Below are 115,343 nucleotides of genomic sequence, written 5' to 3' on the forward strand. Positions count from 1 at the left end.
CAATGGCGGAGCAGGCGCCGACAGCCTGATCGGCGGCACCGGCGACGACACCTACTATGTCGATAATGCCGGTGACAAGGTTTACGAGACCGCAGGCGAAGGCACCGACCGCGTCTACAGTTCGGTCACTTTCGCCGTCAACAGCCAGTCGATCGAATCCGTCACCCTGACCGGTTCGGCTAATATCAATGCGGCGGGTGGGGATGCAGCTGACCAGGTAACGGGCAATGCCGGCGCCAATATCCTGACCGGCGGTGCGGGATCGGACACCCTGATCGGCGGTGCTGGAAGCGACACCTTCGTCTTCGGTCTCGCCAGCGGGACAGACACGATCAGCGATTTCCTCAGTTCGGACAATGACCGTATCGAGCTGCACGCCTATAGCCTGGGCGTGGTCAATGGCGGCGGCATCACCATCACCCAATCGGGTCTCGATACGATCATCGACCTGGGCGGCGGCAATTTCATCACTGTGGTTCACGCTGTCGCAGCCGATGTGAACAGCCATATTATCTGGTAGCCGGGCCGTGACGCGCTCGGACTGTTCCGCTCAGGCCCGTCCTGGTCTGCGCTGGATCGACTAGGAAGGAAAAAAGGCAATGACCACCATACTGACGCACGACGCTGACGTTCCCCAGGGCGATACCCTGCCACCGCCGGGCGCTGTCGTCCTGAGCGACGGCACCTATATCGTCCAGATCACGGTCGTGACGGATGACCCCATTGACAGTTATTATGTACTGCAACGCTATGCCGCCGATGGCACGGCATTGGGCGATCCCCGTCCCATTGCCAACGTCCAAAACGACTCTCTCAGGATTATCGCCCTGGCGGAAGGCTATGCCGTCCTCGACAGATATCGCTTCGAAGGCATGGAGCGTGATGTCTATTTTGCCGACGATTTCCACGTCTTCAGCGCCGACGGCGACACCGTGGCAGCTCGTACCCTTGTCACCCACGCCCTCGCCTCGCTGCCGACCTTTGCACAGCTCGATTCCGGCGATCTTCTGTTTACGTGGCAGTTCGGTACGATCGGCAACACGGCGATCTTCCACGTGGATGGTACCAGCGTCAGCAGCCAGACGGTCCGCTCGCTATATAATACGCCCATTACCGCGGTTGTGGACGGAGGCTTCGTCGAGGTCTGGTTCGGTCTTGATGCCAAGACGCATGGTCAGTTCTACGATGCGACAGGCAATCCCACTGGGCCCGGCTTCCTGATCGCCCCCACCGGCCCCTCCGGCAACCTGATCGACACGGTCGGCGATACCCTGACCCGCTGGCAGGGTGACGGCTTCATCATGACCTGGAACGACTACGACAGGACCACCAACCAGCCCGTGGTGGTCGTGAGAACCTACGACTCGGCCGGCCACCCCGTGTCCGAAGCCACCCAGGCCGGTGCGTTTGTCGATCAGCCCGCCACCGCTGTCACCGTGTTGAACGACGGCGGTTTCGTCGTTACCTGGTTGGCAGGTAATGGATCGGCAGGGCCGAACCCAATCTATGCCAGACGCTTCGACAGTACCGGCCACGCCCTAGGTTTGCCGGTGCTGGTCAATGATCCGATGGCCACCAATGTCCACCTTCTCGGCGTAGTTGCGACGGCCGGCGGCGGCTTCACCGTCAACTGGAGCGGCACGCTCGACTCAAACTTTGATCTCTATCACTCGGCCTTCTCCGCGACGACGGACATGTCGGGCGCCAATCTGCTGTTCGGCACCTCGGGCAATGACTCGCTCGATGGCCGTCAAGGCGCGGATACAATGGCCGGCGGCGTTGGCAATGACACCTACTATGTCGACAATGCCGGCGACCAGGTCCAGGAACTGGCCGGCGCCGGCACCGACTGGGTCTTTTCGCTGATCACCTATACACTGCCGACCGATGTCGAAATCCTGGCCTTGCGCGGCACGGCCGATATCGACGGCCTGGGCAATGCGCTCAACAACCGCATCTCTGGCAATGTTGGAGCTAATCATCTGTTTGGAGGTGCGGGCAATGACGATCTGCGCGCCCTGGCCGGTAATGACACGCTTAGCGGCAACAGCGGCGCCGACACCATGTACGGCGGGGCCGGTAATGACCTCTACTATGCTGACGATGCCGGCGATCGCGTCATTGAAACCGCCGCCGGCGACGGTGTCGACGCGGTCCGCGCCTCGGTCGATTTTGCGCTGGGCGCCAATTTCGAAAACCTGACTCTGGTCGGTACAGCGAACCTGCGCGGTTTCGGCAATACGCTCAACAACACGATCACCGGCAACAGTGGCGGCAACATCCTGCGTGGACTGGACGGCAACGACGTCATCAATGGCGGAGCAGGCGCCGACAGCCTGATCGGCGGCACCGGCGACGACACCTACTATGTCGATAATGCCGGTGACAAGGTTTACGAGACCGCAGGCGAAGGCACCGACCGCGTCTACAGTTCGGTCACTTTCGCCGTCAACAGCCAGTCGATCGAATCCGTCACCCTGACCGGTTCGGCTAATATCAATGCGGCGGGTGGGGATGCAGCTGACCAGGTAACGGGCAATGCCGGGGCCAATATCCTGACCGGCGGTGCGGGCTCGGATACATTGATTGGCGGTGCTGGAAGCGACACCTTCGTCTTCGGTCTCGCCAGCGGGACAGACACGCTCAACGATTTCCTCAGCTCGGACAACGACCATATCGAGCTGCACGCCTACAGTGCGGGCGTGGTCAATGGTGGTGGCATCACCGTCACCCAATCGGGTCTCGATACGATCATCGACCTGGGTGGCGGCAATATCGTCACTGTGGTTCACGCTGTCGCAGCCGATGTGAGCAGCCATATCATCTGGTAGTCTCCGACATTATCAACCAGATTTTTGGCGCGCCGGGTGCAGATCCGGCGCGTTAATTTTTGACAAATTATGATCGTATGTGCAAATTTATGATTGATTTCGGTCTCTGGCCGGTTCACCATGGGCGTAAGGATAAAACCATCAGGGAGACAAGCGATGCGGGCTGTTCTGCTGACGGCGCTGTGGACGTTCGCCGCTCTGACCGCGCCCGCCGCAGCGCAGGTGGCCGCTGATGCCCCGGTCCAATCCCTTTTGCATCCCCTCTTTCAGGATCATGCGGTCCTGCAGCGCGACTGGCCCATACCGGTCTGGGGCTGGGCCGCGCCGAAAAGTCCGGTCACCGTGCGTTTCGTCGGTCACGACTACAGCGCCAGATCTGACAAGGACGGCCTGTGGCGGCTGGATCTGCCGGCCACGCCCGCCGGCGGTCCCTACGACCTGACGGTGACAGCCGGTGCACAGGCCACGACCGTTCACGACATCCTGCTGGGCGACGTCTATCTGTGCTCCGGCCAGTCGAACATGCAGTTCATGGTCCGCCAGTCGCGCAACATGATCGATGAAATCGCCCGCTCGGCCGACGACTCGGTCCGCCTGCTGCAGTTCGATCGCCGCAACTCGCCCGTGCCGCTCAGCCTGCCGCCGTCGCAGATCCACTGGGCGGCGGCTTCGCCGCAGACCGTGCCGGACTTCTCCGCCGTCTGTTATTTCTTCGGCCGCGAGATCGCCAGGACCCACCATATCCCGGTTGGCCTGATCCACAGCAGTTGGGGCGGTTCGATCATCCAGGACTGGCTGCCCGCCAATGGTCTGAAGGCGCTCGGCAATTACGACGCCGGCCTGGACACCCTGGCGCAATACGCCAAGGATCCGGCCGCCGCCGACGCCGCGGTCAAGGCCGGCACAAGCCCCTGGTCGGCCGCCAACGATCCAGGTACCGCCGGCCGCTGGGACGATCCTTCGCTCGATGACCAGGCCTGGGGAGAGGTGATCCTGCCGCGCGTCTGGGAAGAGCTGGGCCGGCCCGAACTGGTCGATTTCGACGGTGTGGTCTGGTTCCGCAAGCACGTCACCCTGACAGCGGAACAGGCCGCCAAACCGTCGACGTTACACCTCGGTACTGTCGACGAACGCGACACCACCTTCGTCAACGGCGCCAAGGTCGGTGAAACCATCGACTACCGCGTCGAGCGCGCCTATCCCGTGCCGGCCGGCTTGCTGCACGCCGGCGACAATATCATCGCCGTGCGCGCCATCGACGAAGGCGGCGGCGGGGGGCTGCGTTCGACGGCCGACAAGCTGTTTCTCGATCTCGGTCCCGACAAACTCAGCCTGGCCGGACCATGGCGCTACAGGATCGCCGGCGACTTCAAGACCCTGCCGCATCCGCCCTTCATTCCGTGGGTCGGCGCCAAGGGCTATACGACCCTGTATAATGGCATGATCGCCCCCATCGGCCCTTACGGCCTGACCGGCGTCCTGTGGTTCCAGGGCGAGCAGAATGTCGGAGACCCCACAGCCTATGCCCGCCTCCTGCCCGAAATGATCGGCGACTGGCGTCGTCAGTTCCGTGGCGACCTGCCGTTCCTCGTCGTGCAACTGACCAATTACGGCAATCCCAACCTGCAACCGGAAGAGTCGGGCTTTGCCGGTATTCGCGATGTTCAGCGCCGCACGGTCGCCGCGACACCCAATACGGGCCTGGCCGTTGCCATCGACCTTGGAAATCCGCGCGATATCCATTCGCCCGAAAAGCAGGAGGTGGCGCGCCGCCTGACCCTGGAAGCCGAAAGGGTGATTTACGGCCATCCCGACACGCCGGGTTCGCCCGTTCCGCTGGCGGCCGTTCGTGACGGCGCCACCATTCGCGTCAGCTTTTCCCGTACAGGCCAGGGACTGGTCACCCAGTCCGGTCTGCGGCCGTTAGGCTTCGAGTTGTGCGGCACAATCTGTACCTGGGCTGACGCCCGGCTCGATGGCGACACCGTCGTGTTGGACGCCGTGCCGGGCGCGACAAAGGTGCGCTACGCCTGGGCCGGGGCACCGGTGGTCAATCTGTATAACCGTGACGGCCTGCCGGTCAGCCCGTTCGAAATTACCATTTCCGGGGCTCAATAAGGAAACATCACCATGAACAAGCGCGATTTTCTACTGGGCACGGCGGCCTTTGGGGTGGCCGCGGCAGCGACCCCGGTCCTTGCCGATGTGTCAAAGGACCTGCCAAAAGACTGGATAGATAAGGATACCGGCCACCGCATTGTCCGCCTGTCGAGCCAGGACCATTCGCAGTCGCTCTACTTCAACTTCCCGGCCTTCTCGCCGGACGGCCGCTGGATGGTATTCAACACGCCCGCCGGCATTAGCCTTACCGACATGACCACCCTGGCGGAAAAGGTGCTGTACACCGGCGCCATGGAGGCCTTCTGCGTCTCGGCCGCCCAGCCCCTGGTCTACGCCCGCAAACGCGGCTTCGTGAAGGACGACATGAAGCCCGATCCGATCGAATATTTCAGCATCCATATGCTGACGGGAGAGGTCAAGTCGATCGCTACAGTCGACCATGGCTATATCGCCTCGGTCAATGCCGACGATACCCTGATGGTCGGCACCTGGGCGACGCGCCAGGTACCTTTGCAGCCGGGCCCCAAGGTGGCCAATACCGACGGCGGCTATAATGCGGTCGGACCTGACGGCAAGCCGCTCAGCTTCGCCGCCGCCAAGGAGGTCCGCATGGCTGACCGCCTCGCCGCCCAGGTGCCGATGGAGGTCTTCACCATCAACATCAAGACTGGCGAACGCAAGGTCCTGGTCGCCTCGACCGACTGGCTCAACCACGTCCAGTTCTCGCCGACCGATCCGAACCAGATCATGTACTGCCACGAAGGGCCGTGGCATATGGTCGATCGGATCTGGACCGTGCGCAGTGATGGCACCGGCAACCGCCTGATACATCCGCGGACCATGAACATGGAAATCGCTGGCCATGAGTTCTTTAACTGGGACGGCGGCAAGATCCTCTATGACCTGCAATTGCCGCGCGGCGAAGACTTCTGGCTGGCCGAGTACGATCTGAAAAGCGGCGCGCGACGCTGGTTCCACATGGAGCGCAATGAATGGTCGGTCCATTTCAACGTCTCGAAGGACGGCACCCTGTTCGCCGGTGATGGCGGCGACTCCGAGATGGTTGCCCACGCCGCGGATGGCAAATGGATCTACCTCTTCCATCCCGAAATCATCGAAGACCTGGGCGTCAGCGCGCCCAATGCCGCCGACCTGATCCGCCCCGGTGTTCTGCGCTCGGAGAAGCTGGTCAATATGGCAACCCACGACTATCGCACAGAACCGAACCTGCACTTCTCGCCGGACGGCAAGTGGATCGTCTTCCGCTCCAACATGCATGGCCCCATCCATGTCTATGCCGTCGAAATCGCCAAGTCAGCGTGAACTTGGCGACCGTTATGATAAATATCGATCAAAATCGATAATCATTTTATCGCATTGCAGCATATGAGCGGCGAATGGCCGGGTCACCAACCCGCATATTCGCCGCTCTTTTTGTCGGTCGGTTGCAGGTGCGTAGACGGGTTTGCTCGAGAATGATCGAAATCTGCGCATTAAGCGCGGATAGACGGCTTTGGGGGTGCGACCGGTGTCAAATTTCGCCTTGCATGCGGTAAATGCTATGCCGCACAGGGTTAAAATTCTGAGTATTCTATAATAAAAACAATATTTTGGGTAAAGTTATCGCCAATTCAACCTCGCTCGCCAGTTCCCGAAAAATGAGAAAAAATGCTAGTATGTGGCATTTTGGCGATGATGAAGGTTACTGAAAATGTGTTATTTGTGCTACTTTTGTGTCGAGAAATGATCGCTGGGTGCCCAATTATGGCATAATTAAGCGGCTCTTGGCTTGACTTGTCAAATTCAATCATGGAGGATGGCCATCAAGATCGAGACCGGTACAGGAGCTCGACAAACGGGAAGCGTAAAACTGGGGAGGTGCCTATGCGTATCCTCTGCGTCTCAGATTACAGCGTCGCCGCATCCGGCAACGCCAGGAGGGAACACATGGTAAAGCATTACGGGTTCAACAATATTCTCCGTCGTGGAACGGCATTGGCCATGATCGCGGCCTTTGCTGGTTTTGGCGCCTCGCAGGCCCAGGCCCAGGATCAGGCCACCGGCGACGCGGCCGCTGCGAAGGCGGACGAACCGACCGAGGTTGTCGTTATCGGCACGCGCGCTTCACAGCGCTCGTCGATCGATCGCAAGAAGCGCGCCAAGACGGCGACGGACTCGATCATTGCTGAAGACGTCGGCAAGTTCCCGGACAAGAATATCGGCGAAGCCATTTCGCGTATTGCCGGTGTGGCGCTGGATCGCGGCGACTTCAATGAAGGCGGCGAAGTGGCCCTGCGCGGCGCGACATCAGGCCAGACCAATGTCGAACTCGACGGCCTGGGCGTCCAAAACACCTCGACCACCAACAACCTGGCTTTCGGCGGTGGTTCGGATGGTCGCGGCAAGACCTTCCAGGAGTTTCCCGCCGACCTGATCAAGAGCGTCGACGTCGTCAAGGGCTCAACCGCGGCCATGACCGAGGGCGGCCTCGGCGGCAGCATCATCATTACCTCGCGCACGCCGCTCGACTTCAAAAAGCCCTTCGTCTCGTTCCGGGCCGATCGTACCTACAATTCGCTCGGCAAGGATTCGACGGGTGAATATAACTTCATTGCGACGCGCAAGTTCCTCAATGACCGCCTCGGCGTGATGATCAACTATTCGGACTCGTCAGTCGTTAACGACAACAACGCGGTCCAGAATTCCACCAGCGGCAACCAGGGCCTGGCGCGCGGCAATAACCCCGCAGGTTCGGGCTTCACGACCGGCACGGCGGCCTTCGACTTCGACAATTCGCCGAACAAGACCTTCACCTTCAATCCGTCGACCCTGTCGTCGACCGATCCGCTGGCAACGACCGTGTTTGCCAACAGCGCGGAAACGCCGCTCAGCCTGCTGACCAAGTCGGCCAGCGCCGCGACCAAGGCCGACTGCTACACCATGTTCCCGATCATCGCGGGGGCTACAGCGACTACGGCGCAGCGCACAGCCGAACTTCAAACCTGCCTGAACCAGTGGAACGACTATTCGCCCTCATTGGTCCGTTACTTCGTCCGCCGCCAGGCCGAACACCGCCAGACCTTGGATTTGCGCGCCGATTACCGGGTCAATGCGGATCTGACGGTCTATGCCAAGTTCAATATGAACAAGCGCCACGTCGACGACAATCAGCTGACCTTTTCCGAAGGCGGCATCAACGTCAATCCTGTAACCGTCAGCACCCCGACCTATAACGGTGTCGCCTTTATCGATACGGCCGGTGTGCGTGCTGCCGCGCCAGGCTCCGGCTATTATCTCTATGATGGTGTCAGTACTTTGGGCACTACCACGGCCAGCGCCGTTCGCGGCGCTGTTGTCAACGTCAACCCAGCGACTCTGGTGGTCGACGCCAATCACCATGTCATCCAGGCCGAAATATCCGACGGCAATATCAATACCGACCAGATCCACAACACAAACGACATTTCGTCGACATATCTGTCGTTCGGAGCGAACTTCCGTCACGATCGTCTCAGTATCGACTTCCTGGCCGGTGACGCCAAGTCGAAATACACCCGTTATGACAAGCGCACCAATCTGAGCTACACCTACGGCAAGGCGCTGATGAGCTTCGACGATACGTCGGGTCTCTGGGGCTATACCCTGCCGGCGGGACTGGATCAGACTAATCCGGCCTTGTACTCGATCATCCGTCCGGCCACAGCCAACCGCAATGCGATCACACCGACGGGTACGGATCCGGGCGTGCCGGGCCAGTTGGGCGCCTACACCATCGCCCAACAGCCCCTGACCGGCGCCGCTGTCGGCCTGCAATGGTCGCCGCGTGAGAACGACACCGAAACCAAGACAATGAAGCTCGACGTCAAGTACGACTTCACCGACAAGCTGCCCTTCATTCAGAACCTTCAAGTCGGCATGCAAATGCGCGACGATCAGCAAAAGGGCTGGAGCGGCGGCGGTATCACCATCGCACCGGAAAACACGCACCTCGGCACCACGCCTTACGGTACGGCCGGCTATGTCGCGCCGGTGATCCTGCCACGGCAAACCCTGCGCGGTTCGCTGCGGGCCTGCGAACCGTCCACGGCTCCCGGCGCCCTGCCATGTAACTACGGTTATCTCGCCAGCACCAATCTGGGCACTGCCGATGAAGGCGTCATGACCCTGCACCAGGCCGACTTCCAGGCCCTGGTCGGTCAGGTTTTTGCGCCAGCGTGGAACCAGTTCTTTGCCGGCTATCCCGACCGCGGCAACCTGTTCGATGGCTGGTCGCAGATTGATGTCGAAAAGCTGTATGGTCTGGTTTCGCAGGCGTCGACCAATCCGGCCTATTCGGCAGGGGGCGATCCTCTGGCCCATTATAACTTCGAATGCCTGAAGGTCTGTACGGCCAGTGACGGCAAGACGTACAATATGCCATTCAGCAGCTCGTCCGAAAAGACGACCGCCGCCTACTGGATGATCGAGTTCGAACAGAACCTTCCGTTCAACATGGTCTTCAACGGCAATGTTGGCACGCGCATGGTCAAGACCGATGTCGATGGTGCGGGTTACATTACCCTGACGAACAAGTCGTGCCGCAACTCGGCGAATTGTAATTCATCGACGACCGACAATGCCGCCAACATCACAACGGTCGCCGCTTCGGCCTTTGTCACCGTGTCCAACCACACTACGGACTGGATGCCCAGCTACAACTACAATCTGTGGGTCATCCCGGACAAGCTGGTGGCGCGCTACTACGCCGCGCGCGTTGTCGCCCGTCCGCCAATCGGGCAGCTGCTGCCCGCCGGCAACTGTACCTTCGACCAGCGTTTCGATGGTGCAACCGCCACCGACGGCAGCCCGGTCGACGCCGGCTGCGGTAACTTCGGCAACCCCGCCCTGAAGCCCTTCCAGTCGAACAACCACAATTGGAGCCTGGAATGGTATCCGAACCGTGACATGCAGTTCTCGGTCGGCCTGTTCAAGAACGACATCAAGACGGGCGCGGGCGTGCTGCGCGGCGTCAGCAACGGCCATCTGCTGGCCGGCACGGGCGCTGTCGATCCGGTCACCGGCCAGTCCGTCGAAAACCGGGAATTCGCCTACTCGACCTATTTCAACGCGCCCGGCTTTGTTCGTCACGGTCAGGAATACGCCTTCAAGGCGGCTTTGACCTTCCTGCCCTGGTACTTCAAGTATCTCGGCGTCGACGGCAACTATTCGACCCTCCACTCGTCGTCATCGGTGCCGATCCGTGACCCGAACACGGGTGACGCCCTGCCGCCCGCCGGTGAGTCGAGCTACTACGGCAACTTGTCGCTGTGGTATGACGACGGCACGACCAATGCCCGCCTGGCCCTGCAATCGCGCGACCTGTTCTTCGACTGTATCGCGTCCTGCGGTGCCAACAGTGCCAACAACTACTACGGCGAAGGCTATACCAATGTTCGCCTGCCCTATAACCCGGGTGCGCCGAACTTCCGCGCCAAGACCGACTATGTCGACTTCAAGGTCAGCCACAAACTGCGTCCGGAACTGGAAGTCTTCTTCCAGGCCAACAACATCACCAAGCAGGCGGTCCAGAAGGACCAGGGTATCTACAACACCTATGCCAGCGGCGCGCCGTCGATCCTCGAAACGGGCTATGCCGGCTACCGCGTGACCTGGGGCTTCACCTACCGTCATTAAGCCACCGCGCAATCCGAAAAGTGCCACGCCAGTTATTGTGCACTTTTCGGTTAAATTGCGCGGCAAACAAAGACTTCAAGCGTAACTTCCTCCCTGAGTTCGCTCTATCGACGCCAGCCCACCCGACCCGGGGCTGGCGTCTTTTTTTTGGGGAGGCAATTTGCGAGGACGCCATGGCCCATTCCGATGTTTCCCGCCGCCAGCTTCTGGTCTCCGCCGCCGCCCTGGCCGTTGCGACCGCCTTGCCAGGCAACGCCAAACCGGCAAAAGTCCCCACGCCCGACACGTCCGTGATCTGGCTCGACGGAGAAGCGCCAGGTTTCAGCGAAGGATCGACCTTCGGCGTGCCGTGGCCGCAAGGCGTGCTGTCCGCCAAGTCCAGCCTTGCCATGACGTCGGAGACTGGTGATCTGGCTGTGCAGTCGTGGCCGATCGCCTTCTGGCCCGACGGATCTTTGAAATGGTCGGGCCACGCTACGGCGGCGACGGCCACGCCCGCCAAATCCTGGCGCCTGGCGCCCGGTACCGCGACAGCCCCGGCCAATGCCGTCACGGCCAGGGCCGCCGGCGATGCTATACTCGTGACATGCGGCGATCACCAATGGACGATACCGACCTCTGGCCCGGCGCTGATCTCGGGTGCCACGGTTGCCGGCAGGTCGGTCATGGGGCCCGTCGCCCTGACCGTCCTGGCCCAGGACAATGCCGGGCTCGATGACGCCGATGCCGTCCACCAGACGCGCTATACCGGCCAGACGATCAAGGCGACCATCGAGCAGTCCGGTCCCGTCCGCGCCGTCATTCGGCTCGATGGACACCATTCGGACGGTACACGGAAATGGCTGCCCTTTACCGTGCGGCTCTACGCCCATGCCGATGCGGAATCCCTGCGAATCGTTCACAGCTTTGTCTGGGACGGCGACGCTGACCACGACTTTATCCGCGGCCTCGGCCTGACCGCTCATGTACCGATGTCGGACGAGCTCTATAACCGCCATGTCCGCTTTACCGGCCAGGTCTTTCCAGGTGAAGAGGGGGGCGTGTGGGGCGAGGCGGTCCGGCCGCTGACCGGCCTGCGCCGCGATCCGGGCAAGCCCTTCAAGGACGCCCAGGTCGCCGGCCGCGCCGTACCGGACATGTCCGGCATGGCCCCGGCCGTCGTCAAGGGCCTGCCCTATATCCCGCCGTGGGGTGACTTCACCCTGTCGCAGTCGAGCGCCGACGGCTACCATATCCGCAAGCGCACCGTACCGGGACAGGCGTGGATCGACGTCATCGGCGACCGCCGCGCTTCGGGTGTTGTCTATGCCGGCGGCGCGACGGGTGGAGGTGTAGCCCTGGGCCTGAAGGACTTCTGGCAACGTGCCGCCACCCGCCTCGATGTCCGCGGCGCTGCGTCCGACGACGCCACGGTGACGGCCTGGTTCTGGTCGCCCGACGCGCCGGCCATGGACCTGCGCTCGTACCGCCCGGTCTGGGGCATGGATACCTACGAGGCCCAGAACAAGGGTCTCGACATCACCTATGAGGATTACGAGCCTGGTTACGACAAGGCCTACGGCATCGCCCGCACGACCGAGTTGATGTTGTGGGCGCTGCCGGCCACGCCCGAGCGTCCGCGCCTGGCCCAAATGGCGATCGCGACCGCCACGGCGCCGCGCCTGACCGTGTCGCCGGAACGCCTGCACCTGGCCGGTGTCTTCGGTGCCTGGAGCCTGCCCGACACCACGACCCCGGTGAAGGCCGCGCTGGAAAATCGCCTGAGCTACCAGCTCGACTACTATCTCAGCCAGATCGAACAGCAGCGCTGGTACGGTTTCTGGAACTATGGCGACGTCATGCACACCTATGACGGCGACCGTCACGCCTGGCGCTACGACATCGGCGGCTTCGCCTGGGACAATTCCGAACTCTCGTCCGACATGATGATGTGGTACGGCTATCTGCGCACCGGTCGCGCCGACGTATTCCGCATGGCCGAGGCCATGACGCGCCAGACGGGGGAGGCCGATGTCTATCATCTGGGACCATGGAAGGGCTTCGGCAGCCGCCACGCCGTCCAGTCGTTCAGCGATTCCTCAAAACAACCGCGTGTCTCCCAGGCCGCCTACCGCCGGTTCTACTATTACCTGACGGCGGACGACCGGGTCGGTGATTTGATGCGCGACCTGACAGACTCCGAAAATACCCTGACGACGGTGTTTATCGAACGCAAGGTCGGCGCCGCCGGCGGCAGCGGTTATGGCATCCGCGAACGCATCCCGGGGACGGTCGATTGCGCCTTCGGCACCAGTTGGGGAGCGTTTCTCGCCGCCTGGTTTACCGAATGGGAGCGGACGGGCGATCCCAAATGGCGCGACCGCATCCTGGCCGGCATGAACTCGATCGCCACCATGAAATACGGCTGGTTCGCCGGGGGTGCACCGATGGACCTGAAAACCGGCAAGTTCTTGGGCAAGGGCGACAAGGCCGAGGTCTCGCACCTCAACGGCGTCTTCGGCGTGTTCGAAATGCACGTCGAACTGTTGGCCCTGCTCGATGTGCCGGCCTACAAAAAGGTCTGGCTCGACTACTGCAAATACTACAACGCCTCCGACGCCGAGTTAGCGGCCTTCCTGGGCGTTCCGGCGCCCAAGGGGCGGTCACTGGTCGAGGCCCATTCGCGCTTTACCGCCTATGCGGCGCATGAGTTGAAAGACGAAGCCCTTGCCCGCCGAGCCTGGCGCGAACTGTTCAAGGGCGAAGGGCGTTCGACCAGTCTGAAGCCGTCAACGACGCATATTGCCGGTTCCGACGTGTTGCATCCGGTCGACGAGGACCCGACGATATCGACCAACGGCGCCTCGCAATGGGCGCTTTCAGCAACCGCCAACCTGGCCCTGATCCCCGAAACCGCCGAGGCGGAGGGGGCGGCCTATCTGACGTGAAAGAATTTTGGAACCGCGAATGAACGCGAATAAGCGCGAATAATTAAGGGTTGGCCTGCATCGGCATCCCGGCCAAATGAACCATGACCTATTCGCGCTTATTCGCGTTCATTCGCGGTTCCAAAACTCTCCGCTGAGCGTTCAAGATCAACCGGCGTATCCAGATCGACCAACCCGCCCGAGCCCGCCAGCTCGACCTGCCATACGCGAAAACTGGCCATGATCGCGCGCGCGCCGGCGGGTCCGTCAAGCTGGCGCAGACTGGCGAAACAGGCACGGCCGAACATTACAGGGTGACCTTGTTGGCCCTCATAAACCGGTACCACGATGTCCGTCTCGTTAGCTTCGAACGCTGTTAACATCGCATGATACGCAGACGGTTCGACAAACGGCATATCGCCCAGTGCGATAAACACAGCCTCGATATCATCTTCGATCGCCTGAACGCCCAGCGCCAGTGAACGACCCATGCCGGCTTCGGGCTGCGGATTGATCACCACGTCGAAGTCGCTCGCCAGGCTGATGACAGGGCTGTTCTCCCGCGTCACAACAATCCGCTGCCCCAAACCGAGCGTCCGTACCGTGTCGAGCACACGCGCCACGACCGGCTTGCCGTGCAACTCGGCCAGCAGCTTGTCGGCGGGGCCGAAACGCGTCGACAATCCTGCTGCCAGGACGATTACAGCTGTTTTCGGTAACATGCCACGATCTCCGCCAGGGCCGACAGGGCGATTTCCGGTGGTGTCGCCGCGCCGATATCGAGCCCGACCGGACCGTGAATGCGTGCCAGATCATCGTCCGAAAAGCCCTGCTGCTTTAAAGTTCTCAAGCGGCTGGTCTGCGCCGTCCGGCTACCCAGTGCGCCTATATAAAGAGCTTCGGACCTGAGTGCCCGCGCAAGAATCTCGGGTTCGCGATCGTGATCGTGGAACAGTGTCAGAACAGCAGAAAATCGGTCGAAAATGGCATCAGTAGGGAAATCCCAACGAAAAAAGTCGACCAACGGCAAGGCAAGGAAGCCATCAGTTTTTAGCCTGTCCAGGGTTTCGTCGTCTGGCGTATGTATAGCGATTTTCATCTCGAGTTCATGCGCCATCCGCGCCGTGCATTGGACAATTGCACCTTGCCCAAATAACTTCAAGTAAAGGGGGGGACGGTAGTTCTGTGTAAAGACCTTATCGCCAAGATCAAGGTCCAGAGATGTCTCCCAGCGCTGGCCAAGATCCATAAGCACAGATTCCACACGCTTAACATCCATAGTCACGTCGAAATGGATATCGATCCCCGATCCGCATGGCAGGCGCAGATCCTTGAACCGCGACCCTTCGCCGTAGCGCTCGACATGGTTTCGCCCGGTCTGCATCGCCGCCATGGCGTCGAGCACCAGCGTCCGCTCGATGCAGCCGCCGCTGATCAGGCCGACACTGCGGCCGTCCTCGCAGACCGCCATCTGGCTGCCGACGGGGCGCGGCGAGGCGCCGTCGGCCTTGACCAAGGTCAGCAGGGCGCACGCTTTGCCTTCGCGCCGCCACGCCAACCAGTCCGACAACACGAAATCGCGATACTCGGTCGGCGGTACAATCAAGCCAACGTCCCGGCCAAAGTCTCTGAACGTATTGGCAGGTCGCGGATACGTTGGCCCGTCGCGGCGAAGATGGCGTTGGTCACCGCCGGAATGACCGGTGGCAGGGCCGGTTCGCCCAGGCCCGTCGGGCTGAATTCGGTCGTGTGGAAAAACACATCGACCTTCGGCGCTTCGGGCATGCGCAGCAGCGGGAAGGTGTCGAAATTGCTCTGTTCGGCCGCCCCGTCGGCAAAGGTGACCTCGCCGAACATCTCGCCGATGCCGTCGATCACTGCGCCCTGGACCGTGTTTTCGGCGTGCAGCGGATTGATGATGGTCGAGCCGATATCGCCGACGACCCAGACCTTCAGTACACGGACATTGCCGTCGCGGACCGCGATCTTGGCCACCTCGGCAAAGTAGCCCTGATGGCTGAAATAGCAGGCGACCCCCATGCCGTATCCCTTGGCCAGCTTGGTCTTGCCCCAGCCGGATCGCTCGGCCACGATCTGCAGCACGCTGCGCATCCGCTGCGGATTATAGCCCCAGCTGTTTTTAGCGCCGGTATAGGGCTGAATCTTTTCATGTCGGTCGATATGGGCCAGACGTGCGGCAATTGGGTCCTGGCCGGCGGCATGGGCGATTTCGTCGATAAAGCTCTCGGTCGCAAAGGCTACGGCATTGCTGATCGGGGCGCGCAGATAGCCCGTCGTCACCGGCGTTTCGATATAGGATTCGCCCGTGCGCACATTGTCAGTCAGCTGTGTCGCGAAGGCGCCATGATCGACCTCGCTGCCCTGGGCGATCTGGCCCCCGCGGGTGAAAGAAATCACATGGTTGCGATAGGCGCTGAGCTTTCCGTCCGCGTCGATGCCTGCCTCCATGCGATAGATCGCACCCGGACGGTAATAGTCGTGGGTGACGTCGTCTTCGCGCGACCAGACCAGCTTGACCGGCATGCCGGCCCGTTGGGCGATCACGGCCGCCTCGACCATATAGTCGTTTTCCAGCCGCCGCCCGAAGCCGCCGCCGCAACGGATCATATGGACGGTAACGTTTTCGGGTGGGATGCCCAACGCCTTGCCTACCAGCTTGGCGCCTTCGTCGGGTAACTGGGTCGGCGCCCAGATCTCGGCCTTGTCACCCGTGACCGATACGGTGCAGTTCTGCGGCTCCAGCGTGGCATGAGCCAGGAAGGGAACGGTGTAATCGGCCTTAAGCTTGGTTTTCGCCGTTGCCATGGCGGTGTCGAAATCGCCGTGCTCATTGGCCGACTTGATGGGCGGCTTGTCGAGCAGCCCGCGTGCCGTGTCGAGATATGCCGCTGTGCTGTGACCCTTGCCCGACGTGTCATCCCACACGATGTTCAACGCCTCGCGCGCCCGGTTGGCGTACCACCAGTTGCTGGCCAGGATGGCGACGCCGTCCTTTAGCCCGTGCATGGCGTCATTGCCCCAGTCTGCGCCCTTCAGGATGAAGGCGTCCTTGACCCCCTTCATCGCCTTGACGGCGTCGAGATCGGCCGAAACGATCTTGGCGCCGAAGACTGGCGCGCGCACATAGGCGGCACAGACCATGCCCGGTACGGTCACGTCGATACCGAAGATCGGCTTGCCCTCAACGATCTTCGGACTGTCAAACCCCTTGCGCGGCTTGCCGATCAATTGAAATTGCGCCGGGTCCTTCAATTTCAGCGTCGCCGGGTCGGGTGGTGTCAGTTTCGCTGCGTCACCGGCCAGGTCGCCATAGCTCAGCTTGCGTCCGCCGTTCAGAACGAAACCGGCCCTGGTCGTACAGCTTGCTGCCGCAACACCCCATTTTTGCGCCGCAGCCGTCACCAGCATGTGACGCGCCGCTGCGCCGACCTGGCGCATGGGCAGCCAGTTCTCGGACGTCGCCATGCTGCCGCCGGCATATTGCTCGCCGTATTTCGCCTTGTTGCCATCGGCCTGTTCGATCTGCACCTGAGCCCAGTCGACGTCGAGCTCCTCGGCGATCAGCATCGGCAGCATGGTCTTGATGCCCTGGCCGATTTCCGGATTCTTGGCGATGAGGGTCACTGTGCCGTCATGGCCGATACGCACGAAGTTGCCCAAGGTGGCGGCAGCCGGCTGTGCCGCCCCCGTACCCACCGAAAAGCCAAGCAAAAGTCCACCGCCCACAGCGGCGCCGGCGGTCAGGAAAAGACGTCGGGAAGGCTGGGGTGAAGCTTTAAAACTGTCGTCCATGATCAGCCCTCCCGCGTATCGGTGACCGGCAGTCCGGCGGCCGTCTTGATGGCGGTGCGGATGCGGGTATAGGTGGCGCAGCGGCAGATATTGCCTTCCATGGCGTCGTCGATCTCGGTGTCGCTCGGCTTGGGATTGGCGTTGAGCAGGGCGGTGGCGCTCATGATCTGGCCGGCCTGGCAATAGCCGCACTGGATGACGTCGACATCCAGCCAGGCCTGCTGGACCTTGGCGCCCAGAGGCGTTGCGCCGATTCCCTCGATCGTGGTGATGGCCGCGCCGTCCAGCGACGACACCGGTGTGATACAGGCCCGTGTCGCCTCGCCATCGACATGCACGGTGCAGGCGCCGCATTGCGCCATGCCGCAGCCGAACTTGGTGCCCATCAGGTGCAGTTCGTCGCGCAGGACCCACAGCAACGGCATGTCGGGATCGACATCAACCTCGCGAATCTGCCCGTTAATCTTCAGACTGTAGGCCATGATCACGTCTCCCGTCGCATTTTCGAAAAGGCGTAGCGCATTGCCTTAAAAACGTCCATCCTTTGTGGTGAAGATTGGCCGTGTGGTCATGAACCGCAAAAACGTGATCCGGAGCGCTTTCCTTGACCCTGACGAAAATCTGTTTTTCCGCGATGACTGGCCTGCTGGCACTTGCAGCCGCACCGGTCCTGGCCGACGATATTGCCGATGGCCAACTCGTCTACAAGCAGATGTGCAGCGCCTGCCACAAGGTCACGCCGGACCAGAAGAACGGCATGGGCCCCAACCTGTTCGGCCTTGTCGGCCGCAAGGTCGGTTCGGCGCCCGGCTTCACCTATTCGGCGACGCTGAAGGCGGACAACGCCGCCGGTGAGGTCTGGAGCAAGGACAAGCTGTCGACCTTCCTGGCCGCGCCGCAACAGGTCAAGCCCGGCACGAAAATGACGGTTGCGGTCAAGGACGACATCAAACGCGCCAGGCTGATCGCCTATCTGGCCAGCCTGAAGCCCTGATCGAGGCACGCTGATCTCAAATATTGAGAAGCTGGGCGCGGCATTTAGGCAACGCTTGCCATCTATTACGCCCGTGTTGCCAGCCGGCCTTTATATGGCCCGATAATTCTCGCAACCCCACAGACGGTTTTGCGGCGCACAAACGTTATTTAATCCGACAATTCCCAGCGCACGCTGCCGTGAGAAACATACGCATGACAAACACCCCGACGCGACCCTCGATCCGCCGCATGGCGACTGGCCTGTATGGCTTGATGCTGCTGGGCCTGGTGGGCACCATGGCGGCCCCCATGTCGGCATCCGCGCAGGACGCCCCGCCGCCGCCGGCCACGACGCAGGCGCCGCCGGCTGACGCCAAGCCCGATGCTAAGCCCGGCGACGCGCCCGCCGATGCCACGACCGTGACCATTCAGGGCAAGAAGGCGCAGAACCGGATCGATCGTCAGGTCTATGATACCAAGAGCGATATCGACGCCCAGACCGGCACGGCCGCCGACGCGCTCAACAAGGTGCCGTCGGTCAATGTCGACCCGGAAGGCAATGTCACTCTGCGCGGACAGTCGAGCGTCCAGGTCTATGTCGACGGTAAGCCCTCGGCCATGATGAAGGGCGATAATCGCGCCGCCACCCTGCAGTCCATGGGCAGCGGCGACATCGACTCGATCGAGGTGATGAACAACCCCGGCGCCCAGTTCAGCGCCGAAGGCACGGGCGGCATCATCAATATCGTCATGAAGAAAAACCGTCGCCCCGGCGCCTCGGGCACGATCATCGTCAATGCCGGCAGCCAGGGCCGCTATAACGCGACCTTTTCCGGATCGCGCAATACCGGCAAGCTGACCTTGAGCGGCGGCGCCAGCTTCCGCCACGATGGCCGCGACAGCCGCAGCACCTCGACCCAGCAGCGTTTCGATAGCAATGGCGTTGTCATTGCCGATAACAATCAATCCGGCCTGTCCGAAAACCATTTCGACAATCTGTCGCTCAATGGCGGGGTCGATTACGTCATCAGCGACATCGACACAGTCAGCACCCAGCTGGGCTACGGCAAGCGGACCTTCGACAACGAAAGCCTGAATACCTACCAGGGTTTCGATATCAACGGCCCGGTCGATTACGTCCGCAATTCGACGGGTGAGGGCGACCGCGAGGATACTTCTGCCACCTTCCACTGGGATCATACCGGCGACCAGCCGGCAGAAACCCTGAAATTCGACCTGCGTGTCAGCACGTCGAACGGCGGCAATACGAGCGCCAGCGTCAATGACTATGCGCTGGCCGGCAAGGATGACTTCAACGACCTGAAGACCTCGACTTCGCGCACTGGCACAGGGGTGTTCAGCATCGACTATGCCCGCAATGTCGGCGACGGCCAGCTGTCGCTCGGCACCCAGACGACGATCGACGACAACCACTTCATCAACACCTCCGTCCTGCCGGACTGCGTCAATCTGGCGGCCAACGATCCGCGCTGCCAGGGCAATGCGTCGCTGAACAATGATTTTGCCTACAAGCAGATCCTCAACGCCGCCTACATCACCTTCCAGCAGCCGATCGGCGAAAAATGGATCGTCCAGGGCGGCCTGCGCTCGGAAACCATCGACCTGACGACGCGTCAGTTGACGACCCACACGACCGGCAACACCAACTACACCAAGCTGGTGCCCAGCGCCTTTGCGACCTATACCCTGTCGGATAACGCCAAGCTGCGCTTCTCCTATTCGCACCGGCTGCGCCGTCCCAATCCGCAGGACCTCAATCCCTATGTCGTCTTTGTCGACGCCCAGAACCTGTCGGCGGGCAATCCCGACCTGAAGCCGTCGGAAAGCGACAGCTTCGAGCTGGGCTACGAATATCAAAAGCAACAGCTGTCGTGGCAACTGCGCGGCTACTACCGCAAATCGACCAACCAGATCACCGATGTCAGCTTCTTCAGCAGCCCGGGCGTCATCACGACGACCAAGCAAAACCTGGGCGAAGGTCAATCCGGCGGCGTCGAATTCAACTTCAACAACAAGATCGGCACGAAACTGAGCCTCAGTTTCAACGGCAATCTGGGCGTCGAAGAACTGAACACGCCCAATGGCGGCAAGCAGTCGGGTACGACCCTGCGCGGACGCGGCAGCATCGACTACCAGATCACGCCGAAGGACAAGGTCCAGCTCGGCATGTTCTCGTCTGGCCGCCAGCTGACAGGCCAGGGCTACCGCTCGCCCTTCTCGATGGGCAACCTGTCCTATCGTCACCAGATCAATCCGAAGACGGCCCTGACGGTGACGGTCAACGATCCGTTCCGCACCGGCAAGAACACGAGCGTCACGGACACGGCTAATATCTACAGCATCTCGACGCGCAGCGTCAGTTCGCCGACCTTCTATGTCGGCCTGTCCTACATCCTGGGCGGTGCCTCGCAGGGCCAGCAGGACCAGAATGGCCCCAATCGAGGTCAAGGCCAATGGCAGGGCGGCCGCGGCAACTGGGGCGGCCCCGGTGGCGGCGGTCCGGGCGGTGGTGGCGGCATGGGGCCGGGCGGCGGTTTCTAGCATTTTTTAGCTCAAGCGCCGCATGGCTCCTCGCATAAGCTCGGGCGGGCGGTCGCCCTTGCCAAGCTGCAATGATTAAGCGTCATTGCAGCTTGGAAAATTCCGTCCCGGCCCTATCGCCACAGTCGTTTAGTATTTGTACTGCACGGCGATCCAGGTCTTTTTCCGTGAGGCCGGGGCGGTGGGGTCGTCGCGCTGATAGTCGGCATATTTCAACATCAGGCTGATCTTCGGGGTCAGGGCGACGGTAGCGACGGCATCCCATTCGTCGCCGAGATCGCGCCGGTTATGGGTCGTGCCGAAGTCATGGTGAACCAGGGTCAGGGCCGGCTTGAGCTTGCCCGGCAGGTTGACGGTCAGGCTGCCCGACAGGTCCGTGAGGCCGTCGACAAACGTCTTGTTGCCGCCGGTGCCCGAAAAAGCGTCGGCAAAGCCCTCGAAGGGATGCGGGCTCGCCAACGGAGCGACAAAGCCGACCGTTCCATTACCACCCAAAGATTCGTAGTTGATCCGGCCGGTCAGGAGCTTGTAACTGCCATTGACCTCGAACATGGTCTCGCTGAGGCGGAAATCCTTGGGATTGCCATGGCCGTCGGTTTCGCTGGCAAACTGCGCCACATAGCCGATATTGCCATTGGCGTGCTTGCGGCTGCCGGCGGCGCGCACGCCGGCAATATCGACGGAGGAGGCGCGGGCATTGGCGGCGTCGGCGGCCGTCGGGGACTTCGCCGCCGTGGTAAAGCGCAGGCTGTAGTCGAAGGCTGTCAGCTTCAGCGCCGGTGCGAAATCGTAGCTGGCATTGAACAACCAGCTATTGGAGTGCCAGTCCTTCTCGTCGCCGATGACGCGGTTGACGCGCGAAAGATAGGCTGCCGTCACCTTGAACTTGCCTTTGCCGGTATCCAGGCGCACGGCGTCGAAGGTCTGCTCGTCCTGGCGCCAGCCGGCTGTGCCGACAAAGCGCGCGTCATCGAGGACTATGCGCTGGCGGCCCAGGGTCACGGCTGTCACCTTATCCGGCGCCCAGGTGATCTGGGCGCGGTTCAGTTCCATCACCGACGGGTCGTTGACATTGGGATACTGGGTCTTGCCGTTGACGCTCGAATTGTAGTTGTCAATCAGTGGTGAGGTGTTTTCCAGCTCGATCAGGGCAGAGACGTGTTTGAAACTGCCCGTCTGGAAGCCGAGGCGCGTGCGCAAGGTCAGGGCCTCGGCCTTGTTCGCGGCGCCCTGGAGATTTACCGTTTCCAGCCGAAGATTGGACTCCACGATAGGCTTTGACGCCGCGATGGCCGCACTCAGGCTGTCTTCGGCATGCGCGGCGCAGGCCCACGCGGTGGCCATCACGAGGCCGGCGGCAGAGATAAGCAGACGGGATTTTACGAACATGTTTCCTCTTGGGGTTTTGCCATAATGCCCGGTCGCGCCAGGCTTGGTCCAAGGAATGGCAGAATATCCCTGTTGTACAAGTGACCAATCTTCTTGATGAGCTTGAATTCAGGCTTTTGTTTTAATTGATTTTTTCGGTGTTGCTGTACCGCCACATTGTAGCAATGTAGGAACATTCATTTAGCCCGGAGGGCACGACGGCGCATGGCGGTTGCGCGTTTTGGCCTGCCTCACCGCTCTCCTTATGGCTTCTTTATAAACCGCACCAAAGACGTTATGGCGCGCTTATCCGCTGCGCCATAATTCTGAGTGTTGGGGGCCGTACGGCCGAATTGCGCCTTATTTTCTCCCATAAAAATTACATAAACGCCGTTCCTTACAGACAGGAAATCCCCATGGCGCCCTTAGATGCCGTCCTTGAACTGGCCGAAGAACCGGCGAAAGAGGGAGGCGAGATGGCTGCCCTCCTCCATGTCCTCACAGCCCTGCGCAAGGGCCAGGCCGATGTCCGCCTGCCCGTCGAATGGACGGGGGTCGCCGGCAAGGTCGCCGACGCCTTCAACGAAGTTGTCGAATTGAACGAACGCCTCGCCGCCGAACTGGGCCGCCTCAGCAAATCGGTCGGCAAGGAAGGCAAGCTGTCGCAACGCCTCGACCTCGGGACCGTTTCGGGTTTTTGGCGCGGCTCTGTCGAGTCCGTCAACGACCTGATCGACGACCTGGTCCATCCGACGACCGAAACCGCCCGGGTGATCGGCGCCGTGGCCGAGGGCGACCTCAGCAAGACCATGGCGCTGAAAATCGATGACCGCCCGTTGCAGGGTGAATTCCTGCGCACGGCCAAGACCATCAATACCATGGTCGATCAGCTGGGCTCGTTCGCTGCCGAAGTGACGCGGGTGGCGCGCGAAGTCGGTACCGAAGGCAAGCTGGGCGGCCAGGCCAAGGTCGAAGGCGTGTCCGGGACCTGGAAGGACCTGACCGACTCGGTGAACTCCATGGCCGGCAACCTGACCTCCCAGGTGCGTAACATCGCCGAAGTGACGACCGCCGTGGCCAATGGCGACCTGTCGAAAAAGATTACCGTCGACGTGAAGGGCGAAATCCTCGAACTGAAAAACACCATCAACACCATGGTGGACCAGCTGCGTTCGTTCGCTTCCGAAGTTACGCGGGTGGCGCGCGAAGTCGGCACTGAAGGCAAGCTGGGCGGCCAGGCCAAGGTCGAAGGCGTGTCCGGTACGTGGAAGGACCTGACCGACTCGGTGAACTCGATGGCCGGCAACCTGACCTCACAGGTGCGTAACATCGCCCAGGTGACGACGGCCGTGGCCAATGGCGACCTGTCGCGCAAGATCACCGTCGACGTTAAGGGCGAAATTCTCGAGCTGAAAGACACGGTCAACGCCATGGTGGACCAGCTCAACTCGTTCGCCGCCGAAGTGACGCGGGTGGCGCGCGAAGTCGGCACCGAAGGCAAGCTGGGTGGCCAGGCCGAGGTGCGCGGCGTGGCCGGCACCTGGAAGGACCTGACCGACTCGGTGAACATGATGGCCGGGAACCTCACCGGCCAGGTGCGTAACATCGCCGACGTGACGACCGCCGTGGCCAACGGCGACCTTTCCAAGAAAATCACCGTCGATGTTAAGGGCGAAATCCTCGAGCTGAAAGACACGGTCAACGCCATGGTGGACCAGCTCAACTCGTTCGCCGCCGAAGTGACGCGGGTGGCGCGCGAAGTCGGCACCGAAGGCAAGCTGGGCGGCCAGGCCGACGTGAAGGGCGTGGCCGGTACGTGGAAGGATCTCACCGACTCGGTGAACTCGATGGCCGGCAACTTGACCGGCCAAGTGCGTAACATCGCCGACGTCACCAAGGCCGTGGCCGCCGGCGACCTGTCGAAAAAGATCACCGTCGACGTGAAGGGCGAAATCCTAGAACTGAAGAACACCGTCAACACCATGGTGGACCAGCTGTCGTCCTTCGCCTCGGAAGTGACGCGGGTGGCGCGCGAAGTCGGCACCGAAGGCAAGCTGGGCGGCCAGGCTGAAGTGCGCGGCGTCGCCGGTACATGGAAGGACCTGACCGACTCGGTGAACATGATGGCCGGTAACCTGACCGGCCAGGTGCGTAACATTGCCGACGTCACCAAGGCCGTGGCCGCCGGCGACCTGTCGAAAAAGATCACCGTCGACGTGAAGGGCGAAATCCTTGAACTGAAGGACACCATCAATGCCATGGTGGACCAGCTCAACTCGTTCGCCGCCGAAGTTACCCGCGTGGCGCGCGAAGTCGGTACCGAAGGCAAACTGGGTGGCCAGGCCGAGGTGCGCGGTGTGGCCGGTACGTGGAAGGACTTGACCGACTCGGTGAACTTCATGGCGTCGAACCTGACCGCCCAGGTGCGTAACATCGCCGACGTGACGACCGCCATCGCCAATGGCGAGCTGAAGCGCAAGATCACCGTCGACGTTAAGGGCGAAATCCTTGAGCTGAAAGACACCATCAACACCATGGTCGATCAGCTGTCCTCCTTCGCTTCCGAAGTGACGCGGGTGGCGCGCGAAGTCGGCACCGAAGGCAAGCTGGGCGGCCAGGCCGACGTGCAGGGCGTGGCCGGTACCTGGAAGGACCTGACCGACTCGGTGAACTCCATGGCCGGCAACCTGACCGGTCAGGTGCGTAACATCGCCGACGTCACCAAGGCTGTGGCCGCCGGCGACCTGTCGAAAAAGATCACCGTCGACGTGAAGGGCGAAATCCTCGAACTGAAAAACACCGTCAACACCATGGTGGACCAGCTGCGTTCGTTTGCCTCCGAAGTGACTCGGGTCGCCAAGGAAGTCGGCACCGAAGGCAAGCTGGGCGGCCAGGCGCGGGTCGAGGGCGTGTCCGGCACCTGGAAGGACCTGACCGACTCGGTGAACATGATGGCCGACAACCTGACCAGCCAGGTGCGCGGCATCGCCAAGGTCGTGACCTCGGTCGCCAACGGCGAGCTGAAACGCAAACTGACCGTGGAAGCGAAGGGTGAAATCGCCGAACTGGCCGACACCATCAACAGCATGATCGACACACTCGCCACCTTCGCCGACCAGGTGACGACCGTGGCCCGCGAAGTGGGCGTCGAAGGCCAGTTGGGCGGCCAGGCCAAGGTGCCGGGCGCCTCCGGCACGTGGAAGGGCCTGACCGAGAACGTCAACCAGCTGGCCGCCAACCTGACCACGCAGGTCCGCGCCATAGCCGAAGTGGCCACCGCAGTGACCAAGGGCGACCTGACGCGGTCCATCACCGTCGACGCGCAAGGCGAGGTCGCGGTGCTGAAGGACAATATCAACGAAATGATCCGCAACCTGCGTGACACGACGCAGAAAAACACCGAACAGGACTGGCTGAAAACCAACCTGGCCAAATTCTCCCGCATGTTGCAGGGCCAGCGCGACCTGACCGCCGTCGGCCGCATGGTCCTGTCGGAACTGTGTCCCGTCGTCAGCGCCCAGCAGGCCGAATTCTACGTCCTCGATAACCGCAACGATAACCAGAAACTGACCTTGCTGGCCAATTTCGCCTCCAAGGGCATGACCGACATCGGCAAGCAGATCGATATAGGCGCCGGCGTCCTGGGCCAATGCGCCGTCGAAAAGCGCAAGATCGTGCTCAACAACCTGCCTGACGACTATATGCTGTCGATCTCGTCGGGCCTCGGTTCGGCGCCGCCGCGTTCGGTGATGGTCCTGCCGCTGATCTTCGAAGGCGAGGCCAAGGGCGTACTGGAACTGGCCTCCTTCGAAGGCTTCAACCCGTCCCACCAGGCCCTGCTCGACCAGCTGACGGAATCGATCGGCATCGTGCTCAACACCATCGAAGCCAATATGCGGACCGAAGACCTGCTGACCCAGTCGCAGTCCCTGGCGCAACAGCTCCAGACCCGCCAGGAAGAACTGCAACAGACCAACGAAGCCCTGCAGGAAAAAGCCCGCCTGCTGGCCCAGCAGAACCACGAGGTCGAACGCAAGAATTCCGAAGTCGAACAGGCCCGTCAGGAACTGGAAGACAAGGCCAAACAGCTGGCCCTGACGTCGAAATATAAGTCGGAATTCCTCGCCAATATGTCGCACGAACTGCGCACGCCGCTGAATTCGCTGCTCATCCTGTCCGACCAGCTGACCAAGAATCCGGAAGGCAACCTGACGCCGAAACAGACGGATTCGGCAAAGACCATCCATTCGTCGGGCACCGACCTGCTGATGCTGATCAACGACATTCTCGACCTGTCGAAGATCGAATCCGGCACTGTGGTGGTCGAAAGCGGCGAATTGCGCCTCGACGACCTCAACGGCTACGTCAAGCGAACCTTCAATCACATGGCGGAATCGAAGAATATCGATTTCCAGGTCGGTTTCGATTCCCGCCTGCCACGTTCGATGTTCACCGACGCCAAGCGCCTGCAGCAGATCATCAAGAACCTGCTGTCCAACGCCTTCAAATTTACCCATCAGGGGCGTGTTACCCTGTCGGTCGAGCCGGCGATCAGTGGCTGGTCTTCGGACAACGAAGACCTCAACCGCGCCCCCGAAGTCCTGGCGTTCTCGGTCACCGACACCGGCATCGGCATCGCCGCCGACAAGCAGATGATCATTTTCGAAGCCTTCCAGCAGGCCGATGGTTCGACCAGCCGCAAGTACGGCGGCACCGGCCTGGGCCTGGCCATCTCGCGCGAACTGGCCCGTCTGCTGGGCGGCGAAATCCGCCTGATGTCGGTGCCCGGCCGCGGTTCGACCTTCACCCTGTACCTGCCGGCGACCTATGCCCAGCGCCGCAACAAGGCCCTGACGGAGGCCATGGCCCGCACCGAACTGCCGGCCGTGACCCGGCTGGCCCTGGCATCCCATACCCTTGAGCTGGCGCCCGAGCCCCAGTCGGATACTTCGCTCCCCGAAACCCTGGCCAACGAAGTCGGCGACGATCGCGCCTTCATCCAGCCCGGCGACGCCGTGGTGCTGATTGTCGAGAACGACCTGGGCTTTGCCCGCTTCCTGCTCGATGTGGCGCGTGAAAAAGGCTTCAAGGGCCTGGTCACCTCGCTGGGCGCCGCCGCCCTGGCCCTGACCCACGACTATAAGCCCGGTTGCATCCTGCTCGATATTCACCTGCCCGACATGCAGGGCTGGCGCGTCATGGAGCGGCTGAAGAACGATATGGCGACGCGCCATATCCCGATCTGCATCATTTCGACCGATGAATCGCGCGATCGCGCCCTGACGTCGGGTGCGCTCAGCTTCGTCACCAAGCCGATCCAGAAGCACGAGGTACTGGACGACCTGCTGGGCTCTCTGGCCGACTACCTTAATCGCCAGACACGTCGCGTGCTGGTCGTTGAAGGCGCCGCCGATCGCCGTGACGCCATCACGGGTCCGCTGGCTATCGACGGTATAGACATCGTAACCGCCAAGACCTCGGCGGAAGCGGTCAAAAAGCTGCGCAAACAGTCCATGGACGCCATCATTATCGGCTCTCCGGCGCCGGAGGTGATCGAAGACCTGATCCAGCAGGGTGATGCGGCGGGGGTCATTGCCGGCCGTATCCCGGTCATCCTGTTTGGCGACGCCGAACTCGACGAGAATGCCGTTCGCCGCCTGGCCCAGGCCTTCCCGGTCAGTGTTGTGCATTCGGCCGACCGGCTGCTCGACGTCCTGACCCTTCATCTGCACCGCCGCGTCGACAGCCTGCCCGAAGGCGCGCAGTCGATCCTCTTCGACCTGCACCAGTCGAACAAGTTGCTGGTCGACAAGAAGGTGCTGATTGTCGACGATGACGCGCGCAACATCTTCGCCCTGACCAGTGTCCTGGAAGAGCACAATATGAATATCGTCTCTGCCGACAACGGGCGCGACGCCATCAATATCCTGATGGACGATCCCGAGATCGATATCGTGCTGATGGATATCATGATGCCTGAAATGGACGGCATGGAAACCATCCAGGAAATCCGCAAGGTGTCACGGCTGAAGAACCTGCCCATCGTCGCCGTTACCGCCAAGGCGATGAAGGGCGACCGCGAAAAATGCATCGAGGCCGGGGCTTGGGATTACCTGTCGAAGCCCGTCGATTCCGAGCAGATGATTACCGTTCTGCGCGCCTGGCTGCACCGCTGATGGTCGTGGAACCCGTTCAACCGAAGACGGAAACAATCCTTCTGGTCGACGATCGTCGCGCCAATCTGATGGTCTATATCTCGATCCTCGAGGAGTTGGGCCAGACCCTGGTCACGGCGTCGTCGGGCGAGGAGGCGCTGAAACTGGTGCTCAAGCACGACTTCGCGGTCATCCTGCTCGACGTCAACATGCCGACCATGAACGGCTTCGAGACCGCCGAACTGATCCGCAAACGGCGCAAATCGGCGTCGACCCCGATCATTTTCCTGACCGCCTTTACGGACGAGATGAGCATCAGCCAGGGCTATGCCTCGGGCGCCGTCGACTATCTGCCGACGCCGATCGTGCCCGAGGTGTTGAAGGCCAAGGTCAAGGTATTTATCGAGCTGTCGCAGATGCGCAGGCAGGCCGCGCTGCAGGCCGAGGAACGGGCGCGCCGCGAAGCGGCAGAGGAGGCCGCGCGCAGCTTCGCCTTCCTGGCCCAGGTCAGCGATGCCTTGGCGCGGTCGCAAAACCGCTGGGACTTCATGCGTACCCTGGTTCAATTGCCGGTGCCCGATATCGCCGATGCTGCTCTGGTCTGGGTGCGCAGCGACGTGTCCGGCCACGAGAGGGCTGGCAACGACGTCGATCGAATCGAATGGGCCGACAGCGAAGGCCGCATGACGCCCAGTCCCGACGTCCTCGACCGGTTGGAACCCGCCGTCACCCGCGTCATGACCGACGGCCGCCCCGCCCTGTTTCAGGACCTGGTGGGCGGCGCCATGGCCTATGCCCAGATATTGCCGCTGATGGTGCAGGGCCACGGCCGCGGGGTCCTGGTCCTGGGCTCGCGTGAGCTCCGTCCGGTGATCAGCCCGCTTGCCGTCGACCTGGCCTACCGCGCCGGCGTTGCGCTGGAAAACGTCATGCTGATGGAGCAGATCCGCGAAGCTGACCGACGCAAGGACGAATTCCTCGGTATGCTGGCCCACGAACTGCGCAATCCGCTGGGACCGATCTACAACTGCCTGCAACTGCAAAAGCTGCTGCCGCCGGGTGATGCGCGTATCACCACAGTGCGCGACACCATGGACCGCCAGGTCAAGCATATGGGCCGGCTGATCGACGATCTGCTCGATGCGACGCGCCTTGCGCACGGCAAGATTCTGCTGCGCACCGAACGCTGCGACCTGAACGAAATCGTCCGCCAGACGGCCGAGGACTATCGCAGCCTGATCGACGCCAACAATGTCAGCCTGAAACTGGTCACGCCCGAGACCCCGGTCTGGGTCGATGGCGATCCGACACGCCTGCTCCAGGTGGTCGGCAACCTGCTGCACAATGCCAACAAGTTCAGCCAGGCCCACGGCCTGATCACCCTGCGCGTCGACGTCTCGCCGCAAAATCTGGCGCGGGTCAGTGTGTCCGATACCGGCATCGGCATCGAGCCCGCCATGCTGTGCCACGTTTTCGATGTCTTCCGCCAGGCGGATCAGGGGCTGGACCGGTCGCGCGGCGGCCTTGGCCTGGGGCTGGCCCTGGTCAAGGGCCTGGTGCAATTGCACAGTGGCATGGTCGAGGCGTCGAGCGAGGGACTCAATCGTGGCGCCGAATTCCGTATCAGCCTGCCTTTGGCCATGTCGGCGGCTGCGGCGCAGAACACGGACCGTCCGGCCGTCAATACCGCGGACAGCTTGCGTATCCTGGTTATCGAAGACAATGTCGATGCCGCCGAAAGCGCGCGCATGCTGCTGATGCACGAAGGCCACGAGGTCGAGATGGCCCACGATGCCATGACAGGGCTCGACATGGCCTACAGCTTCGGACCGTCGGTTATCCTGTGCGATATCGGCCTGCCGGTCATGGATGGATACCAGATCATCCGCAAGATCCGCGACGATCCGAAACTGGCCGGAACCTATGTCATTGCGCTGACCGGTTATGGTCGCGAAGCTGACCAGCGCCGTGCGCTCGACGCCGGCTTCGACCTGCACCTGACCAAGCCGATCGACTTCGCCACCCTTCGCGCCGCCCTGGCTCAGGCGCACGCGCCTTTGGTTGCGGCGAGCTAATATCGCGCTCGATTGCCGGAAAGCGCTGCGTTTGTGGCGCCTTCCGTTTTTTGGAACGCAGATTACGCAGATTAAGAGGGCGATTTTTCAGAGCTCCATGCTGAGGCAAATTGCCGGTAATCGACAATTCAGGGCGCAAAGCGCCTTTCAGGTTTCAGATGTTCTCTCGATGTTTCGGATAAGTCACTGAAAAATATCCTGCTTTCTTAATCTGTGTAATCTGTGTAATCTGTGGATGAATCCTACTGTCGTCTCGGTGCATCAGCGGCCAGACGTAATGTTTAGCGATAGGTTCCAGCGCGGACCGTCACAGTTGACATCCGCCGTATTCGCCCATAATAGCCTTCGCCATGTCCGCTTTGATGACCCCAATGACAAGCCTGAAAACAACCCGCTGCGGCGGGGCGTGTTCGGGTGTGCGCAGGGTTTAGAGCGCGACAATCCGAGATCAGCCCCGCCGAAGCGCGGGGCCGGCTCACCTGATCGGCAGATACCCGCGCCTCCGCACATACAGGAGACGCAACCTATGAATTCCGATTTTCCCTCAGAACCCAATGTCGGTATCGTCGGCGCGACCGGACTGGTCGGCGAGATGATGCGCGCCCTTTTGCTTGAGCGCAATTTTCCGCTCAAGTCTCTGCGCCTGTTCGCCTCGTCGCGCTCGGCCGGCACCTCTATTACCTGGGGCGATAAGGACATCGTCGTCGAAGACGCCGCCATGGCCGACTATGCCGGCCTCGATCTTGTCTTCTTTTCCGCCGGCGGTTCGACCTCACGCGCATTGGCGCCGAAGGTTGCGGCCGCCGGCGCCATCGTCATCGACAACTCGTCCGCCTGGCGCGACGATCCTGAGGTGCCCCTGGTCGTTGCCGAGGTTAATCCCCACGCGCTCGCCTCCATCCCCAAGGGCATTATCGCCAATCCCAATTGCACGACCATGGCCGCCATGCCGGCCCTGAAGCCGCTGCATGACGCCGCCGGCCTGAAGCGCCTGACGGTGAGCACCTATCAGGCGGTATCGGGTGGCGGCCTTGCAGGCATCCGCGAACTGGAAGCCCAGGTCCGCGCCGCCAGCGGAGACATTGCCGGCCTGGCGCGCAGCGGCGACGCCATTGCTTTTCCTGCGCCGGAAAAGTGGGTGGCGCCCATTGCCTTCAACGTCGTGCCGCTGAACTATATACTCGGCGAGGACGGCTATACCGAAGAGGAAAACAAGCTGCGCGACGAAAGCCGCCGGATTTTGGACATCCCCGGGCTGCCGGTGTCGGGCACCTGTGTCCGTGTGCCCGTCTTTACCGGCCATTCCTTGTCGATCAATGCCGAGTTCGAACGCGAAATCTCCGTCGCCACGGCGCTGGACCTGCTGGCGAAGGCGCCCGGTGTCGTCGTCACCCAGGCCCCCAATCCCCTGACGGCCACGGGCCAGGACCCGGTTTTTGTCGGCCGCGTCCGCAGCGATCCGACGGTCGAACACGGCCTGGCCCTGTTCGTGACGGGCGACAACCTGCGCAAGGGCGCGGCACTCAACGCCATCCAGATCGCCGAGGTCCTTATGGGCAATCGCGTCTGATCGGAATGCCGGAGCCGGTGGATTGGCACCGGTTCCGGCGTCGCTTCCGATAAATCCGGTACCCAATCCGGATCGAAACATTACGCGCAAAGGCCTAGCTACGGCTTTCCGAGCAAAGGAGAGCCCATGCCCAAAGATGCCCCGGACACGTCGCCAGCCGTCGACGGCAAGGTACTGATCGTGATCGATGCGCAAAAGGGTTTCGTAACCGAGGCCTCCGAGCACATACTGGAGCCGATCGAAAGCCTGCAATATACCTTCGACAAGGTCGTCTTCACGCGCTTTCACAATCCCGACCCGTCACCGTTTCGCCGTATCCTGAAATATTGCAAACTGGCGCCGGAGAGCGAGGAGACGAAGCTGGCCATTTCAGCGCGCAACGACGCGGTGATGATCGAGCGTCCGCTGTACAGTTGCGTCACACCGGAGCTGCGCCGCCTGCTGGCCCATTGGAAGGCCGACGAGGTCTATGTCACCGGCATCGCCACTGAAGCCTGTGTGTTGAAAACCGTCCTTGATCTGGTCGAGTCCGATGTCCGGCCGTGGGTCATTGCCGACCTGTGCGCCAGCGACAAGGCCTACCGCTACCACGACATGGCGCTGGAACTGATCGCCAGCCTGATTGGTTCGGAACACATTATCAACAGCGACGCCCTGGCGGATCCTGAGACTGTATAACGCGTACAGGGGCTTACGAGGTGTTTATAACCGGCGCGCCTCCACCCATATCGATCTTATCCGGTCCCTGAGATAGTCCCGCATCCGGCGGGACACCTCACCCAATTCCAAAAGGACCAGGCCATGGATATCTACAGCTATATCAGGAAAGACCACGAAAAAGTCGCCGGCCTCATGCAGCAGGTGGTCGACAGCCGCGATCCCGCCGAGCGCCAGACCCTGTTCGAGACCATCCGTACAGAGCTGATCCTCCACCTCGGCAGCGAGGAACAGACCTTCTACAAGGCGATCGAGGACGCGACCCGCGCCCAGGCGGTCGAGGAACAGATGGAACACGCCGAGCACGAACACGATGAGGTCCGCCAGTATCTCGACAAGCTGAGCACCTTATCCGTCGACGACGAACTGTGGATCGAGACCTTCGGCGAGTTCAAGCACGCGGTTTCCCACCATGTCGAGGAAGAGGAGGGCGACGTGTGGAAGAAGGCGAAAAAATACCTGAGCAGTCACGAAGCCACCAAGCTCGCCAAGGAAATGGATGCCGCCAAGCAGGAGATGAAGGACGATGTCGACCTGCCGGCCGGCGCCTTCCATAAGTCCGGCAAGCAGACAAACGTGCCGCACGCCCGCTAATCAGGGCGCTTCACCGCAAAACTTAACTCGGTGCCCTCGGGTGCGCTTGTGACGGTCAGGTCTGACCCCAGCAGGCGCGCCCGTTTCTGCATGTTGTTGAGCCCGCGGCCGCCGTTCCGCGTCGTAGCCGTATCGAACCCGCGACCGTTGTCACGCAAGGCGATGCGGATCATCCCGCCTTCCGGCGCCAGGGTCAGGCTCACGCGCGTCGCTTCGGCATATTTCAGGATATTGGTCATGCCTTCCTGCAGGATGCGGTAGATGTGCAGAATCTCCTGCGGCCGGAAACCCTGGAGATTGCCATCCAGCCGGTTCTGCCAGTCCAGGGTGATGCCGGCCGCCTTCAGTCGAGGCTGCATCCGCTCACGGAAGATAGCGAGCGCCACGTCGAGGGAATCTCCGACGCTGTCCATCGAGTCGATGATCAGGCGCAGGTCGTCGATCGCCGCCTGGACCTGCTGGCGGATGCGATCCTGCGGCACATCGGGCCCTTTCAGCTGCAGCATCAGGCTGACCAACTGGCCGCCGATGCCGTCATGCATGTCGCGGATCAACCGCTGGCGTTCGGTATGGATGGCGTTCAACTGTTCCTGTTCGCGCAGCCTGGCGTAGGAGTCGCGGATCTCGCCTTCCTTCTGAGCCACCTGCAGCGCCAGATTGGTCCGCGCCGCGTCGGCCTCGCGATAGAGCTTGTAGCCGCGCACCACCAGATGCCCGGCCACGGCAGCGATCAGTACCATCGGCAGGTAATAGGCGGCATCGATAAACCGCCGGGCATGGAAGACGACGACGAAGGCATCGTAGAGTTCCGACGCCATGAACAGGGAGGCGACAATGATGGCGCCGCCGGCTTCACGCGGACGCACCCGGGCGAATTGCCACAGGCTCCACACGGTATAGGCGGTCAGGCCGATGACGGAGATGGGGTTGAGCAGGTTCATGACCAGGTCGTAAAGCTCGCCGTGGCTGAACAGGACCGCGGCCAGGGCTGCACAGAAGACGGCAAGGAGCCCCCAAAACCACGCCCGGTGCCAAGCGGGCTGGCCCGTCCAGGCCTGGACGAAAAAGGCTGCCGTCGCCAGGCTGAGATAGTGGATGGCATAAACGAGGGAAAAGAAGCTGGTATATTCGATGCCATTGCCGGCCCACACGAAGGCATAGGCGCGCAGGCTGAGGCAGATCATGAAGGCGGCCAGGCTGGTGAACAACGAGCTGTAGCCCGATATCGGCAGCAGGCACAGGGCGACCAGGGCGACCAGGGCGCCCGCCACCGCCGTCACGATCGGCACATAGTGCCCAAGCAGCAGCATGTGGTGCTCGTAGGCCTTGAACGGTTCCAGCGGGCCGAAATAGGCCGTCTCGACATAGGGTGTGCAGCCGGTGCGCGTCACCACTATGTCGACGCGGTTGACGCCCGGCTGCATCAGGTCGCCGGGAATGCCGATCAGGTAAGGTCTCCGCTCCTCGCGGCTGGGTGCCAGCGAGAACTGGCCGCGTGGCGTGGCGATCAGGCGACCATTGATATAGGCTTCGAAATTGTCCGAAATCCAGGGCACATAGAGGCCCCAGTTGACGTAGGTATTGGCCGTGACGTCGAAACTGATCTGATAGGCCGGACTTTTGTAGCCCTGGTAACAGGGACCAGGCAGGAACGGGAAGGTCTGGCGCGTTTTCGGGTCACGGGCCGCGAAGTCGGGTGTCAGTCCCGGAAGTTGCCGGACATAGATATCCTGCACCTCGTAGGATTTCATGAAGGCGTGTTCGTGCGGCGTTTCGCCGATGACGATCAGGGTTGCCCAGAACAGGCCCTGGATCACGACCATGGTCAGGATCAGCTGCGCTATGCCACTCTTCCACCATGGGCGGTCGCCCGTCATTGGCGGATCAGGCCGCGATGGACCGCCTCGAAAACCGCTTCGCCGCGCGATCGCACGGCCAGCTTGCGGTAGATGGCCTTGATATGATCGCCCACCGTATAGTGCGAAATCTCCAGCGCCAGCGCGACTTCCTTGTTGCTCAGTCCCTTGGCCAGAAGCTGCAGCAGTTCCAGTTCGCGCGTCGTCAGATTGGCGTCTTCCAGGCTTTCGTGGGGCGCTTCCGGTTCGGGGACGGTCTGGTTGCGCAGGTGGCGCAGCAGATAGGCGGCGACTGAGGCGCTGATGGGAGAACCGCCGTTCAAAGTCTGGCGCACATGGTCGATCAGGTCATCGTCGGCACTGTCCTTGAGGAGGTAGCCGTCGGCGCCGCGCGCCAGGGCGCTCATCACGCTGGTCTCGTCGCCGAAGACGGTCAGGACCAGGATGCGCGGTGGCGGCGCGCAGGCCAGGGCCTCGCCGATCAGATCCAGGCCGCTGCCGTCTTCGAGGCCCAGGTCGAGCACCAGCAGATCGAGCGGACGACGGATGAGCTCCCGGCCTTCGGCCAGAGATCCCGCCTCGCCTTCAAGCACGAAATCGGGCGCGGTGGCGAAGATTCGCCCCAGATGCTGGCGGATGACCGGATCGTCCTCGACGATTCCAATACGGCTGGGACGGGCGTCAGGCATGATCGCATTTATCCGGCAAGTCACCGTGCCTGTACACCCCTTAATCGCGGGATGGCGGCACAGGCCGCGGACGCGTTAGGAACGCCGGCATATTGCAATGGAGAGCGCTATGGCCGGCAAGCTGGCAAGTCTGCTTCTGACAACAGGCCTCGTCTGCCTGAGCGCCTGCACGGCGCAAACGCCGGCGCCCGGCCTGACGGCGGCCGGAGGTGATATGTCGGTCATGGCCCGCGCGGCCCAGGCGCTGAAAGCCGGCGATATGGCCGATGCGATCGCCGGGTTCGGCGATGCTGCGGCGCGTAACCCGTCCGATCCCAACCGCCAGACCCTGCTGGCCCTGGCCTATGAGCAGGCGGCCGCCGGCGATCCGGAAAAGCTCGACATGGCGTCTGCCGGCTACGACCTGGCCCTGCGCAGTGGTCAGGACGCCTATTGGGCCAGCGTCCTCGCGGGTCGGGCCGCGTTCAGTCGTGGTCGTTATGCCGAGGCTGAATCCTATTTCGCTCGCGCGGTGTTGGCCCGGCCCCAGGACGGCCGCGCGCTCCTGGCCCTGTCAATGGCGGCCTATCGGGCCGGCGACCCGGCGCTGGCGGCGGTTGCGGCCGACCGTGCCGCGAAACTGCCCCAGGACGCCGAGGGCGCGACGGCGTCGGTGCGCATGGCGGCCCTGTCCTATGCGGCGATCGGCGACGGTGATACGGCGCGCGCCCAGGTCCGCACCCTTGCGCTGATGTCGCCCGATACGGCGGCGGAGACCGCGCCGCGTGTCGAGGATCTGGTTCGTACCAGCTTCAGCGACACGCCGTCACAGGCCACGTTTGCCGCGCCCGAACCGATCAACCAGGTCTCGGTCGATGTCGCCATCGTCCTGTCGCAGACGATGCAGCAGGACACGGTCGGCATGAACCTGCTCGACGGGTTGAAGCTGCAATACGGTTATGAATCGCAGTCGTCCGTCACGCGGTCACAGGGCGCCGATATCTCGCCCTATACCCGGACCATCACCGACGCCATCAGCCTGCCGCAACTGACCTACAGCCTCAACCTGTTCAACCGTTTCGGCCAGTATTACAGCGTCGTGGCGCGGCCCATGCTGACCGCCTATGCCGGCGAAACCTCGGACTTCTTCGTCGGACGCACCGCCCGCGTCGCGGTCGGCGGCGTCAATACCAGTTCGCTGGAAAGCATCGATGTCGGCACGACGGTTCACGTCACGCCGATCGAGATCAATGGCGACAAGACCAAGCTGCGCATCGAGGTGTCGCGCTCCTACCTGTCGGGTGACCAGGTCGGCACATTTGCCGAATCGTTGATTACCTTCCGCCAGTCGGTGACCGCGACTGTCGAGGTCGGATTCGGCAAGACCCTGATCCTCTCGGGCCTGTCGGAAGCCGTGCGCGATTCCTCAAGCTCGCGGACGCCGGGCATCGGTCATGCGCCTGTGGTCGGCTCGCTGTTCAACCGCCGCTCGACCACCAACCGGCGCGACGCCGTGCTGATCCTGGTGACGCCCGCCCCGGCCCAGGCCATGGATGCCCAGCCGTGGTCGCGTCCGGACGCCGTGCAGCGCTTGGTCGGGCTGTGGGACACGGTCGTGGCGCCGGGCAGCGACCTTACCACCATCACCGCCCAGCTGTCGCATTCGCGTCTGTTCAAGCGCGGCCGGGCAGGGGACGCCACGCTCGACTGGCCCAACCTGCCGCGCGACGAAAGCGAAATCCTCGGCGACCTTTTGCTGCCCTGAGTTTTTAGAGCGGGCCCGAACCCGCCGAACCTTACCGACTTTCAACCCGCGGGGATCAACGGAGATTGATCATGAAACCTGTAGTCTGCGCGTTCATCACCCTGGTGCTTGCCGCGTTCGCAGCGCCCGCCCTTGCCGCTGAAACCATGGCGCCACCGCGTGACAGCGATCGCAACTGCGCCCAGCCCCACGAACGAAATCCGTTCGCCTTCTGGCACGCCGGCGACGGTGTGATGCGCTTTTCCGGCAGCGGCAGCCAGTCGTTCGAATTCTATGGCCAGGGCATCGACTTGTCGCCCAAGGCCAGTGTCAGCGGCATAACCGGTGTCGGCGGCGAGGTGGCGCATGCCGCCATCACCGATCGCCGCATCGGCGTGGTCAATTCCGCGCGTGGCTGCGGCAATATCGCTTCGGTCGTCGTCGAAATCACCCTGCCGAAGGTCACCTCGGCCAATTCCGGCGTGCTGCATATCGGCAGCGAAGAGTTCGACATCCGCGCCGTTCCGATCGTCGTCGCTCAGGCCGAATGGGAAGAAGACAATTTCAGCAATGGCGCTTCCCTGACCGCGGCGGAACGTCAGGCCAATGATGCGCAGTTGCTGCAAACCGCCAGCAATACCTGCAGCCAGCGCCTGCTGGCTGGAATATCGACCTGTTTTATCCAGGGCTATTTCCTGGGTGCCACCGCCAATCAGGCCTGCGTGAACTTCCGCGCTATGGGGGCGACCTGCGATACCCAGATGAACCGCCCGGCCTTTGAACATGGTGCTGATTTTCAGGCGACCGTCGGCAATTGCGGCGACGAAAACGGCGTACGGACGCAATTGACCGCCGCCACGCCGCCGACCTTGACCATTACCCTGCCCAATCAGCGCGACGGCGCGGTGTTCAACTGCTGGACCAAGCCTGTCCTGGCCGCCTATGACCGGCTGGGCACCGGCAAGGTCACCGCCAAGTTCCCGGTCACCACGGTGACGACCACGCTGAGCCAGACCAGCAATGGCGGGCCTGTCCTGGGCTTTACCGACACGGCCGATACGTTCAGCGGCCGCCTGGGGACCCTGACCTTGCCGCGTGACACCTGGCGCGACCTTGTGGGAGTCTATAGCTACGATCTGAGCCTTAACCCGACCTCCGACTCGGCCAAACTACGGCTCGTCATCCAGTCGCAACCGGGGTTCGGCGTCCGATCGGTCGCAGCCCCGTTTTTCTTGCCCAATATCGGGCGCACCGTTTCGGATTATAAATTGACGGTGACGCCGATCCAGGCAACGCGCGCCGCCCAGACCTTTGCCTATAGCATTGCCGGCCAGCCCGCGGGTACCAATTGCCTGACCGGTGGAACGGGCGCGGTCACGCCTGCCGCAAATCTTGCGAGCTTTCCAATTGCGCTGACGGTGAATGAGGTCGCCGATTGCTACAACCGGCCTTTGACGATCACGGTTACGGCGCAAGGCGCGACAGCCGGCGATGCGCGGTTCGGCAAGAGCATTACGGTGACCATAGCACCGAAAACGACCTTGCTCGTGCCGGATACCCCCTCAAGGACGCCCGCCGTCTCTCCCACAGCGATCCACCCCTGACTCTGCGGACGGGGTGAACCTTACGGCGGCGCGGGTCCCCTGCGTCGCCGTTTTTTTAGAGCGCAATCCGATAAAGTGGATGCCACCGCACGGGCGGCCCCGTTTTCGGTTAAATTGCGCGGCAAAACAAACAATTGGAGTGAAATGACGATTCTACCTAAAGTCATTTCGCTCTAGAGGTGCTGCTCAGGCCATATCAGTCTGTCTTGGCCGGTTTGTCGCGTTTGAGCAGCAATTCGGTCGCCTTGGTAATCGCCAGGCCCATGATAGCGCCAGCCAGGAAGACGCGCCATATGCGCGGCCACGACGGCGATGAGGACGACAGCGACACAATCGGCGTCGAAGGCTCGTGATCGTGCGGCGGCGGCGCCTTGGGCGTCTTGGCAATCAAAGGTCCCTTCGGCTTCCAGACATAGACATCGACCTTTTCCGCGTCGATGTTCCGTGGCGCCGACGGTGGCGGCATCGTAGTGGTTTGGGGGGCGGAGCGAGGCGTGACGATATCCATAGCGATCTCCCGGGGCATTGCTGACCCGGACTGTGCCGCCGATTGCGGTAAAAAAGCAGTAGTTATTGCAAGGCGAGGATATCGGTCGCCAGTCTACGCGGTGCTTCGCGGTGACTGATCAGGATCAGGCCCTGGCCGGTCCGTGTCAGCCGATGTTCCAGCCGCTGGACCACAAGGGCTTCGGTGGCAGCATCCAGGCCTTCCGTCGGTTCGTCGAGGATCAGAACCGGCGCCTGGCGCAGATAGGCACGTGCCAGGGCCAGGCGCTTGCGCTCACCGCCTGACAAGGTGATGCCGCCGTCCCCGATCCAGGTGTCGAGGCGGCGTGGAAGGGCTCGCATCCGCGCGCCAAGTCCTGCATCGTCGAGCGCCGCCCACAGTGTCTCATCGTTGAGGCCAGTGCCGGCCATGGTCAGGTTGTGACGCACCGAACCGGTCAGTATGCCGGCGTCCTGCGGCGCCAGCGCAAACAGGCCGGCATCAAATACGCCGGACAGTTCGGCAAGATCACGCAGACCGATCAGCCCTTCGATCAGCCGCGTCTTGCCCGCTCCCGAAGTCCCGTCGATACGCAGTCGCAGAGTTCCGTCGAGTTGAAAACGCCGCGAACCATGGCTGAAGAAGGCGTTGCGCAGATCCAGGCCTTTGCGCGGGCTGGCGCCACCCATATCGTAAAGCGCGGCGACACGCGTCTGCGCCTGGGCCTGAATGTGCTTCTGGCCGAGCGCCTTGATGTAAACGCCCAGGCTTTCGAAACCCTGGCTGGCTGCCAGCATGGCCAGGGCCAGGCCGGGCAGGGCAGTATGGCGGCTCACCAAAGCCATGCCGGCCAGGCAGATGCCGGTCATGAACAATAGCCAGGCCTGCGCCACCGTATCGCGGGACACGGTGCGCGATCGCGCCGCCATAAGCTGGTCCTCAAGCTGTACCAACCCCAGGTCGAAGCGGTTTTGCGGATCGGCCGTGCGGATATCCGGCATGATCGTCAGCAATTCCTGGAAACGTCCCTTGAGGGCTGCGACGGTTTCGCTCTCACTGTCGTTAGACCGGACGGGAAGCCGGCGGTGAATCCACAACGCCCCGCCCAGGCTCAAACCTATGCCCATGGTCAGGACAGCCGCAGCGCTCATCGATCCCAATCCCGCCAGAACCAGAGCCATGACAGTTCCGGCTATGGCCGAAGAGGCTGCGCTGCGCATGACCAGGCCGTTTTCGATCGTGCCGACATCCTGGACAAATCGACTCGAAGCGTCGCCGCGGCCCAGCCGCAACACGGTTTCGGGTGAGATGCTTAACATGCGTTCGAACAGGGCCGGTCTCAGTTGCGCCATGACGCGCAGGGCGACGCCATGGCCGACCAGCCTTTCACCATAGCGCAGTCCCGTGCGTGCGATCGCCAGGAAGCGGATGGTCGCAGCCGGCAGGAGATAGTTGAAGGCGTGGGCGACAAGCGGACCGGCTGCGCCTGCGATGGCTGCGCCGGTCAGGAACCAGCCTGACATACCCAATAGCCCAACCGCAGCGACCGACACACCGGCTGCCATCGCCGAAGTCAGTATGAGGCGGCCGGAAAAACCGCGCCGCAGAGAATTGAACATGGCCTTGAAATCACCGGTCACAGGGCAATCACCTGATCTGCCATGCCCTTCAGCCGCGCTGAATGGCTGCAAAGCAGAACCGTGCGCCCTTCGAACAGCGCCGGCAGCAGGGCCATCAATTCGTCTTCGGCCGCGGCGTCGAGATCGGCCGACGGCTCATCCAGAAGCACCACAAGGGCTGGCTTCAGCCAGGCGCGCGCCAGGCCGATGCGCCGTCGCTCGCCACCGGACAGCCCGGTGCCGCGATCGTCCAAAACTGTGTCCAGGCCGCCTTCGCGACGACTTATCAGGTCTCCCAGGCCGAAACGTGTAACGGCTTCCGCCACGCTGGCGTCATCGGCATGGCGATTGGCCAGCCGCAAATTGTCACGCAGGCTTCCGGCGAGGATTGGCGGTGTCTGGGCAACGTAGGCAATTTGCCCAGACACGTCATGATCTGGGCCGATGTGCCGGCCATCGACCCTCACACCCGCCGCCCGACCGGGCTCGAGCAAAAGGCGCAGCAGGGTCGTCTTCCCGGAGCCCGTCGCACCCGACAGGCAGGTGACGGAACCCGGCGCACACGCGAAGCTGACCGGCCCGATACAAAAATCGGCATCGTCGGCAAAGGAGACAACGACCTTGTCGTAAACGATCTCCGGTGGCGTCGTCATTATTGTCGCCGCGATAGGCGCGTCCATTATGGCAATGGCCATCAGCCTTTCGGTGGCCGCCATAGCCGCCTGGCGGTCATGATAGGCGGCGGCCAGACGGCGCATCGGGGCATAGATTTCCGGACTCAGTGCCAGTACGAAGAAGGCCGTCGCGAAGGTCAGGGGCTCCGGCGACGTGAACGGCAATTCACCCAGCAGGTAGAAGCCGCAATAGACGGCGATCAGGGCGACGCTGAGCGCGCTGAAAAACTCAAGAACGGCCGAGGTAACGAAGGCAATCTTGAGCACGCGCAGGGTCCGTTCGGCGACGTCGTGGGCTGCGCGGCCGACCGTCTGGGTCTGACGCCGTCCATCATCAAAGGCGAGAATGAGCGGCAAGGCGCGTATACGGTCGAGCAGCAGGTTGGAGAGCCGCGACAGCGCATCCATCTGCCGTTTCGCCTCTGCAGCATTGCTCATGCCCAGAAGCGCCATCAATGCGACAAACGGCAGCAGGGTTGCCGCCAGAATAACGGCGGCAACCCAACTGTGGCTAGCAATGATACCCAGGATCAGCAATGGCAAGACCCGCGCCTGCAGTTCTGCCGGGCGGAAGCGGGCATAATAGGCTTCGAGCTGCTCACTGTCTTCGAACAGCGTATTGAGCCCGGCCGCGTTGGCGCGCGCATCGATACGTCCGGCGAGGGCGAGAGACATGAAATCGCCCCGGATGCGTCGTACGATTCGTTGTGCTGACCTCACATTAAGCCTATGAGCATAAAGGCCCAACACTGCCCTGGCCGTCATGACGACCACAAGGATGGCTGCCGGAGCAAGGACGGACGAAAGATCTGGATTGCGGCCGGCCAGATTGGTCACGGCGTGACTGAGCCCCCAGGCGAAGCCGACCACCAGCAGATTGTCGGCCAGCGACAACCATGTACCAGCTCGACCGGACCCATCGCTATCGCGTCCCCAGGAGTCCAGGCGGGCGCGAATCTGGGCAGGAGAGGGATCGGGTTTCGGGTGCGACAATTGGGCGGTTGAGAGCGTCAGAATAAGGCCCTAATATTTGTATGGATTTGTTGCGCGACCATAGTTTGGCAAAGACTGGGTTTGGCAAAGATTGGGTCTGGCAAAGACGGGCATGAGAGATTTTGTCACGACAGGCTTTGATTTACATCAAGGCTGCCGCAACAGCGAAGCGTATTTTAGATGTTGTCCCATCCAATGGGACACAAGGATGAAAGAGCCAAGCATGGACTTCACTACCGTCGACCTGTCACGGCTGCAATTCGCCCTGACGGCCATGTACCACTTCCTGTTCGTGCCACTGACCCTGGGGTTGAGCTTCATGCTAGTCATCATGGAAAGCGTCTATGTCCTGACGCGTCAGGAGATATGGCGGACCATCACGCGCTTCTGGGGGATGCTGTTCGGCATCAACTTCGTGCTCGGCGTCGCCACCGGCCTGACCATGGAATTCGAGTTCGGCATGAACTGGTCGTATTATTCGCACTATGTCGGCGATATCTTTGGTGCCCCCCTCGCCATCGAAGGCCTGATGGCCTTTTTCCTCGAAGCGACCTTTGTCGGCCTGATGTTCTTTGGCTGGGAAAAGCTCTCCAAGCCCGCCCACCTGATGGTCACCTTTCTGGTCGCGCTCGGCACCAATCTGTCGGCCCTGTGGATTCTGATCGCCAATGGCTGGATGCAGCACCCGATCGGCGCCGAGTTCAATCCGGCGACCATGCGCATGGAGGTGAGCAACTTCATGGAGGTCTTGTTCAACCCCGTCGCCCAGGCCAAGTTTGTCCATACCGTCAGCGCCGGCTACGTTCTGGCGGCCGTCTTTGTGATGGGCGTTTCGGCCATCTATCTGTTGCAGGGTAAGTGGGTAAGCGTCGCGAAACGCTCGATGGCGGTGGCGGCAGCTTTTGGCCTGGCATCAGCCCTGTCGGTTGTCGTCCTGGGTGACGAGTCGGGCTACACCCTGACCGATAACCAGAGGATGAAACTGGCAGCCCTGGAATCGATGTGGCACACGGAAAAGGCGCCGGCCGGCATCGCCCTGTTCGGTATCCCCAATGTCGCGCAACAGCGCACCGACTACGAGGTCAAGATTCCCTATGTCCTGGGCCTGATCGCCACGCGTAGCCTGGATAAGCCGGTTATCGGCATTCTGGACCTGGTCGAAAAGGCGGAAGGACGCATCCGCTCAGGCATGGTGGCCTATGACGGCGTCGAGCGCCTGAAGGTCAATCCAAATGACATCGCGGCGCGTGCTGAATTCGAAAGCCACAAGGCAGACCTTGGCTACGGCCTCCTGCTGAAGCGTTATGTCGCCGATCCGCGCACCGCTGATGACGCCACCATCCTCAAAGCCGCCAACGATACCATTCCCAATGTGCCGGTCATGTTCTGGACCTTCCGCGCCATGGCCGGCCTGGGATTCTTCTTCATCGGCCTGTTCGCCCTGGCCTTCTATATGGTCACTTTCGACAAGGTGCGGGCAAAGTGGTTTCTTGGTCTTTGCATCCTGGCCATACCCTTGCCGTGGATCGCCATCGAAGCCGGCTGGGTGCTGGCTGAGATCGGACGCCAGCCATGGGCCGTGGACGGTGTCCTGCCGACCTTCATGGGCGCCTCCAGCCTGACCCGGACGCAGATCTGGCTGACCATAGTGGGCTTCACGGTGATGTATGGCGTCATGGCGGTGATCGAGATCGGCCTGATGATCAGGACCATCAAGAAGGGACCCTATGAAGCCAAGCTCGGCCGCATGCATCACGACCCGGAAACCAGCCCGACCGACGATCCGGCCATGCCGGTCATTGGCCCTGCAGAGTAAATTCTAAGCAACTCCAAACCGCGTCTTCGCGGCTTGGCAAGCGCGACCGCGCGCCCGAGCTGATGCGAGGAGCCTCGCGGCAATTGAGCGGAGAAGAAAATGGAACCGATTATCGACTATCCGACCTTGCGGGTCATCTGGTGGGGCCTTCTGGGCGTGCTGTTGATCGGCTTTGCCATCATGGACGGCTTCGACATGGGCGCCATGGTGCTGATGCCGTTTATCGGCCGAAACGATGCTGAGCGCCGCGCCGTCATCAATACGGTCGGCGCGACATGGGAGGGCAATCAGGTGTGGTTTATCGTCGGTGGCGCCGCCATTTTCGCCGCCTGGCCTTTCGTCTATGCCGTCAGCTTTTCCGGCTTCTATCTCGCCATGTTCCTGGTCCTGATGGCGCTGATCCTGCGACCCGTCGGGTTCAAATACCGCTCGAAACGGCTGGGCAGGGTATGGCGGCGCAACTGGGACTGGGCGCTGTTCACCGGCGGCCTGGTTCCTGCCCTGGTATTCGGCGTCGCCGTCGGCAATGTCCTGTCCGGCGCGCCGTTCCGTTTCGACTCGGACCTGCGCGTCACCTATGACGGCGGCACCTTTATGAGCCTGCTGAAGCTGTTCACGCCGTTCACCCTGCTGTGCGGCCTGACCTCGGTCGCCATGCTGGTCACCCAAGGGGCCGCCTGGCTGGGTATGAAGGTCGAAAAAGGGCCCCTGCACGATCGCGCCATGAGCTATGGATCGCTTGCGGCCCTTGCCACCATCGTCCTGTTCGCTGTCGGTTACGTCTTCATCCGTTTTACGGACCTGGGCTTCCACGTCGTCGCGGACGTCCTGCCGGCGGGGCCCTCCAACCCGACCCGCGCCGAAGTCATCCCTTCCGCCGGCGCCTGGCTGGACAATTACGCTAAATATCCGTGGATGTGGGCTGGGCCGCTGCTTGGCTTTGCCGGACCGCTGGCCGCCTTCCTGGCCATGCGCATAAAGTCGGGTCTTTTGGCCTTCCTGAGTTCATCGCTGGGCGTCGTCGGCATCATATCAACCGTTGGCCTGTCGATGTTCCCGATCATCCTGCCCAGTTCAGCCGACGCCCATTCGAGCCTGCTGGTGTGGACGGCGTCGAGTTCGCACATGACCCTGGGCATCATGTTATTCGTCACGGCGATCTTCCTGCCACTGGTCCTCTACTACACCGCCTGGGTCTACAAGGTCCTGTTCGGCCGGGTCGGCGTGGGCCATCTCAAAACCAACCCCGATCTGTATTGAGGAGCAAACACATGTGGTATTTTACCTGGATACTGGGCGTCGGACTGGCCGTCGCGGTGGGCGTACTGAACGGCATCTGGTACGAATATCATACGACCGACGACCCCGACGCTGAAGATCCGTATCGAGAGTAAATTTACGTTCGATAGTTTTAGAAGATTTGGAACCGCGAATGAACGCGAATAAACGCGAATAAGAATTCAAACTCAACTCATGCCCGGCAGCCGGCCAGTGTAAGTTATTTTCATTCGCGTTCATTCGCGTTCATTCGCGGTTCCGATTCCTTCTCTAGTGACGCGTACTGCCCTTTTTCGGGATATGCGCTTCGTGCATGGCAATGGCGACGGCCTGTTTGCGCGACTTGACCTTGGCGCCGCTGCCGCTTTTCAACTCGCCTTCCTTGAATTCATGCATGACCTTGCCGACTTTTTTCTGCTGTCCTGCCGATTCCTTCATCGTCATTCTCCTTCGTGACCCAGCCGCTGCGACGTGATTAAGCCGCCGATCAGGGCAAAAAAGCCATGCGAAAACCGCCGCCGACGGTTCGAATAAAATAATTCGAACACGAAACTTCGAATTGCCCGAAACTTCGAATTGCCAAGCATCCGGACGCCTGCGAACATGGCGGCCATACTGGGTAAGGGCCTTTATCAAGGACATGTCAGCCGATCGCGGCCATTCTCCCGATGACGACCGGGCAGCAGCGTCAGGACTTGCCTTCCTGGCGGCCGGCGGCGAGATGGGCGCGCATATGCGGGCGCACGACTGGTCGAACTCACCGCTCGGGCCGCCGCAGACCTGGCCGCAGTCCCTGCGCATCGCCGTGCGGCTGATGCTCAATACCGGCCATCCCATGTACATCTTCTGGGGACCCGATCTAATCTGCCTCTATAATGATGCCTACAGCCAGTCGATCGGTCCGGAACGCCATCCCGGATCGCTGGGCCAGCCGGGACGTCAGGTGTGGGGCGAGATCTGGGACATTATCGGCCCACAGATCGACCAGGTCATGACGGGTCGCGGCGCCACCTGGCACGAAAATGCCCTGGTGCCCATTACGCGCAATGGCCAGCGCGAAGACGTCTACTGGACCTACAGCTACAGCCCGATCGACGATGACCGGGCCGAAGCCGGTATCGGCGGTGTCCTGGTCGTCTGCACCGAAACCACCCAGGCGATCCAGGCGCACCGCCACAAGGACGACGAGGTGCGGCGCCAGCGCCGCATGTTCGAGCAGGCGCCCAGCTTCGTCTGCATCCTGCATGGGCCCGACCATGTGTTCGAATTCGTCAACAATGCTCACAGGCAACTGTTCAACAGCGCGGGCTGGGTCGGCAAGCCCTTGCGCGAGGCTTTTCCCGATATCGCCGGCCAGGGTTTCTACGAACTTATGGATCAGGTCTATGAGACGGGGGAGCGCTTCGTCGCCCGCGCGGCGCCGGTACGCTTCCGGGCGGGGCCCGACGCCGTCGATGAGGTGCGCTATCTCGACTTCATCTACGAACCGCTGAGCGGCGACGACGGCCAGGTCTTCGGCATCTTCTGCGAAGGTTTCGACATTACCGACACCCACCGCGCCGAAGCGATCGTCGGCCGCAACCAGGCGCGGCAGACCCTGTTGTTCGACCTGCTGAAAGGTCATCGCGAAACCGACGATCCCGACGCCATCATCCTGGCGGCGGTCGAAGGCCTGGGCCGCCATCTCGGTGTCAATCGCGTCGGTTTTTTCGAAGTCCCGGATGTCGACACGCTCGACTACGGCCTGTGCTGGACGGATGGGGTCCTGGCCCCGATCACCGGCCCGTGGCCCGCCGCCAATATCGGCAGCAACTATCGTCAGGCCAAGCGCGAAGGCCTGAACCCGGGCGTCGCCGACGTGACCACGGACCCGCTGACCTCGAATTCCAAATTTATGGAACTGGGCGCCAGGGCCGTGGCCAGCGCCGGCATCCGGCGCGCCGGACGGTCGCTGGGCGGTATCTACGCCCACCATGCAACGCCGCGCGACTGGGACCAGGATGAACTGGATCTGATCCGCGATGTCGCCGAACAGACCTGGGACGCCGTCGAACGCGCCCGGTCGGTGCGTGCTTTGCGCGACAGCGAAGAGGCTCTGCGCGAACTGGCCCGCGCCATGAGCGAGGCGCGCAATGCCGCCGAACAGGCCAATATCGCCAAGACCGATTTCCTGGCCAATATGAGCCATGAAATTCGCACGCCGATGAACGCCGTCATCGGCGCGACCCAGATACTGAGCCGCAGCGCGCCCCTGACCGAGCGCCAGGAAAAGGTGATTGCCGTCCTTAGCGAAAGCGCCACGGCATTGATGGATCTGATCAACCAGATTCTCGACCTCAGCAAGATCGAGGCGCGCAACCTGCAGCTCGAACACGCCGCCTTCGACGCCCGCCATATGGTCGACGACATCGTCCAGATGATGGCCCTGCAGGCGCGGGCCAAGAACCTCGGCCTGTCGGTGCGCAATAGCTGTGACTGCGTAACCGAGCGCCTGTTTATCGGCGACGTTGCCCGCATCAAGCAGATTCTGGTCAATCTGTGCAGCAATGCCATCAAGTTCACCGAAACGGGCAAGATCGTTATCGCCCTTTCCTGCACGCCACCAGACCAGCCAAATGACGATACGGAGACCGAGAACCTGATCTTCACCGTCAGCGATACCGGCATCGGCATCGCGCCGGACAAGCTCGACCTCATCTTCCACAAGTTCAGCCAGGCCGACTCCTCGATCAACCGCAAATACGGTGGTAGCGGCCTTGGCCTGTCGATCGCCAAGTCGCTGACCGAAGCCATGGGGGGAAGCATCACGGCGCACAGCACAGCAGGCAGGGGCTCCAGCTTTACGGTCAGCCTGCCGCTGCAACGCGCAAAGGCCGGGACTCAGGGCAGCGCCGCGGTCAGGGACGGGATGTCGGCCGCGGCGACCGACATCCCCATCCTGCTGGTCGAAGATTCGCCGGCCAATGTCATGGTGGCGGTCTATTTTCTCGAAGACTTCGGCTATGTCTGCGAGGTGGCCGACGACGGACGCGTCGCCGTGGACCTCATACAGCAGGGACGCACCTATGGCGCCATCCTGATGGATGTTCAGATGCCGGGCATGGACGGTATCGAGGCCACGCGTCAGATACGCCAGTACGAGGATAGCGTAGGTGCGAAGCGCACGCCGATCATCGCCATGACCGCCCATGCCATGGTGGCTGACCGCCAGCGTTGCCTGGCCGCGGGTATGGACGACTATATCGCCAAGCCGTTCGATCCCCAGGCACTCAGGGCCAAGTTGCTCGATCTCGTAAAGTCCTGAGGATTACAAGTCGCGAAAGGAAACCTTCCACACTTCCAGATCGCTTGAAACACTCCGGCCTTTGTGGCACCGGTAGTTAATAAGATAAACGTGCAGGGGTGTGAAGTGGCCAGGAAACTGTACGGCATGGTGATAGCCGCTTTGGCGCTGGCGCCCGCTCTTGCGGCCGCAGACGATTTCGCGACCGGCTATATCCCCCTCAGCAAGGAAGAATACGCCAAACAACCCCACGCGGCACGCGCTCGTAGCGTCGTCTTCCTGTCGAAGGTCGACCTTTCGCCCTATTTCCCGGTTCCGCGGCATCAGGGCTATCAGGGGTCGTGCACCGGCTGGGCGGTCTCCTTTGCTGCGCGATCCTACTATCTGGCGACCCTGACCGGTCATAAGCCGATGAACGACTCGGAAATCTCCAGTCCCGCCTTCGTTTTTAATTCGTCGACGACCCAGCCCAATGTAAAAGGTGTTTTTTGCGGTCCCGCCACCCTGGTCGATGCCATGGGCGTGGTGGTCAATCACGGTTCGACCAGCCTGGCGAAATTTCCCTATGATCAGGCGACCTGTCTTCCTGCCCCGGGTCCCGACGAACTGGCGGTGGCCAGTCAGTGGAAGGTGCCGGGCTACGAGACAATTCCGGACGCCAACATACATCGTGTCGATAGCTATCGGGAAATGTTGTCGCGCGGTCGGCCGGTCATTATCGGCGTCAAGTTCAACCATCCGGAATGGCAGTACAATATCCGCGGTGCGGAGGTCTACACCCTGGGACCGCAGTCGACCGGTGAGTACGCCAAGGGCGGTCACGCCATGGTCATTGTCGGCTATGACGACAACATGGTCGCCGCCAGGACCGGAGAGAAGGGCGCTTTTCGCCTCATGAATTCGTGGGGCGCCGGCTGGGGGGACGGCGGCTATGCCTGGGTCAGCTATAGCGCCATGATGGCCCTGGTCCAGGAAGCCTATGTCTTCAAGGACGTTCTGCCACCGATGATCCCGAGCGAAGGCGTGTGGGCCCCCGCCGTCGCCATGACACCCGTACCGATGGTCTCCGCGGCCCAGAACCAGGCCGCCGAAACCCAGGCCGTGCAGCCGCAGCCGTCGCCGTCGATGCCGCTTCAGACCGCGCCGACCGCGGCGGCTCCGTCCGCCGCCAAGCCGGCCCAACCTGCCAAACCCTTCAAGCCTGCTACCACAGCCAAGCCGGTGGCGGCGCCACCTCCACCTCCACCTCCACCTCCACCTCCACCTCCACCGGCGCCTGTAGCCCTGCCTGACCTGACCGCCGACCTGACGGGCATGGCGCGCGAGTTCAAGACAGGCGAGGTCCAGGTGCGCCAGGTCGATGGCGGCTATCGTCTGACCGGCTATGGCTGCGTCGACGAAGTCCAGTATCTGCGCGCCCGCACCGGCAAATATGCAGGTCGCGTTTCCGTGGTGATGGACGAGATACCGTGGCCCGCCTGTGAGATTCGCGGCCTGTTGAAAGACGCCGTGGCGCGTGGCGGCGTGGCTGCCCGTGTCGTCAATCTCGAACCCGATGCGCCACCGGTAGCGCGTGGCGTTCAGATCACCGAGGACAATGCGCCGGTCACCACCACGGCCATACTGCGCAACGGCGATCATTTCGAGATCGATGTCGAGGTCCAGGACCAGGCGCCCTTCGTCCAGATCTTCTACCTTCAGGCCGACCAGTCGGCCAAGGAGATCTGGCGCCGCGAAGTCAAGCCCGACGGCAATGGCCGCCGGCGCCTGACGCTCGGCGCGCCCGGCACCGGCATACATCTGACCGCCAGCCGGCCCTACGGCACCGAGGCCGTTCTTGTGGTCGCCGGCAAGGGGCCGGTTACGGTCAATCCCCTCGACAAGAATGTCTCCGAAGTCGGCTTCATGGATATCCTGCGTGGCGACCTGGCCCGGGCGATCAAGGCCGATCCGTCGATTACCGCCCAGATCGTCCAGGTCGAGGTCCGTGATACGCCGAAGGTGGCCGATGCCTGGCTGGTGACACCTGATGAACTGGCCAGTTTCGGCCCGGGCGAACCGCTGTTTGGCGCCGGACCGGTGACGATGCTTGGCGATCCGTGGGGACCGAAGATCAATCTGCTCAGCCCGCAGGCGTCGTCGCTGAACACGCTGAGCGATGGCCGGCTTAGCCTGCAGATGATGTTCAAGCCGTCGGCTGGCGCCCGCGTCCTGCCCGATACCCTGCGTATCGAATATCGCTCGGCGGTCGGCTGGCGCGACCTGACCACGCGTGTCCTGACCCAGGCCAATGTCAATGCCGCCGGCCTGAGCAGCGCGCCGATGGCACTTCCGCCCGGCCAGCATCGCCTGCGCATATCGATCACGGACGACCGGGGCCGTATCGGCATTACCGAACTGAACCTCAAGACGGGACACTAACCTATGAAACGGTGGCTGCTCCTTATTGCCTTGATATTGACGGCCGCCATGCAGGCACACGCCTATGCTGCTGACGGGCCAGCGCGCCTGGCCCTGGTCATCAATCAGGTCGATTACCGCACCCTGACGCCGCTGCCCGATACCGACGGCGAGGCCAGGCTGATTGCCGACGCCCTGCAAAAGGACGGTTTCGACGTCACGCGCATTCGCGATGCCACCCTGACCGGGATCGGCGGTACACCCAGCCTGGACCAGGGATTGAAGGATTTTCGCCGCAAACTGGCCGCCTCGCCGGGCGCGCTCGGCTTCATCTACTATACCGGCCACGGCATGGCCGATCCGACGGATGAGCAGGGCGACAACTACCTGTTGGCCATCGATGCCGACGTCAAGGTCGCGGCCGACCTGCCGGCTTCGGGGATCAAGCTGGGCGATCTGTTGACCCAGATGTCGCGCACCGAGGCTTCGGCCGTGATCATAGTCATCGACGCCTGCCGCAATACGCCCAGCCTGGGCAAGGCCGCCAGCAAGGGCCTGATCGCCGTCAACGCCCAGCCTAATACGCTGGTCGCCTATTCGACCGATGCCGGCGAGATCGCCGGCGTGGGAATCTATGCACCCATACTGGCCAAACAGCTGGTCAAGCCGGGAATGAGTGTCGGCCAGATGTTCGAAGCCGTACAGATCGAGGTTTCGCAGTCGACCGGCCGCAAACAGAGACCCTATTCGAGCAGCCATATCTACGACACCCTGTGCCTGGCGGGCTGCCAGATCACGGTCAACAACTATGCCCCGGCACCGGACCTGGACTGGCAGAAGGAACAGGCCGTATGGTTGTCGTCGCGCGACTGCGGCGATTTCCGCGCCTATCTGGCTCAGTATCCAAAGGGCGCCTTTGCCGGTCAGGCGCAGGCGCGGCTCGAGGGCGATGCCTGCGCGGCCAAGCCTGTGCAAACCGTTCCGGTCGCACCTGTCGCCGCCATGCCAGCATCGCCTCCTGCCAGCAATGTCGATTGGGTGGCGCGTTGCGACCTGAAGGCCGGCAGCCAGTTCGATACCGACCGTCCGACCGCCAATGCCTATGCCTTCGAAATCGAACTTCCGGACGAGGCGCTCGAAGCCTGCCAGAAGGCTCATCAGGTCAAGCCGGACGATCGCCATGTCGCCTACGATCTCGGCCGCGCCTATCTCGCCAACAAGGATTACGACAATGCGCGCCTGTGGTTCCAGACCTCGGCCGACGCCGGCAATGCCGCCGCCATGCTGGGCCTGGGTCGCCTCTATTCGCAAGGCAGCGGCGTGCCGCAGGATCTCGATCAAATGCGGGCGTGGTATCAGAAATCGGCCGATGCCGGCGATCCCGAAGCCATGACGGCGCTTGGCATTCTCTATGATTCCGGCTGGGGCGTCGACGAAGACAAGAAGCTGGCGCGCAAATGGTACAAGGCCGCAGCGGCGGCCGGCGATCCTGGTGGCAAGGGCCTTCTGGACTTGATGGACTAATGCAATGATCCGACGCGCGCTTATCCTGCTGTCCGCCTTGCTTCTGCTGCCTGATGCGGCCCAGGCCGGGCGCGTCTCGACCCCGCCGCCGGCGTCTAAGGTAGTTGGCGGCCAAGTCGCCGATCCGGCGCGCTGGCCGGGCTACGCCGCCCTGGGTGTCAAACGTCCGGATGGATCGGTCATGCTGATCTGCGGCGCCACCATGATCGGCAAGCGCCATGCCTTGACCGCCGCACACTGCGTTGAAGCCTGGTCGGCCGAGCTGGCCCGTCACTGCGCCGAAGCCGTCCAGCCGGTGGCGCAGTTGGTGCTGTATCCGGGCCTGGTCGACCTGACGCAAAAGCCCGACGCCAAGGGCTACCGGGCGATCAAGGTGACCACCCACCCCGACGCTACCTGCGAAGACGAACTGAGCCAGACGGCGCACAAGCCGACCTACGATAATGACCTCGCCATTCTTCAGGTCGATCGCGACTGGACCGGGCCGATTGCGCCGTTGTCGCTGTCGCCCGACACCGACCCGGCCAGCGGCCTTACGGGTGTGGCGGGTCTTGGCACGACCGAAACCGAAACGACTGAAAACTTCCGGGCGCGCGACGGCCTCATCCTGGCGGCGCGCGCAGGCAAGCTGCTGGAAGCCTTTGTGCCCCTGGTCGACTCCACCACCTGTCAGGCTGGGCGCGAAGGCACGGGCGGCGTCGTCGGCCCGCGCCAGATCTGCGCCGGCTGGATCAAGGCGGCGGCTAGCCAGGCGATCGGCGATGCCTGCAACGGCGATTCCGGCGGGCCACTGTTTGCCTATGACGGTGCCCACCGGCCGTACCAGATCGGCCTTGTCAGCTGGGGGCCAAGTCCGTGCGGGCAGGTCGGCGAACCCGGCATCTATACCCGCGTCTCGGCCTTCGCGTCGTGGATTCGCACTCAGGTGCCCGATGTCGCGGCCGCCCACCCCGCGACGGGCAGCGAGGAAGCGCCGAAGGAAGCCGCGGGCTTCACCGCCCTGCAGACCGAACTGGCGCCGGCCAAGGATCGCATCAAGGTCGAGATCTGTGATGCCCGCCCCGACGGCCCGTGCGGCCTGACCAGCCTGGCCGCCGGTCAGCGCATTCGCCTCAAGGTATCGTCACCCCTGGCCGGGCGGTTGATCCTGATCGACCGCAATGCCGACTTCCAGATCGTTCAGGTTTTCCCGAACCACTTCGCCGGAGAGGTGTCGCGCGGCTTTATCGCGGCCGGTGCGCCGGCTCTGTTCCCGGACGAAAGCCTGCCGTTCCAGATCGAGGCGCAGCCGCCCTACGGCAAGTCGCAGTTGATGGCCATACTGGCGCCGCCGGGCGCTACGCTTGAGGACTTTATCGCCTCGGACGCCGTCAAGTCGAAAGGCGTCGAAGTGACCTACGATCCGGGTTGGGATTCGGAAAAAGGCGCCGATTTCTTCGCCGCCAGCCTGGCCAACCAGGTCGATGCCGAGATCAGGGACATGCCGGCGGTGGCGGCAGATGCGCCCCTGCCGGGCTGGGGCCTGGCGGTATTGGATTACGAAATAAAATAGGCTGCGGCGTTTTTATCATACGAATACTGTTTCCCTATATGGACGGCCATATCTGTATATGTTACGACCTGATCAGCAAAGATCACATCCAGGGTCGTTTTGCGCCAATTAAGGCATAAACCGACACCCGGAACGTGACGCCAGACAGATGTCGGGACCGTAAGGTCAAGACCGTGAGGTCGAGACCGTGACATAAGGGTGGAACAATGACTCGATATGCCTGGAGTTTGCCGGCTGCGGCGGCTCTTACCCTATTTGCTTTCGTAGACGTCGCGCATGCGGGTGAGCCTCTGTCGCTCGACACCTCGCTGAACCTGGCGCGTGCCGCCATCGACATCTGCCAGGCCAAGGGATACGCCGCTTCCGCCAGTGTCGTTGATGCGCAAGGTCTGGTCAAGGTTACGTTGCGTGCCGACGGTCAGGTCAAGCCGCCCGTGGCCGCCCCGAAAAAGGCCGCCACCGCCGTCGCTTTCGATCAGGCGGGTTCCGAGATGGAACCGCGCGAAAAGACCGACCCGGCGTTTGCTGCCACCCTGGCCGCGCATCCCGATATCTACAATGACCATCCCGGTTCCTTGCCCCTGCACAGGGATGGCGTCCTGGTCGGCGGTCTGGCCATTGCCGACGTACCGCACGATGTCGCCGACGCCTGCGTACGCGAAGCGGCCGCCAAAATCGCCTTTTAATCCGTAAGCGTCATGTATACCAAGACCTACTACGCCACCCACCCCGACATGATGGCCGGCGCCAGCACGCAGGAGCTGCGTGACCGCTATCTGGTCGCGGGCCTGTTTGTCCCGGGCGCCGTGGTTCTCAACTATATGCACCAGGAACGTATGGTGATTGGCGGCGCCGCCCCTGTCGATGGGCCGCTGGCCTTGCCGCGCCACACCGAGCCGGTCTCGGCCGAAGGCTTGCCGTTCCTCCATCGCCGTGAAATGGGCGTGGTCAATGTCGGCCAGGGCGCCGGCCGCGTCCAGGTCGACGGCGAAACCTTCACGCTGGAACCCCTCGACGGCCTCTATATTACGCAAGGCGCCGCCGATGTGACGTTTGAAAGCCTTGATCCGATCGCACCCGCGCGCTTTTACCTCGCCAGTACACCGGCGCACCAGGCGTTTGAGACTCGCGTTTTTTCACGCAAGACGGCCCTGCCGCTGCAGCGCGGTACGCTGGAGACCTCCAATGAACGCACCATCTACCAGATGGTCGTGCCCGATACCTGTCCATCGGCCCAGCTTCTGTTCGGCCTGACGATATTGAAACCCGGCAGTGTGTGGAATACCATGCCGCCGCACCTGCACGACCGCCGGTCGGAAGCCTATTTTTATTTCGACCTCGGTGCCCAGGACAGGGTCTTTCATTTCATGGGGGCGCCCGAAGCCGCACGCTCCATCGTCGTGGCTAATGAAGAGGCGGTGATCTGTCCGCCGTGGTCGATCCATATGGGCGCAGGGACGTCGCGCTATGCCTTTATCTGGGCCATGGGCGGGGAAAATCTCGACTATGGCGACTTCAAGGAACTCGATATCTGTCAACTGGCCTAGGAGGTCACACCATGAACCGTCGCGAACTGTTCAAAGGGGCCAGCGGCCTGGCGCTTTTGTCGCTTCTGCCGTCGTACGACGCGCAGGCCCAGGCCACGGTCTCTTCCGGCCGTGAAACCCTGTCGCTCGACAAGGGCTGGCGCTTCTTCGAGGGCGACGTCCCGTTTCCGGAACCGATCGGTAATTCGGCGACCTATGACTCGACCAAGACCGGCGCGGCCGGTGGCGCTGCGGCGTTGAATTTCGACGATACCGAATGGGACGCCGTCACCCTGCCGCACGATTTCGTCAGTTTCCAGCCGATCGAAAACGGGCGCAATGTCGCCCAGGGCTTCCGGCGGCGCGGCACTGCCTGGTACCGCAATATCCTGCGCTTCGAAGAGAGCGACATCGGCAAGCATATCGAGCTGCAACTGGACGGCATCGCCACCTATGCCACCATCTGGTTCAACGGGACGGTGGTACGTCATTCGTTCAGCGGCTACGCCTCGTCCTATATCGACGTCACGGCCTTTGCCACCTATGGCAACGCGTTGAATTCACTTGATATCCGTGTCGATGCCCAGTCCATGGAGGGCTGGTGGTACGAAGGCGGCGGCATGTATCGCCACGCCTGGGTGGTCAAGCGCAACCCGGTCCATATCGTCACCGACGGGGTCTACGGTTTCCCGGTGAAATCCGACAATGGTTGGCATATTCCGCTCGAAGTCACCCTGTACAATATCGCCGACACCACGGCGAAGGTCGAGGTGGTCACCGAACTGTGCGAACTGGACGGCACGGTGCTGAAGACGGCGACGACGTCGATCGGTGTGCCGTCCCTGCAAAAGGCCGTGGCGCTGTCCGGCCTCGACTACGACGCGCCGAAACTGTGGTCGGTCGCAACACCCAACCTCTATCTGGTCCGCACCCGGGTGATGCAGGACGGGAGGGCTGTCGACGAACAAAGCCATGAGACGGGTTTCCGCACCACGCGCTGGGACGCGGACCACGGCCTGTTCCTCAATGACCAGCCGATCAAGGTCCAGGGCGTTTGTATTCACCAGGACCATGCCGGGGTTGGCGTCGCCATTCCCGACGCCCTGATCGAATTCCGCCTGAAACGGCTGAAGGCGTTGGGCGCCAATGCCATTCGTTCGTCGCACAATGCGCCCAACAAGCACCTGCTGCGCATGGCCGACCGTCTCGGTTTCCTCATCATGGATGAGAACCGCATGTTCAATCCGTCTCCGGAATATCTCGACCAACTGACCTGGATGGTGCGGCGCGACCGCAACCACCCGTCGGTCTACCTCTGGTCGGTGTTCAACGAAGAACCGATGCAGGGTACGCTCCAGGGCTATGAAATGGTCCGCCGTATGAGCGAGGCTGTCAAGGAACTGGACCGCAACCGCCCGGTCACGGCGGCGATGAACGACGGCTATTTCAAGGAGCATAATGTCTCCCAGGCCGTCGATGTTGTCGGTTTCAACTACCAGCAGGGCAGCTATGACCGCTTCCACGCCGAAAATCCGACCAAGCCGATGTATTCGTCGGAGGACACTTCCGCCTTCATGACGCGCGGCGAATATGTCTCGGACCGCGACGGCCGCCACGTCATCGCCAGCTATGACGATGAGGCGGCGCCGTGGGGCGAAACCCATCTGGCCGGCTGGAAAGCCATCGACGAGCGGCCGTTTATCGCCGGCGGCTTTGTCTGGACCGGCTTCGATTATCACGGCGAGCCGACGCCGCTGACCTGGCCGGCCAATTCGTCGGTGTTCGGCATCATGGACCTGTGCGGTTTCGAAAAGGCCGCCTTCTATATGCACCAGTCGCAGTGGGTGAAGGACAGGCCCGTCCTGTGGCTCATCCCGCACTGGAACTGGAAAGCCGGTGAAAACGTGCGCGTCATGGCCTGCACCAATTGCGACGAGGTCGAGGTCTTGCTGAACGGCAAGTCCCAGGGCCGGCAAAAGCGCGATAAATACGCCATGAACACCTGGCATATTCCGTTCGCAGCGGGCAAGCTGGCGGCGCGCGGCTATACCGCAGGCAAGTTGGTCAAAACCACGCTGGTCGAAACCACCTCCGACCCGGTAACGCTGGCGGTCATCCCCGAACGCGACACAGCGAAGGGCGATGGCATCGATGTCGTCACCTTCCGCATCGAGTCGCGCGACGCCAAAGGCCGGTTCAGCCAGTTCTGCCAGGCCGACTGCACATTTAGCGTCGATGGCGGCGAGATTATCGGCGTCGGCAATGGCAATTCCAATTCGTCGGAATCCGAAAAAGGCAACAAACGCGCCCTGTTCAACGGCCTGGCCCAGGTCATCGTCAAGACGCACGAAGGCGGCACCGGCAATCTGACCCTGACCGCCAGCGCGCCCGGCCTGAAGCCGGCCACAGCCAAGGTAAAACTGATCGCGACCGCACCCTGGCCGTATCAGGCGGTCAGCGAGCCGGTCCAGCCCCTGCCGGTCATGCTGACGGCGCCGGTGACCCAGACTCCGCCCGACGTCATCCCGCAGAATCTCAGCCCGTTGCAGACAGAACTGTGGGGCCGTCTGCGCCCCGGCGTCGTCAATGATGCCCTGGCCCAGGACGGTTATCTGCTGGCCGTGACGCGATTCACGCCCTACGCCCGGGTACAGAAACAGGGCGGCGTGCTGAAACTGCCGCGCGCCAAGGGGGCCTTCCAGGTCTTCCTGGATGGCCGGCAGATCGGCGCCAAGACGGATGCGTCCGAGGCGCCGTTCCAGGTGCCTTTGCCGGCCGGGACGGGCGAGCGCAATCTCGCCTTCCTGTTCAGGCTGAAGGCCGGTGAGACTTTCGGCTTGCCGGAACGGGCCTGGATCGCCACACTCTGATCAAAAATCTCATAACGTCAGGAAACACCCAGATGCGCCATATCCTCCTTGCCCTTACGCTCGGCGCCAGCCTTCTGGCGCCGGTCGCGGCGTCAGCGGAAGCAGTCGCTGCCGCGACACCGGTGTCGTTCAAACCGGCCGCCGTCATAGCCCTGACCGAGAAGGTGGCCGACTATCAGATCGCCACCCTGGCCGGGGGTTGGGTGCCGCCCAAGGCGTCGTGGGACACCCCTGATCCGAAGGGCTGGGTGCAGGGCGCCCTGTTCGTCGGCCTGACCGACCTGGCCGACCACAGCGACAAGCCGATCTACAAGGACCTGATCCTGGCGCGTGGCGAGGCCAATAAATGGGAACTGGGCAAGCGCCTGTACCACGCCGATGACCATGTCATCGGCCAGTCCTACCTGTGGGCGGCGGCTCATGGCGCGGGCGCCGAGGTCTTGAAGCCGATGCAGGCCAGTTTCGACGCCATCCTGGCCAAGCCATCGACGGTCGACCTGCTGTACCCGGAAAGCGGCGACGCCACCTGCACCGAGCGCTGGTGCTGGTGCGACGCCCTGTTCATGGCGCCGGCCAGTTGGATGGGCCTCAGCAAGGCGACCGGCGACCCGCGCTATGCCGAGTTTGCCAAGAAGGAATTGTGGGCGACGGTCGACTATCTCTACGATCCGGCCGAGCACCTGTTCTTCCGCGATGCCCGCTTCTTCCAGCGCCGCGGACCCAATGGCGAAAAGATGTTCTGGAGCCGCGGCAATGGCTGGGTCTTTGCCGGCCTGACGCGGATGCTCGATGTCCTGCCGGCCAATGATCCCGACCGGCCGCGCATTGTCGCCCTCTACAAGGAAATGGCGGTGAAGCTGAAGTCTATCCAGACGAATGACGGCTACTGGTCGCCGTCACTGCTCGCCGAGCCGTCGCACGCCCTGCCGGAATCGAGCGGGACCGGCTTCTACGTCTATGGCCTGGCTTGGGGCGTGCGTAACGGCACGCTCGACCGCAGCGAATATGCTCCCGCCATTCGCAAGGGCTGGGTCGCGCTGACCCGCGCCGTGCACGCCGACGGCAAGCTGGGCTACGTCCAGCCGGTCAGCGACCGGCCGGACTCGGTCGGTTATGACGATACCCAGTTCTACGGTGTCGGCGCCTTCCTGCTGGCCGGGACCGCCGTGGCCGACCTCAAGCTGGACAGGAAATAAAGCATGCAGCGTTTACTGGCGACGACCGCGCTCACCCTGATCCTGGCTTTCGAAGTAGGGGCTTCCGGAGCGGCAGCAAAAGACTTCAAGGTGAGCAATCCGCTCGATGCGACGCGGACCGACACCCTCGTCGAGGTCCCGGCACCCGCTGAGGGCTATACCTGGTCGGTCAGGATCGGTCAGGCCAACGTGCCGGCGCAATATATGCCGGATACGAAGACGGTGCGCTTCGTCACCACCTTGAAACCGCACGAAACGGCGAAGTTCGCTCTGGTGCCGAAATCGGCGATAGACGCGCCACGCCGCGTCCTGGTGACGCTCAACATCCAGGAAGGCGGAACCCTGCAGGGCGACGCCATCAAGGGCGGCACCTTTCATCTGCGCGACAGTTTCGTCGTGCCGAAGGATCATTTCCTGCACGACGGCTTGATCGCCTTCGAGGGCATAGGCTGGGAAAGCGACCGCGTCGCCTACCGGCTGTATCTCGATCAGCGCAATGTAACGGACATATTCGGTAAGTTCGGCACCGACATGATCTTTCCCAATGTCGGCCACGGCTTCGACGACTATCAGTATCCGCGCATCTGGGGCGGCGACATCTTCAAGGTCGGCCCGTCCTTGGGTGTCGGCGGGGTCGGCTTGCTGCGCGACGGCAAGGCGACACAGATCGGACCCGCGACCGTCACCGGCAAGGTCCTGGCCAATGGGCCAGTGACGGCTGTGGCGGGAGTCGATGCCGACGCCATTGCCGGCGGTGACGGTTCTATCCATGCCACCTATGCCATATCTGCAGGCACCACCCTGACCGATGTCGACGTGATGGCGCAGGGCGTCGCCCAGCCGCTGCTGACCGGTCTGACCACCCATGCCGGCGACCAGATCATCACTTCGGCGCCCGCGGCCGGTGCTGTGTGGGACTATATTGCTGTCTGGGGCGCACAGGAACACGACAAGGACGAAGTTGGTACGGTCGTCTTCTATCGCCACGATACCGTTGTCGGCACCCCGGCCCGTGACGGCCAGACGCTGTTCGTGCAGTTCCTGTCGAAAACCGAGGCGCATTATCACTTCGCCGCCCGCTGGGTGCAGGAAGGAAAGGACGCGCCGGGCTACCAGGCGGCCGTCAAGGACATCGACGGCTTCAAGGGCTGGCTGGAAGCGGCGCGCGCCGAGCTGAACAAGCCTGTGGTGATTGGGAAATAGCGACTGGGGGACAGCTTGAATTGTAGAACTTAGTTCTATATTTATTTGAGATGGGCCAACGATAAAAGACGTCTGTGCGATGACGAAGACCTATAGTAGCGACGTATCCGCTGCCATTCATGAACTGGCCACGGACCTGCATGATGTCGGCATGATCGACAAGCGGACCATGCGCCATTTTGACGACTCATGTCTCACGAAGGTTCATAACTTTACGGCGGAGGATATTCGCAAACTCCGCGAACGCGAGCAGGTCAGCCAGGCTATTTTTGCACTTCACTTGAACATCTCAAAGGATTCAGTCAGCCAATGGGAGCGCGGAGAGAAGCAACCGGCAGGACCCTCTCTGAAGCTTCTCTCGCTCGTGGAACGTAAGGGGCTTTCTGCCATAGCCTGACGTCTCAATAATCGACGTAATAGTCCTTCTTGAAGGTGTCGTTGACGAAGGCCTTCTTCGACGTCCACGGCAGGGCCGGCGATGTCCAGTACGAATCCGCCGCCGGCAGGCCGAGCGCAATGAAGCTTTCGGACACGATATACATGCTGCCGTTGTTGGAATACCAGTCGCCGAGCGTCGGCTGGTGGCCGGCAAAGCCAATGGTCAGATAGCCGTCGGCGTCGAAATTGCTCGGGTTGTCGAATATGCGTTTCTGAACGGCGGTCAGGGCTGCCCGGACCTGGCCCTCGGCCAGGGCTTCCGGCAGGGCCTTGCGCCAGGCCAGAAGGCCCAGGGGCTGGAAGGCAGCAGTACGATAGGTCATCGATCGGCCGATCGGCGGGTAGGTGCCTTCGGGCGAGATCAACCGTTCTAGATGTTCGCTGTAACGCTGGGTGCGCTTGATCGCGGATGCCAGTTGTTCGTCCGGTTTCAGGTTGTTGAACTTGGCGCCCTTAGCCTTCAGGACCTCGAGGATCTCGACCAGCATCGGGAAAATGACATAGCTGTTGTAATAGTCGAAATGGAAATGGACTCCGTCGGCAACCCAGCCGTCGCCGATGTACCATTCGTTGATCTTCTTGACCGCTATGTCGATGCGCAGCGGATCCCAGTCTTCGCCGGCCCACAGCAGGAAGGCTTCGTTCATGGCGGCAAACAGCAGCCAGTTGGTATAGGGCGGCGAGACGCGGCGCAAACCCTTGATCTCGGTGATGATGCGCTGTTGTGTCGTTGTATCCAGCGCCGTCCACAGGCCGGGCGCACGCATGAAGGCATTGGTATAATAGGCGGAATCGACCAGGGCCTGGCCTTCCTTGCGCCATTGCAGATAGTCGGGACTGGCCGGATCGACGGAATGGACATAGGCTGCAAGCGCCTGGTCGCGGAAAGTCTTGCGTTGACGGCCTTCGGCGGTGTCGTCGTCCGGCAGGGCCAGCCACGGCGCCATACCCGAAATCAACCGGCCGAAACATTCGAGATAGGCGACGCCACTGTCGCGGCCGTCCCAGGTCGGCGACAGTTCCAGCTTGAAATTCTTGTGCAAATTACCGTTCGCCATATTGCCGAGCACTGGCGCGGCAATCTTGGTCAGAAGTCCGGTCATGTAGGTACGGTCGTCGACAGGCGGTGCTGTCTTGGGTTTGGCATCCGCGCTTGGCGCTGCTGCCGCGCTGGCCAAACCGGCTGTCGCTATCGCCGTCAGGAAATTACGTCGCTGCATGGTGGTTTCCTCTCTCTTAGTGCTCAAGCGCCGCCGGATGGCCGGCCCCGATGGCCCGCGCAAACGTGCGCGGCGGCCAGAGAGCGTTTTTTGGCGCCCTTGCCAAGTTTCGACAAGTCATCGCAACTTGGAATACGATAAAACGGCCCCAACGAAAAAAGGGAATGCGCCCATGATAGGCGCATTCCCAGGTCTCCGGGGTCAGAAAAATCAGAACTTGCCGCGGATACCGAGCTTGATGGTCCGGCCGTCGTACTTGGCATAGTCCATACGCGTCTTGCGGCCTTCGCCGTAACGGCCGGAAACATCGTCGAAATAGTCGTAGTTCAGCGCATTGCCCAGGTTCAGCGCATCGATACGGATTTCGATATTCGGATTGATCTTGTAGCTGACATTGCCGTCAAGATAGCCGACGCCCGAATGCCAGCGCTGCAGGTCCGAGCCGTTGTTCGACGTCTCGATGATATTCTTGTCCTTGTAATTGTAGGACAGGCGGATACCCAGGGGGCCTTTTTCGTAATAACCGGTCAGGCTGTACGAATATTTCGGCACCGTATTGACCTTCAGCACCGTGCCGTCGGTCTTGGTGTAGTTGAAACCGGTCGAGTCGACGTGCGTGTAGCTGGCCAGGGCACCCAGACCGTCCCAAGGGGCGGGCAGGAAATTAAACGCCTGCTGATAGGCCAGTTCGTAGCCATCGTAATCGACCTTGCCGGCATTGTAGAAGGTCGAGACCTGGATCTGCAGGTTCGGGTCGACATGGCCGTTGGCGTCCTGGAAGATCGGGCCCAATGCCGTGTCGGGCAGGCCCAGGGTGCTGAATGCCGCGGCCGTCGTCGTCGACAAGGTGGTATCGACCAGATTCTTCTTGAAGAAGCCGATGCTGACCAGAGAGCCCTTGGCAAAATACCATTCCAGACCGGTATCCACGTTGGTCGAGATCTGCGGCTTCAGGTCGGGATTACCCGAGGTTGCGGACAGGACGAAGATGTTGGGGATGACCGTATTGGCGGCGATGATCGACAGCGAAGCGCGGGTGACCGTCTTGCCCCAGGAGGCGCGCCAGATCAGCTTGTCGCTGAGGTCGTAAGCGGCGCTGATCGACGGCAGGAGATTGTCATAGCCGCCGTCTTCCGTATTGGGCTGGAAGGTATTGCCGGCGCCGGTCTTCTTGTAGTTGTCGATCGTCGTCTTGGTGTCGGAATAGCGCACGCCGGCATTGATACGCAGATCGCGATCGAAGACCTGACCCTCGAAATCCGATTGGATAAAGACCGTGCTGACATCTTCCTCGGCCGCGAAGCTGGTCGACAGGTCGACCGGAGACGCCAGGGCGGAACCGACCGGATCGAGCGTATTCTGCATGAAATCGCGCGAGAAGGTCGCCCATATGCCGGGATAGTTGTCGCCGATATTGAGGTTGTCGAGCGGCACGGACCGGTCCATGTGACTGCGCATGCCATCGAGGCCCAGGGTGGCGATTTTTGCGGTCCCGAGCGCGGTCCCGTTGCGTTTGACCTTTTCCTTGGTCGTGGCGACATAGGACAGCCCGGCCTTCAGGTGGCCCGTCCAGTTGGCCGGCAGATTGTAGTCCCAGTCGGCGACGACCTTGGCGACCTTTTCCTTGTCGGTTTCCCGGTTCCAGTCGAAACCGGCCTGGAAATCGCGATAGTTGAGCGGATCGGTGAAATCGACGCCGGGCGCGCTCAGGCCCGGATAGACGTGGTCATTGCCGTAACTGATCGTCGTGGTGATACCGTAGATGTTGGAGACGATACGGTTGGCCGTGTACCAGGCCACGCTTTCGCTGGTGCTGAGCTGGCCGCTGATGCTCAAAGTGTCCGAAATGTCGTACTTGCCGGCAAGGTTGGCATATTTGAACTCGGTATCGTCGTTGTAATAATAGCTTTCACCGAGATAATCCGTATTGCCGAGCGTGCCTTCCAGCAGGTTGCCATCCGGATTGATCGTGACGGCGATCGGCACCAGGCCGTTGTGCGTCGGATAGCCGTTCGGCGCCGTCGTGCCGGCAGTGGTCTTCGAATTGCGGATCGGCAGGCCGAAGGTGAATTCGTCACGGTTATCGGTCAGGTGGGAATACAAAAGGTTCAGGCTGAGGTCGATATTGTCGTGCTTGTATTGAATCGACGATACCAGGCCGTTGCGGTCACGGGTATTTTCAGCGCCGTAGTAGCGATAGAAGCGCGGCAGGTAGGCCTGGTCGATCTGGGCCTTGGCCGGATTGTTAGCGGCGACATAACGCGGATCGTTATAGTCGAGCGTCACGGCGAACGGACCCTTGCTGGGGCTCTGGCTACCCAGGGCATTGTTGTTGTAGCCACCGGTTGCTTCGAAGCCCGACTTCATATTGACGCTGGTCGAATGGGCGGCGCCGATCAGGAAGCCCCAGTCGCCCCAGGTGTTGGAATAGAGCAGGAAGGCATTGGGATCGACGTGTTTCGAGGAACTGTTGTAGGACGCCGACGCCGAATAGCGGATCACCTGGCTCGGATTGTCGAAGGGACGTGGGGTTTGCAGGTCGACCACGCCGCCGATGCCGCCTTCGTCCAGTTCGGCCAGCGGGGTCTTGTAGAAGTCGACACGCCCGAACAGTTCCGAAGCAAAGACATCGTAGTTGAAATCACGCGATGATTGGCCGACATTGCTCGACGAGGTCACGTGGGTCGGTGCGCCGTTCAGGGTCGTCACCGAAAAATCGGAACCGAGGCCACGGATCGAGATGCGCTGGCCTTCGTTGGAGGCGCCGTCGCGGCTGAGATAGACGCCGGGTATGCGTTGCAGGGCTTCGGCGACATTGGCTTCCGGGAACTTGCCGATGTCTTCCGCCACGATCGAGTCGCGCACCGCGATGGCTTGCTTCTTGAGATTCAGCGATTTTTGCAGCGACGACCGGAAGCCGGTGACGACGACCGTGGTCGTATCGTCCGCCGGCGCGGCGGCCGGGGCCGCGTCCTGGGCAGACGCCGCCAGGGGCATCACCAGCCCGATGGTCAGCATGCTGGTGGCCAAAAGATAGGTCTTCATGTGTTTACCTCCCCAGGTAACGTCGTGGGCCGCGCTTTCGCGGCGTTTTTGTGAGGGAGCCGGATGGGTTCCGGATCGGTTCGACAAGGCAGGAGTAACATTTATAGAAGTATCTGTACACATATCGGTACGATTTTGTAGGATCATAGCGCTTCCAGCCGCGCTCTGTGCCAGATTGGCAACGTTTCGGGTGGCAAATGTTCCGATAATCGGTACGGGATGCGCGTTAACATCAAAGCTGTACCGATAATAGGAACGCTGGCGAATCGGCGCGACGGCCGGATATGGAGTGAGGCGCGGAAACCTGGTGGATCGCCGCTCCCTCGCTGCGATAAATTTGCCATAAATCGTACTACATATTAGATGGCTATCTCATATATGTGGACGAAGCTGCGTCTTTATCATAGTTTTGTGACGTCGGCCGGGGATGGGTGGACGGTGCCAGCCGTCGACCCACCGGCACTACCCTGACCCAGGACTCGGGACGGGCAAAGAAGCCGGGGCCTCCGCCAGGAGGCAACCGGTGCCGGGGAACCCAGGAGGATACGCAATGCATGGGAAAAGTCTTTTTTTCGGAGGAAAACGTCTGATCGTTCGTCTTCTTCGCAGGACTGCGCACTGATGCCGGGCGCGGATCCCGACATCGTCGCCTGGGTCAGCGCCCAGGTGGTGCCGTTCGAGGCGGAGCTGCGCCATTGGCTGCGCGGTGTCGTCAGGGAGGCGACCGAGGTGGATGACGTGATTCAGGACATCTATTACCGTCTGCTGAAACTGTCGTCCGTCGACCATATTGGAGAGCCGCGCGCCTATCTTTACCAGATGGCGCGCAATATCATTATTGACCGGATGCGAAGACAAAGCGTGGTGAAAATGGATGCCCTGCACAGCCTGGACGAACCGGCCTGCCGCGACCACAGTCCGTCGCCCGAACGGGTGGCCCTGGCGCGGGCCGAACTGAAATGGGTGCTGGGTCTGATCGCCAACCTGCCGGAACGCTGTCGCGATGTGTTCAGGCTGCGCAAGATCTACGGTTTGTCGCAGGCCGAAACGGCGCGCAACCTGGCGATCAGTGAGAACATCGTCGAAAAGGAAACCGTGCGCGGCCTGGCGCTGATTTCCGACATGGTCGCGCGCGTCGGCGTATCGGGCTATGATGGCGTTCGGCGATCAAAGCCGCGGGTACAGGTAGCCAATGTCAAAAATTGACGACGAAGCGCTGAGCTGGGTTGCGAAACAGTCGGCAGCCCCCCTGTGCGATGTCGATCGTCGGGCGTTCGACGCCTGGTATGCCGCCAGCCCGCGTCATCAGGGCGCCTATCTGCGCGCGCAGGCCATCTGGCACAGTCTGGACAAGGCGGCCATTCAACCGAACCTGCGACCGGCCGGGATGTCGTCCCCGCGCAGTCGTCCCGCCAGCCGGCGCGCCTTTCTGGCCGGCGGCGTGGTGGCGGCGGGGATAGCCGCGGCGGCCGTCGCGGTATCCGGATTGATCACCTCACGCAAGACCATCCTCAAGACCGTTACCGGCGAATTCCGCAAGGTGCCGCTGGCCGACCATTCGATCGCCAATCTGAACAGCGGCAGTCATGTCGAGGTCGACGTCACGCCCCACACCCGGCGTGTCGTCCTCGTGGCGGGCGAAGCCTGGTTCGAAGTGGCCAAGGACCCCGACAAGCCGTTCGTCGTCGAAGCCGGAGACGTGCGCGTGCAGGCCATCGGCACGGCCTTCAGCGTCCGCCGCCGCGACAACGGCGCCGATGTCATGGTCACCGAGGGCGTCGTCGAGGCGTGGAGCGACGGTGGCACGGCCGGGCGCCAAAGGATCGCGGCCGGCGGCGAGGCCTTCATAGCCCGCGCCGCTCAAGCGATAGAGGTCAGCCATACGCCCGATGAGATCGAGCGCAAGCTGGCCTGGCGCGATGGCAATATCGTCCTGAACAACGAGACCCTGGCCGAGGCGACGGAAGACTTCAACCGCTATAACGCCCGGAAAATCATTATCGCCGACCCGGCTCTGCGCCACATGCGCTTCGTCGGCCAGTACCGCATCGACCAGCCGGAAAGCTTTGCCGACGCGGTGCACAGCCTGCTGGACGTACCGGTTGTCACCACCAGCGACGGCATCTTTATCGGCGCATCCGGTCAGGGTTCGCCAGCCTCGACCAGCTAATAATACTATAATTTTAAAAATTGCTGGCGGAAAATTTTCGCACATCCGTTTTCCTTAACGGAGACGCCACGGCCCTCCGCACACAACAAAAAATAATGCGAAAGAGGAAACGTCCATGAGTGCCAGTATCTTCAACGCGATGAGTCTGTCCCTGCTGGCGACTGCCAGCGTCGCCGCCATTTGCGCCGGCCCGGCCCATGCCGGAACCGCCCGAACTTTCAATATCCCCACCCAGGCCGCGGCCACCGCCATTCCGCTGTTCGCCAAGCAATCGGGCCTTCAGGTCCTGGCCAACAGCGCCGATCTCGACGGCGTTACGACCAATGCCGTCAATGGCAGCTTCACCTCCGACGAGGCGTTGCACCGCCTGTTGAGCGGCAGCAAGCTGTCACCCCGCATCAGCCCCAATGGCGCGGTGCTGATCGTCGACACGACGACGGCAACCGCTGCGGGCGCCTCTGCGTCGGCGGCCGATACGGCGGAGTCGACCGTGGTGGTGGTGACCGGCTTCAAGAAAAGCTATGCCGACGCGGTCAGGCTCAAACGTCTGAGCTCAGGCATCACCGACTCGATCTCGTCGGACGGTCTGGGCCGCTTTCCCGACCTGAATGTCGGCGAAGCCGTGCAGCGCATTCCCGGCGTCCAGATCAATCGCGAGGCCGGGTCGCGCGACGCCACCATCAATCTGCGCGGCTTGCCCGGAACCTATGCCCGCACGACCCTGAACGGCCTGGCCTTCGCCGAGCCGATCCTCGACGGTTCGACGCCGCTGGGCGCCTTCAACTCCGACATCTTTTCCGCCATTACCATCGTCAAGTCGCCGTCGGCGGCCGACCAGCCGGGCGGGCTGAGCGGCAATATCGATCTGCAGATCCAGCCGGCCCTGGGCCGCAAGGACGGTGGATTTTTCAAGGCTGCTTACGAGCATAACGATCTCGGCAGCCTGGACAGCCCGGCCCTGACCCTGGGCTACAACAAGCACATCAGCCCCGATCTGGCCGTGTATGGCATCGTCGCCTACAAGAAGGAAAAGTTCCGCCGCGACTCGGTGAACTTCCCGCAATATACGACGCTCAACCCGGCGACCACGCCCAACTTCGCCGCCCGATTTCAGGACTACTATGCCGCCAGCTGTGTCGGCGTACCGGCGCCCTGCACCACGGCGCCGACCGGTACAGGCCTGCTGTCCAAGGCCGGCCTGTTCTTTCCGTCCGATATCCGCCAGGTCGTGAAATATAATGAAGGCGATCTGCTGACGGCCGCCGGCGGTGTCGAATACCGGGTCAGCGATCGCTTCAAGGTCGGGCTCAACGGCTTCTCGACGCGGCGCAATCTCGAGAAAAACTACACCGACATCATCGATATCGACATGCGCAACGGCCTGACCGTCATCGATCCGACCTCGGCACCGTTCAAGCTGAATGACGGCAACTACTATATCAACACCTACAAGTTCTCGAACACCAACGTCTATGACTCGTTCCGTTCCGAACCCCTGGTCGAGCAGACCTGGGGGCTTAATGCCAACAGCGAGTGGCGCAATGACGGCTGGCGTCTGAGCGCGGTCGCCACGGCGTCGAGCGCCCAGAACCAGGGCCACCAGACCCAGATCGACGCCCGCGTCCTGGCCAAGTCCGGCGCCGGCAATGGCAACAGCGGCAACTTCTACTCCGGCGCCGGCAATATCGAGAACTTTGTCCTCAACCTGCCGACGCCCAGCCCGGCGGTCAGTATTCCGGCCGGCATCTACACCACGCCGGCTGCCTCGGGCCCGGCCCTGGTCGCGACCAATGGCGATCAGTTCATCGTCGCCGGCAGCCAGGGAACCGCGAAGAACGACCTGACCGCCGTCCAGGGCGATGCCGAACGATTCTTCGCCGAGGGTCCGTTCAGCAGCGTCCAGTTCGGCGCGCGGCTGGAAAAGGACAAGTTCGTCTCGACCGGCTATCGCACCAGCGCCGTCGGCGTGCAGTATCAGAATATCAACAACAGCTTCGTCCGCCAGAGCGACTATGCCGACGACTTCTTCGGCGGCGACGCCGGCAGCTACCTGCGCAACTGGCAGACCGTCGACTACGACTATGCGGTGGCGCATCTGCAGCCGGTTACAGTCGCTCCGGGCCAGACCCTGACCGATACCGGTTGGGTCAATGATCCGACCAATGGCTCGTATTTCTCCAACAATTTCACCAACCAGAACGACATCGCCTCGGCCTATGTCATGGGCAAGATCAGGACAGGCCTGTTCGGTGTCCCCATTCGCGGCAATGTCGGCCTGCGCTACGAACAGACCGACAATACCATCACCTCGCTCGACAAGAATGCCGCCGGCCAGTTCGTCAAAACTGAACATAAACGCAGCTACGACAATCTGCTGCCGTCCTTCATGATGGCCGCCGACCTGTCGGACAGCGTCGTCCTGCGCGCCGCCGCCTATAAGACCTTTGTGCGGCCGCAACCACGCCAGACCTCACCCGCCACCGTGGTGTCGGGATCGACCGCCACGGGTTATACGGTGACCCTGGGCAATCTCAGCCTCGATCCCTATACAGCCGAATCCTACGACGTCTCGCTGGAATGGTACAACCGGCCCAACGGCCTGTTTGCCATCGACATCTTCCAGAAGGACGTCACCGGCATCATTACGGCGGTGACCGACAAGAGCACCATCTGCCCGTCGGACGCCACCGCCTGGGGCCTGGGCCACCTGACCTGGAACGGTACGGCCTGCTACAGCGATCTGACCAATAGCAGCGGCAATCCGGTCAGCGTCGCGGTCTCCGGCAATTTCAACAACCCCAATCCGCTGCGCGTCACCGGTGTCGAGGTCAATATCCAGCAGAATCTCGACTTCCTGCCGGGGTTCTGGAAGAATTTCGGCGGCGCCTTCAACTATTCCTACACCCGTATCTCCGGAAAGAACCCGAACGGTACGCGGGCGACCCTGCCGGGTGTATCGAAGAACAACTTCAACTACATTGCCTATTACGAGACAGCGAAATACGGTATCCGGGTCGTCTATAACTACCGCGATGCCTATGACCTGGCGGCGGGCACCACCTTTGTCGGCGCAGCGCGGTCGGTCAAGGCACGGGGACAGCTTGATGCCTCCATGTCCTATACCGTGAACGACCGGATCTCGGTCGGCTTCGACGCCTACAACCTGACCAATTCGCGCCGGACCGAGTATCAGAACCAGGAATTGATGCCGCGGGCCAATGACTATGACGGCAGTACCTATACCTTCAGCGTTCGCGCCAGCTTCTAAGCTAAATTGCGCGCGAGACAAAGCGCTTATCCCCACGAATCCCGTGCCTGGGCGGAGCCGGTTTATTCCGGTTCCGCCCCTTTTTGCGAGAGTTTACCCATGAGACGTCCGTCTGCCCTGTTCGCGCCGCTCGCCCTGATCATGGCCCTGGCCACGGCTCCACTTGCCGCCTTCGCCGATCCCGCCGCCACGGTCGTTTCCGTCGACGCCATCGATCGCGTCTGGTCGGGTCATAGCGTCAAGTCCGCCCTTCTGGTGACGAAGCGCCAGATCGTCATTGGCTATTACGACGCCAACCGGCAGCTGACCCTGGCGGCGCGACCGCTGGCGGGTGGCGCGTGGAACTATCAAAAGCTCGACACCTGGAACGACTGGGACAGCCACAACTATATTGCGCTGGGCGAGGACAGCGCCGGCCGTATCCACATTGCGGCCAATATGCACGCCGATCCGCTGACCAGTTTCCGTACGGACGCTACGGGCGACGTCCGCACGGCCAGGCGCGTCGAGGTCCTGGTCGATATGGCCAGCGAAAGCCGTATGACCTATCCTATCTTCCTCCACGACCAGACGGGACATCTGATTCTCAAATACCGCGACGGTTCCAGCGGCAATGGCAACGAGATCTACGACATCTTCGATGACAAGGCTGTCGCCTGGTCGCACCTGACGACCTCCCCCCTGGTCGATGGCGAAGGCCTGCGCAACGCCTATTTCGTCGGACCGGTTCTGGGGCCCGACAAGCGGTTCCATATCGCCTGGGTGTGGCGCGAAACGCCGATGGCCGAGACCAATCACGATCTGAGCTATGCCAGCAGCCCCGATCTGATCCACTGGTTCGCCTCGGACGGCCGCCCCCTGCCTTTGCCGATCCGCCTGTCAGGCGCAGAAATTGTCGATCCTGTCCCGGTCAAGGGCGGCATGATCAATAACAATACCGTCGTTGGTTTCGACGACAAGGGCCGGGTGATGATCACCTACCACAAGTACGACAAGGCCGGTAACACCCAGATCTGGGTCGCACGTCACGAGGGCATGGGCTGGAAACTGGCCCAGGTCAGCCAATGGAAGGCCTATCGCTGGGACTTTAACGGCGGCGGTTCGCTCAATTCCGAGATCTTTGTCTCGGGCGTTCAATCGATCGGCAATGGCCTGCTGAAGGTGCCCGTGGTGCGCCTGGGCAAGTCGATCGACTTCATCATCCGCGCCGGCGACCTGTCGCTGGTCGAGGAACGCCCGGTTTCCTCCCTGACCGACCAGCTGGCCAGCGTGGCCAAGGTGCCGGACGGCATGCAGTTGAATGTGGTCGAGGCGGCGGGGCCCGACGGCGCCACCTATGCCCTGGCCTGGCCGGCCCGGCCGCCCCACCGCGATCTGCCTTCGCCGGACATTCCCGATCCAACGACGCTTGTGTTCGTTACGCTCAAAAAGTAGCGGTACATGCTGGCGCTTACGGGTTGGTATTACACCCCGCGATAGCCCAGTTCGCGGCTGATGGCGGCGGTGGTTTCGCGGACATATTTGCGCACAGCCTGGATGCGCTGATCGTCCATATATTGTGCCGCGCTGGACACGCTGACGGCGGCGACGATGCGGCCGTTCATGTCGCGGATTGGCGCTGCCACGCAGCGGATATGGTCCTCGTTTTCGTCGAGATCCAGCGCATAGCCGCCCTCGCGATAGGCTTTCATGATGTCGAGCCACGATTTGACGTCGTACTTGTAGCGCGGATAGACGGCAGCCTCACGCTGATAGACCTCGCGCAGAGTCTCTTCACTCTCGTCGAGCAGCAAGGCCTTGCCCAGGCCGGTATGGCGCAGGGGCTGGCGCTCACCGACGACGCAGCGCACCTCAATGCGGCGGGTGCCGGGAATCTTGTCGATATAATGGACCTGGTGACGATCCAGCACTCCGAGATTGACGGTATCGCCGGTGTCGGCGGACAATTGCATCAGGTGGCCGTGGCTTACCCTGGTCAGGGTGATCTGTTGCGAGGCGGCGTAACCCAGTTCCAGCAGCTTGGTGCCCAGGCTGTAACCGTCGCGCGGCGAGAAGCTGAGGAAGTTGGCCTCGACCAGCGTGGTGGCCAGGCGGTGGACTGTGGTCTTGTTGATGCCCAGAGACTTGGCCATCTGTCCCAGGGTGGTGTCGCCCTTGGCGACGCGCGACAGGACATCCAGGCCCTTCATCAGGGTCAGGGCGCCGGCCATGCCTCTGGCGCCCTTCTCCTCAATGTCGGCGGAGGAATCTTCGATATCAGCGATGGTCTCGGTCATGATGCTACGCAGTCCTGTTGGCGCAAATTCAATACGCCCGTTCCGATTATCGATATAGGGTATTTCGCGGTATTCTGACAAGAGGGCGATAGAGGCACAAAAAACGTAACTCCCGAGCCGGTTAGAAGCTCATCAAATAATCTGTAGATCGTCATTAAAACCCCTCTACCCGCTTGAGGGGAGAGGCGTGGCGCCCCGTGGCGTGGCGCGAAGCGCCGGGTGAGGGGTCAGTTCCACCATCGGTGCAGCATCTTCGTCAGAAGAACCCCTCATCCGGGCCTCCGGCCCACCTTCTCCCCTCAGGTGGGGAGAAGGGAATAATCCGCAATTTCAGTGCTTTCCGGGCAGGAAGGTTACCACCCAGCGGAAAATTCAATACCTGGCTCGGCCTAGGAAGTTACCAAAAAAGCGCCGCGACCTTGATGTCGCGGCGCCTGTTGTTGTCGGTCCGGTCATGAGACCGCGTATGTTAATTCCCGTTGACGTCCAGGGTTTGGGCATCGAGGTGGACTGTGACTTCCGACACCGGCGTCGTGGCCGAAGTGGCCAGGATGACCTTGTAATCGCCGGCGGCGATGGTCCAGGTCTTGGAGGCCGAGTTGTAGGTGGCCAGCAGGCGCGGATCCACGGTGACCGTCGACTTGCCAGACTTGCCGGGTTTCAGCGCAACCTTGGCGAAGGCGCCCAGACGCTTGGGTGCTTCCCAGCCGGCGGCAGCAACCGGCGAGACATAGACCTGCGCGACGTCGGCGCCGGCGATCTTGCCAGTATTCTTGACCGTAAAGCTGGCCGAGATTCCCTTGCCTGAAGCCTTGGCCGTCAGGCCCGACAGGCTGAAGGTGGTGTAGCTGAGGCCGTGACCGAACGGGAAGAGCGGCGTCAGGCCCTTTTGGTCGAACCACTTGTAGCCGACGGTGGCGCCTTCGATATCATAGTCGGTATGCGGATGGGCGTTGTCGTCGAGCTTGGGATCGCCGTCCAGCACCGGGCGCGGCGTCTGGGCCAGCGAGGCCGGGAAGGTGGCCGGCAGGTGACCCGACGGATTGACCTCGCCGGTCAGGACGCGGGCGATGGCTTCGCCGCCTGAGGTTCCGGGGTACCAGGCTTCGAGCACGGCGCCGACATCGTTCAGCCACGGCATGACCACGGGACCGCCGGTTTCGAGGACGACGACGGTTTTCGGATTGGCCTTGGCGACCGCCGAGATGACCGCATCCTGGCCCAGCGGCAGGTTGAGGTCGGGCGCGTCGATGCTTTCGCCGGTCCATTGTTCACCGAAGACGATGACCAGGTCGGCCTTGGCAGCGGCCGCTGCGGTAGCGGCGACGTCCTTGCCGTCGAGATAGGTGACTGTGGCCTTTGTGCGGGCCTGCAGCGCCTTCATCGGCGAGGACGGATAGAAGACCTTGGGGCCGGGGAAGCCGCCCGGGAATTCGTCCGGCGCGGCCAGTCCGCCGACGGGATAGACCTGGGACGAGCCACCGCCCGACAGGACGCCGACATCAGCATGGGCGCCGACGATCAGGATCGATTTGGCCGCCTTGGCGACAGGCAGGATGCCGTTGTTCTTGAGCAGGACGATTGATTCTTCGGCGTCGGTCTGGGTGACCTTGCCGTTGGCGACGCGATCGATCTTGGCCGACTGGTCGCCGTTTAGCGGATGCTCGAACAGGCCGTTGTCGAACATGGACCACAGAATCCGGCGCGCCATGTCGTCGAGGCGGGCCTCGGAGACATAGCCGTTGTTGATGGCTTCTTGCAGGGCGCCGGCGAAATAGGCCGATTTGTCGAAGGCCCAGCCCGATTCCTGGTCGAGGCCATTATTGGCGGCAGCGACGGTAGAGTGGGTGGCGCCCCAGTCGGACATGACATAGCCCTTGAAGCCCCAGTCGGTCTTCAGGACGTCATTGAGCAGCCAGGCGTTTTCACAGGAATAATAGCCGTTGACGCGGTTATAGGCGCACATGACCGAGCCGGGCTTGCCGATTTCGTTGGCGAACTGGAAGGCCAGCAGGTCGGACTGGCGCGCTGCCTGGTCGGCGATCTTGACGTCGATGGTGAAGCGGTTGGTTTCCTGGGCGTTCAGGGCGTAGTGCTTCATGGTCGAAATGATGTGGTTCGACTGGATGCCCTTGATTTCGTTGCCGGTGATGACGCCGGCCAGCCAGGGATCTTCGCCGCTGTATTCGAAGTTGCGGCCGTTGCGGGCTTCGCGCAGCAGATCCATGCCGCCGGCGAGCTGGACGTTAAAGCCCGACAGGCGGGCTTCGGAGCCGATCATGGCGCCGCCGGCATAGGCGACGGACGGGTTCCAGGTAGCGGCGGTGGCGATGCCGGACGGCAGGGCGGTGCGTTCACGCGGGGTCGGCGAACGCTGGGTGGCGACGCCAACGCCTGCGTCGGTCTGCGATTGTGCCGGGATACCGAGGCGCGGAATGCCGGGGACGTAGCCGGCGGAATCGGGCATGCCGTCCTTGTTGAAGGTGAACAGCTTGGTGCCACCCGTCATCCAGTTGGCGTTGGTCGAAAAGTAGCCGAAGACGAGCTGCAGCTTTTCGGCTTGCGTCATCTGCTTGAGCACCAGGTCGGTGCGGGCTGAGGCATCAAGCGAAGCATCCATCCACGGCTGGCTGGCAGCGGCGGGGGCGTCCTGTGCAAGAGCTGCGGGGGCCGCAGTTGCAAAAGCCAGGGTACCGATCAGGGCTGTGCTAAGCACGAGTTGGTGCGCCAGTCGGAGCGCTAGGCGTGCGACGGCAGGGGGCGAGGTCATAGGGTATCTCCCAGGGGTTCAACATCAATGGGCACCTTTTGCGGCACCGTCTATTATTGTCAGGTAAACTGGCACGTCCGTTATAACGAAAATACAGCGCTTCAAAAGCGAAAATTAAGCAAATAAGGGATTACCGGTAACCGGACAGCATCGCGGCCTGGGAGGCCGGGGTAAAGTGGGGGGCCGAAATTCTCGGTAACGGCACCCCCTGAGCCAATTCAGGTTAACTAGGGAGTATGGCTGATCAACGCCTTTACAAAAGCGCACATTGACAGCGCTGTCAAAATAATACTGCAAAAGCTGCAATTGATATCGATTACATGATTACTTTGGGCGCCAAGTAAAATTTAATGAAAAACGGTTTATTTATTCAGTCGTAATATGCCGCAGGCCGAGACAACTCGGGAGATGGGCTACTGGTAGCGTTCTCGGGCGGCGAGGCCCAGTCCGCTGGCGACCGAGGCGAAGCGATCACCATAATGAACGCGGGCCTGCGGGAAGGCGGCGCGCATGGCGACTTCGAAGCCCGGTAGCGCCGTTGAGCCGCCCGTCATGAACAGGGTTTCGACCGCCGTGGCCGCCAGGCCGGCCTTGGCGGTGACGGTCTCCAGCGCCGTGTCGACCACGCGCTGAACATCGGCGGCGATCGCAGCAGTTAGGGTGTCGCGGGTAATGGCGGGCGTCCAGCCCGGGTCGATGTGCGACAGGTCGAGTGTTGCCGTTGCCTGATCGGAGAGGGCGATCTTGGCTGCCTCGATCTTACTGGCGATTTCATGGCCGGCACGGGTTTCCACCGTGGTGAGCAGGCGCTGGGTCAGGTTGCGGTCAGCCGCCAGGTAGTGGAGTTCGCGTACGCCCAGCATCGTCTTTTGCGTATAGAGGAAGTTGATCAGGTGCCAGGTCGAAAGCTGATGGTAATAGAGACCGGGCATTTCCAGGCCGCTTTTCAATTGGCTGCGGTAACCCATGTCGCGCATGACGGTCGCCAGGCTGAGGCGGGTGTCGAAGTCGGTGCCGCCGATATGGCAGCCGCCATTGCCCAGGATACGGTCGCTGCCCCCCGGCGGCGCCAGTTCGATGATCGAGAAGTCCGATGTGCCGCCGCCGATATCGGCCACCAGGACGGTCTGGGCATGGGTGATACCGGACTGGTAATCGCGGGCGGCGGCCAGGGGTTCATATTCGAAGGAGATTTCGCGAAAGCCCTGGGCGTGGGCGATACCGCGCAATTCGGTCTCGGCACGCGCGTCCGCCACATCGTCGCCGTCGACGAAACGGACAGGGCGGCCCAGCACGACCTGGTCGATGGCGTGGCCGGCGACGCGTTCGGCCCGCGCCTTCAGTTCGCCGATATAGAGGCCGATAATGGCGCGGAAATCCTTGCGACGGTTGCCAACCTGGGTGGTTTCACCGATCAGGCTGGAACCCAGGATCGATTTCAGCGCCCGCATCAGGCGGCCGTCATAGTGGTCGAGATATTCGGCTATAGCCTGGCGGCCGAAAGTGACCTTCTCGGTTTCGAAATTGAAGAATATGGCCGACGGCAAGGTGGTAGCGTCGCCCTCGATCGCGGTCAGGCGGACGGCATCGCCCATACCTACACAAACCGCCGAGTTGGAGGTGCCGAAGTCGATTCCGCAATAGGCTCTGGACATGAAAACGCGCCGTGTAAAAGGAGGGCGCGTGTGTAGCCGCGAATGGGCGGGTTGGCGAGCGCGAAGTTTAGATCAGGGACAGGAAGTAAGGTTTGGCCACGGATAGGCACGGATGCTGCTTCGCAGCGACACGGATGTTTGCGTATGGTGGTTACACCGCCGCGGGCAGGAAGAGGTGGATTCCGGTGCCCGACGGGCCGGTCGCGATGTCGAGACGGGCGCCGATCGACTGGGCGCGGGTCTGCATATTGCCCAAGCCATGCCCTCCGCCGCCATCACCGGTGCCGGGCGTCATGCCGCGGCCATCATCGACAATGTCGATGCGCACCGGATGGGCGGAATCGCTCTGCGAGCGGATGCGGATATTGAGCGTACCGCCGCCGGCGTGCTTGAAGACATTGGTCACCGCCTCCTGCATGATGCGGAAGATCTGCAGCAGAATTTGCGGACCGTAAGCCGGACCCGACGCCTCGCTCTCGTCCAGCCAGTTGAGGTGGATGCCAGCTTGGTCCAGCCGGCCTTCGATGCGTTCGCGAAAAATGCTCAGCGCCACCGGCAGGGTTTCGCCGACGCTGTCCATCGAATCGATCATCAGGCGCAGTTCGTCGACCATTCCGGACAGGGCCACCGTCAGTTCGGCCTGAGGCACGGTAGCCTGGCGGGCAACCATCAGCAGCGAGACCAACTGGCCGCCAATGCCGTCATGCATGTCGCGCATGATGCGCTGGCGCTCTTCATGCAGGGCCGCGGTGCGCAGCAGATCGGCCTGGCGTTGATAGGCGGCGGCGATCTCCGCCTCCTTGCGTTGGAGCTGGGCGGTCAGCAGGGCGTTGAATTCCTCGGCCGAGCGGAAGAGTTGGAGATTTTGCGACAGGAAGGTCAGGGCGAGGCCAGCGATCAGGAAAGGCACGATGCGCTCGAAATCACCGCCGACCCGATCCCACAGCCACTCGCTCAGGCGGTCGGTCACCAGGGTGGTCATGCACAGGAGCAACAGGGCCAACTGCATGACGCGAGCCTCGCGATGGCGCACCAGGTGCCAGGCGAAGCGCGTGACCGTAGCCGCACCTGTCGCAAAGCCCATCCAATCGGTCAGGTCGCCGGCAAAGTCGTAGGCTGTGACGGGATTGTGCAGGTAGGCGGCGGCGATGACCACGAGGGTGCCAAAGGTAATGCCCATGACGGCGCGGCGCAGCCAGCGCAGGCCATGACCGGTCCAGACGTCGATAAAACAGAACATGGCAGCCGGGGCCAGGTTGGCGACCGCGAAATAGTAGTTGATGCGCCAGACCGGGCTGAGCAGCGGATCGGCCATGGCATAGTACAGGATCTTCAGCGAGTAGAGGCCGGCCATGGCGGCCAGCCACAGGATCAGGGTGCGGTCGCGCGCCCGAAGCGCCAGGACGACGGCGGCAAAGGCGACCAGCGCCGTCATGGTGCCGCCGATATCGAGATATTCGTTGAGGACGAAGCTGCGTTTGGCCGTGGCACGCATCATCTCGCCATAGGGCCGTTTGTCGATATAGGGTTGGCCGAAGTCGAACCACGGTATGATATTGCGCACCATGATGACGTCGATGCGGTTGACGCCCGCGTGCAGGGCAGCTTCAGGCAGGCGGTACACACGACGGATATTGCCGTGATATGTGGCGTCAGGCGCCATCATGCGGCCTTCGCCCTGGACGAGGTGACCGTTGACCAGGGTGATGAAGTTGTCGGCCATTGGGCCGCTGACCATGCCCAGGCCGTCGGCCGGTACCTGGTCGAGCGTGATATCGAAGCGGATGGCGCGGTAATGAGCGTCGCAGCAGGCTTCCCACGGCAGGGTCGCGGGTTCATAGGTGGCGGCCGCCAGCGCCTGCGGCGTCGGCGCGGTGAGTTCGGCCGACTGGACATTTGTGACGGCCAGGCTGTCGGGCTTGGTGAAGTCGAACAGGGTGGGTTTGAGAACCGCCCAATAGGTCAGTTGCACCAGCAGGATAGCGAGCAGGGCAGGCAGGAAGCGCGCGGTCAGGCCCGGCACGCGATGCCACCAAACGGCGACCTTTTCCGGAAATGGGCTCATGTCGCGGTCCCTCGGTCAGGAAAGGGCATGTCGATCAGGTTGTGCTGCAGGGCTTCGAACACGGCTTCGCCGCGTGAGCGCACCGAAAGCTTGCGGTAGATGTTCTGGATATATTCAGCGACCGTATGCGGCGAGATGGCCATGTGGCGCGCCGCCTCCTTCTGGCTGAGCCCCTTGGCTATATGTTCGAGCAGTTCCTTTTCGCGTGGGCGCAGGGGCGAATGCTGGCTTTCCGGCGGGGTTTCGCCCGGCCTGTCCTGAGGGGCCGGATCGTCGTCCTCAACCAGCTTGAGGAGGTGACGGGCGGCGCGGGCGCTGATCGGAGTAACGCCGGCCAGGGTTGAACGGACATAGTTGATCAGGTGGTCGGGCGCCATGTCCTTCAGGACATATCCGTCGGCCCCGGCCTTAAGTGTCTTCAGCACGGTGGTGCGGTCTTCGAAGACGGTGATGACCAGGATCTTGCAGGTTGCCGAGGCGGCGCGCAGGGCAGCGATGACTTCGAGACCGCTGCCGTCCGGCAGGCCCAGATCAAGCAGGACGAGGTCGGGGCATTGTGCGGCAAAGGTAACAGCCTGGGCAACGCGGCCAACGGCGCCGATGACCTCGATATCGGCCACGGCCTGAAGACTTTCGGCGAGGTGATGGCGAAAGACAAGGTTGTCCTCGACGATCAGCACGCGATAGGTACGGGCGGCGGACGGTTCTTCGTCGCCGGCGGGCTCTACTGGGGTCACTCTTGCGGCATCCTGCGCATGGTCCTGTAAGGTCCGCCTCTTGGCGCGGGCGGACTCTTGCTCAAGGTAACAGAGATATGCGAACGGACAACCCCCCGGTTTCGGGGGATAGGCGTGGCAAAAAAGACAGGCGGCGCGCAGGGTGTCGCGCCGCCTGCAAGGCAGATCAGGATCACAAGATGTAGTCGGAGGCGTCGATATTGTAGTAGGGCAGGCCGGGCAGGGTTACGGTAAAGACCTCGCCCTGGCTGCCATGGAAAACCAGTTGCGCGTCGGTGCTGCCTGGCACATTGGCCAGGCCGCCGTACCAGTAGCCGGTCGAGGCGAAATGGATGTCCATCTTGTCGAGGCCGTTTTCGAAGTGGCTGATCACCTGATTGCCGAGTTGCGGATCGATCAAAAAGATATCGGCCACGCCGTTGCCGCCATTGGTGAAGGCCGGATTCGGTGGCGGTGCGATCAACGAAGCCGAGCCGTTGATCATGTCGCCTGACGTCAGGTGATGGCCATCGGTCACGCCCTGAAGTGTAATGGTGACCGTCTGGCTGTTGCGCGTCAGGGTCAGGATGGTGTGGGGGCCGCTTTGCACGGCGTTGCCGGTCCAGCCGCCGCCGGAATTGAAGCCGAAGTCGGTCAGGTCGAGCTTGTCGATGCCCAGTTTGAAATCGCTGATGGTGATGGCGCCGGCAGTCGCGCGGATGTCGAAAATGTCCGAGGCGTTGTCGCCATAGCCGCTGAAGCTGTAATTGCCGCAGAGCGTGTCATTGCCGCCGTCGGCGATCAGCCGGTCGGCCCCCGCGCCGCCCCACAGGCCGTCATGGCCTGTGCCACCCGTCAGGAGGTCGTCGCCGGCGCCGCCATCCAGCACATTGTTGCCGTTGTTGCCCGTCAGGCTGTCGCTGCCGGCGCTGCCGACCAGGTCTTCGATGGCGATGAGCGTACCGTAGTGGGCCGTGTTCAGGCTGTATGTGCCGGTCACCAGGCTGGCCGAGACCGCACCGGTCTGGGAAAAATTGGCCGAGTCCTGGCCGGTGCCGCCGTCGAGGCGATCGATACCCATGGAGGCGAACAGGCTGTCATTGCCGCCTTCACCGCGCAGGCTGTTATCGGCGGCATTGCCCTTGATGATGTCGCTGAAGGCGCTGCCGATGACGTTTTCGAGGTTCATCAGGCTGTCCGTACCCATCAGTCCCGACAGGTTGCCGTCACGCGAAAAGCCGGCGGTCGTGCCTTGGTTCAGCTCGATCCACATGCCATTGACGGCGGCGGCGTAGGTGACGGTGTCGACGCCCGTGCCGCCGTCAACCACGTCGTTCCCGGCTCCGCCATCGAGGATATCGCTGCCGGCGCCGCCCAGCAGCGTATCGTTGCCGAGCCCGCCCAGGAGGCTGTCATTGTCGTTGCCGCCGTCGATATAGTCATTGCCGTCACCCCCGTTCAGCGTGTCGTTGCCGTTGTTGCCGTGCATCGTGTCCTGGCCGGCGCTGCCGTTGTAGCTGTTGGACTGACCGTTGCCGTTATAATATGCCATTGTACCCACCCGTGTAAAAAACCACGCCCGATCATGAGGTTACGGGTCTGAGGCGGCAATCCCCCCGAACGAAGGGGGTGTTATGAAGCACAAGATCGGTCAGGTTTCGGGATGGGAAAGGTGCTAGGTGGGGAACAGGTGCGATCACGCCTGTTTTTTTACGCCCATCGCGGTATGTATCGCGGCCCGCTGAAAGGAAGCGCTACCGTGACAGACAGCCAGACTTCGCGAGTGTGTCATTTAAGGCGGCTACGGTGTCTGCGCGATGACTTAAAATTACAGTAAATTTCAACGCGGAAAGCGCGGAAAAGACGGAGAGACGCGGAAATTCAGGGTGCTACTTCTGCCGCGCGTAGCGCCTTCCTGTTGTGAGCGCCGCAATCGGTGGGCGTTAAAGCTCTGCGGGCAAAACGCTTCTGCCTGTTCTTTATTCTGCGTCGTTCCGTCTTTTCTGCGCTTTCCGCGTTGAAAATAGCTGTAAAATCAGAATCTTATCTGCGATGTAGCCGCCTGAGAACCTGCGCTACGCGCCAGGCTGGCGTCGCTCGAGTTTGATCGCTTTTTCGGGGCAGGCAGAGACGCAAAGACCGCAGGCGCGGCAGGCGTCGGCATTGACCGCAAAGCTCTGTTTCCAGCCGTGCAGCGTGCCCTTGACCTTGGCCAGAAAAGGCAGGCCGGTGCGGTCTTCCGGCGGCAGGATGTCGAGTTCGAAAACGTTATACGGGCACATGACCACGCAGTCGGCCTTGCCATCGCAGCGGGCGCGGTCGATGACGGGCGTAAATACGCCGGGATCTTGTTTGCAATTGGGTTCGCTCATGTCGTTACCTTTGAGCGCAATCCGATAAAGTGGATGCCGCCGCACGGGCGCCCCGTTTTCGGTTAAATTGCGCGGCCAACAAAAAATTAGAGCAAAATGACGATTCTATCTAAAGTCATTTTGCTCTATCGCGCCTTGTTCACGAAAACGATAGGGGGCTTGAGTTTCCGCTGTCTACGGACTATCTGTCACGATGGCGGGTTATGCTGCGGCTCACGTTTCGATCAACCATCCTTCTGACCTTAATCACTTAGAACGGGGACTGTCCCTGACTGAGATCGTGGTCTCTATCACATGGTTCCCACCTGACTAGTCAGGTCTGAGAGGATTTAAACGCATCGGCACGGTTCGTGTGGCGCCCGCCACCCATCTTAATATCTGTCGTTACACCGGGAATCGGTGCAGGTTCAGCCAAACGGACGAGGTTCGCAATTCCGTCTTCCCTGCTCATGGCTGATCCAAAACCCTTGCTGCGTAACGAAATGAAGCGACGACGGGCAGCCATGGCGACCGCCCAGCCGCTGGCCGGCGACCAGTTGGCTCAAGCGGTCGAGGCGGCGATCGAGGCCCTGGGCAAGTGGCCTCGGGCGGGGGCCGTGATTGCCGGCTATTGGCCGATCCAGAGCGAGATCAATCCCTTTCCACTGATGCAGATGTTCGAGGACCGCGGCTATCGCCTGGCCCTGCCTTGTCTGGTCGCAGAAGCCCCTCCCACCGCTCCGCGGTCCCCCCTCCCCATAAATGGGGCGGGCAATTTCCGCATGATCTTCCGCCGCTTTCGTATCGGCGACGCCCTCGTCACCGGACCGTTCGATATCCGCCAGCCGGGCGACGAGACGTCGGCCATCGATCCTGATGTGGTGCTGATGCCGCTGCTGGCCTTCGATGAGCGTGGTGTGCGACTGGGTTACGGCGGTGGTTATTACGATCGCGTCCTGGCCGAACTTAAGGGACGGCGTCCCGTCACCGCATGGGGCGTCGCTTTTTCCGGGCAACAGCTTGCCGAAGCACCGTTTGAAGTGCATGATCAAAGGCTGGATGATATTCTGACGGAACAGGGCGTGGTCGAGGCACGTCCGTAAGGCGGTTCCCCGCCGGACATGGATTTTTAATGCGTTTTGCTTTTTTTGGGGACGTTGTCGGTCGCGCGGGACGCGAGGCCTTGAGCGAATACCTGCCCGGTTTGCGCCAGAAGCTTGAGCTGGAATTTGTCATTATCAATGCCGAGAACGCTTCGGGCGGGTTCGGCGTGTCGGAAAACTCGGCCAAACAGCTGTTCGAGGCCGGTGGCGACTGCCTGACCCTGGGTAACCATTCGTGGGACCAGAAGGAGGCCCTGACCTATATCGTCCGCGAACCGCGCCTGATCCGGCCGATCAACTATCCGCCGCTGGCCGACGCGCCAGGGCGTGGCGCCAATCTGTTCGAGACGGATTCCGGCAAGCGTATCCTGGTCATGAACGTACTGGGCCTGGTCCATATGGCATCGATGGACGATCCGTTCGGCGCGGTTGACCGCCAATTGGAAGCCTGCCCGCTGGGGTTGGCTGCTGATGCCATAGTGGTCGACATGCATGCCGAAGCAACGTCGGAAAAGATGGCCATGGGGCATTTCTGCGACGGCCGCGCCACCCTGGTCGTCGGTACTCATACGCATGTGCCGACCGCCGATTTCCAGATTTTGCCGAACGGCACGGCCTATCAGACCGATGCCGGGGCGTGTGCCGATTACGACAGCGTCATCGGCATGGACAAGGAAGAGCCGCTGCGCCGCTTCACGACGCGGATTTCGCGCGACCGCTACAAGCCGGCATCCGGACCCGCTACCGTATGCGGCGTCTATGTCGAAAGCGACGACAAGACGGGCCTGGCGACGCGGATCGAACCCATTCGCATCGGCGGCCGGTTAAGCGAAATTATCCCGTCAATTGCCACGCCTGCGGGACGTGACAAAGCGCATTCGGTGAGTTAGAAACCGTTCTCTTCGTGAGCCACTGGCTCGCTTTTTTGCAAACATGTGAAGAATTTTCGAAGGGCAGCCCCGAGAAAATTTTTCTCCTTACTGAGAGACACGAGAAAGTATTTCGGCCGCAGGCCGGAAACTTTGCTCGTGAAATAGGTATTATGGCTGGACATTCCAAATTCAAGAACATCATGCACAAGAAGGGCCGCGCCGATGCCGTGCGGTCCAAGCTGTTCTCCAAACTGTCGCGCGACATCACCGTCGCCGCCAAGATGGGCATGCCCGATCCGAACATGAATTCGCGCCTGCGCCTGGCCGTGTCGATGGCCAAGGCCGAATCCATGCCCAAGGACAATATCGAACGCGCCATCAAGAAGGGCGCGTCGGGTGAAGCCGACAATATGGAGGAAATCCGCTACGAAGGCCGTGGCCCGGGCGGTGTCGGCATCATCGTCGAGGTCCTGACCGACAACCGCAACCGGTCGGCCGGCAATGTGCGTTCGTATTTCACCAAGTTCGGCGGCCAGCTGGCCGATACGGGCTCGGTCAGCTTCATGTTCGACCGGCTGGGCGAGATCAAATATCCGCTGAAGGCCGGTGATGCCGACAAGATCTTCGAAGCCGCGATCGAGGCGGGTGCTGCCGATGTCGAGACCGACAACGATCCGGAAGACGGTGGCCACACCATCTATACCTCGTTCGAGGATTTCAACGAGGTCACAGAAAACCTGTCCAAGGCGTTGGGTGACCCGAAGTCGACCGGTATTATCTGGAAGCCCCAGGCCTTGACGGAAGTCACCGGCGATCCGGTGCGCACCCTGATGAAGCTGATGGACGCGTTGAATGACGATGACGATGTGCAAAACGTCTATGCCAATTACGACATCTCGGACGAGGAACTGGAAGCGCTGGGCGTGTAGGGCGTTCCATCTATACGCTTGATAGGCGAATGACCGTGGCAGATGGGTTACGGCGGTTGGGGCAAATGGGTTTGACGCCGGATTCTGCGCTTTGTTTGGCCGTGAAAGTGTGCGAAGATATTCGTTAACCATTTAAGCTCCACGTCCTTTTGGGGGAATGCATGAAAGCGTCGATTCTGATCCTGGCCGGCCTGAGTGTCGCCTTGGTGAGTCTGACTGGCTGCGAGACTTACCGCCGTCCCCGCACCGAAACGGTGGATGTCCGCAGCGCCAAAGAGCGTGCCGCGGAATGCGTTGCCGCCTTCGAACCAGATGGCAAGGCGCCGCAGGTCATGACCTATGACAGCGAAACCGGTACTGAGGTTCATATGAACCAGGACGGCAAGCGCGTCGATGTAACGGCACAGAACCAGGCCGACAATACGTCGCTGGGCATGGGTGGCAAGGTCGGGGGCAGGATCCCCGAAGCCTGTACCGATGCCGATCCACTGCCCGGTTCGGCGGCATCGAAAGACCGCAAGTACAAGACAAGCTGGAATTCGCAGCATTGAGTTTAGGCGTGGTGAGAGATTGAAAAACCCCGGATGGCAACATCCGGGGTTTTTTTAGTTCTCAGTGTGCGGGCGTATAGTTGGGGCAGTTGGCGGCATCGCCCGCACAGTCATGTTTTGACCTACAGCTATTTTCAACGCGGAAAGCGCAGAAACGTCGGAAGGACGCGGAAAAAGGGGAGCGGCAGACAGTTTTCTTGCCCGAAGGGCATTATTCCGAGTTCGCGGCATTAACTTCGAAATGCTGCGCTTCGCGCGAACGGGTATATCAATCTGAATTTCCGCGCCTTGTCCGTCTTTTCCGCGCTTTCCGCGTTGAAAATTACTGTAAAATCAGCCAGTTTCATGCAGATGTAGCCGAACGCAAGTCAGAGCTACCAACTGGCGACCATCATTGAAAAGCCCCGGAAGTTCCGGGGCTTTCAAAACTACGGCTTGGACGGATCGGCCGGGATGTTGGGCGCAACCGCTGCGGCCGGGGCCGGATCGGTCATGGCGATCGTCGTCATGCGCGGCCAGAACTCGTCGAACATATACTGGTCATTGGCATCACCCGGAACGTCGAACTCCGAACCGCGATACCACGGCGTGCAGGTCCGGGCGGAGGGTTCGATATTGCCCCACTTCAGGTTCGGGCAGCCCTCGCCATTCGGATCGATCTGGTTGTCGACGGCGCGAATCTCACCCGTGCTGCTGGCCAGCAGGCCAGCCGTGTGGACATTGGCAATCTGGTTGCGGCCGACATAGGCTGTGCCGTCCTGGATATCGATGCCGATCTCGTTGGCAATGACAGTATTCTCGATAATCCGCGCACGGTTCAGGCCCAGCACAATACCATGATCAGAGCGGGCCACCAGGCTATGCGACAGCAGGGCCTCGCCGGCGCCTTCCAGGCTGATGCCTTCGGCGAAGTACAGGACCTTGATGTCGTTCATGCTGAGGATGGAACCGCCGCTGTCGAGCTTGATCTCGACGCCGGTGGCGCCTTCGCCACGTTCGAAACCGTGCCAGTCGGCCAGTTGCTGGATGCTGACGCCCTGGATCTGCGAGTCACCGTCGAGCACGGCATAGATGCCGCCCGAGGTGGTGGCGATCTCGGAGTTTTCCGCGAACAGCGAAGCATGGTTGACCGCCAGCGCCACGGATCGCGTCTTGGCGATCAGGTGCGAGTTTTCGGTCAGGTTCAGGCGGCCACCCGACAGGTGAACCGCGGCGTTATCGCCCTGATAGCGAATTTCCGAATTCTGTATGGTCAGTTCGGTATTGGAAGCCTCGATGCCGGCGGAGCCTTCGCTGCGCGGCGCGGAAATATACATGTCCTTCAGCGTCACGCGATCAGCCGAGGACGAGATGCGGATGGCCGATTCGCCGGCCGGCGCAACCAGGACCGGGATCTGTTGCGGACCGTAACCCTGGCCGACGATGGTGATCGAGCGCCTGATATCAAGCGTGGCAACGCAAGAACGATTCTTGGCCTTCAGGTACAGCACACCACCCGAGCGGATGCGGCCGGCAACTTCTTCGACATAGCCTGGATTGGCGCGATCGCAGTCGATTGTGGCGTCGCCCTGGCCGCGGCCGTGGTAGCCGTAACGATAGCCGCCGCGATGATAGGGGCGGGCGCCGCAGGTGCGCAACTGCGCGTCGAGCAGCATGCCGAAGCACGGCTTCATGTAGCCGCTGAGACGAGCCGCATTGTTGCCGTCGTAATAGCTGTCGGCCATGGCCGAGGGGACGGCAGAGGCCAGCGACACAACCGCAGTCATGGCCGCGACCATGCCGAGGCCTTTAAGCCCGAGGCCGGTCGTGCGGCCCGAAGGCGATTTCTCACTGTTATTGCGCATCCACATGCTTCTTTCCTAGACCCCGCTCCCGATATTCCGGGAGCGGTTACGCTTGAATAATACGCCCGACTATCGTCCCTGATTAACAGGCGATGGATCGCTATAGACCTGGTTCAGCACTTCCTGCAGGCGGCCGGCCGAGGGTTTGAAACCCGCCAGTGCCGCATCGAGCTGCATGACCACCGATTCGGCCTTGTTCTGGTCGGCAACGCCCTGCAGTCCGAGGTCGAAATAGGTCGACATGGCGTAGCGCGCTTCCGGCGAACCCTGCTTGTCGGCCTGCTGGTACCAGTAGAAGGCACGGGCATAGTCGACATCGACCCCAACACCCTCGGAATACATGACGGCCAGGACGAGCTGTGAACGCGAGTCGCCATTGACAGCCGCCAACTGGATGGCGCGGACCCTGTCGAGATTGGTCAGGACCTGGCCGCTTGGGCGGCCGGTCATGCCGCGCAAGCCGTCTATGGTTTGTTTGGGGACGTCCTTGGCTTCAAAACAGGCGACGTGCAGCAGGTCGAGATAGTCGAGCGCGCGCACCACGTGAATGAAGGGCAGTTCGTCCATCCGCGACAGCGCGTAATTGGCGCCATCATCCGGACGGCTTTCGTCCGAATGCGGAACCCCGCCGGCCGGAGCATCCGGCGGATAGAATTCATACGGCGCCGTCCAGCGTTTGGCCTTGGCTTCGACGAAGGAGGCGTAGCGGGCGCGGTCGGGGGCCGATTTCTCGAAGTCCTTCAACAGGACATAGGCGCCGACATCACCCGTTTCCGAGGCCTTGTAATTATACAGATAGGCGTCGACGTCCGAGCGCTCGAACAGTTCGCGGGCGTTGGACAGGCCATAGTTGGCGCCACGCATCATGGCGCGGATGGCCTGCGGATTGTCGGCCGGTTCGCCCATCGGGCCGTACTGGTCGTCATAGAGACGGCCAAGCGTACGGAAGCCTTCGGCGCCCTGGGTCGACAATATATATGTGACGCGGCTGCGCACCTTTTCGCGTTCGCCCGAGTCCATCATCGACAACTGGTCGTTCAGCATGCGGTAGGCGCGGGCGCGTTCGAAGGCACGGCATTTGTCGTAGCGCGAGGCCGCTGTGCCGCCGCGCGGATCGATAGCGCGGTTCATCGGCGCATAGCCTTCACTGTTGGTGAGGGCCATGACCAGCCAGACCGACGATTCGATATGGTCTTCGAGATTTTTGTCCGAGGCGTTGATGCCAGCGTAACGATTGGCCAGTTCGAGCTGGGCGAAGAAATCGTTGCCGAAGGCTTCGTGCCGGTAATAACGGATTTCGCGTTCCTGGCCGCCGAAGCCGCCCTGCTGGATCATGTCGGGCGGACGCGGGCAGGCATATTGACCCTGGATAGGTTCCTTCTTGCGGAACAGGTCATCCGTCCAGTCGCAGCCGGTAAGTGAGGTCGCGGCCACGCACAGGCCCGTCACGACGGCAATCCACTTGGATGCACGTCCGCTCTGGCTCGTGAAGGCCGGCTTCACACCCATTTCTAGGTGTGCCTTCGACCCTGTCTGGTCACATTCTGACATCAGCAATAGCTCCGACGGCGTCGGCTAATATGGTTAATACGAACTTGTGTTGAGGAATGTGCCACTGTCAAGCGAAGCCCCCCCTTGAGGCCGTGCAATCTTGTCGAGCGTTGCCGGATTGTCGCGATTAAATAAGTTCGCGATAAATGCCCCAGTCGTGCCCATGTCCCAAACCCCGCAGGCGAAGCCCACACAGTCCATCATGGTCCAAAAGAGGACGCTTGGCCAGAAAAAAGTGTTAACATCCCCCCGCCGGGCTGCTGTTTCCCGCACAGCGTGCTAAGGCTGCAAGGTAGAAGAGTGGATTACCCCAGACGGGAGAAATTAACCATGCACGTCGTTGTTGCACCTGCGAGTGGCCAGACCAAAGGTGAAGTTTATCAGGATGTTATAAGGGACATTAAGGCCGTTCTGGACGGTGAGCCCGACCGCGTTGCGCGCATGGCGACCGTGGTCTGTCTGCTGGTTCTGGCTTTTCCTGACTGGTTCTGGACCGGCTTTTATTGCGTAGATGCGCTTAAGAAGTCACAGGGTATCGATGAACTGGTGGTCGGACCCTATAACGGTACTCTGGGGTGTCTGAGGATCGCCTTCGGGCGTGGGGTGTGCGGGGCCGCGGCGGCGACCGGAACCACGCACATTGTACCGGATGTCCATGCTTTTGCAGATCATATTGCCTGCGATTCGCGCTCGAATTCGGAGATTGTCGTGCCGGTTTTTGATGAATCCGGGAGCCTGATCGCGGTGTTCGATGTCGATTCGGAAAGCTTTGGGGCGTTTGACGAGGTTGATCAAGTGGGCCTGGAAGCCATCATGAAGGTCGCCTTTGCGTAAAACGAGGCCCCGGAAATATCCGGAGCTCCGTCTCATCAGGTTTGGGCGTCGCGCCCGGGGTCGAGGGGCTGTCGGCGCCCGAACTGCGAACAGCCTTGTTCGAATTGCGTTCGGGTGTGACCCGGCTTGCGGGACAAAACTATTGCCAAAACTATTGAATCAAGAGGCGGGCTCGGCTAAACGGGCGCCCACTCCTGACATTTCGCATTGAGAAAGCGCGGACTCCCCCATGGCGCAGCAATATATCTTCCAGATGCAAGGCCTGACCAAGCATTACCCCGGCGGTAAGAAGGTCTTCGAGAACATCTGGCTCAGCTTCTATTCCGACGCCAAGATCGGCGTGGTCGGCGTCAACGGTTCGGGTAAGTCAACCCTGCTCAAGATCATGGCGGGCATCGACAAGGAATTCTCCGGCGAGGCCAAGGCGGCCGACGGCACCAAGATGGGCTATCTGGAGCAGGAGCCCCATCTCGACGACAGCAAGACCGTCTGGGAAAACGTCATTTCGTGGTGCGACGAAAAGCAAACCTTCGACCGGTTCAACAAGGTCGCCGAGCTGATGGGCGAGGAATATACCGACGAACTGATGGAGGAGATGAACAAGCTCCAGGAAAAGATCGACGCCGGCGACCTGTGGGATATCGACAGCCGCATCGAAATGGCCATGGACGCGCTGCGTTGCCCGCCGAACGATTCGGGCGTGACCCAGCTGTCGGGTGGTGAAAAGCGCCGCGTGGCCCTGGCCCGCCTGCTGCTGAGCAAGCCCGACATGTTGCTGCTCGACGAACCGACCAACCACCTCGACGCCGAATCGGTGGCCTGGCTGCAGCATCACCTGGAAAATTTCCCGGGCTGCGTCATTCTGGTGACCCACGACCGTTATTTCCTCGACCAGGTGACCAAGTGGACCCTGGAACTGGACCGCGGCAAGGGCGTACCGTACGAAGGCAACTATTCCGGCTGGCTGGAGCAGAAGACCAAGCGTGTCGTCCAGGAGCAATCCGAATCCGACGCCCGCCAGCGCGCGCTCACCAAGGAACTGGAATGGGTGCGTTCCGGCGCCAAGGCCCGTCAGGCCAAGTCGAAGGCCCGTCTGGCCGCCTATGAGGACATGGTACGCGAACAGGAAAATTCGCGTCAGGCCCAGAGCTTCGCCACCATCCAGATCCCGCCCGGACCGCGTCTCGGCAATCTGGTGCTCGAAGTCACCGACATGGAAAAGGAATATGGCGACAAGGTCCTGTTCAAGGGCCTGACCTTCAAGCTGCCGCCCAACGGCATCGTTGGCGTCATCGGTCCGAACGGCGCCGGCAAGTCGACCCTGTTCAAGCTGATCACCGGTCAGGAAAAGCCGGACGCCGGCACGGTCCGCCTGGGCGAAACGGTGAAGCTGGCCTATGTCGACCAGAGCCGCGACGACCTGAAGCCGGAAGAAACCGTGTGGCAGGCCATTTCCGGTGGTACCGATGTCATGGTGGTCGGCAAGAAGGAAATCAATTCGCGCGCCTATGTCGGCGGTTTCAACTTCAAGGGCGGCGACCAGCAGAAGAAGGTCGGGCTGCTGTCCGGCGGGGAACGCAACCGCGTCCACCTGGCCAAGACCCTGGCGGCCGGCGGCAATGTCATCCTGCTCGACGAACCGACCAATGACCTGGATATCGAGACCCTGCAGGCCCTGGAAGAAGCCCTGGAAGAGTTCGCCGGCTGTGCCGTGGTCATCAGCCACGACCGCTGGTTCCTCGACCGTCTGGCGACGCACATCCTGGCCTTCGAAGGCGACAGCCATGTCGAATGGTTCGAAGGGAACTTCGAAATGTACGAGGAAGACAAGAAGCGCCGCCTGGGCGTCGACTCACTCATCCCGCACCGCATCAAGTTCCAGAAATTCTCCCGCTGACCTCTGGCGGGCGGCAAACCGTCATCTCCCGTCAATGCGTCTTCGCATTGTTTTCACAATGCTAGGAATCCGATGCTCACGTACTTGAGTACGCTCCGCTTCGGGTCTCGCGAGCTAACAGTTTTGGCTCCGCCGAACTTCGTTTCGCCGCACCTTAGGTCAGCGAGGTTCCGGGAGTTCGCAACTAAAAAAGGCGCCGTCCGTAGACGGCGCCTTTTTTATAGGTCGATGTGTATGCGGTTATTGGGCCGGCGTAGCGGGTTCGACTGGGGCCGGTTGCGGCGTCGTCGAAGGCGCGGTCTGGGCCGGGGGATTGGCGGCGTTATCGGTCACGGTCGTCTTCGCATTGTCGACCGCCTGGCCGACAGCCGCGGGAACCTGTTCAATGCGGGTGGTCGTCCGGTCTGTGGTGGTGTTGGTCGTGGTATTGGTGACGGGATTGTTCATGAACCAGGCCGCGCCTATTACGATGGCGGCCAGGACCACCAGGGCCAGGATGATGATGGATGTGTCGTTGCCCCGATCACTCGGGGTATTGTAGTTTGGGGTTGCCATTGTACGCTCTCCATATGGATCGGAAGGCGCAAGCATAGTGTCTTCGCTGCAAAGGTGCGCTGTGACAGTGCGCTGAGCTTATAAGGTATGCATCAGGCCGAACGTGCCGGTTTGGCCGCGGGCGTCAGGAACAGCGTGAAGATTACGCTGACTATGGCGACCCAGACGTAGAGAAGGACGCCGGTCGGGAAACCCCAACCGGGCGGCGCCTGCCGGTCCTGCATGACATCCATATAGACCGACACGCCGACGGTTGCCGCGATGATGGCGCCGCGCACGGCGAAAAAGGCCGGACTGCGGTAACGCATAGTATCGACCAGCCAGATGAGCCCGCTGAGCGCAAGTACGCCCAGGCTGAGGTTCAGAGCATGGCCGCGTGCAAAATCCTGGATTGATTGCGGCAACATGCCGAAGCCGACAAACAAGAGGATCAACGGAACGACGCAGGCGAGGGCGAGGGTCATGCCAGTCAGGCGTGCTGGACCGTAGTTTCCGACAGATCCGTCGCTCATCACCTTCGGGTCAAGCCAGGATATATAAACGGCCCAAAGGCCTCCCAGTATGACCAAGCCGATCAGGGCCGGCTTGTAGATGGCGGGATCGATGTGCAGCATCTCACCGAACAGATGGTCGGACGTATGGGTGCGCAGCACGAATAGAGCCAGGATAGCCGGAGCCAGTAACAGCCACTGCCAAATATTTGCGCTTTTTTTCATCACGGCATCCCCTCCGGTTTTGCGGTACCTTATCATGGCGCCGGCAATTTACAATTTGTCCGGTGCACGATAGGTTTTGCAGATCACGAACCGGGGAGGTTGCCATGTCGCATCACGAAAGCCAGGCCAGGGGGCCCGATGCCCGTATGGTCGATCGCATGCTATTCTTTTCAGACGCCGTCTTTGCCATCGTCCTGACCATCATGGTGCTGGAGATGCATGCGCCGGTAATTGGTGACGCGGCAACGAGCGAAGCCATCTGGCATCATGTCGGCGAAATGTGGCACATTATCTTCGCCTACCTGATCAGCTTTGCCCTGGTCGGAATGTGGTGGTCGGTCCATATGCGCGTCACGCGCTCCCTGCATCAGTTCGACTGGCTGACTGCCGTTTTCAACCTCGTCTTCCTGTTGACCGTCAGCCTGACGCCGTTTGCAGCCTCTGTCCTGGGCGAGGCCATCGGCGCCGGCGCGGCGTGGCAGATCTACTGGGGCGTCAATGCCGCCTCGTCCCTGTCGCTGACTCTCCTGTTCATTGTCGTGTCGCGCGACCACGGCCGGCTGCTTGGCGGCACAATGACCGGCCGCGAACGTCTGGCGCGTATCGTGCAGTCGATCGGGCCAGGGCTCGGTTTCTCCGTCGGGGTTTATCTGGCCGGCATCGGCGAGGTCGGGCTGTCGCGGTGGTGTTGGGTGGTCATTCCGCCGGTCATGGCGATCGCGCGGGTGATCTATGGCGATGCACGAAAAAAAGCTGAGGCGGAAGCGGCCTGAGCCGCCTCCATCCTATTCCTGATCGACCGAACCTGCTCCCGAGATGTTGGTGGTCAGGCTGGCCGGCTTGGTCTTCAAGGTGACATCGCCCGTGCCGGAGACGTTGACCGCGACCTTGCCCGTGGCGGCGACGTCGGCATCGCCGGCCCCGCTGATCGAGACATCGGCGTCGGTGGCCTCCAGGCTGCCCAGGTCGGCGTCGCCCATGCCCGAAATATCGAGCTCCAGGGCGTCGGTGCGGCCGGTGACCTCGGCGTGGCCGGCGCCGGAAATGCGCAGGTCGAGCGTCGGCTGGTCGTAGCTCAGGACCTTCAGGTCGCTGGCGCCCGAGACTTCGAAATGGCGGATCTTCGGCGAGGTAACGGTCACGGTAAAGTCGTGGTTGTCGCTCGATACGTCGAACCCGTCCTTGCCCAGGGTGAAGTTGACCGTCTTCGACTGGCCGGGGCCGTCGGCGAGGTACAGGTGGCCGTTTTCCAGGCGCAGGCGGTCGGTCAGCGACTTCGGGCCGGTGGCGGTCACCGAGGTGGTCGGGCCTTGGGTATAGGTGACCTCGACGGGCGCCGATATGTTCAGGGTGTCGCCATCGCCCAGGGTCAGGGTCGTGGTGGCGATCGGTTCCGGCTTGGCGTCGCTGTTCTTGTGGAAGCCGACATGGCCGTCGTCTTCGTTGATGGTCCAGTGGATGCCATCCTTGCCGATCTTGTGGCCGGCCAGGCTGGCGGCGGCGGTCAGGGCGACGAGGCAGATGGCCGTGCCGAACCCGGTGACGAGAAGGAGTGTACGTAGCATGGTGTAGTTTCCTCGCAGATTAGGATCAGGCGTCGAGCGCCGGTTTCAGGACACGGTAGTGCAGGCGGGCGTACCAGACGACGCCATTGACCAGCCAGATGGTCAGGGCGGCGACAAAGGCGGCCAGGGCTGCGCCACCGGCCATGAGGCCGACACCGGCCAGCAGGCCCGCGGCGACGCCGATATCGATGATATTGAACGGGCTGATGGCGAAGACGACGCCGCCGGCGATAAAGACGCCGATGGCGGCCGTAAAGACGCCGATCAGTGTGCCGACCACGCCGCCCAGTATGGGCAGCAGGACGAAAACATCAAGCGCGCCCAGGCCCAGTATGCCCAGGACCGCGCCGGCCGCCGAGGACGGCGTCTTGGCGCTTTCCCAGCTTTTCATGCCGGCTTCGGCCTTCAGTTCGCGGGCGAGGCGGGATGGATCACCCAGGGCGGCGGCGACCTCGGCTTCCGAGCGGCCGGCAGCGGCGGCATCGGCGAAGTGCGCTTCGTAGTCGGCGACGATATCAGCGATGGCGGCCGCGTTCATGCCGCTCAGGCCCTGCTTCAGGCGTTCGATAAATTGGTCACGAGTCATGTTCAGGCCTCCTGAAAGGCTGGGGTGGTGGGGGCGAGAAGCGCGTCTACCGAACCGGCAAAGCCGCGCCATTCTTCGCTCTGGGCGGCCAGGGCGGTGCGACCGGATTGCGTCAGGCGATAGTATTTGCGCGACGGCCCGGCGGGCGACTCGACCATATAGGTTTCAACCCAGCCATCCGACTGCATGCGGCGCATCAGTGGATAGATGGTGCCCTCACCCATGCCGATGGCTTGCGACAGGGTGGCGGCGATCTCATAGGCGTAGCTCTCTCCGCGTGCCAGCACCGCCAGCACGCACAGGCCGAGCACGCCCTTTTTCATTTGAATATCGATGGTTTCAGGCATGGCCCGTAACTCCTTCTTCGTTGAGAGGTGTTTATAACCAGCTACCTTTTTATGCAAGGTATATATCATTAAATAGTAGTAAGGTTGCGGAAGCGCTTGAAATGTCGGGTGTTGCGGTGGCACGGCCTGTCTTTTAGCAAAGTGACCTTCGCAACCTCGACTCAATGTCCGTGGCGCCGTGAATACGTATACAGATTGCTCTGGCGTCCAAATGTGCCTTAAGAGTCCTGAAAAAACAGGATTGTCACGGCGAGGCGCTCATCCTTCGCGTCGCTGAAGCGATCTGAGCCGGGGAGGCTTTTTTGATCAGACCCCAGCCGACATCGATCGACGTCGCCGCGTTAGCTGGCGTATCGCAGGCTACGGTGTCACGAGTCCTGAACGGATCCGCCAGTGTCAGTACACGGACCTGTATGCGGGTCATGGAAGCTGTCCATAAGCTGAATTACAAATTCAATACCCATGCCAGAATGCTGCGATCGAAGAAGATATGCAGCCTGGAGGTTATGGTCGTCGAGGACGCCGGCAATGATTACGGCAGGATAAATCCATTTTTCCTGCCAATGATCGGCGAGATCGTCAGGTACGGGTGCCAGAAAGGTTATGAGGTATCGATTTCCTTTCAACGCGAACTCGATAGCCTGCGACACACCTTTGCGGCCAAGCCCGCCGAAGGTATTATCTTCCTCGCTCCGAAGGACTTCGAAACCTTTGCCGAAATCGCACACAGTTCTGACGACCACTGGGTCGTCTGGGGGCGGTCCCACACGCGGTTCAACACGTCTTGTGTTGTCAGCGACAATGAAAAGGGCGCGTTTGACGCTGTCAGGCACTTGATCTCCCGGGGACGCAAGCGCATCGCCTATCTCGGTAAATTCAGCGGGGAACAGTGGGAATTTACGGAACGCTACGCAGGCTATTGTGCTGCGTTACGCGATGCTGGAATGCCGCTCGATAACGCACTGCAGATCGATTGCCTGCTCACCCTTAATGGCGGGGCCGCGGCCATCAACCAGCTTGCCGCCGGCGGCGTAGAGTTTGACGCTGTCTTTGCTGCGACTGACGTTCTGGGTGTTGGCGCTATGCGCGAATTGACGCGGCGCGGCGTAACGATACCCGATCAGGTCGCGGTTATTGGGTTCGACGACCTGTGGATTTGCAACACTGTGACGCCGCGCCTGTCGACCGTTCGTCAGAACACGGACGTCGCAGCCAGGGTTCTGGTTGACAGTGTCGAGGCACTCATCGAAGGCGGTGACGCCTCGACCATAAAAATTCCGACGGACCTGGTGATCAGGGAATCGTGTGGCTCCGCCTATTCTGAAGCGCGCGCGACCTGCTGTGTGTAGAGACATGAGACTCTAGGCGGCTATCCAACCCCCTTGCCAAACACAGATAGGTTATGACCATTGGCGGATGGAGCCGGCCGTGAAAACCATCGTTGAAATGCGCTTCGGGTCGCACCTCTACGGAACCGCGACGGCGCAGTCGGACCTGGATATTAAGGCGGTATATCTGCCCGACGCGCGCGACATCCTGTTGCAGCGCGTGCGACCTTCCGTGAATATCGTCCGTGAGAAGGTGCGCGGCGAGAAGAACACAGCGGAAGACATCGATTTCGAAGCCTACAGCCCGGCGAAGTTCTTGTCGCTGCTGGCTGATGGTCAAACGGTTGCGCTCGACATGCTGTTCGCACCCGACAACGCCCTGGTGCAGACGCCCGATCCCCTGTGGCGCGAGATCCAGAGCCTGGCGCCGCGTCTGTTCAGCCGCAAGACCACCGCCTTTGTCAGCTATTGCCGGCAACAGGCGCGCAAATACGGCGTCAAGGGCGCACGGCTGGCGGCGGTACGCCTGGCTTTGGATGGATTGCGCGACATTGAAGCCGTTTACGGCGCCCAGGCCAAGCTGCAGATCGCCGAAGCTGAAATCAGGGCGCTGGCGGCTTCGCATGAGTTGCTGGACATCGTCAACTTGCCCCATGCCGACGGCTCGCCGGCCACCTATTTCGATATCGCCGGCAAGAAGGCGATCTTCTCGGCCTCGATCAAGGGCGCGCGGGCCATGGCCCAGGCCCTGTTCGATGAATTCGGTGCCCGCACCCTGGCCGCTGAACAGAATTCGGGCGTCGACTGGAAGGCCATGATGCACGCTGTACGCATCGCCCGCCAGGCTATCGAGTTTCTGGAAACGCGGCGCGTCATCTTCCCACGACCCGATGCCGCGCATCTGCTGGCCATCCGGCGCGGGGACCTGTCCTATACGGCTGTGGCGGACGAAATCGAAACCCTCGTCGCGGAGATCGAAGCTGCCACGATGCGGACCGACCTGCCGGACAGCGTCGATGACATCATAGCCGAAGACTTTATCGCCGGCCTGTATGGCCGGATCGTCAGGGGGGAACTGTCATGATCGCATCATCAACGGTCTCGCCGGAGGCCTTCGCTTATATCCGGTTGAGGTTGGAAACCCTGTGTGCCGAGCACGGCGTGAAGTTGTTGTTTGCCGCCGAATCCGGCAGCCGGGCGTGGGGCTTTCCGTCGGCGGACAGCGACTATGATGTCCGCTTCGTCTATGCCCGGCCGGAGTCCGATTACCGATCGGTGCGTGAATTCCGCGACGTGATCGAAACGCCGATCGTCGACGATGTGACGCTGGGTGTGCCGTTCGACATGAACGGCTGGGATATCCGCAAGGCGCTGCAACTGGGTTTGAAGTCCAATCCGATCCTGCACGAATGGCTGGTCTCACCGATCGACTATGCGACAAACGGTGAAGCGCGCGACGCCCTGCGCGCCTTTACGGCGGATGTGACCGATGCGGTGGTCTATGCCTACCATTATGACCGCCTGGCGCGCAGTGCCTGGGCGCAAATCGAGCCCGAAGCCGAAACCGTGAAGATCAAGCGTTACTGTTATGCCCTGCGCCCGGTCCTGATGCTGATGTGGTTGAAGCAGAGGACCGACCTGCCGCCGATGGACGCGGCGTCCCTTTGCAAGGGGCTGAAGCTGGAGGCAGCCGTCACAGGCCCCATGGCCGATCTGTTTGCCCGCAAGGCGACGGCCGGGGAGCAGGATCAGTTGCCACGTCAGTCAGCGCTCGACGACCTGATCGCAGCAACATTGTCCGACAAGGCGCCGCGGCCGCCGTATCGCGAAGGGTTTGATCCAGGCCACCTGGCCTGGGCCGATCGTTTGTTTGCCCGTATCGTTCAGGGCTTGTAAAACACGAAGGCCGCGCCGCAGGCGATCAGCGTAAAGCCGACCGCTGTCTGCCATTTCAGCGCTTCACCGAGATAGAGCCACGAGAACAGCACGAAGACGACCAGGGTGATGACTTCCTGGATCGTCTTGAGCTGTGCGGCGGAAAAGGTGCCGTAGCCGATGCGGTTGGCCGGTACCTGCAGGCAATATTCGAAAAAGGCGATGCCCCAGCTGACCAGGATAACCAGCCACAATTTCTCCATCTTGAACTTCAGATGGCCGTACCAGGCCAGGGTCATGAACAGGTTGGAACCGGTCAGAAGCAGGATGGTCGACAGGGCAGGGGACAGTTTGAGCATCCGCTGAAACTGGCCGAGTCGTTGTCGGGGCGCAATATGAGAGTGCCTCTTCAAAACGCGCCCAAGCCGTCATTTGCTTGGTACGTCTCAGTAGGCTTTCCCACAGATTTTCATAGTATGCCGAGTCCAACGATCCAGTGAATCGTTGGGCCGCCACGGTATAGATTTTCAATAGCTTGGCAGTGATAACGGCTTTCCAGGAGATAGGGATCGCTAGGCCACCAAGGAAATCCAGATGCTGAAAATCTGTGTTAATCGGTGAAAATCTGTGGGAAAAATTCTTTCTTCTCAATCGGTTGATAGAGGAAGTAAGCCCCCTCCGTCTCGTCATACATGAAGGCGCAGGCCTACGGCCTGGTGGCCTTCATGCTGCTCGCCACCTCCCCCGTACGCGTCGTTGCTCTTCGCTACAGGGGAGGACTGGAATTAAGTTTCGGAGCGATCTATCGACCCGTCAGGGCTTCGATCTTAGCGGCAGCAGCTTCGATATCTGCCAAGTCGGCGGCGGTGCCGAGATTTTTTCCGGGCGTCGAAGGCGGCCGTCAGAACGTTGTCAAACGTTCTGCAGGCCCGCGATCACCAGGCTGACTTGCAGTGTGACGGACTGCGACAGCTGCTCGACATTGAAACCGTCCGGCTTGTCGCTGCCCTGGAAGGCCCGGCGCATATTGGCAAAGCACAGGTCCTCGAGAATTTCCGCGGCCGCATCGACCTGGGCATGCGCCGGCAATTCCTTGCGGTCGCGCGCTGCCTTTAGCGTGTCGAGCAGGGCGAAACGGACCATGTCGCTCATCCGGGCCACCTCGTTCAGGCCCGTCTGGCCCTGGCTCCACTTCATCACGAAGGCAGACAGGATCAGGCGCGCATTGACCTGGGCGGTTTCGTAGCCGCGCATCAATTGCTTATGCAGGCGGCCGGCCAGGTCGAGGGTTTCATCGTAGGATTCGCGCATCACCATGATGACGCGGGCGTTTTCCTGTTCGACGACGATGAGGAATATCTCATTCTTGTCGGCGAAATTGGCGAACAGGGCGCCTGTCGACAGGCCGGCCCCCTTGGCAATATCGCGCAGGGTAGCGGCTTCAAAGCCGCGTTCACGAAACAGGGCCATGGCCGAGTCGAGGATTTTCTGACGATTGCGCTCCTTGGAGCGGGCACGGCTAACCACGGGCAATGGCTGGTCCTTGGTGGGGTTTTCGGGAGGATTATCGGTTTGGGGCAAGCTTCTAACTTCGAACATCGGTACTCTGCACTACACACAAAAGTTTACGTAACGGCAACTGTTGCCGCCCGCGTATCCTTCTTAGTATGAGGAATTGGGCGTTTCAACGGCAAACATTGTTATTTTTTTAGGTAGCAAAAAGCCACGGACTCCTTTTTGGCACAAGGCGTTGCTGACGCTGCGCCATGTTACCGCACGTGCCAACGATTGCACGCAAGCCTCTCGACTTTTGACACCAAAAGCGCGATGTAGGGCCATGAAGATTTTTCTGCTAATCCTTTCGCTTTTGGCGCTCCTCGCGGTCGCGGTTGTTCTCGGACTGGGCATCTACAGCCTGTTCAAGGGGGGCGATTTCGGCAAGAACTGGTCGAACAAGCTGATGCGGCTGCGCGTTCTGTTGCAGGCGATCGCGATTATTATCCTGATCGCGCTGGCATGGGCGATGCATAGCCTGCCGAATGGTTAAGCTCAACAAGATCTATACCCGCACCGGCGACGACGGCACGACGGGATTGGCCGATGGTTCACGGCGTCCCAAGGACGCGGCGCGCCTGGCGGCCATTGGCAGTGTCGACGAAGCCAATTCCGCGCTCGGCCTGGCGCGGCTGCACAGCGACGGCGAACTCGACGATTTGCTGGCGCGGGTGCAGAACGACCTGTTCGACCTGGGCGCCGACCTGGCCACCCCCAGCGATGACGTGTCGTGGACGCCGCTGCGCATCAAGGCGGCGCAGGTGACGGCACTCGAAGTCGCACTGGATGCGCACAATGAACCGATGGCGCCATTGACCTCCTTCATCCTGCCGGCGGGTACGGCGCTGAGCGCGCATCTGCATATGGCGCGCACATTGGCGCGGCGCGCCGAGCGTGATACGGTGACCCTGAACCGGTCCGAGCCCGTCAATCCGCAGGTCATGGCCTATCTCAACCGGTTGTCCGACCTGTTGTTTGTCCTGGCGAGGCATGCCAATGACCAGGGCCGGGCGGATGTGCTGTGGGTGCCCGGAAAGGCGTGAACAAATGGCCTGATATCAGGCAAGAGGAGGGGACGATGCGTAAGATTTTGACTGTGACGGCGCTGGCCATGTTGGCCATGTTGGCCGTGGGGCTTTGCAATTGTGACGGCAAGGGGGGAGACGCGCCTAAGGGCAAGAGCATCATGGGTGAACAGCGCAAGGCCTTTCCTGCGCCGGACACCACCATGGCGTTTGACATCCGTTTCGAATTGACCCCGGAGGCGCAAAAGCTGCTCCCGGCCGGCAGCAATGACATGCTGTTTGAGGCGAGCTATTATGGCCTGCCGACGGCAGCCTCCATGCCGCACGCCAATATTCTTCATCAAATCGACCTCGGCCAGGAAAATTTCGCCGTTCCGCTGTCGGTCGGCAAGGCGCACTTTACCGGCGCCCTGGATCGCAGCCAGTTGCCAGAGTTGGTAGACGGGGTCGCCTATATGATGGTGCAGGCCAGTGTCCGCGATTCCGTGGGCGCCGTCGACGAGAGGATCGCGTGCAGCACCTATCGCGGCTCGATCGCCCAGGCGCAGGTGCCGGATGCGGCCGTGATTCGGTGCGATGTCGCCAGGCCGTAAAACGGAGATATGAGCATGTTCAAGGCCCTTGTCGCAGCCCTGCTGATCGGATCGGCCCTGGCGGGTGCCGCCTCTGCCGAGACAGTACGTGTCAGGCAAGGCGAGGTCAGCGGCGTGGCCGATCATGGCGCGCGGGCCTGGCTGGGCCTGCCGTTCGCCGCTCCGCCCATTGGCGATCTGCGCTGGCGGTCGCCGGCGCCGGTCATGCCATGGACGGGTGTGCGCCCAGCCGATCACTTCGGCAATGACTGCCGCCAAGGCTTAACGCCGGAGGGGCTGGGGCCGTGGACGACGGAATATATGACGGCGGGGCCGGTCAGCGAGGACTGCCTGTACCTCAATGTCTGGGCGCCGGCCGATAGCGGGACCAAGCGCCCGGTCCTGGTATGGATCCACGGTGGCGCCTTTACCAGCGGTTCGGGTGCGGTGCCGATCTATAACGGCGCGGCCCTGGCCAAAAAGGGCATTATCGTCGTCACCCTCAACTACCGCCTGGGCGTCTATGGTTTCCTGGCTCATTCCGACCTGAGCGCCGAGGTGACGCCGCACAGTTCGGGCAATTACGGCCTGCTGGACCAGATTGCCGCTCTGCAATGGGTACGCGACAATATCGCGGCCTTCGGTGGCGATCCGGACCAGGTGACGGTCGCCGGACAGTCAGCCGGGGCGGCTTCGGTTCATGCCCTGCTTGCCAGTCCCTTGGCGCGTGGTCTTTTCCATCAGGCCATCGCGCAAAGCGGCTCGGGCATGGGCGGAGGCTTCCCTGCCCTGGCTGCGGCGGAGCGTGAAAACAGTGCACTTCTTCCGGCCGCCGGCGTCGCCTCTGTGGCAGACTTGCGCGGCCTGAGTGCTGACCGTCTGGACGCAGCGGTGGCGGAGGCCGGACTGCGTTTCATCCCGTTGGTTGACGGCGTCGTCGTGTCTGATACCGCCAACCTTAATGATGTGCCGGTTCTGACCGGCATGACGGCCAATGAGACCAGTTCGAACGGCTTCTTCCATTCCGACGACCTGACGCCCGACAGTTTCCGCGCCTTTGTGACTTCGACCTATGGACCTGAGGCAGGGGCTATTCTCACTCTTTATCCGCCGGGCGAAGACGTCGCGACAGCCAAGACGTCACGCGATGCCCTGGCGCGCGATCGCGGCCTGATGGCCATGGACGCGTGGGCGGAAAATCGCCTGCAAACCAGTCATAAGCCGATCTACGCCTATCTGTGGACGCATGTCGAACCCGGACCTGAATCGACGCGTTACAAGGCGTTTCACTCGTCGGACATACCGTATGTTTTCGGCACGCTGGATGCTTCAGACCGGCCGTTTACGGCGGCTGACCGCGCCTTATCCGAACGCGCCATGGGCTATTGGGTCAACTGGGTCAGCACGGGTAACCCGAACGGCACAGGCGCGACCATCTGGCCGGCCTTTACGGCGGCGGACCCAATGATCGCGGTCATCAGCAGCGAGGCGACGCAGGCCGCGCCGATCCTGCCGGCGGCGCGCCTCAAGGTGTTCAAGGCTTTCGTCACTCAGGGCGGTTTCGTCAGCCTGTTTTAAGGCGTTGTGGCTGCATTGGCTAAGGATGTAATTATTTGAAACTACAGTATTTTTCAACGCGGAAAGCGCGGAAAAGTCGGAAAGACGCAGAAATTCAGGGAATTGCTTCTACTGCGCTAGGCGCCATCTTGCAGCGTGAGTTGCCAATATCTCGGAATGACAGCCCTTCGGGCGCAAGCTTGTCCGCTGGCTCCTTTTCCGCGTCTTTCCGTCTTTTCCGCGCTTTCCGCGTTGAAAATTGCTGTAAAATCAAAATCTTTTCGACAAGAGTGGCCGAACTCAGGCGACCGCTCTTTAATGCTTGAATGCATCCATGGTCTCAGTGAACTGGTTGGCGGCGTTCATCGCCCCCAACTGATAATGTGTCCATGACACGATCGTGTCGGGCTCCCAGTAGAAGACGCCCAATCCCTTGTCGCCCAGGGCCTGGTTGCGCGCGATGACGTCGCTGATCATCGCTTTCGCCTCGGCCGGCTGGTCGTATTGATAACCGATCTCCACCACCATCACCGGCTTGGCGTAGCGCGTCGCCAGGTCGCTCATGGTCGCGCTGAGCTTGGGATTCTCAACATGCCAGTCCTTTGACGGCGTGTAGGCCGGGTAATAGGACAGGCCGATTATATCAACCTTGCCGCCATTGGCCGTGAAATTGTCGAACCACCAGCGCGCCTTGACGCCGTCCCAGCCATTGTCGATGTGGATAACCACGGCCGCAGCGGGATAGACCTCCTTGACCGCGTCGTAACCGGCATTGGTAAAGGCGGCCAGGTTGGCGAAATGGCTGCTGTCACCGTCGGGCCACAACAGGCCGTTGGTGATTTCATTGCCGACCTGAACCCAGGCGACATCGATGCCATCGGCCTTCAGGGCGTTCAGCACGTCGCGCGTATGGGTGTAGACGTCAGTTTTCAGCTGGTCGACCGCGTGCGAGGCCCAGGCGGCTGGCTTGACCTGCTTGCCGGGATCGGCCCAGTTGTCGCTGTAGTGGAAGTCGATCATGATCTTCTGGCCATTGGCCTGGGCGCGCCGGGCCTTGGCCAGTGTGTCAGCCGTACCGTTCCAGCCGTCCTTCGGATCGACCCAGACCCGCAGGCGAATCGCGTTGATGCCCTGGGCCTTCAACAGCACATAGGGGTCGGTTTTGACGCCCGCTGCATTGTTGAAGGCAAAACCCAGCGATTCCTCCTGGGTGACCCAGCCGATATCGGCGCCATAGGCATAGTTGGCGGCGACGGCCGGAGGCAGCGGGGCGCTGCCGGTATCGGTGCCGCCGGCGCCCGAACCGCCGCCACAGGCTGCCAGCAACATGACCAGGCCGAAAGCCAGACAGGTTTTGGTGGACATGGTGTGATCTCCTGTTACGCCTATTAAGTATAGATGAAACGGAGGCGGATTTCCGCCTGTAAAATGGGGGACTTATGAGTGGACGGATTGGCTACGGCCTGGCCGCGCTGGCGGTTTTTGTCACCGAGGTGCTGATCGCGCTTTTCGTGCACGACCGGCTGATCCGGCCGCATGTTGGCGATGTGCTGGCGGTGATCCTGGTCTATCTGACCTTGCGCGCGATCCTGCCGTGGAAGGTCGTACCGGCATTGATCGCCACCCTGGCCTTTGCCGTGGTGCTGGAGGTTGGGCAGTTGCTCGACATCATCGGCTTGATGGGGTTGCGCGGCCAGCCCCTGGCGCGCATTGTCCTGGGCGGGTCGTTCGACGTCGTCGATCTGGCCTGCTACGCGATAGGTGGCGGGCTGATACTGATCGCGGAAATCGTCCGCAAACAGAGGCTTATTTAGGCTTGGGCGCCTGGGGTGCCGGCGCTATGTCGGTCGGGCGCAGGGTATATTTGGAAATCGATACCGGACGGATACATTGGCGGTATTTCCACGACCACCAGTCGTGGGCGGCTTCACAACGCTTCATCGGCAAATCGTACAACAGTTCGTAGCCGGTGATCAGCGCGCTGCACACACCCAGAACGGCGACGAAATAGTATTTGAGACTGTTGATTCTACTTTTCATGAAGGCTTCTTGAGGTGCGCGAAAACTTGACCGAGGGTAAAAATTCGGCGCGATTTATGCGCCAATCCTTCCGCGAGGGCAATGAAAAAACAGCATTTTTTGCTGATTTCGGCACGGTTTCAGCGCATGTCTGATTGACTTTGGTGCAGGTTCTCGTCACTTATCGCGCAAAAATTCGCAGAGGTGAATGCCATGAAGCTGCTGGTGCCGGTCAAACGGGTTCTGGATTACAATGTGAAGGTCCGCGTCAAGGCGGATCAGTCGGGTGTCGACCTGGCCAATGTCAAGATGTCGATGAATCCGTTCGACGAAATTGCCGTCGAGGAAGCCGTGCGGCTGAAGGAAAAGGGCATCGCCACCGAGGTGGTCGCCGTGTCGATCGGCCCGGCGCAGGCGCGTGACACCCTGATCACCGCCCTGACCATCGGCGCCGATCGCGCCATCCTGATCCAGACCGATGTCGACGTCGAACCCCTGGCCGTCGCCAAGCTGCTGAAGGCCGTCGCCGAACAGGAAAAGCCCGACCTGGTCATCATGGGCAAGCAGGCGATCGACGGTGACAACAACGCCACCGGCCAGATGCTGTCGACCCTGCTGGGCTGGCCGCAGGCGACCTTTGCTTCGAAGGTGGTCATTGCCGACGGTGAGGCCCAGGTGACGCGCGAAGTCGATGGCGGGCTGCAAACCCTGGGCGTCAAGCTGCCAGCGGTCATCACGACCGACCTGCGTCTCAACGAGCCGCGCTATGCTTCGCTACCCAACATCATGAAGGCCAAGAAGAAGCCGCTGGATATCAAGACGGTCGCCGACTATGGCGTCGACGTCACGCCGCGCCTGAAGGTGGTCAAGGTCACCGAACCGCCCAAGCGTACCGCCGGTATCAAGGTCGCCGACGCCGCCGCCCTGGTCGCCAATCTCAAGTCCGCGGGAGTTCTGTAACATGTCCGTTCTCGTTATTGCCGATCACGATGGCGCCCATCTGCGCGACACCACCAACAAGACCGTCACCGCCGCCTTGGCTCTTGGGGGAGATATCGACGTGCTGGTCTATGGCCAGGGCGTCGCCGCCGTGGCCGCCCAGGCCGCGACGATTGCCGGCGTGCGCAAGGTGCTGACCGCCGAGTCCGCCGAACTGGGCCAGGATATCGCTGAAGCCGTCGGCGCCCTGGTTGCCGGTCTCGCTTCCGGCTACGACGCTGTCGCAGTGCCGGCCTCGGCCTCGGGCAAGAACTTCGCCCCACGCGTCGCGGCCCTGCTCGATGTGTCGCTGCTCAGCGATGTGATGGAAATCGTTGACCCCAACACCTTCGTGCGCCCAATCTATGCCGGCAATGCCATGGAAACCGTCTCGACATCGGAAGCCAAGAAGGTGCTGACCGTGCGCACCACGGCTTTCAAGGCTGCCAGTGACGGCGGTGCGGCTGTCGTCGAAGCCGTGACGGTGCCGGCGGCCGGTGGTGGCACGCGCTTTATTTCCGACGAAAAGGTCGTCTCCGACCGTCCGGAACTGGGCTCGGCCCGGGTTATCGTCTCGGGCGGCCGCGCGCTCGGTTCAGCCGAAGAGTTCAAGGCCGTGCTCGACCCGCTGGCTGACAAGCTGGGTGCTGCTGTTGGAGCGTCAAGAGCAGCCGTTGACGCCGGCTATGCGCCTAACGACTACCAGGTCGGCCAGACCGGCAAGGTCGTGGCGCCGGGGCTTTATGTCGCCATCGGTATCTCGGGCGCCATCCAGCACCTGGCAGGGATGAAGGATTCAAAGGTCATCGTAGCCATCAACAAAGACCCGGAAGCACCGATCTTCTCGGTCGCCGATTACGGTCTGGTCGAGGACTACAAGACGGCTGTGCCGGCCCTGATCGCCGCTCTGGGTTAAATTCGCCGGATTTGAGAAAAATGTGCAGGCCCGCGTTGTTTTACGCGGGCCTGCCGCGCTATATGGTATCAGTCATTACAAAGGACTTCCCATGACCATCAAGACAGTCGGCATTATCGGCGCAGGCCAGATGGGGGCGGGGATCGCCCAGGTGTGCGCCCAGGCGGGCTATGACGTCCTGATCTATGACCAGTCGGCCGATGCCGTAAAGGGCGCCGTAGCACGGCTCGAAAAAGGCCTCAACCGGATGGCCGAAAAGGAAACCATCACCCCGGACGATGCAAGGGCGGCCATAGCGCGCGTCATGCCGGCCGGCGCGGTGGCAGACCTGAAGGATTGCGACCTGGTCATCGAGGCGGCGACCGAGAACGAGCAGATCAAAAACGCCATCTTCAAGTCGGTGTGCGAGCATCTGAAGCCCGACGCGCTGCTGGCCTCCAACACCTCGTCGATCTCGATCACCCGCCTGGCGGCAGCGTCTGACCGGCCGGGCAAGTTCATCGGCCTGCATTTCATGAATCCGGTGCCGATCATGAAGCTGGTCGAGATCATTCGCGGCATCGCCACCGACGCGGAAACCTACGAGACCGCCGTCAATTTCGCCAAGAGCCTGGGCAAGACCACAGCCAATTCGGAAGATTTCCCGGCCTTTATCGTCAACCGCATCCTGATCCCGATGATCAACGAGTCGATCTATACCTTGTATGAGGGCGTCGGCACGGTGGTGGCCATAGATACCGGCCTGAAGCTGGGCGCAAACCATCCCATGGGGCCACTGGAACTGGCGGACTTCATCGGCCTGGATACGGTCCTGGCAGTGATGAATGTGCTGTATGACGGCCTGTCGGATTCGAAGTACCGGCCGTGTCCGCTGCTGGTCAAATATGTCGAGGCCGGTTGGCTGGGCCGCAAGGTCGGTCGCGGCTTCTACGATTACCGCGGCGAAAAGCCGGTTCCGACGAGATAGTTGGTGGTCACCGGGGCGCTGAGTTTTCGCAAGCCTGACAAGACCTGGATGCTGACCGCCGGGATCGCGGCCCTGTGCCTGCATGGCCTGTTGTGGTTCGTCGCCGGCACGCTCTACGGCAATGCCGATGCCCTGGCCGAGACCCAGCGCCAGATGGTGCTGGCGGTCTTCTGGATCGTCTGCGCCGTCATCCTGTGGAAGATCGCCGTGCCGGCGTCGCGCCTGCATGCGGCCATGGGGGTCCTGACCTGCGCCCTGTTCGTTACCGTGCTGGGCAGTGTCGCCGCCCTGGTCAAGCTGTGGCTGGTCGACCATGCCGCCCTGACCAAGGACCTGCTGACCTCGTTCGGCCTGCTGAGCGGGGTGATGGGGCTGGTGCAGATGGCGATTGCCGTGCCGACGGCCTTTGTCTTGCAGGGCATGACCCTGACCCGCAAGGCGAGCTGACGGTCATGGCGGGGGCGGCGTCATCTGACAACGAACGGTTTGCCTCTCTCGACTATATTCGTGGCCTGAGCATCCTCGGCATATTGATCGTCAATGCCCTGGCCTTTGCCCAGCCCTTCGCCGTCTATATGGACGCGACGGCCTCTCCCGTGCACCTCACACATGGCGATGATATCGCCTGGTGGGCAGTCCAGACCTTTGCCCGCGAAAAATTCATCACCCTGTTTTCGCTGTTGTTCGGCGTCAGCCTGTACCTGGTCGGCGAAACCGGCAAGCCCAATGTACCGCTGATCGAGACGCCTCTGTTCCGGCGCCTGATGTGGCTGGTCATTTTCGGTCTGGTCCACGGTGCAATGGTCTGGTTGGGCGACGTCCTGCTGCTGTATGCCGTGACGGGGTTTGTCTTCTGGCAGTGGCGTAAGCGCAATGCCGAATGGCTTCTGGTGTCGGGCCTGGCGCTCTATGTCATCAACTACGCGGTGCCGGTGTTGTTCGACGTCATATCGCCGCATGTCGAGCCGGCAGCGCAGGCCGGCCCACCCGACCTGACGGGCCTGATCGACCAGGTGCGCTCGGGTTTCGCCGGGTCGATGAGCGGCAATTTCGCCCAGTGGCGGATGGTGATCGTGCCCGAGATCCTGTTCTTTCTCGCCCATACGCTCAGCCTTATGATGATGGGACTGGGCCTGTTCAAGGCCGGATTCCTGAAGGGTGAGAGTCCGGCGTGGCTGTACGGCCTGGCCATGGCGGCTGCAACGGTCTGTCTGGCCGTTACCGGCCGGACGGTGTGGATTTTTGTCAGCCAAGGCTACCGCCCGACGGGATTTGTGCGCTTTTACGACCTGCTGACCAACCAGTTGCCGCTGATCATTTCACTGGGTTACGCCAGCGCCTTGATGATGCTGTATCGCACAGGTGTAGGGCGGGTTTTGCTGTATCCGCTGCAATGCGCCGGGCGGATGGCCTTTACCAACTATCTCAGCCAGTCCCTGCTCATGACGGGCCTGTTCTATGGCGGTCGCGGTCCGGACGCCTGGGGTTTGCCGTGGTATGGCCAGATGAACACGGCCGCCCTGGTCCCGATCGTTGTCTGTATCTGGGCCGGGCAGTTGGTGGTCAGCATGCTGTGGCTGCAGGTTTTTCGCTACGGGCCTTTCGAGTGGGTCTGGCGTTGCCTCACCTACCAGCGACTGGTGCGGATTTTGAAACAGGTGCCGGCGAAAGGGGGGTAAAATTCTTGAAACTTTCATTATTTGGAAGTATCTAGAATTTATGCAAAACCTCGTCGAGCAACTTCACAAGGCGCACTACACCAACCGTATTTTTACAGAGCGGCAGTTGGGGGCTGTTTTGGGTGGCAGTGACGCGCGACGCTATGGCGTGGTCAGCCGCGCCTTGAAGGATGGGACCTTGCTGCGCATTAAGCGTGGTCTATACACCTTGCCTCGCCGCTATCGCTCAGCGCCGGTCCATCCTTTCGCCGTCGCGCAGGCGCTTCTGCCGGGAAGCTATATTTCGTTCGAAACGGCCCTGTCCTTCCATGGCTGGATTCCCGAGGCTGTTCACACGACCTCAAGCGTTACGCCAAGACGTAAATCGCTTGTTTTCGACAGCGGCGACGTCGGTCATTTTACCTTTTCGCCGTTGGCGATCCACGACTACCAGTTTCTCGCAGGTGTCGAACGCCGGAAGGTGGGCGAACTGGCGGCTTTTGTCGCCACACCCTTACGTGCCCTGATGGATCTGGTCTCGCTGCGGAAAATAGAATGGTCCGGGTTGGATTGGCTGATAGACGGCTTGCGGATCGACCCGGAACAGCTTGCCAGGCTGGAAGTCAGCGATTTTACCGCGGTAGGATCGGTTTACAAACACAAGAAGGCGCAAGCCTTCCTCGTCAATCTCGAAGCCGTCCTTCTAGGAGCCGGGGCACCCGGGAAAGGATCGTACGATGATTGAGATTATCAGGCAGAAACTCAGGGACTATAATCCTGCAACCGCGCTTGACGAAGAGAATGCGACGAAGGAAATCCTCCAGGAAATAGCTCTGTATGGCCTCTGGCGAGGTGACTTCTTCGATCTGGCCCTTTTTCAGGGAGGCACCAGCCTGCGCATTTTACATGGCTTGCCGCGATTTTCCGAAGACCTTGATTTTCTGCTTCGATCACCCGACCCGCAATTCGCATGGGCGCCCTTTCTCGAGGTCCTGACCGACGTATTCAACCAGTTTGGATTGAAATTGGAAGCTGTGCCAAAGGAGAGGATGGAAGGGGCCGTTCGACAGGCCGTGTTGAAAGACACATCGGTCGCCAATCAGCTTGATCTGACCTTTGCTGGAGCCGGCCGGCCCAGGATTATCAAGATCAAGCTTGAGATCGATACAAATCCGCCGGCACTTTCCGGTGAGGCTACGACTTTTCTCGATTTTCCCAGCGATTATGAAGTCCGGCATCAGGACTTGGAGTCAAATTTTGCCCTTAAAATACACGCGCTCCTGTGCCGGGGATTTGTGAAAGGCCGGGATTGGTACGATTTTTCCTGGTACGTCTCGAAAGGCGTGAAACCGAACCTGCTGCATCTTCAGGCGGCGCTCATCCAGAAAGGACCATGGCAAGGCAGGGATAGCCTGTCTATTGACACGGCATGGCTCAATCAAACCCTTGCCGCGACCATCGGTGCCATGGATTGGAAACGCGCCGCGGATGATGTGCGCCGCTTTCTTCGGCCGGCTGAACTCAAATCCCTGGACTTGTGGGGCGAGGCATTTTTTCTGTCAAAACTGGAGAAAATTAGTCAATAACTATAGCTGATGGTCGTACCTAAACAGTACTGAGAGGGCAGAGAGGATGGAGGCAGGATTGCACGGCGGGTTTGAAATTCGGCAAGATGATCTCTCACACGCCCAGACGCGGCAGCTATTGACCTTGCATCTGCAGGGCATGCATGAGACCTCCCCGCCGGGCCACGTCTTTGCGCTGGACCTGTCCGGTTTGCAGCGAGCTGATGTGACGGTATGGACGGCCTGGGCGGGCGACCGGATCGCGGCCATCGGTGCCCTGAAAATGCTCGGAGGCGACACAGCCGAAATCAAGTCGATGCGCACACATCCTGACTTTCTGCGCCAGGGCGTGGCGAGGATGTTGCTGGAGCACATAGTGACGACGGCGCGCAGCCGCGGCGTGCGACGGCTGAGCCTGGAAACCGGCAGCGGACCGGCCTTCGAGCCGGCTCTGGCGCTCTACCGGCGCTATGGTTTTGCCAATGGTCCAGCCTTTTCCGACTATGTGGCAAGCGATTTCAACCAGTTTCTGCACCTCGATTTGTAGCAGCGCCGGTCAGGGCTCGGCATGAACGCCTAGCACGACCTGGGTCTGGACCTGCGCCACACCGTCGATGGCGCTGATACGCTCACGCAGGGCGCACAGGTCGTCGCCGTCGCGCGCCGTCACCATGATCAGCATGTCCCACTCGCCGGCCAGGGCATAGCATTGGGTAACCTGGGCGATGTTCAACACCTGCGGCACCAGCGGGCAGCACAGCAGTCCGGGCGTCACCTTGACGAACAGCCAGGCCTGGATGTCGCGCGCTTCGTTCAGCTTGGTGCGGACGGTAAAGCCCATGATGACGCCATCACGGCATAGGCGATTGAAGCGATCCTGGACAGCGCTGCGCGACAGATACAGGCGGCGGCCCAGTTCACTGAACGACAGCCGGGCATTGTCGCGCAAGGCTGCGATCAGCTTGCGGTCCTTGTCGTCGAGGGCATGAGCGGAGGGGGTGGCCATGCAACAAATCTAGCCGACAATCGGTCTGACCGCCATGGTCTACAGGCGCGTATCGTCGGCAATCCAGTTGACTTCCCAGGTCTTGCCGCCATCGGCTGAATAGGCCTGTTCGAAATGGCAGGCGTCGGGTCCTTGGGGCGTGATGACGAAACGGACCAGTATGGCGCGGTCGCCCAGGGTTTCCTGATCGTAGAATTCGCCGATGCCGTTGCTGAAGCCGCCGATTGTGGGCACGCTCATCGTACCAGTAGCACTGTTGACGAAGTTGAGGCTCCATTGGCCGGCGGCGACATTGTAGAGCCGCAGCGAAGCCCCTTCGATGCGGCCAGCCGGCCCTGAGACGTCGAGTTCGACCAGATTGGCGCGCCCGCCCCACACTGGGCGGATGACCGAGGTGCCGTCATAATCGGCCCACGTGTCCGAACCGCTCAGCGGATGCAGCCGACGATGGACGTGGGTCTTCCAGGTGCCGATCTCGAAATCGAAATCGTGGGCGCCGTCACGCACCTCGGTCGTATGTGCGGCCTGCCCTGTCGCCAGAATCCCGGCCGCGACCATGATGGCGACCCAACACGAATGACCCATCGACCTGCTCCTCTTGCGATGGACCCATTGTGAGCGCGGCGGCGGTCGCAGGCAATTGCCGGACAGCCGGCAGATCGTCGGATGTCGACCATCAAATCAACGGAAATGCGGAGCGGATGGCGTTTTGCTTAAGTTATACCTCGCCCCACATGCGCACCAGATTGCCGATGGTCTTACGCAGCATCAGCACCTGGTCGCGGTCGGTGGCGACCAGCAGCATGCGTTGCAGGTCGAACAGGATATCGCGTTCGTCGTCGCGCTTGGTCAGGCTATGGATCCAGCCGATACAGGCCAGGCGCTCGCCGCGTGTCACTGGCGTCACCTGGTGTAATTGGCCGGTCTTGTGGATGAGCATGTCGCCGGCTTCGAGTTTGATATCGCGCGTGCCGTCATTGGCTTCCAGTGTTACGGCGCCGCCGTCGTAATCGACCTTGGGCGACAGGAACAGGGTGAAGGCCAGATCCGTGCGCATGGGCGCGCCGTTCTCATCCTTCATCAGCGGATCGACCGGATGAAGGCCGAAGCGTTCGCCGACGTCGTGCTTTGTCAGGACAAAGGTCGAGAAGCGCGCCGGTTGGGCGTAGGCTTGGACCAGGGGATGACGGCTGACGATTGACTTGACCCAGCCCATGATCGCCTTGGCCTTGGAATCGTTGTGCTGCGGTTCCCCCGGTTTGCCGCGGCGGATGGCGGTGGCGGGCAGCGCCTTCAGGCGCGGTGTGACCTCGGCCAGTTCTTCCTTGTCGAGCGCGGATTGAATA

The 115,343-nt window shown here is 61.5% G+C and carries 90 protein-coding genes (1 of these 90 running past the window's edge); 55 read left to right on the plus strand and 35 right to left on the minus strand.

Annotation, left to right across the window (positions count from 1 at the left end; all coding sequences use genetic code 11):
- The 6 genes from AC1DXO_RS09930 to AC1DXO_RS09955 all read left to right on the plus strand — a co-directional run.
- Positions 1-520 (plus strand): calcium-binding protein (locus AC1DXO_RS09930; protein ID WP_476977977.1); only part of this gene is annotated, 520 nt, incomplete at its 5' end.
- Between the two features lie 79 nt (positions 521-599).
- Positions 600-2,831 carry a calcium-binding protein gene (locus tag AC1DXO_RS09935; RefSeq protein WP_476977978.1) on the plus strand — a complete coding sequence of 744 codons (2,232 nt, stop codon included), beginning with the start codon at positions 600-602 and terminating at the stop codon, positions 2,829-2,831.
- Between the two features lie 156 nt (positions 2,832-2,987).
- Positions 2,988-4,949, plus strand: coding sequence for a sialate O-acetylesterase (locus AC1DXO_RS09940; protein WP_476977979.1), 1,962 nt, complete (start codon positions 2,988-2,990; stop codon positions 4,947-4,949).
- A gap of 12 nt (positions 4,950-4,961) precedes the next feature.
- Entirely contained in the window at positions 4,962-6,275 is a 1,314-nt protein-coding gene (locus AC1DXO_RS09945; RefSeq protein WP_476977980.1) for an oligogalacturonate lyase family protein, read from the plus strand.
- A 624-nt stretch (positions 6,276-6,899) separates the two neighbouring features.
- Complete coding sequence (locus AC1DXO_RS09950; protein ID WP_476977981.1) at positions 6,900-10,625, plus strand: TonB-dependent receptor; 3,726 nt, start codon at positions 6,900-6,902, stop codon at positions 10,623-10,625.
- A gap of 173 nt (positions 10,626-10,798) precedes the next feature.
- Positions 10,799-13,552 (plus strand): exo-rhamnogalacturonan lyase family protein, encoded by a 2,754-nt coding sequence (locus AC1DXO_RS09955; RefSeq protein WP_476977982.1) that lies wholly within the window; start codon positions 10,799-10,801, stop codon positions 13,550-13,552.
- Between the two features lie 98 nt (positions 13,553-13,650).
- On the opposite strand, the gene AC1DXO_RS09960 is transcribed toward AC1DXO_RS09955, so the two are convergent.
- The 4 genes from AC1DXO_RS09960 to AC1DXO_RS09975 are packed head-to-tail and all read right to left on the minus strand — an operon-like array spanning position 13,651 to position 17,826.
- Complete coding sequence (locus tag AC1DXO_RS09960; protein WP_476977983.1) at positions 13,651-14,253, minus strand: nucleotidyltransferase family protein; 603 nt, start codon at positions 14,251-14,253, stop codon at positions 13,651-13,653.
- Positions 14,232-15,137: an XdhC family protein gene (locus AC1DXO_RS09965; RefSeq protein ID WP_476977984.1), complete on the minus strand. Its 906-nt coding sequence runs from the start codon at positions 15,135-15,137 to the stop codon at positions 14,232-14,234. Before AC1DXO_RS09965 ends, AC1DXO_RS09960 begins: the two co-directional genes overlap by 22 nt.
- On the minus strand, positions 15,134-17,344 hold the full coding sequence (locus tag AC1DXO_RS09970) for a xanthine dehydrogenase family protein molybdopterin-binding subunit (protein WP_476977985.1): 2,211 nt from the start codon (positions 17,342-17,344) through the stop codon (positions 15,134-15,136). Before AC1DXO_RS09970 ends, AC1DXO_RS09965 begins: the two co-directional genes overlap by 4 nt.
- A gap of 2 nt (positions 17,345-17,346) precedes the next feature.
- Entirely contained in the window at positions 17,347-17,826 is a 480-nt protein-coding gene (locus tag AC1DXO_RS09975) for a (2Fe-2S)-binding protein (RefSeq protein ID WP_476977986.1), read from the minus strand.
- Positions 17,827-17,948: 122 nt separating this feature from the next.
- Here AC1DXO_RS09975 and AC1DXO_RS09980 point away from each other — a divergent pair, with 122 nt between their 5' ends.
- The gene (locus AC1DXO_RS09980) at positions 17,949-18,338 is read left to right on the plus strand and encodes a c-type cytochrome (protein ID WP_476977987.1); all 390 of its coding nucleotides are present in this window, start codon (positions 17,949-17,951) and stop codon (positions 18,336-18,338) included.
- 194 nt (positions 18,339-18,532) lie between these two features.
- A complete protein-coding gene (locus AC1DXO_RS09985; RefSeq protein ID WP_476977988.1) occupies positions 18,533-20,881 on the plus strand; it encodes a TonB-dependent receptor in 2,349 nt (782 codons plus the stop codon).
- Positions 20,882-21,010: 129 nt separating this feature from the next.
- Here AC1DXO_RS09985 and AC1DXO_RS09990 read toward each other — a convergent pair whose 3' ends face one another.
- Complete coding sequence (locus tag AC1DXO_RS09990; RefSeq protein WP_476977989.1) at positions 21,011-22,270, minus strand: alginate export family protein; 1,260 nt, start codon at positions 22,268-22,270, stop codon at positions 21,011-21,013.
- A 395-nt stretch (positions 22,271-22,665) separates the two neighbouring features.
- Between AC1DXO_RS09990 and AC1DXO_RS09995 the strand changes: the two genes are divergently transcribed.
- The 5 genes from AC1DXO_RS09995 to AC1DXO_RS10015 all read left to right on the plus strand — a co-directional run bounded on the left by AC1DXO_RS09995 (position 22,666) and on the right by AC1DXO_RS10015 (position 33,360).
- Complete coding sequence (locus AC1DXO_RS09995; RefSeq protein ID WP_476977990.1) at positions 22,666-28,425, plus strand: HAMP domain-containing protein; 5,760 nt, start codon at positions 22,666-22,668, stop codon at positions 28,423-28,425.
- A 5-nt stretch (positions 28,426-28,430) separates the two neighbouring features.
- Positions 28,431-30,479 (plus strand): response regulator, encoded by a 2,049-nt coding sequence (locus AC1DXO_RS10000; protein WP_476977991.1) that lies wholly within the window; start codon positions 28,431-28,433, stop codon positions 30,477-30,479.
- 526 nt (positions 30,480-31,005) lie between these two features.
- Positions 31,006-32,049 carry an aspartate-semialdehyde dehydrogenase gene (locus AC1DXO_RS10005; RefSeq protein WP_476977992.1) on the plus strand — a complete coding sequence of 348 codons (1,044 nt, stop codon included), beginning with the start codon at positions 31,006-31,008 and terminating at the stop codon, positions 32,047-32,049.
- A 126-nt stretch (positions 32,050-32,175) separates the two neighbouring features.
- Positions 32,176-32,727 (plus strand): cysteine hydrolase family protein, encoded by a 552-nt coding sequence (locus AC1DXO_RS10010; protein ID WP_476977993.1) that lies wholly within the window; start codon positions 32,176-32,178, stop codon positions 32,725-32,727.
- Between the two features lie 123 nt (positions 32,728-32,850).
- Positions 32,851-33,360 carry a hemerythrin domain-containing protein gene (locus AC1DXO_RS10015; RefSeq protein ID WP_476977994.1) on the plus strand — a complete coding sequence of 170 codons (510 nt, stop codon included), beginning with the start codon at positions 32,851-32,853 and terminating at the stop codon, positions 33,358-33,360.
- On the opposite strand, the gene AC1DXO_RS10020 is transcribed toward AC1DXO_RS10015, so the two are convergent.
- Both AC1DXO_RS10020 and AC1DXO_RS10025 read right to left on the minus strand, forming a co-directional pair.
- A complete protein-coding gene (locus tag AC1DXO_RS10020) occupies positions 33,357-35,237 on the minus strand; it encodes a sensor histidine kinase (protein WP_476977995.1) in 1,881 nt (626 codons plus the stop codon). The genes AC1DXO_RS10015 and AC1DXO_RS10020 overlap by 4 nt on opposite strands.
- Positions 35,234-35,905 carry a LuxR C-terminal-related transcriptional regulator gene (locus AC1DXO_RS10025; protein WP_476977996.1) on the minus strand — a complete coding sequence of 224 codons (672 nt, stop codon included), beginning with the start codon at positions 35,903-35,905 and terminating at the stop codon, positions 35,234-35,236. Before AC1DXO_RS10025 ends, AC1DXO_RS10020 begins: the two co-directional genes overlap by 4 nt.
- Positions 35,906-36,014: 109 nt before the next feature.
- Between AC1DXO_RS10025 and AC1DXO_RS10030 the strand changes: the two genes are divergently transcribed.
- Together AC1DXO_RS10030 and AC1DXO_RS10035 are read left to right on the plus strand one after the other, a co-directional pair.
- The gene (locus tag AC1DXO_RS10030) at positions 36,015-37,649 is read left to right on the plus strand and encodes a secretion protein (protein WP_476977997.1); all 1,635 of its coding nucleotides are present in this window, start codon (positions 36,015-36,017) and stop codon (positions 37,647-37,649) included.
- A 71-nt stretch (positions 37,650-37,720) separates the two neighbouring features.
- Positions 37,721-39,232, plus strand: coding sequence for a hypothetical protein (locus AC1DXO_RS10035; RefSeq protein ID WP_476977998.1), 1,512 nt, complete (start codon positions 37,721-37,723; stop codon positions 39,230-39,232).
- Between the two features lie 196 nt (positions 39,233-39,428).
- Here the strand turns inward: AC1DXO_RS10035 and AC1DXO_RS10040 are convergent, their stop codons facing one another.
- The 3 genes from AC1DXO_RS10040 to AC1DXO_RS10050 form a co-directional block, all read right to left on the minus strand.
- The gene (locus AC1DXO_RS10040) at positions 39,429-39,740 is read right to left on the minus strand and encodes a hypothetical protein (RefSeq protein ID WP_476977999.1); all 312 of its coding nucleotides are present in this window, start codon (positions 39,738-39,740) and stop codon (positions 39,429-39,431) included.
- Positions 39,741-39,802: 62 nt separating this feature from the next.
- Positions 39,803-41,359 carry an amino acid ABC transporter ATP-binding/permease protein gene (locus tag AC1DXO_RS10045; RefSeq protein WP_476978000.1) on the minus strand — a complete coding sequence of 519 codons (1,557 nt, stop codon included), beginning with the start codon at positions 41,357-41,359 and terminating at the stop codon, positions 39,803-39,805.
- Positions 41,356-43,005, minus strand: a complete 1,650-nt coding sequence (locus AC1DXO_RS10050; RefSeq protein ID WP_476978001.1) for an ABC transporter ATP-binding protein/permease — start codon at positions 43,003-43,005, stop codon at positions 41,356-41,358. Before AC1DXO_RS10050 ends, AC1DXO_RS10045 begins: the two co-directional genes overlap by 4 nt.
- A 223-nt stretch (positions 43,006-43,228) precedes the next feature.
- Between AC1DXO_RS10050 and AC1DXO_RS10055 the strand changes: the two genes are divergently transcribed.
- From AC1DXO_RS10055 to cydX, 3 genes are all read left to right on the plus strand, one after another.
- Positions 43,229-44,821 carry a cytochrome ubiquinol oxidase subunit I gene (locus AC1DXO_RS10055; RefSeq protein ID WP_476978002.1) on the plus strand — a complete coding sequence of 531 codons (1,593 nt, stop codon included), beginning with the start codon at positions 43,229-43,231 and terminating at the stop codon, positions 44,819-44,821.
- 99 nt (positions 44,822-44,920) lie between these two features.
- Positions 44,921-46,081 (plus strand): cytochrome d ubiquinol oxidase subunit II, encoded by a 1,161-nt coding sequence (gene cydB, locus AC1DXO_RS10060; protein ID WP_476978003.1) that lies wholly within the window; start codon positions 44,921-44,923, stop codon positions 46,079-46,081.
- Between the two features lie 11 nt (positions 46,082-46,092).
- On the plus strand, positions 46,093-46,215 hold the full coding sequence (cydX, locus tag AC1DXO_RS10065) for a cytochrome bd-I oxidase subunit CydX (RefSeq protein WP_476978004.1): 123 nt from the start codon (positions 46,093-46,095) through the stop codon (positions 46,213-46,215).
- A gap of 154 nt (positions 46,216-46,369) precedes the next feature.
- Here the strand turns inward: cydX and AC1DXO_RS10070 are convergent, their stop codons facing one another.
- Positions 46,370-46,537, minus strand: a complete 168-nt coding sequence (locus tag AC1DXO_RS10070; RefSeq protein ID WP_476978005.1) for a DUF6496 domain-containing protein — start codon at positions 46,535-46,537, stop codon at positions 46,370-46,372.
- Positions 46,538-46,739: 202 nt separating this feature from the next.
- Between AC1DXO_RS10070 and AC1DXO_RS10075 the strand changes: the two genes are divergently transcribed.
- The 10 genes from AC1DXO_RS10075 to AC1DXO_RS10120 all read left to right on the plus strand — a co-directional run bounded on the left by AC1DXO_RS10075 (position 46,740) and on the right by AC1DXO_RS10120 (position 62,050).
- Positions 46,740-49,403: a GAF domain-containing hybrid sensor histidine kinase/response regulator gene (locus AC1DXO_RS10075; RefSeq protein ID WP_476978006.1), complete on the plus strand. Its 2,664-nt coding sequence runs from the start codon at positions 46,740-46,742 to the stop codon at positions 49,401-49,403.
- Between the two features lie 105 nt (positions 49,404-49,508).
- Positions 49,509-51,803, plus strand: a complete 2,295-nt coding sequence (locus AC1DXO_RS10080) for a C1 family peptidase (RefSeq protein WP_476978007.1) — start codon at positions 49,509-49,511, stop codon at positions 51,801-51,803.
- A 3-nt stretch (positions 51,804-51,806) separates the two neighbouring features.
- Positions 51,807-53,306, plus strand: coding sequence for a caspase family protein (locus AC1DXO_RS10085; protein ID WP_476978008.1), 1,500 nt, complete (start codon positions 51,807-51,809; stop codon positions 53,304-53,306).
- A gap of 4 nt (positions 53,307-53,310) precedes the next feature.
- On the plus strand, positions 53,311-54,858 hold the full coding sequence (locus AC1DXO_RS10090) for a trypsin-like serine protease (protein WP_476978009.1): 1,548 nt from the start codon (positions 53,311-53,313) through the stop codon (positions 54,856-54,858).
- A gap of 206 nt (positions 54,859-55,064) precedes the next feature.
- The gene (locus AC1DXO_RS10095) at positions 55,065-55,544 is read left to right on the plus strand and encodes a GlcG/HbpS family heme-binding protein (RefSeq protein ID WP_476978010.1); all 480 of its coding nucleotides are present in this window, start codon (positions 55,065-55,067) and stop codon (positions 55,542-55,544) included.
- Positions 55,545-55,556: 12 nt separating this feature from the next.
- Entirely contained in the window at positions 55,557-56,405 is an 849-nt protein-coding gene (gene kduI / locus AC1DXO_RS10100; RefSeq protein WP_476978011.1) for a 5-dehydro-4-deoxy-D-glucuronate isomerase, read from the plus strand.
- An 11-nt stretch (positions 56,406-56,416) separates the two neighbouring features.
- Entirely contained in the window at positions 56,417-59,254 is a 2,838-nt protein-coding gene (galA, locus tag AC1DXO_RS10105; protein ID WP_476978012.1) for a beta-galactosidase GalA, read from the plus strand.
- A 32-nt stretch (positions 59,255-59,286) separates the two neighbouring features.
- The gene (locus AC1DXO_RS10110) at positions 59,287-60,450 is read left to right on the plus strand and encodes a glycoside hydrolase family 88/105 protein (protein ID WP_476978013.1); all 1,164 of its coding nucleotides are present in this window, start codon (positions 59,287-59,289) and stop codon (positions 60,448-60,450) included.
- Between the two features lie 3 nt (positions 60,451-60,453).
- Positions 60,454-61,653 carry a DUF4861 family protein gene (locus AC1DXO_RS10115; protein WP_476978014.1) on the plus strand — a complete coding sequence of 400 codons (1,200 nt, stop codon included), beginning with the start codon at positions 60,454-60,456 and terminating at the stop codon, positions 61,651-61,653.
- A gap of 79 nt (positions 61,654-61,732) precedes the next feature.
- Positions 61,733-62,050: a helix-turn-helix domain-containing protein gene (locus AC1DXO_RS10120; protein WP_476978015.1), complete on the plus strand. Its 318-nt coding sequence runs from the start codon at positions 61,733-61,735 to the stop codon at positions 62,048-62,050.
- A 4-nt stretch (positions 62,051-62,054) separates the two neighbouring features.
- Here the strand turns inward: AC1DXO_RS10120 and AC1DXO_RS10125 are convergent, their stop codons facing one another.
- Positions 62,055-63,311 (minus strand): DUF2264 domain-containing protein, encoded by a 1,257-nt coding sequence (locus AC1DXO_RS10125; RefSeq protein ID WP_476978016.1) that lies wholly within the window; start codon positions 63,309-63,311, stop codon positions 62,055-62,057.
- Positions 63,312-63,521: 210 nt separating this feature from the next.
- Entirely contained in the window at positions 63,522-66,356 is a 2,835-nt protein-coding gene (locus AC1DXO_RS10130; protein WP_476978017.1) for a TonB-dependent receptor, read from the minus strand.
- A gap of 621 nt (positions 66,357-66,977) precedes the next feature.
- On the opposite strand from AC1DXO_RS10130, the gene AC1DXO_RS10135 reads away from it, so the two are divergent.
- The 4 genes from AC1DXO_RS10135 (at position 66,978) to AC1DXO_RS10150 (ending at position 73,228) form a co-directional block, all read left to right on the plus strand.
- Positions 66,978-67,562 (plus strand): RNA polymerase sigma factor, encoded by a 585-nt coding sequence (locus tag AC1DXO_RS10135; RefSeq protein WP_476978018.1) that lies wholly within the window; start codon positions 66,978-66,980, stop codon positions 67,560-67,562.
- The gene (locus AC1DXO_RS10140; protein ID WP_476978019.1) at positions 67,549-68,526 is read left to right on the plus strand and encodes a FecR family protein; all 978 of its coding nucleotides are present in this window, start codon (positions 67,549-67,551) and stop codon (positions 68,524-68,526) included. The genes AC1DXO_RS10135 and AC1DXO_RS10140 overlap by 14 nt, the downstream gene beginning before the upstream one ends.
- Before the next feature lie 115 nt (positions 68,527-68,641).
- Positions 68,642-71,794, plus strand: coding sequence for a TonB-dependent receptor (locus AC1DXO_RS10145; protein ID WP_476978020.1), 3,153 nt, complete (start codon positions 68,642-68,644; stop codon positions 71,792-71,794).
- Positions 71,795-71,893: 99 nt separating this feature from the next.
- Positions 71,894-73,228: a BNR repeat-containing protein gene (locus tag AC1DXO_RS10150; protein ID WP_476978021.1), complete on the plus strand. Its 1,335-nt coding sequence runs from the start codon at positions 71,894-71,896 to the stop codon at positions 73,226-73,228.
- 29 nt (positions 73,229-73,257) lie between these two features.
- Here the strand turns inward: AC1DXO_RS10150 and AC1DXO_RS10155 are convergent, their stop codons facing one another.
- The 7 genes from AC1DXO_RS10155 to AC1DXO_RS10185 all read right to left on the minus strand — a co-directional run bounded on the left by AC1DXO_RS10155 (position 73,258) and on the right by AC1DXO_RS10185 (position 83,648).
- Positions 73,258-74,070 carry an IclR family transcriptional regulator gene (locus AC1DXO_RS10155; protein ID WP_476978022.1) on the minus strand — a complete coding sequence of 271 codons (813 nt, stop codon included), beginning with the start codon at positions 74,068-74,070 and terminating at the stop codon, positions 73,258-73,260.
- Between the two features lie 469 nt (positions 74,071-74,539).
- Positions 74,540-76,840 carry a glycoside hydrolase family 3 C-terminal domain-containing protein gene (locus tag AC1DXO_RS10160; protein WP_476978023.1) on the minus strand — a complete coding sequence of 767 codons (2,301 nt, stop codon included), beginning with the start codon at positions 76,838-76,840 and terminating at the stop codon, positions 74,540-74,542.
- A 413-nt stretch (positions 76,841-77,253) separates the two neighbouring features.
- A complete protein-coding gene (locus tag AC1DXO_RS10165; protein WP_476978024.1) occupies positions 77,254-78,495 on the minus strand; it encodes an Hsp70 family protein in 1,242 nt (413 codons plus the stop codon).
- A 151-nt stretch (positions 78,496-78,646) separates the two neighbouring features.
- The gene (locus AC1DXO_RS10170) at positions 78,647-80,560 is read right to left on the minus strand and encodes a sensor histidine kinase (RefSeq protein ID WP_476978025.1); all 1,914 of its coding nucleotides are present in this window, start codon (positions 80,558-80,560) and stop codon (positions 78,647-78,649) included.
- The gene (locus AC1DXO_RS10175; RefSeq protein ID WP_476978026.1) at positions 80,557-81,297 is read right to left on the minus strand and encodes a response regulator; all 741 of its coding nucleotides are present in this window, start codon (positions 81,295-81,297) and stop codon (positions 80,557-80,559) included. Before AC1DXO_RS10175 ends, AC1DXO_RS10170 begins: the two co-directional genes overlap by 4 nt.
- Positions 81,298-81,469: 172 nt before the next feature.
- Complete coding sequence (locus AC1DXO_RS10180) at positions 81,470-82,828, minus strand: calcium-binding protein (RefSeq protein WP_476978027.1); 1,359 nt, start codon at positions 82,826-82,828, stop codon at positions 81,470-81,472.
- A gap of 523 nt (positions 82,829-83,351) precedes the next feature.
- Positions 83,352-83,648, minus strand: coding sequence for a 4Fe-4S dicluster domain-containing protein (locus AC1DXO_RS10185; protein ID WP_476978028.1), 297 nt, complete (start codon positions 83,646-83,648; stop codon positions 83,352-83,354).
- A gap of 449 nt (positions 83,649-84,097) precedes the next feature.
- Here AC1DXO_RS10185 and AC1DXO_RS10190 point away from each other — a divergent pair, with 449 nt between their 5' ends.
- The 4 genes from AC1DXO_RS10190 to AC1DXO_RS10205 all read left to right on the plus strand — a co-directional run bounded on the left by AC1DXO_RS10190 (position 84,098) and on the right by AC1DXO_RS10205 (position 87,082).
- Entirely contained in the window at positions 84,098-84,730 is a 633-nt protein-coding gene (locus AC1DXO_RS10190; RefSeq protein WP_476978029.1) for a 5-formyltetrahydrofolate cyclo-ligase, read from the plus strand.
- A gap of 29 nt (positions 84,731-84,759) precedes the next feature.
- Complete coding sequence (locus AC1DXO_RS10195) at positions 84,760-85,620, plus strand: TIGR00282 family metallophosphoesterase (protein ID WP_476978030.1); 861 nt, start codon at positions 84,760-84,762, stop codon at positions 85,618-85,620.
- Between the two features lie 152 nt (positions 85,621-85,772).
- Positions 85,773-86,531: a YebC/PmpR family DNA-binding transcriptional regulator gene (locus AC1DXO_RS10200; RefSeq protein WP_476978031.1), complete on the plus strand. Its 759-nt coding sequence runs from the start codon at positions 85,773-85,775 to the stop codon at positions 86,529-86,531.
- 161 nt (positions 86,532-86,692) lie between these two features.
- Entirely contained in the window at positions 86,693-87,082 is a 390-nt protein-coding gene (locus AC1DXO_RS10205; RefSeq protein ID WP_476978032.1) for a hypothetical protein, read from the plus strand.
- Positions 87,083-87,510: 428 nt separating this feature from the next.
- On the opposite strand, the gene AC1DXO_RS10210 is transcribed toward AC1DXO_RS10205, so the two are convergent.
- Together AC1DXO_RS10210 and AC1DXO_RS10215 are read right to left on the minus strand one after the other, a co-directional pair.
- On the minus strand, positions 87,511-88,932 hold the full coding sequence (locus AC1DXO_RS10210; RefSeq protein WP_476978033.1) for a right-handed parallel beta-helix repeat-containing protein: 1,422 nt from the start codon (positions 88,930-88,932) through the stop codon (positions 87,511-87,513).
- 63 nt (positions 88,933-88,995) lie between these two features.
- Positions 88,996-90,435, minus strand: coding sequence for a tetratricopeptide repeat protein (locus AC1DXO_RS10215; RefSeq protein ID WP_476978306.1), 1,440 nt, complete (start codon positions 90,433-90,435; stop codon positions 88,996-88,998).
- Between the two features lie 372 nt (positions 90,436-90,807).
- On the opposite strand from AC1DXO_RS10215, the gene AC1DXO_RS10220 reads away from it, so the two are divergent.
- Together AC1DXO_RS10220 and ettA are read left to right on the plus strand one after the other, a co-directional pair.
- Positions 90,808-91,311, plus strand: a complete 504-nt coding sequence (locus AC1DXO_RS10220; RefSeq protein WP_476978034.1) for a GAF domain-containing protein — start codon at positions 90,808-90,810, stop codon at positions 91,309-91,311.
- A gap of 229 nt (positions 91,312-91,540) precedes the next feature.
- Positions 91,541-93,208, plus strand: a complete 1,668-nt coding sequence (ettA, locus tag AC1DXO_RS10225) for an energy-dependent translational throttle protein EttA (RefSeq protein WP_476978035.1) — start codon at positions 91,541-91,543, stop codon at positions 93,206-93,208.
- A 240-nt stretch (positions 93,209-93,448) separates the two neighbouring features.
- On the opposite strand, the gene AC1DXO_RS10230 is transcribed toward ettA, so the two are convergent.
- A complete protein-coding gene (locus AC1DXO_RS10230; protein ID WP_476978036.1) occupies positions 93,449-93,763 on the minus strand; it encodes a hypothetical protein in 315 nt (104 codons plus the stop codon).
- Between the two features lie 92 nt (positions 93,764-93,855).
- Positions 93,856-94,479: a hypothetical protein gene (locus tag AC1DXO_RS10235; protein ID WP_476978037.1), complete on the minus strand. Its 624-nt coding sequence runs from the start codon at positions 94,477-94,479 to the stop codon at positions 93,856-93,858.
- A 104-nt stretch (positions 94,480-94,583) separates the two neighbouring features.
- Here AC1DXO_RS10235 and AC1DXO_RS10240 point away from each other — a divergent pair, with 104 nt between their 5' ends.
- Complete coding sequence (locus AC1DXO_RS10240; RefSeq protein ID WP_476978038.1) at positions 94,584-95,252, plus strand: TMEM175 family protein; 669 nt, start codon at positions 94,584-94,586, stop codon at positions 95,250-95,252.
- Between the two features lie 12 nt (positions 95,253-95,264).
- Here the strand turns inward: AC1DXO_RS10240 and AC1DXO_RS10245 are convergent, their stop codons facing one another.
- From AC1DXO_RS10245 to AC1DXO_RS10260, 4 genes are all read right to left on the minus strand, one after another.
- Positions 95,265-96,044: a GIN domain-containing protein gene (locus tag AC1DXO_RS10245; protein ID WP_476978039.1), complete on the minus strand. Its 780-nt coding sequence runs from the start codon at positions 96,042-96,044 to the stop codon at positions 95,265-95,267.
- 25 nt (positions 96,045-96,069) lie between these two features.
- Complete coding sequence (locus AC1DXO_RS10250; RefSeq protein ID WP_476978040.1) at positions 96,070-96,630, minus strand: DUF1700 domain-containing protein; 561 nt, start codon at positions 96,628-96,630, stop codon at positions 96,070-96,072.
- 2 nt (positions 96,631-96,632) lie between these two features.
- Entirely contained in the window at positions 96,633-96,977 is a 345-nt protein-coding gene (locus AC1DXO_RS10255; protein ID WP_476978041.1) for a PadR family transcriptional regulator, read from the minus strand.
- A 244-nt stretch (positions 96,978-97,221) separates the two neighbouring features.
- Positions 97,222-97,401, minus strand: coding sequence for a hypothetical protein (locus AC1DXO_RS10260; protein WP_476978313.1), 180 nt, complete (start codon positions 97,399-97,401; stop codon positions 97,222-97,224).
- Between AC1DXO_RS10260 and AC1DXO_RS10265 the strand changes: the two genes are divergently transcribed.
- The 3 genes from AC1DXO_RS10265 to AC1DXO_RS10275 all read left to right on the plus strand — a co-directional run bounded on the left by AC1DXO_RS10265 (position 97,343) and on the right by AC1DXO_RS10275 (position 100,201).
- Entirely contained in the window at positions 97,343-98,326 is a 984-nt protein-coding gene (locus AC1DXO_RS10265) for a LacI family DNA-binding transcriptional regulator (RefSeq protein WP_476978307.1), read from the plus strand. The two genes, AC1DXO_RS10260 and AC1DXO_RS10265, sit on opposite strands and share 59 nt — an antisense overlap.
- Before the next feature lie 79 nt (positions 98,327-98,405).
- Positions 98,406-99,389 carry a DNA polymerase beta superfamily protein gene (locus tag AC1DXO_RS10270; RefSeq protein ID WP_476978042.1) on the plus strand — a complete coding sequence of 328 codons (984 nt, stop codon included), beginning with the start codon at positions 98,406-98,408 and terminating at the stop codon, positions 99,387-99,389.
- Positions 99,386-100,201 carry a nucleotidyltransferase domain-containing protein gene (locus tag AC1DXO_RS10275; RefSeq protein ID WP_476978043.1) on the plus strand — a complete coding sequence of 272 codons (816 nt, stop codon included), beginning with the start codon at positions 99,386-99,388 and terminating at the stop codon, positions 100,199-100,201. The genes AC1DXO_RS10270 and AC1DXO_RS10275 overlap by 4 nt, the downstream gene beginning before the upstream one ends.
- On the opposite strand, the gene AC1DXO_RS10280 is transcribed toward AC1DXO_RS10275, so the two are convergent.
- Positions 100,189-100,539, minus strand: coding sequence for a DMT family protein (locus tag AC1DXO_RS10280; RefSeq protein ID WP_476978044.1), 351 nt, complete (start codon positions 100,537-100,539; stop codon positions 100,189-100,191). The genes AC1DXO_RS10275 and AC1DXO_RS10280 overlap by 13 nt on opposite strands.
- Before the next feature lie 553 nt (positions 100,540-101,092).
- On the minus strand, positions 101,093-101,761 hold the full coding sequence (locus tag AC1DXO_RS10285; protein ID WP_476978045.1) for a TetR/AcrR family transcriptional regulator: 669 nt from the start codon (positions 101,759-101,761) through the stop codon (positions 101,093-101,095).
- A 256-nt stretch (positions 101,762-102,017) separates the two neighbouring features.
- Between AC1DXO_RS10285 and AC1DXO_RS10290 the strand changes: the two genes are divergently transcribed.
- From AC1DXO_RS10290 to AC1DXO_RS10305, 4 genes are read left to right on the plus strand one after another with little or no spacing between them, the layout of a single operon-like run.
- On the plus strand, positions 102,018-102,227 hold the full coding sequence (locus AC1DXO_RS10290) for a twin transmembrane helix small protein (protein ID WP_476978046.1): 210 nt from the start codon (positions 102,018-102,020) through the stop codon (positions 102,225-102,227).
- The gene (locus AC1DXO_RS10295) at positions 102,220-102,777 is read left to right on the plus strand and encodes a cob(I)yrinic acid a,c-diamide adenosyltransferase (protein ID WP_476978047.1); all 558 of its coding nucleotides are present in this window, start codon (positions 102,220-102,222) and stop codon (positions 102,775-102,777) included. The genes AC1DXO_RS10290 and AC1DXO_RS10295 overlap by 8 nt, the downstream gene beginning before the upstream one ends.
- 35 nt (positions 102,778-102,812) lie before the next feature.
- Complete coding sequence (locus tag AC1DXO_RS10300; protein WP_476978048.1) at positions 102,813-103,352, plus strand: hypothetical protein; 540 nt, start codon at positions 102,813-102,815, stop codon at positions 103,350-103,352.
- A 15-nt stretch (positions 103,353-103,367) separates the two neighbouring features.
- The gene (locus AC1DXO_RS10305) at positions 103,368-104,909 is read left to right on the plus strand and encodes a carboxylesterase/lipase family protein (protein ID WP_476978049.1); all 1,542 of its coding nucleotides are present in this window, start codon (positions 103,368-103,370) and stop codon (positions 104,907-104,909) included.
- A gap of 294 nt (positions 104,910-105,203) precedes the next feature.
- Here AC1DXO_RS10305 and AC1DXO_RS10310 read toward each other — a convergent pair whose 3' ends face one another.
- Positions 105,204-106,253 carry a glycoside hydrolase family 53 protein gene (locus tag AC1DXO_RS10310; RefSeq protein ID WP_476978050.1) on the minus strand — a complete coding sequence of 350 codons (1,050 nt, stop codon included), beginning with the start codon at positions 106,251-106,253 and terminating at the stop codon, positions 105,204-105,206.
- Between the two features lie 74 nt (positions 106,254-106,327).
- On the opposite strand from AC1DXO_RS10310, the gene AC1DXO_RS10315 reads away from it, so the two are divergent.
- Positions 106,328-106,702, plus strand: coding sequence for a ribosomal maturation YjgA family protein (locus AC1DXO_RS10315; protein ID WP_476978051.1), 375 nt, complete (start codon positions 106,328-106,330; stop codon positions 106,700-106,702).
- On the opposite strand, the gene AC1DXO_RS10320 is transcribed toward AC1DXO_RS10315, so the two are convergent.
- Positions 106,695-106,928, minus strand: a complete 234-nt coding sequence (locus AC1DXO_RS10320; protein WP_476978052.1) for a hypothetical protein — start codon at positions 106,926-106,928, stop codon at positions 106,695-106,697. The genes AC1DXO_RS10315 and AC1DXO_RS10320 overlap by 8 nt on opposite strands.
- A 192-nt stretch (positions 106,929-107,120) precedes the next feature.
- Here AC1DXO_RS10320 and AC1DXO_RS10325 point away from each other — a divergent pair, with 192 nt between their 5' ends.
- From AC1DXO_RS10325 to AC1DXO_RS10360, 8 genes are all read left to right on the plus strand, one after another.
- The gene (locus AC1DXO_RS10325) at positions 107,121-107,867 is read left to right on the plus strand and encodes an electron transfer flavoprotein subunit beta/FixA family protein (protein ID WP_476978053.1); all 747 of its coding nucleotides are present in this window, start codon (positions 107,121-107,123) and stop codon (positions 107,865-107,867) included.
- A gap of 1 nt (position 107,868) precedes the next feature.
- Positions 107,869-108,801, plus strand: a complete 933-nt coding sequence (locus tag AC1DXO_RS10330) for an electron transfer flavoprotein subunit alpha/FixB family protein (protein ID WP_476978054.1) — start codon at positions 107,869-107,871, stop codon at positions 108,799-108,801.
- 91 nt (positions 108,802-108,892) lie between these two features.
- Positions 108,893-109,768, plus strand: a complete 876-nt coding sequence (locus AC1DXO_RS10335; protein WP_476978055.1) for a 3-hydroxybutyryl-CoA dehydrogenase — start codon at positions 108,893-108,895, stop codon at positions 109,766-109,768.
- Positions 109,769-109,771: 3 nt separating this feature from the next.
- Positions 109,772-110,215 carry a hypothetical protein gene (locus AC1DXO_RS10340; protein WP_476978056.1) on the plus strand — a complete coding sequence of 148 codons (444 nt, stop codon included), beginning with the start codon at positions 109,772-109,774 and terminating at the stop codon, positions 110,213-110,215.
- A gap of 5 nt (positions 110,216-110,220) precedes the next feature.
- Positions 110,221-111,447: a DUF418 domain-containing protein gene (locus tag AC1DXO_RS10345; RefSeq protein ID WP_476978057.1), complete on the plus strand. Its 1,227-nt coding sequence runs from the start codon at positions 110,221-110,223 to the stop codon at positions 111,445-111,447.
- Positions 111,448-111,487: 40 nt separating this feature from the next.
- Positions 111,488-112,171 carry a type IV toxin-antitoxin system AbiEi family antitoxin domain-containing protein gene (locus AC1DXO_RS10350; RefSeq protein WP_476978058.1) on the plus strand — a complete coding sequence of 228 codons (684 nt, stop codon included), beginning with the start codon at positions 111,488-111,490 and terminating at the stop codon, positions 112,169-112,171.
- Positions 112,164-113,012 carry a nucleotidyl transferase AbiEii/AbiGii toxin family protein gene (locus tag AC1DXO_RS10355; protein WP_476978059.1) on the plus strand — a complete coding sequence of 283 codons (849 nt, stop codon included), beginning with the start codon at positions 112,164-112,166 and terminating at the stop codon, positions 113,010-113,012. The genes AC1DXO_RS10350 and AC1DXO_RS10355 overlap by 8 nt, the downstream gene beginning before the upstream one ends.
- A 46-nt stretch (positions 113,013-113,058) precedes the next feature.
- On the plus strand, positions 113,059-113,538 hold the full coding sequence (locus AC1DXO_RS10360; RefSeq protein ID WP_476978060.1) for a GNAT family N-acetyltransferase: 480 nt from the start codon (positions 113,059-113,061) through the stop codon (positions 113,536-113,538).
- A 9-nt stretch (positions 113,539-113,547) separates the two neighbouring features.
- On the opposite strand, the gene AC1DXO_RS10365 is transcribed toward AC1DXO_RS10360, so the two are convergent.
- The 3 genes from AC1DXO_RS10365 to AC1DXO_RS10375 form a co-directional block, all read right to left on the minus strand.
- Entirely contained in the window at positions 113,548-113,997 is a 450-nt protein-coding gene (locus AC1DXO_RS10365) for an Lrp/AsnC family transcriptional regulator (protein WP_476978061.1), read from the minus strand.
- A 39-nt stretch (positions 113,998-114,036) separates the two neighbouring features.
- A complete protein-coding gene (locus AC1DXO_RS10370; RefSeq protein ID WP_476978062.1) occupies positions 114,037-114,582 on the minus strand; it encodes a hypothetical protein in 546 nt (181 codons plus the stop codon).
- 133 nt (positions 114,583-114,715) lie between these two features.
- Positions 114,716-115,343: the 3' portion of a Fe2+-dependent dioxygenase gene (locus AC1DXO_RS10375; RefSeq protein ID WP_476978063.1), read on the minus strand. Its footprint extends 8 nt past the window's final position; only the last 628 of its 636 coding nucleotides appear in the window; its start codon lies beyond the right edge, outside the window — the gene reads right to left on this strand; the stop codon is at positions 114,716-114,718.

The sequence above is a fragment of the Asticcacaulis sp. P2_C5 genome, from assembly GCF_056404555.1.

Excerpts from the sequence above, each read along its gene's own strand:
- AC1DXO_RS09935 (WP_476977978.1), top strand. The coding sequence starts at position 600 with ATGACCACCATACTGACGCACGACGCTGACGTTCCCCAGGGCGATACC.
- AC1DXO_RS09940 (WP_476977979.1), top strand. The coding sequence starts at position 2,988 with ATGCGGGCTGTTCTGCTGACGGCGCTGTGGACGTTCGCCGCTCTGACC.
- AC1DXO_RS09945 (WP_476977980.1), top strand. The coding sequence starts at position 4,962 with ATGAACAAGCGCGATTTTCTACTGGGCACGGCGGCCTTTGGGGTGGCC.
- AC1DXO_RS09950 (WP_476977981.1), top strand. The coding sequence starts at position 6,900 with ATGGTAAAGCATTACGGGTTCAACAATATTCTCCGTCGTGGAACGGCA.
- AC1DXO_RS09955 (WP_476977982.1), top strand. The coding sequence starts at position 10,799 with ATGGCCCATTCCGATGTTTCCCGCCGCCAGCTTCTGGTCTCCGCCGCC.
- AC1DXO_RS09960 (WP_476977983.1), bottom strand. The coding sequence starts at position 14,253 with ATGTTACCGAAAACAGCTGTAATCGTCCTGGCAGCAGGATTGTCGACG.
- AC1DXO_RS09970 (WP_476977985.1), bottom strand. The coding sequence starts at position 17,344 with ATGGACGACAGTTTTAAAGCTTCACCCCAGCCTTCCCGACGTCTTTTC.
- AC1DXO_RS09975 (WP_476977986.1), bottom strand. The coding sequence starts at position 17,826 with ATGGCCTACAGTCTGAAGATTAACGGGCAGATTCGCGAGGTTGATGTC.
- AC1DXO_RS09985 (WP_476977988.1), top strand. The coding sequence starts at position 18,533 with ATGACAAACACCCCGACGCGACCCTCGATCCGCCGCATGGCGACTGGC.
- AC1DXO_RS09990 (WP_476977989.1), bottom strand. The coding sequence starts at position 22,270 with ATGTTCGTAAAATCCCGTCTGCTTATCTCTGCCGCCGGCCTCGTGATG.
- AC1DXO_RS09995 (WP_476977990.1), top strand. The coding sequence starts at position 22,666 with ATGGCGCCCTTAGATGCCGTCCTTGAACTGGCCGAAGAACCGGCGAAA.
- AC1DXO_RS10005 (WP_476977992.1), top strand. The coding sequence starts at position 31,006 with ATGAATTCCGATTTTCCCTCAGAACCCAATGTCGGTATCGTCGGCGCG.
- AC1DXO_RS10010 (WP_476977993.1), top strand. The coding sequence starts at position 32,176 with ATGCCCAAAGATGCCCCGGACACGTCGCCAGCCGTCGACGGCAAGGTA.
- AC1DXO_RS10015 (WP_476977994.1), top strand. The coding sequence starts at position 32,851 with ATGGATATCTACAGCTATATCAGGAAAGACCACGAAAAAGTCGCCGGC.
- AC1DXO_RS10020 (WP_476977995.1), bottom strand. The coding sequence starts at position 35,237 with ATGACGGGCGACCGCCCATGGTGGAAGAGTGGCATAGCGCAGCTGATC.
- AC1DXO_RS10025 (WP_476977996.1), bottom strand. The coding sequence starts at position 35,905 with ATGCCTGACGCCCGTCCCAGCCGTATTGGAATCGTCGAGGACGATCCG.
- AC1DXO_RS10030 (WP_476977997.1), top strand. The coding sequence starts at position 36,015 with ATGGCCGGCAAGCTGGCAAGTCTGCTTCTGACAACAGGCCTCGTCTGC.
- AC1DXO_RS10035 (WP_476977998.1), top strand. The coding sequence starts at position 37,721 with ATGAAACCTGTAGTCTGCGCGTTCATCACCCTGGTGCTTGCCGCGTTC.
- AC1DXO_RS10040 (WP_476977999.1), bottom strand. The coding sequence starts at position 39,740 with ATGGATATCGTCACGCCTCGCTCCGCCCCCCAAACCACTACGATGCCG.
- AC1DXO_RS10055 (WP_476978002.1), top strand. The coding sequence starts at position 43,229 with ATGGACTTCACTACCGTCGACCTGTCACGGCTGCAATTCGCCCTGACG.
- cydB (WP_476978003.1), top strand. The coding sequence starts at position 44,921 with ATGGAACCGATTATCGACTATCCGACCTTGCGGGTCATCTGGTGGGGC.
- cydX (WP_476978004.1), top strand. The coding sequence starts at position 46,093 with ATGTGGTATTTTACCTGGATACTGGGCGTCGGACTGGCCGTCGCGGTG.
- AC1DXO_RS10070 (WP_476978005.1), bottom strand. The coding sequence starts at position 46,537 with ATGAAGGAATCGGCAGGACAGCAGAAAAAAGTCGGCAAGGTCATGCAT.
- AC1DXO_RS10075 (WP_476978006.1), top strand. The coding sequence starts at position 46,740 with ATGTCAGCCGATCGCGGCCATTCTCCCGATGACGACCGGGCAGCAGCG.
- AC1DXO_RS10085 (WP_476978008.1), top strand. The coding sequence starts at position 51,807 with ATGAAACGGTGGCTGCTCCTTATTGCCTTGATATTGACGGCCGCCATG.
- AC1DXO_RS10090 (WP_476978009.1), top strand. The coding sequence starts at position 53,311 with ATGATCCGACGCGCGCTTATCCTGCTGTCCGCCTTGCTTCTGCTGCCT.
- AC1DXO_RS10095 (WP_476978010.1), top strand. The coding sequence starts at position 55,065 with ATGACTCGATATGCCTGGAGTTTGCCGGCTGCGGCGGCTCTTACCCTA.
- kduI (WP_476978011.1), top strand. The coding sequence starts at position 55,557 with ATGTATACCAAGACCTACTACGCCACCCACCCCGACATGATGGCCGGC.
- galA (WP_476978012.1), top strand. The coding sequence starts at position 56,417 with ATGAACCGTCGCGAACTGTTCAAAGGGGCCAGCGGCCTGGCGCTTTTG.
- AC1DXO_RS10110 (WP_476978013.1), top strand. The coding sequence starts at position 59,287 with ATGCGCCATATCCTCCTTGCCCTTACGCTCGGCGCCAGCCTTCTGGCG.
- AC1DXO_RS10115 (WP_476978014.1), top strand. The coding sequence starts at position 60,454 with ATGCAGCGTTTACTGGCGACGACCGCGCTCACCCTGATCCTGGCTTTC.
- AC1DXO_RS10120 (WP_476978015.1), top strand. The coding sequence starts at position 61,733 with ATGACGAAGACCTATAGTAGCGACGTATCCGCTGCCATTCATGAACTG.
- AC1DXO_RS10125 (WP_476978016.1), bottom strand. The coding sequence starts at position 63,311 with ATGCAGCGACGTAATTTCCTGACGGCGATAGCGACAGCCGGTTTGGCC.
- AC1DXO_RS10130 (WP_476978017.1), bottom strand. The coding sequence starts at position 66,356 with ATGAAGACCTATCTTTTGGCCACCAGCATGCTGACCATCGGGCTGGTG.
- AC1DXO_RS10135 (WP_476978018.1), top strand. The coding sequence starts at position 66,978 with ATGCCGGGCGCGGATCCCGACATCGTCGCCTGGGTCAGCGCCCAGGTG.
- AC1DXO_RS10140 (WP_476978019.1), top strand. The coding sequence starts at position 67,549 with ATGTCAAAAATTGACGACGAAGCGCTGAGCTGGGTTGCGAAACAGTCG.
- AC1DXO_RS10145 (WP_476978020.1), top strand. The coding sequence starts at position 68,642 with ATGAGTGCCAGTATCTTCAACGCGATGAGTCTGTCCCTGCTGGCGACT.
- AC1DXO_RS10150 (WP_476978021.1), top strand. The coding sequence starts at position 71,894 with ATGAGACGTCCGTCTGCCCTGTTCGCGCCGCTCGCCCTGATCATGGCC.
- AC1DXO_RS10155 (WP_476978022.1), bottom strand. The coding sequence starts at position 74,070 with ATGACCGAGACCATCGCTGATATCGAAGATTCCTCCGCCGACATTGAG.
- AC1DXO_RS10160 (WP_476978023.1), bottom strand. The coding sequence starts at position 76,840 with ATGACCTCGCCCCCTGCCGTCGCACGCCTAGCGCTCCGACTGGCGCAC.
- AC1DXO_RS10165 (WP_476978024.1), bottom strand. The coding sequence starts at position 78,495 with ATGTCCAGAGCCTATTGCGGAATCGACTTCGGCACCTCCAACTCGGCG.
- AC1DXO_RS10170 (WP_476978025.1), bottom strand. The coding sequence starts at position 80,560 with ATGAGCCCATTTCCGGAAAAGGTCGCCGTTTGGTGGCATCGCGTGCCG.
- AC1DXO_RS10180 (WP_476978027.1), bottom strand. The coding sequence starts at position 82,828 with ATGGCATATTATAACGGCAACGGTCAGTCCAACAGCTACAACGGCAGC.
- AC1DXO_RS10185 (WP_476978028.1), bottom strand. The coding sequence starts at position 83,648 with ATGAGCGAACCCAATTGCAAACAAGATCCCGGCGTATTTACGCCCGTC.
- AC1DXO_RS10190 (WP_476978029.1), top strand. The coding sequence starts at position 84,098 with ATGGCTGATCCAAAACCCTTGCTGCGTAACGAAATGAAGCGACGACGG.
- AC1DXO_RS10195 (WP_476978030.1), top strand. The coding sequence starts at position 84,760 with ATGCGTTTTGCTTTTTTTGGGGACGTTGTCGGTCGCGCGGGACGCGAG.
- AC1DXO_RS10200 (WP_476978031.1), top strand. The coding sequence starts at position 85,773 with ATGGCTGGACATTCCAAATTCAAGAACATCATGCACAAGAAGGGCCGC.
- AC1DXO_RS10205 (WP_476978032.1), top strand. The coding sequence starts at position 86,693 with ATGAAAGCGTCGATTCTGATCCTGGCCGGCCTGAGTGTCGCCTTGGTG.
- AC1DXO_RS10210 (WP_476978033.1), bottom strand. The coding sequence starts at position 88,932 with ATGTGGATGCGCAATAACAGTGAGAAATCGCCTTCGGGCCGCACGACC.
- AC1DXO_RS10215 (WP_476978306.1), bottom strand. The coding sequence starts at position 90,435 with ATGGGTGTGAAGCCGGCCTTCACGAGCCAGAGCGGACGTGCATCCAAG.
- AC1DXO_RS10220 (WP_476978034.1), top strand. The coding sequence starts at position 90,808 with ATGCACGTCGTTGTTGCACCTGCGAGTGGCCAGACCAAAGGTGAAGTT.
- ettA (WP_476978035.1), top strand. The coding sequence starts at position 91,541 with ATGGCGCAGCAATATATCTTCCAGATGCAAGGCCTGACCAAGCATTAC.
- AC1DXO_RS10230 (WP_476978036.1), bottom strand. The coding sequence starts at position 93,763 with ATGGCAACCCCAAACTACAATACCCCGAGTGATCGGGGCAACGACACA.
- AC1DXO_RS10235 (WP_476978037.1), bottom strand. The coding sequence starts at position 94,479 with ATGAAAAAAAGCGCAAATATTTGGCAGTGGCTGTTACTGGCTCCGGCT.
- AC1DXO_RS10240 (WP_476978038.1), top strand. The coding sequence starts at position 94,584 with ATGTCGCATCACGAAAGCCAGGCCAGGGGGCCCGATGCCCGTATGGTC.
- AC1DXO_RS10245 (WP_476978039.1), bottom strand. The coding sequence starts at position 96,044 with ATGCTACGTACACTCCTTCTCGTCACCGGGTTCGGCACGGCCATCTGC.
- AC1DXO_RS10250 (WP_476978040.1), bottom strand. The coding sequence starts at position 96,630 with ATGACTCGTGACCAATTTATCGAACGCCTGAAGCAGGGCCTGAGCGGC.
- AC1DXO_RS10255 (WP_476978041.1), bottom strand. The coding sequence starts at position 96,977 with ATGCCTGAAACCATCGATATTCAAATGAAAAAGGGCGTGCTCGGCCTG.
- AC1DXO_RS10260 (WP_476978313.1), bottom strand. The coding sequence starts at position 97,401 with ATGACCCGCATACAGGTCCGTGTACTGACACTGGCGGATCCGTTCAGG.
- AC1DXO_RS10275 (WP_476978043.1), top strand. The coding sequence starts at position 99,386 with ATGATCGCATCATCAACGGTCTCGCCGGAGGCCTTCGCTTATATCCGG.
- AC1DXO_RS10280 (WP_476978044.1), bottom strand. The coding sequence starts at position 100,539 with ATGCTCAAACTGTCCCCTGCCCTGTCGACCATCCTGCTTCTGACCGGT.
- AC1DXO_RS10290 (WP_476978046.1), top strand. The coding sequence starts at position 102,018 with ATGAAGATTTTTCTGCTAATCCTTTCGCTTTTGGCGCTCCTCGCGGTC.
- AC1DXO_RS10295 (WP_476978047.1), top strand. The coding sequence starts at position 102,220 with ATGGTTAAGCTCAACAAGATCTATACCCGCACCGGCGACGACGGCACG.
- AC1DXO_RS10300 (WP_476978048.1), top strand. The coding sequence starts at position 102,813 with ATGCGTAAGATTTTGACTGTGACGGCGCTGGCCATGTTGGCCATGTTG.
- AC1DXO_RS10305 (WP_476978049.1), top strand. The coding sequence starts at position 103,368 with ATGTTCAAGGCCCTTGTCGCAGCCCTGCTGATCGGATCGGCCCTGGCG.
- AC1DXO_RS10310 (WP_476978050.1), bottom strand. The coding sequence starts at position 106,253 with ATGTCCACCAAAACCTGTCTGGCTTTCGGCCTGGTCATGTTGCTGGCA.
- AC1DXO_RS10315 (WP_476978051.1), top strand. The coding sequence starts at position 106,328 with ATGAGTGGACGGATTGGCTACGGCCTGGCCGCGCTGGCGGTTTTTGTC.
- AC1DXO_RS10320 (WP_476978052.1), bottom strand. The coding sequence starts at position 106,928 with ATGAAAAGTAGAATCAACAGTCTCAAATACTATTTCGTCGCCGTTCTG.
- AC1DXO_RS10325 (WP_476978053.1), top strand. The coding sequence starts at position 107,121 with ATGAAGCTGCTGGTGCCGGTCAAACGGGTTCTGGATTACAATGTGAAG.
- AC1DXO_RS10330 (WP_476978054.1), top strand. The coding sequence starts at position 107,869 with ATGTCCGTTCTCGTTATTGCCGATCACGATGGCGCCCATCTGCGCGAC.
- AC1DXO_RS10335 (WP_476978055.1), top strand. The coding sequence starts at position 108,893 with ATGACCATCAAGACAGTCGGCATTATCGGCGCAGGCCAGATGGGGGCG.
- AC1DXO_RS10345 (WP_476978057.1), top strand. The coding sequence starts at position 110,221 with ATGGCGGGGGCGGCGTCATCTGACAACGAACGGTTTGCCTCTCTCGAC.
- AC1DXO_RS10350 (WP_476978058.1), top strand. The coding sequence starts at position 111,488 with ATGCAAAACCTCGTCGAGCAACTTCACAAGGCGCACTACACCAACCGT.
- AC1DXO_RS10355 (WP_476978059.1), top strand. The coding sequence starts at position 112,164 with ATGATTGAGATTATCAGGCAGAAACTCAGGGACTATAATCCTGCAACC.
- AC1DXO_RS10360 (WP_476978060.1), top strand. The coding sequence starts at position 113,059 with ATGGAGGCAGGATTGCACGGCGGGTTTGAAATTCGGCAAGATGATCTC.
- AC1DXO_RS10365 (WP_476978061.1), bottom strand. The coding sequence starts at position 113,997 with ATGGCCACCCCCTCCGCTCATGCCCTCGACGACAAGGACCGCAAGCTG.
- AC1DXO_RS10370 (WP_476978062.1), bottom strand. The coding sequence starts at position 114,582 with ATGGGTCATTCGTGTTGGGTCGCCATCATGGTCGCGGCCGGGATTCTG.